The 114,282-nt window shown below is 49.5% G+C and carries 99 protein-coding genes and 5 pseudogenes (1 of these 104 only partly in view); 27 read left to right on the top strand and 77 right to left on the bottom strand.

Features of this window, described 5'->3' with window-relative positions; translation table 11 throughout:
• Positions 1-1,038: autotransporter outer membrane beta-barrel domain-containing protein (locus OGY01_RS08020; protein WP_286492807.1), on the top strand; the 1,038-nt coding region annotated here is incomplete at its 5' end.
• A gap of 177 nt (positions 1,039-1,215) precedes the next feature.
• Here OGY01_RS08020 and OGY01_RS08015 read toward each other — a convergent pair.
• Both OGY01_RS08015 and OGY01_RS08010 read right to left on the bottom strand, forming a co-directional pair.
• Complete coding sequence (locus OGY01_RS08015) at positions 1,216-1,530, bottom strand: PTS sugar transporter subunit IIB (protein ID WP_286492806.1); 315 nt, start codon at positions 1,528-1,530, stop codon at positions 1,216-1,218.
• A 127-nt stretch (positions 1,531-1,657) separates the two neighbouring features.
• Positions 1,658-1,936 (bottom strand): hypothetical protein, encoded by a 279-nt coding sequence (locus OGY01_RS08010; RefSeq protein WP_045442700.1) that lies wholly within the window; start codon positions 1,934-1,936, stop codon positions 1,658-1,660.
• A 236-nt stretch (positions 1,937-2,172) separates the two neighbouring features.
• On the opposite strand from OGY01_RS08010, the gene OGY01_RS08005 reads away from it, so the two are divergent.
• Together OGY01_RS08005 and OGY01_RS08000 are read left to right on the top strand one after the other, a co-directional pair.
• Positions 2,173-2,805, top strand: a complete 633-nt coding sequence (locus tag OGY01_RS08005; RefSeq protein WP_048221484.1) for a CatB-related O-acetyltransferase — start codon at positions 2,173-2,175, stop codon at positions 2,803-2,805.
• Between the two features lie 152 nt (positions 2,806-2,957).
• Positions 2,958-3,884 (top strand): diguanylate cyclase, encoded by a 927-nt coding sequence (locus OGY01_RS08000; RefSeq protein WP_048221483.1) that lies wholly within the window; start codon positions 2,958-2,960, stop codon positions 3,882-3,884.
• Between the two features lie 271 nt (positions 3,885-4,155).
• On the opposite strand, the gene mgtS is transcribed toward OGY01_RS08000, so the two are convergent.
• Positions 4,156-4,251 (bottom strand): protein MgtS, encoded by a 96-nt coding sequence (gene mgtS, locus OGY01_RS07995; RefSeq protein WP_000901362.1) that lies wholly within the window; start codon positions 4,249-4,251, stop codon positions 4,156-4,158.
• Between the two features lie 552 nt (positions 4,252-4,803).
• Between mgtS and urtA the strand changes: the two genes are divergently transcribed.
• From urtA to urtE, 5 genes are read left to right on the top strand one after another with little or no spacing between them, the layout of a single operon-like run.
• Positions 4,804-6,075, top strand: a complete 1,272-nt coding sequence (urtA, locus tag OGY01_RS07990; protein ID WP_286492804.1) for an urea ABC transporter substrate-binding protein — start codon at positions 4,804-4,806, stop codon at positions 6,073-6,075.
• A 45-nt stretch (positions 6,076-6,120) separates the two neighbouring features.
• Complete coding sequence (gene urtB / locus OGY01_RS07985; RefSeq protein ID WP_286492840.1) at positions 6,121-7,695, top strand: urea ABC transporter permease subunit UrtB; 1,575 nt, start codon at positions 6,121-6,123, stop codon at positions 7,693-7,695.
• The gene (gene urtC / locus OGY01_RS07980; protein WP_225760900.1) at positions 7,695-8,768 is read left to right on the top strand and encodes an urea ABC transporter permease subunit UrtC; all 1,074 of its coding nucleotides are present in this window, start codon (positions 7,695-7,697) and stop codon (positions 8,766-8,768) included. Before urtB ends, urtC begins: the two co-directional genes overlap by 1 nt.
• Positions 8,768-9,565, top strand: a complete 798-nt coding sequence (urtD, locus tag OGY01_RS07975) for an urea ABC transporter ATP-binding protein UrtD (protein WP_225760901.1) — start codon at positions 8,768-8,770, stop codon at positions 9,563-9,565. Before urtC ends, urtD begins: the two co-directional genes overlap by 1 nt.
• A gap of 9 nt (positions 9,566-9,574) precedes the next feature.
• Positions 9,575-10,273 carry an urea ABC transporter ATP-binding subunit UrtE gene (urtE, locus tag OGY01_RS07970; protein WP_045442720.1) on the top strand — a complete coding sequence of 233 codons (699 nt, stop codon included), beginning with the start codon at positions 9,575-9,577 and terminating at the stop codon, positions 10,271-10,273.
• A gap of 42 nt (positions 10,274-10,315) precedes the next feature.
• Here urtE and ydeE read toward each other — a convergent pair whose 3' ends face one another.
• Positions 10,316-11,503 (bottom strand): efflux MFS transporter YdeE, encoded by a 1,188-nt coding sequence (ydeE, locus tag OGY01_RS07965; RefSeq protein ID WP_045442723.1) that lies wholly within the window; start codon positions 11,501-11,503, stop codon positions 10,316-10,318.
• Between the two features lie 198 nt (positions 11,504-11,701).
• Here ydeE and eamA point away from each other — a divergent pair, with 198 nt between their 5' ends.
• The gene (gene eamA / locus OGY01_RS07960; protein WP_286492803.1) at positions 11,702-12,601 is read left to right on the top strand and encodes an O-acetylserine/cysteine exporter; all 900 of its coding nucleotides are present in this window, start codon (positions 11,702-11,704) and stop codon (positions 12,599-12,601) included.
• Between the two features lie 31 nt (positions 12,602-12,632).
• On the opposite strand, the gene marB is transcribed toward eamA, so the two are convergent.
• From marB to marR, 3 genes are read right to left on the bottom strand one after another with little or no spacing between them, the layout of a single operon-like run.
• The gene (gene marB / locus OGY01_RS07955; RefSeq protein ID WP_045442728.1) at positions 12,633-12,851 is read right to left on the bottom strand and encodes a multiple antibiotic resistance protein MarB; all 219 of its coding nucleotides are present in this window, start codon (positions 12,849-12,851) and stop codon (positions 12,633-12,635) included.
• Between the two features lie 31 nt (positions 12,852-12,882).
• On the bottom strand, positions 12,883-13,266 hold the full coding sequence (gene marA, locus OGY01_RS07950) for an MDR efflux pump AcrAB transcriptional activator MarA (protein ID WP_138140554.1): 384 nt from the start codon (positions 13,264-13,266) through the stop codon (positions 12,883-12,885).
• An 18-nt stretch (positions 13,267-13,284) separates the two neighbouring features.
• A complete protein-coding gene (marR, locus tag OGY01_RS07945) occupies positions 13,285-13,719 on the bottom strand; it encodes a multiple antibiotic resistance transcriptional regulator MarR (protein WP_286492802.1) in 435 nt (144 codons plus the stop codon).
• A gap of 257 nt (positions 13,720-13,976) precedes the next feature.
• Between marR and OGY01_RS07940 the strand changes: the two genes are divergently transcribed.
• Positions 13,977-14,642, top strand: coding sequence for a MarC family NAAT transporter (locus OGY01_RS07940; RefSeq protein WP_045442735.1), 666 nt, complete (start codon positions 13,977-13,979; stop codon positions 14,640-14,642).
• A gap of 37 nt (positions 14,643-14,679) precedes the next feature.
• Here OGY01_RS07940 and OGY01_RS07935 read toward each other — a convergent pair whose 3' ends face one another.
• Both OGY01_RS07935 and ptrR read right to left on the bottom strand, forming a co-directional pair.
• Positions 14,680-15,873, bottom strand: a complete 1,194-nt coding sequence (locus OGY01_RS07935) for a sugar transporter (RefSeq protein ID WP_045442742.1) — start codon at positions 15,871-15,873, stop codon at positions 14,680-14,682.
• A gap of 291 nt (positions 15,874-16,164) precedes the next feature.
• The gene (gene ptrR / locus OGY01_RS07930) at positions 16,165-17,040 is read right to left on the bottom strand and encodes a putrescine utilization regulator PtrR (RefSeq protein ID WP_200013210.1); all 876 of its coding nucleotides are present in this window, start codon (positions 17,038-17,040) and stop codon (positions 16,165-16,167) included.
• Between the two features lie 105 nt (positions 17,041-17,145).
• On the opposite strand from ptrR, the gene sad reads away from it, so the two are divergent.
• From sad to OGY01_RS07895, 7 genes are all read left to right on the top strand, one after another.
• Positions 17,146-18,534, top strand: a complete 1,389-nt coding sequence (gene sad / locus OGY01_RS07925; RefSeq protein WP_286492800.1) for a succinate-semialdehyde dehydrogenase — start codon at positions 17,146-17,148, stop codon at positions 18,532-18,534.
• A gap of 102 nt (positions 18,535-18,636) precedes the next feature.
• A complete protein-coding gene (locus OGY01_RS07920) occupies positions 18,637-20,214 on the top strand; it encodes a methyl-accepting chemotaxis protein (RefSeq protein WP_286492799.1) in 1,578 nt (525 codons plus the stop codon).
• A 62-nt stretch (positions 20,215-20,276) separates the two neighbouring features.
• Positions 20,277-21,203, top strand: a complete 927-nt coding sequence (gene glsB / locus OGY01_RS07915; RefSeq protein ID WP_045442746.1) for a glutaminase B — start codon at positions 20,277-20,279, stop codon at positions 21,201-21,203.
• On the top strand, positions 21,203-21,562 hold the full coding sequence (locus OGY01_RS07910) for a DUF4186 domain-containing protein (protein WP_048221475.1): 360 nt from the start codon (positions 21,203-21,205) through the stop codon (positions 21,560-21,562). Before glsB ends, OGY01_RS07910 begins: the two co-directional genes overlap by 1 nt.
• An 80-nt stretch (positions 21,563-21,642) precedes the next feature.
• Complete coding sequence (locus tag OGY01_RS07905; protein WP_045442748.1) at positions 21,643-22,170, top strand: GNAT family N-acetyltransferase; 528 nt, start codon at positions 21,643-21,645, stop codon at positions 22,168-22,170.
• A gap of 106 nt (positions 22,171-22,276) precedes the next feature.
• Complete coding sequence (locus OGY01_RS07900) at positions 22,277-23,728, top strand: tagaturonate reductase (protein WP_286492797.1); 1,452 nt, start codon at positions 22,277-22,279, stop codon at positions 23,726-23,728.
• Positions 23,729-23,942: 214 nt separating this feature from the next.
• Positions 23,943-24,857 (top strand): bestrophin family protein, encoded by a 915-nt coding sequence (locus tag OGY01_RS07895; protein WP_045442753.1) that lies wholly within the window; start codon positions 23,943-23,945, stop codon positions 24,855-24,857.
• Positions 24,858-24,865: 8 nt separating this feature from the next.
• Here the strand turns inward: OGY01_RS07895 and OGY01_RS07890 are convergent, their stop codons facing one another.
• The 6 genes from OGY01_RS07890 to OGY01_RS07870 all read right to left on the bottom strand — a co-directional run bounded on the left by OGY01_RS07890 (position 24,866) and on the right by OGY01_RS07870 (position 35,920).
• Complete coding sequence (locus OGY01_RS07890; protein WP_045442757.1) at positions 24,866-25,243, bottom strand: GFA family protein; 378 nt, start codon at positions 25,241-25,243, stop codon at positions 24,866-24,868.
• Positions 25,244-25,405: 162 nt separating this feature from the next.
• Entirely contained in the window at positions 25,406-26,164 is a 759-nt protein-coding gene (gene tam, locus OGY01_RS07885; RefSeq protein ID WP_048221472.1) for a trans-aconitate 2-methyltransferase, read from the bottom strand.
• Between the two features lie 145 nt (positions 26,165-26,309).
• The gene (locus OGY01_RS07880) at positions 26,310-26,582 is read right to left on the bottom strand and encodes a hypothetical protein (RefSeq protein WP_286492796.1); all 273 of its coding nucleotides are present in this window, start codon (positions 26,580-26,582) and stop codon (positions 26,310-26,312) included.
• Between the two features lie 36 nt (positions 26,583-26,618).
• Positions 26,619-26,795, bottom strand: a complete 177-nt coding sequence (locus OGY01_RS23670) for a YnfU family zinc-binding protein (protein ID WP_223306989.1) — start codon at positions 26,793-26,795, stop codon at positions 26,619-26,621.
• 218 nt (positions 26,796-27,013) lie between these two features.
• Positions 27,014-35,602 carry a glycoside hydrolase family 94 protein gene (locus tag OGY01_RS07875; protein WP_286492795.1) on the bottom strand — a complete coding sequence of 2,863 codons (8,589 nt, stop codon included), beginning with the start codon at positions 35,600-35,602 and terminating at the stop codon, positions 27,014-27,016.
• Between the two features lie 153 nt (positions 35,603-35,755).
• The gene (locus OGY01_RS07870; protein ID WP_223306990.1) at positions 35,756-35,920 is read right to left on the bottom strand and encodes a YnfU family zinc-binding protein; all 165 of its coding nucleotides are present in this window, start codon (positions 35,918-35,920) and stop codon (positions 35,756-35,758) included.
• An 851-nt stretch (positions 35,921-36,771) separates the two neighbouring features.
• Between OGY01_RS07870 and OGY01_RS07865 the strand changes: the two genes are divergently transcribed.
• The 4 genes from OGY01_RS07865 (at position 36,772) to OGY01_RS07850 (ending at position 59,782) form a co-directional block, all read left to right on the top strand.
• Positions 36,772-38,055, top strand: coding sequence for a TolC family outer membrane protein (locus OGY01_RS07865; RefSeq protein WP_284097461.1), 1,284 nt, complete (start codon positions 36,772-36,774; stop codon positions 38,053-38,055).
• A gap of 124 nt (positions 38,056-38,179) precedes the next feature.
• The gene (locus OGY01_RS07860) at positions 38,180-56,239 is read left to right on the top strand and encodes an Ig-like domain-containing protein (RefSeq protein ID WP_286492793.1); all 18,060 of its coding nucleotides are present in this window, start codon (positions 38,180-38,182) and stop codon (positions 56,237-56,239) included.
• A gap of 178 nt (positions 56,240-56,417) precedes the next feature.
• The gene (locus tag OGY01_RS07855; RefSeq protein WP_286492792.1) at positions 56,418-58,610 is read left to right on the top strand and encodes a type I secretion system permease/ATPase; all 2,193 of its coding nucleotides are present in this window, start codon (positions 56,418-56,420) and stop codon (positions 58,608-58,610) included.
• Entirely contained in the window at positions 58,607-59,782 is a 1,176-nt protein-coding gene (locus OGY01_RS07850) for a beta-barrel domain-containing protein (RefSeq protein WP_200013202.1), read from the top strand. Before OGY01_RS07855 ends, OGY01_RS07850 begins: the two co-directional genes overlap by 4 nt.
• A 73-nt stretch (positions 59,783-59,855) precedes the next feature.
• Here OGY01_RS07850 and OGY01_RS07845 read toward each other — a convergent pair whose 3' ends face one another.
• The gene (locus OGY01_RS07845; protein WP_286492791.1) at positions 59,856-60,707 is read right to left on the bottom strand and encodes a MarR family transcriptional regulator; all 852 of its coding nucleotides are present in this window, start codon (positions 60,705-60,707) and stop codon (positions 59,856-59,858) included.
• Between the two features lie 1,023 nt (positions 60,708-61,730).
• A pseudogene (locus OGY01_RS07840) lies at positions 61,731-62,073 on the bottom strand (ISNCY family transposase); the annotation flags it as partial.
• An 895-nt stretch (positions 62,074-62,968) separates the two neighbouring features.
• Here OGY01_RS07840 and OGY01_RS07835 point away from each other — a divergent pair.
• A complete protein-coding gene (locus OGY01_RS07835; protein WP_286492789.1) occupies positions 62,969-63,613 on the top strand; it encodes a DUF6058 family natural product biosynthesis protein in 645 nt (214 codons plus the stop codon).
• Positions 63,614-63,885: 272 nt separating this feature from the next.
• Here the strand turns inward: OGY01_RS07835 and OGY01_RS07830 are convergent, their stop codons facing one another.
• From OGY01_RS07830 to OGY01_RS07715, 24 genes are all read right to left on the bottom strand, one after another.
• Complete coding sequence (locus OGY01_RS07830; protein ID WP_286492787.1) at positions 63,886-65,229, bottom strand: ISNCY family transposase; 1,344 nt, start codon at positions 65,227-65,229, stop codon at positions 63,886-63,888.
• 333 nt (positions 65,230-65,562) lie between these two features.
• Positions 65,563-66,096 (bottom strand): DUF2514 family protein, encoded by a 534-nt coding sequence (locus OGY01_RS07825; protein ID WP_187252446.1) that lies wholly within the window; start codon positions 66,094-66,096, stop codon positions 65,563-65,565.
• Entirely contained in the window at positions 66,093-66,593 is a 501-nt protein-coding gene (locus tag OGY01_RS07820; protein WP_279574381.1) for a lysozyme, read from the bottom strand. Before OGY01_RS07820 ends, OGY01_RS07825 begins: the two co-directional genes overlap by 4 nt.
• A 19-nt stretch (positions 66,594-66,612) precedes the next feature.
• On the bottom strand, positions 66,613-66,741 hold the full coding sequence (locus tag OGY01_RS07815) for an HP1 family phage holin (protein WP_234625634.1): 129 nt from the start codon (positions 66,739-66,741) through the stop codon (positions 66,613-66,615).
• Between the two features lie 147 nt (positions 66,742-66,888).
• Positions 66,889-67,227, bottom strand: a complete 339-nt coding sequence (locus OGY01_RS07810; protein WP_213169033.1) for a phage baseplate plug family protein — start codon at positions 67,225-67,227, stop codon at positions 66,889-66,891.
• Complete coding sequence (locus tag OGY01_RS07805; RefSeq protein WP_286492784.1) at positions 67,228-67,842, bottom strand: phage baseplate protein; 615 nt, start codon at positions 67,840-67,842, stop codon at positions 67,228-67,230. It lies immediately after the preceding gene.
• A gap of 82 nt (positions 67,843-67,924) precedes the next feature.
• A complete protein-coding gene (locus OGY01_RS07800; RefSeq protein ID WP_238795226.1) occupies positions 67,925-68,182 on the bottom strand; it encodes a hypothetical protein in 258 nt (85 codons plus the stop codon).
• Positions 68,183-68,197: 15 nt separating this feature from the next.
• Positions 68,198-70,255: a tape measure protein gene (locus tag OGY01_RS07795; protein ID WP_286492783.1), complete on the bottom strand. Its 2,058-nt coding sequence runs from the start codon at positions 70,253-70,255 to the stop codon at positions 68,198-68,200.
• Positions 70,256-70,382: 127 nt separating this feature from the next.
• Positions 70,383-70,868 (bottom strand): phage tail assembly chaperone, encoded by a 486-nt coding sequence (locus tag OGY01_RS07790; RefSeq protein WP_057063255.1) that lies wholly within the window; start codon positions 70,866-70,868, stop codon positions 70,383-70,385.
• Entirely contained in the window at positions 70,861-71,289 is a 429-nt protein-coding gene (locus tag OGY01_RS07785) for a hypothetical protein (RefSeq protein ID WP_008324353.1), read from the bottom strand. The genes OGY01_RS07790 and OGY01_RS07785 overlap by 8 nt, the downstream gene beginning before the upstream one ends.
• A gap of 2 nt (positions 71,290-71,291) precedes the next feature.
• Positions 71,292-72,650, bottom strand: coding sequence for a DUF3383 family protein (locus OGY01_RS07780; protein ID WP_286492781.1), 1,359 nt, complete (start codon positions 72,648-72,650; stop codon positions 71,292-71,294).
• Positions 72,651-73,433: a phage neck terminator protein gene (locus OGY01_RS07775; RefSeq protein ID WP_238795229.1), complete on the bottom strand. Its 783-nt coding sequence runs from the start codon at positions 73,431-73,433 to the stop codon at positions 72,651-72,653.
• On the bottom strand, positions 73,433-73,786 hold the full coding sequence (locus tag OGY01_RS07770) for a hypothetical protein (RefSeq protein WP_057063258.1): 354 nt from the start codon (positions 73,784-73,786) through the stop codon (positions 73,433-73,435). The genes OGY01_RS07775 and OGY01_RS07770 overlap by 1 nt, the downstream gene beginning before the upstream one ends.
• Positions 73,783-74,256 carry a hypothetical protein gene (locus OGY01_RS07765; RefSeq protein ID WP_181552899.1) on the bottom strand — a complete coding sequence of 158 codons (474 nt, stop codon included), beginning with the start codon at positions 74,254-74,256 and terminating at the stop codon, positions 73,783-73,785. The genes OGY01_RS07770 and OGY01_RS07765 overlap by 4 nt, the downstream gene beginning before the upstream one ends.
• A gap of 121 nt (positions 74,257-74,377) precedes the next feature.
• On the bottom strand, positions 74,378-74,737 hold the full coding sequence (locus OGY01_RS07760) for a DUF4054 domain-containing protein (RefSeq protein WP_071687678.1): 360 nt from the start codon (positions 74,735-74,737) through the stop codon (positions 74,378-74,380).
• Positions 74,738-74,746: 9 nt separating this feature from the next.
• Positions 74,747-75,001 carry a hypothetical protein gene (locus tag OGY01_RS07755; RefSeq protein WP_062958122.1) on the bottom strand — a complete coding sequence of 85 codons (255 nt, stop codon included), beginning with the start codon at positions 74,999-75,001 and terminating at the stop codon, positions 74,747-74,749.
• Positions 75,002-75,004: 3 nt separating this feature from the next.
• Positions 75,005-75,943 (bottom strand): major capsid family protein, encoded by a 939-nt coding sequence (locus OGY01_RS07750; protein WP_286492779.1) that lies wholly within the window; start codon positions 75,941-75,943, stop codon positions 75,005-75,007.
• Between the two features lie 17 nt (positions 75,944-75,960).
• Positions 75,961-76,752, bottom strand: a complete 792-nt coding sequence (locus tag OGY01_RS07745) for an Ig-like domain-containing protein (RefSeq protein WP_181552897.1) — start codon at positions 76,750-76,752, stop codon at positions 75,961-75,963.
• On the bottom strand, positions 76,752-77,765 hold the full coding sequence (locus OGY01_RS07740; protein WP_238795231.1) for a DUF2213 domain-containing protein: 1,014 nt from the start codon (positions 77,763-77,765) through the stop codon (positions 76,752-76,754). The genes OGY01_RS07745 and OGY01_RS07740 overlap by 1 nt, the downstream gene beginning before the upstream one ends.
• Positions 77,743-79,098 carry a phage minor head protein gene (locus OGY01_RS07735; RefSeq protein WP_238795232.1) on the bottom strand — a complete coding sequence of 452 codons (1,356 nt, stop codon included), beginning with the start codon at positions 79,096-79,098 and terminating at the stop codon, positions 77,743-77,745. Before OGY01_RS07735 ends, OGY01_RS07740 begins: the two co-directional genes overlap by 23 nt.
• Entirely contained in the window at positions 79,085-80,437 is a 1,353-nt protein-coding gene (locus OGY01_RS07730) for an anti-CBASS protein Acb1 family protein (protein ID WP_238795233.1), read from the bottom strand. Before OGY01_RS07730 ends, OGY01_RS07735 begins: the two co-directional genes overlap by 14 nt.
• A complete protein-coding gene (locus OGY01_RS07725) occupies positions 80,434-81,822 on the bottom strand; it encodes a PBSX family phage terminase large subunit (RefSeq protein WP_238795234.1) in 1,389 nt (462 codons plus the stop codon). Before OGY01_RS07725 ends, OGY01_RS07730 begins: the two co-directional genes overlap by 4 nt.
• Positions 81,812-82,354: a hypothetical protein gene (locus tag OGY01_RS07720; RefSeq protein WP_142879428.1), complete on the bottom strand. Its 543-nt coding sequence runs from the start codon at positions 82,352-82,354 to the stop codon at positions 81,812-81,814. The genes OGY01_RS07725 and OGY01_RS07720 overlap by 11 nt, the downstream gene beginning before the upstream one ends.
• A gap of 661 nt (positions 82,355-83,015) precedes the next feature.
• Positions 83,016-83,363 (bottom strand): hypothetical protein, encoded by a 348-nt coding sequence (locus OGY01_RS07715; RefSeq protein WP_238795235.1) that lies wholly within the window; start codon positions 83,361-83,363, stop codon positions 83,016-83,018.
• A 301-nt stretch (positions 83,364-83,664) separates the two neighbouring features.
• Between OGY01_RS07715 and OGY01_RS07710 the strand changes: the two genes are divergently transcribed.
• From OGY01_RS07710 to OGY01_RS07695, 4 genes and pseudogenes are all read left to right on the top strand, one after another.
• Complete coding sequence (locus tag OGY01_RS07710; protein WP_181552891.1) at positions 83,665-85,197, top strand: ERF family protein; 1,533 nt, start codon at positions 83,665-83,667, stop codon at positions 85,195-85,197.
• 17 nt (positions 85,198-85,214) lie between these two features.
• Positions 85,215-85,730 carry a Ref family recombination enhancement nuclease gene (locus OGY01_RS07705; RefSeq protein WP_238795248.1) on the top strand — a complete coding sequence of 172 codons (516 nt, stop codon included), beginning with the start codon at positions 85,215-85,217 and terminating at the stop codon, positions 85,728-85,730.
• Positions 85,731-86,756: 1,026 nt separating this feature from the next.
• Positions 86,757-86,879 (top strand): annotated as a pseudogene (locus OGY01_RS23785) (hypothetical protein); the annotation flags it as partial.
• A gap of 311 nt (positions 86,880-87,190) precedes the next feature.
• Positions 87,191-87,658 (top strand): tail fiber assembly protein, encoded by a 468-nt coding sequence (locus OGY01_RS07695; RefSeq protein ID WP_286492778.1) that lies wholly within the window; start codon positions 87,191-87,193, stop codon positions 87,656-87,658.
• A gap of 15 nt (positions 87,659-87,673) precedes the next feature.
• On the opposite strand, the gene OGY01_RS07690 is transcribed toward OGY01_RS07695, so the two are convergent.
• From OGY01_RS07690 to cybB, 33 genes and pseudogenes are all read right to left on the bottom strand, one after another.
• Positions 87,674-87,943, bottom strand: a complete 270-nt coding sequence (locus OGY01_RS07690) for a hypothetical protein (protein WP_057064842.1) — start codon at positions 87,941-87,943, stop codon at positions 87,674-87,676.
• Positions 87,944-88,027: 84 nt separating this feature from the next.
• A complete protein-coding gene (locus OGY01_RS07685) occupies positions 88,028-88,660 on the bottom strand; it encodes a hypothetical protein (RefSeq protein ID WP_181552888.1) in 633 nt (210 codons plus the stop codon).
• The gene (locus OGY01_RS07680) at positions 88,660-88,896 is read right to left on the bottom strand and encodes a hypothetical protein (protein ID WP_181553260.1); all 237 of its coding nucleotides are present in this window, start codon (positions 88,894-88,896) and stop codon (positions 88,660-88,662) included. Before OGY01_RS07680 ends, OGY01_RS07685 begins: the two co-directional genes overlap by 1 nt.
• Entirely contained in the window at positions 88,896-89,126 is a 231-nt protein-coding gene (locus OGY01_RS07675) for a hypothetical protein (protein WP_008324324.1), read from the bottom strand. Before OGY01_RS07675 ends, OGY01_RS07680 begins: the two co-directional genes overlap by 1 nt.
• Positions 89,119-89,874, bottom strand: coding sequence for a hypothetical protein (locus OGY01_RS07670; RefSeq protein ID WP_181552887.1), 756 nt, complete (start codon positions 89,872-89,874; stop codon positions 89,119-89,121). The genes OGY01_RS07675 and OGY01_RS07670 overlap by 8 nt, the downstream gene beginning before the upstream one ends.
• Entirely contained in the window at positions 89,874-91,283 is a 1,410-nt protein-coding gene (locus OGY01_RS07665) for a baseplate J/gp47 family protein (RefSeq protein WP_286492777.1), read from the bottom strand. The genes OGY01_RS07670 and OGY01_RS07665 overlap by 1 nt, the downstream gene beginning before the upstream one ends.
• Entirely contained in the window at positions 91,267-91,617 is a 351-nt protein-coding gene (locus OGY01_RS07660) for a contractile injection system sheath initiator (protein WP_286492776.1), read from the bottom strand. The genes OGY01_RS07665 and OGY01_RS07660 overlap by 17 nt, the downstream gene beginning before the upstream one ends.
• 214 nt (positions 91,618-91,831) lie before the next feature.
• On the bottom strand, positions 91,832-92,209 hold the full coding sequence (locus tag OGY01_RS07655; protein WP_181502513.1) for a hypothetical protein: 378 nt from the start codon (positions 92,207-92,209) through the stop codon (positions 91,832-91,834).
• 9 nt (positions 92,210-92,218) lie between these two features.
• The gene (locus OGY01_RS07650) at positions 92,219-92,929 is read right to left on the bottom strand and encodes a phage baseplate protein (protein WP_181552884.1); all 711 of its coding nucleotides are present in this window, start codon (positions 92,927-92,929) and stop codon (positions 92,219-92,221) included.
• On the bottom strand, positions 92,926-93,879 hold the full coding sequence (locus tag OGY01_RS07645) for a hypothetical protein (RefSeq protein WP_286492774.1): 954 nt from the start codon (positions 93,877-93,879) through the stop codon (positions 92,926-92,928). The genes OGY01_RS07650 and OGY01_RS07645 overlap by 4 nt, the downstream gene beginning before the upstream one ends.
• Before the next feature lie 1,078 nt (positions 93,880-94,957).
• Entirely contained in the window at positions 94,958-95,215 is a 258-nt protein-coding gene (locus OGY01_RS07640; protein ID WP_286492773.1) for a hypothetical protein, read from the bottom strand.
• Positions 95,216-95,218: 3 nt separating this feature from the next.
• Positions 95,219-96,097, bottom strand: a complete 879-nt coding sequence (locus OGY01_RS07635; RefSeq protein WP_286492772.1) for a site-specific integrase — start codon at positions 96,095-96,097, stop codon at positions 95,219-95,221.
• Between the two features lie 4 nt (positions 96,098-96,101).
• On the bottom strand, positions 96,102-96,350 hold the full coding sequence (locus tag OGY01_RS07630; RefSeq protein ID WP_286492771.1) for a hypothetical protein: 249 nt from the start codon (positions 96,348-96,350) through the stop codon (positions 96,102-96,104).
• A gap of 125 nt (positions 96,351-96,475) precedes the next feature.
• Positions 96,476-96,628 (bottom strand): annotated as a pseudogene (locus tag OGY01_RS23780) (DUF551 domain-containing protein); the annotation flags it as partial.
• Positions 96,629-96,655: 27 nt separating this feature from the next.
• Positions 96,656-96,937 (bottom strand): annotated as a pseudogene (locus OGY01_RS07625) (DUF3850 domain-containing protein); the annotation flags it as partial.
• Positions 96,938-97,055: 118 nt separating this feature from the next.
• Positions 97,056-97,259 (bottom strand): hypothetical protein, encoded by a 204-nt coding sequence (locus tag OGY01_RS07620; RefSeq protein WP_048216328.1) that lies wholly within the window; start codon positions 97,257-97,259, stop codon positions 97,056-97,058.
• 1 nt (position 97,260) lies between these two features.
• Positions 97,261-97,569, bottom strand: a complete 309-nt coding sequence (locus tag OGY01_RS07615; RefSeq protein ID WP_149335238.1) for a hypothetical protein — start codon at positions 97,567-97,569, stop codon at positions 97,261-97,263.
• A 132-nt stretch (positions 97,570-97,701) separates the two neighbouring features.
• Positions 97,702-97,933 (bottom strand): annotated as a pseudogene (locus tag OGY01_RS23775) (ead/Ea22-like family protein); the annotation flags it as partial.
• 2 nt (positions 97,934-97,935) lie between these two features.
• A complete protein-coding gene (locus OGY01_RS07605; RefSeq protein ID WP_286492770.1) occupies positions 97,936-98,301 on the bottom strand; it encodes a hypothetical protein in 366 nt (121 codons plus the stop codon).
• Positions 98,288-98,551 (bottom strand): hypothetical protein, encoded by a 264-nt coding sequence (locus tag OGY01_RS07600; protein ID WP_286492768.1) that lies wholly within the window; start codon positions 98,549-98,551, stop codon positions 98,288-98,290. Before OGY01_RS07600 ends, OGY01_RS07605 begins: the two co-directional genes overlap by 14 nt.
• A gap of 2 nt (positions 98,552-98,553) precedes the next feature.
• Positions 98,554-98,823 carry a helix-turn-helix domain-containing protein gene (locus OGY01_RS07595; RefSeq protein WP_286492766.1) on the bottom strand — a complete coding sequence of 90 codons (270 nt, stop codon included), beginning with the start codon at positions 98,821-98,823 and terminating at the stop codon, positions 98,554-98,556.
• A 9-nt stretch (positions 98,824-98,832) separates the two neighbouring features.
• Positions 98,833-99,555, bottom strand: a complete 723-nt coding sequence (locus OGY01_RS07590; protein WP_286492764.1) for a hypothetical protein — start codon at positions 99,553-99,555, stop codon at positions 98,833-98,835.
• Positions 99,556-99,562: 7 nt separating this feature from the next.
• On the bottom strand, positions 99,563-100,084 hold the full coding sequence (locus OGY01_RS07585; protein WP_171845705.1) for a hypothetical protein: 522 nt from the start codon (positions 100,082-100,084) through the stop codon (positions 99,563-99,565).
• A 10-nt stretch (positions 100,085-100,094) separates the two neighbouring features.
• Entirely contained in the window at positions 100,095-100,385 is a 291-nt protein-coding gene (locus OGY01_RS07580; protein WP_191221136.1) for a hypothetical protein, read from the bottom strand.
• Positions 100,386-100,547: 162 nt separating this feature from the next.
• The gene (locus OGY01_RS07575) at positions 100,548-101,261 is read right to left on the bottom strand and encodes a YnfC family lipoprotein (RefSeq protein ID WP_286492762.1); all 714 of its coding nucleotides are present in this window, start codon (positions 101,259-101,261) and stop codon (positions 100,548-100,550) included.
• Positions 101,262-101,407: 146 nt separating this feature from the next.
• Positions 101,408-101,878 (bottom strand): YqeJ family protein, encoded by a 471-nt coding sequence (locus tag OGY01_RS07570; RefSeq protein ID WP_225760912.1) that lies wholly within the window; start codon positions 101,876-101,878, stop codon positions 101,408-101,410.
• A complete protein-coding gene (locus tag OGY01_RS07565) occupies positions 101,865-102,629 on the bottom strand; it encodes a winged helix-turn-helix domain-containing protein (protein ID WP_233633575.1) in 765 nt (254 codons plus the stop codon). The genes OGY01_RS07570 and OGY01_RS07565 overlap by 14 nt, the downstream gene beginning before the upstream one ends.
• A gap of 53 nt (positions 102,630-102,682) precedes the next feature.
• On the bottom strand, positions 102,683-103,375 hold the full coding sequence (locus OGY01_RS07560) for a fimbrial biogenesis chaperone (protein WP_045442804.1): 693 nt from the start codon (positions 103,373-103,375) through the stop codon (positions 102,683-102,685).
• Entirely contained in the window at positions 103,347-104,690 is a 1,344-nt protein-coding gene (locus OGY01_RS07555) for a fimbrial protein (RefSeq protein WP_286492761.1), read from the bottom strand. The genes OGY01_RS07560 and OGY01_RS07555 overlap by 29 nt, the downstream gene beginning before the upstream one ends.
• Entirely contained in the window at positions 104,687-107,167 is a 2,481-nt protein-coding gene (locus OGY01_RS07550) for a fimbria/pilus outer membrane usher protein (protein WP_286492758.1), read from the bottom strand. The genes OGY01_RS07555 and OGY01_RS07550 overlap by 4 nt, the downstream gene beginning before the upstream one ends.
• The gene (locus tag OGY01_RS07545; RefSeq protein WP_233617222.1) at positions 107,154-107,831 is read right to left on the bottom strand and encodes a fimbrial biogenesis chaperone; all 678 of its coding nucleotides are present in this window, start codon (positions 107,829-107,831) and stop codon (positions 107,154-107,156) included. The genes OGY01_RS07550 and OGY01_RS07545 overlap by 14 nt, the downstream gene beginning before the upstream one ends.
• A 50-nt stretch (positions 107,832-107,881) precedes the next feature.
• Positions 107,882-108,439 (bottom strand): fimbrial protein, encoded by a 558-nt coding sequence (locus tag OGY01_RS07540; RefSeq protein WP_286492757.1) that lies wholly within the window; start codon positions 108,437-108,439, stop codon positions 107,882-107,884.
• A 532-nt stretch (positions 108,440-108,971) separates the two neighbouring features.
• The gene (cybB, locus tag OGY01_RS07535) at positions 108,972-109,502 is read right to left on the bottom strand and encodes a cytochrome b561 (protein ID WP_200013197.1); all 531 of its coding nucleotides are present in this window, start codon (positions 109,500-109,502) and stop codon (positions 108,972-108,974) included.
• 189 nt (positions 109,503-109,691) lie between these two features.
• On the opposite strand from cybB, the gene gap reads away from it, so the two are divergent.
• Complete coding sequence (gap, locus tag OGY01_RS07530; protein ID WP_045442819.1) at positions 109,692-110,693, top strand: type I glyceraldehyde-3-phosphate dehydrogenase; 1,002 nt, start codon at positions 109,692-109,694, stop codon at positions 110,691-110,693.
• A gap of 47 nt (positions 110,694-110,740) precedes the next feature.
• On the opposite strand, the gene aldA is transcribed toward gap, so the two are convergent.
• From aldA to hrpA, 3 genes are all read right to left on the bottom strand, one after another.
• Positions 110,741-112,180: an aldehyde dehydrogenase gene (gene aldA, locus OGY01_RS07525; protein WP_286492756.1), complete on the bottom strand. Its 1,440-nt coding sequence runs from the start codon at positions 112,178-112,180 to the stop codon at positions 110,741-110,743.
• 199 nt (positions 112,181-112,379) lie between these two features.
• Positions 112,380-113,177, bottom strand: coding sequence for a YdcF family protein (locus tag OGY01_RS07520; protein WP_286492755.1), 798 nt, complete (start codon positions 113,175-113,177; stop codon positions 112,380-112,382).
• Positions 113,178-113,240: 63 nt separating this feature from the next.
• Positions 113,241-114,282, bottom strand: partial view of an ATP-dependent RNA helicase HrpA gene (gene hrpA / locus OGY01_RS07515; RefSeq protein ID WP_045442825.1) — the final stretch only. It continues 2,861 nt past the right edge of the window; 1,042 of the gene's 3,903 nt are visible here — the last part of the coding sequence; the start codon falls outside the window, past its right edge; it ends in the stop codon at positions 113,241-113,243.

The following is a 114,282-nucleotide window of genomic DNA, read 5'->3' as shown; positions in this document are numbered from 1 at the left end:
GACCCTCCCGTTGATCCTGTAACACCGCCGGTTGACCCCTCTGATGAAACACATGTTAACCGCCCTGAAGCAGGTAGCTATCTTGCAAACATTGCGGCTGCGAACACGTTATTCAACACCCGTCTGCACGACCGTCTGGGGGAAACGCAGTACGTTGATGCTCTGACCGGTGAGAAGAAAGTTACCAGTCTGTGGCTACGCCAGGTCGGTAGCCATAATAACTGGCGTGATGGCAGTGGTCAGTTGAAAACACAGAGCAACAGTTATGTCGCACAGTTGGGTGGCGATGTTGCGCAGTGGTCAACCGATGGCCTGAACAGAGGCCACCTGGGTCTGATGGCGGGTTACGGTAATAACCACAGTTCTACCCGCTCTTCCGTCACGGGTTATGATTCAAAAGGTTCCATAAACGGTTACAGCGTTGGCGCTTACGGCACCTGGTTCGCCAGCGATGCGGATAAAGCAGGGTTGTATGTGGACAGCTGGCTCCAGTACAGCTGGTTCAACAACCAGGTTAACGGGCAGCAACTGGCCAGCGAATCCTACAAGTCTAAAGGCTTTACGGCCTCGCTGGAGACGGGTTACACCCAGAAACTGGGCGAGTTTGCTGGCAGCAAAGGGACGCTTAATGAATGGTTTATCCAGCCACAAGCCCAGGCCACCTGGATGGGCGTGAAAGCAGACAACCATCGTGAAACCAATGGAACCCGCGTTAGCAGCGGTGGCGACGGTAACGTACAAACCCGCCTGGGCCTTCGTACGTACCTGAAGAGCCATCATGCGATGGATGACAACAAAGACCGTACTTTCGAGCCGTTCATTGAAGCCAACTGGTTGCATAATACGCGCAGTTATAACGTGAACATGGATAATGTCCACATCAGCCAGGCTGGCGCCCGCAACATTGGTGAAGTCAAAGTGGGTGTTGAAGGACAGATTAACCCTCGGGTCAATCTGTGGGGCAATGTCGGCGCCCAGATGGGGGATAAAGGATACAGTGACACCAATGCCATGGTGGGTATTAAGTATAACTTTTAATGCTGCGCTAACCGGGGGATTATCCCCGGTTTTTATTTACAGGAATCTCCCTCGAACCTCGTCCAGTATGTTCTGGGCGAGGTGAGTGTTTCCGGCGTAGTGGCGTACATAAAAGTAATGTGCCGCGCTTAAGTTGATAAATTACCTATACATGATGTGTATGGTCGACCGCACAATTTAATCGATCATCTCTGGCATATGAGCGAGTACAAAGCTTAATACTTTCTCTCCGTCCAGCGAGGCATACGGAAGACTTTCTATAACAGCAATGGGGCGTAAGTCGCCGACAACGGTTTTGAGCTCAGAGAGTTTGTACTGGATGTGGGGAGCAACCAGAAAACAGTCGAATGCAGGTGCCACACTGGCAAAATTATCCAGCCCAACTGCGCTGATTATCATCTGGTGGTTTTGTGCGTTCGCTATTTTCTGCATTTTTTTTGCCAGAGAATTAGCTGTATTTCCGAATAAGCAACATATTAGTAACTTTTTCATGATTATGTCCTTCAGGGAACCGATCACACACTAATCCCGGTAATCACCGGAAAATGCGTTCTCGATCATGTTTGCATGACAATAATCACAGGCGAAGGATAAAGCTGCGTTTTTTCAGCAGCCTTGTCTATTTGAAATATTTATCTAACGGATCGTGATGAGATTGCTTTCGGTAGAAGAAAAACCATACCACAAAGCCGATTATTGCACCCAGCCCTGAAAGTTTGAGCAAAAGTAGTTTTCGTAACTCAAAGTAATCAGTGACAGTAAGTTCGCCTCTCCACAGATCAATGGCTACACCCGCTACAACAAAATCAGCAAACAACGCCATGACTACAACTGCGATAGCGTACGCACAAACCAGGTAACATAGTGAACAAATCCTTACTTTTGTGTCGACACGCATACATGTCTCCGTTGTTAGTTTATGCAAAAAACGATATCACGAATCCATAGCGATTGTTGATGTTACGGATAAACCTGGAGTAGAACCCCCAACTTTATTCTGTGCCAGATAACCACCAGCTTCAGGTTCGTCAGCCGCCAGATGACTCATCTGATTTCTCTCATGACAATCAGATATAATGAGGCCATTCATAATTGCGTTGTTTTTTAAAAACGCTGTATAAAAGGATGACGGAAATGTCAGGAAAGCATTGGTCAAGAATGGAATATCTTCATCAGACAGTGACTAACCCAAATATTTGTATCAAAGGGACTCATAGCTATTACAGTGACTGTTGGGATAAAGGATTTGAACATTCAGTTGTGCGATATCTGCTCGGTGATGAGGTTAGTAGAGGCTGGGAACCTCTTGGCCATCTGGATAAGCTGATTATCGGTAATTTTGTCTGTATTGGCGCGGAGAGCGTTATTCTTATGGGGGGGAACAGTACACATCGGCTTGACTGGATAAGTCTTTATCCCTTTATGGAATCTATTAAGGATGCCTACCAGTTTCGTGGTGATACCGTACTACAGGATGGTTGCTGGCTAGGTATGCGAGCAATGATAATGCCTGGCGTCACCATTGGAGAAGGCGCCGTAGTGGCCGCTGGTTCGGTTGTTACCAAAGATGTACCTCCATACGCAATCGTTGGGGGCAATCCTGCAAAAATCATAAAATATCGATTTCCTGAAAATGATATTAAGCGATTACGGGACCTTGATTTATATCAAATTCCAGAAGAAAGGTTGCTAGAGTTACAACCACTATTATCATCTGGAGATATTTCAGAACTGGAATTGAGAGTCTCCAGCCTCAGAAAAGCATAGCCGTGAGGGTGATACAGTCTGTGTAATAACAGCCCGTATCACTGCTAACTTTAACGTTGGTATATTAACTACTATTAATAAGTTTACATAAGTTTTCTTTTTTATCGTTAAACTGTTTCTGTTGAAGTGCTCACACAGGGAAGGGAGTCGAGATGATAAAAAGAACACCGGAAATAGATACAATTTTGCTGGAACTCAATCATTCAATTGATGCTCACTACAAATGGTTGGTGAAAATGTTCCGCTGCGTCGTATCGTCTGACGTCACGCAGTTGGACATTACTGGGTCTCACGCGCATTGTGCCTGCAAATTTGGTCAATGGTTAAATAATTCTGCGCCGCAAAATAATGGAGATTGTAGTTATATTGCCGGGATTACATCCGCGCATGAAAAAATGCACTCGTTAGGTAAAGAGTTACTATTGGCGATAGTCGCAGAGCGTAGTCATTCATGGCATTTTGATAGCTTTCAGGACGCGCTATTGTCGTTTACGTCTGCGGTAATGGACTATAAAATATATTTACTCAATATTCGTAGCAATATCGATGTGTTAACCGGGTTGCCCGGCAGAAGGATGCTTGATGAGACTTTTGACCGCCAGTTGCTCGATGCTGAGCCACTTAATTTGTACATCGTATTGCTGGATATCGACCGTTTTAAATATGTTAATGATACTTATGGTCATCTGGTTGGCGACATGGTGTTGCGTAGTCTGGCTGCAAATCTACAAGTATGGACACGTCATGATGAAACCGCGTATCGCTATGGTGGTGAAGAGTTCATTATCCTTATCAGGACGAAGACTGATGAGCAAGCGTGCCAGGCGGGATTACGTATTTGCCATTTAATTGGCGGTAAAAAAATCTCATATCCTGACGGCGAACTGAGCATCACTGTGACTGCAGGTATCTCCCGTGTGCACCAGGGGGAAACGCTGGATATCGCTCTCGGGCGGGCGGACAGTGCGATGTATGAAGGGAAGCAGACTGGCAGGAATCGCTGTATGTTTATGGATCAACATCAGCAAATCAGGTTGGTTGAGACTAACGATCGATTGATGCCACGGGTCAGAGAGTGAGTTTTGTCTGGGGAGTTTCGTTTCGTTTAACTTTCATTGGGGTTGTCGATGATAGCATAGCCGACTATCCGTTATCTCAGCAGGGAATCGCCTGATAGCGTATAAAGCAAAACACAAATCTATCCATGCAAGCATTTACCGCTGGTCTGTCCGGCGGTTTTTTTTGCCTGTTACGCTGGAAAATTCTTACTGGACTGTGGCGGGTAAAAAAATGGCCCCTTGTGCAGTTACGCTACAAGGGGCCGGTTCGGTGCAGGACTATCGTCGTTCATCAATCATCCCATTTGTGACTAAAATAGGCGGCCAGAAAACCGGAAAATAAAATAATTCCCAGAACTGCCATGAAAATATTCATATTACCTAACATATTAAATTACTCCTTTGCTTTTTGAGTTTCCTCTCTTACCTTAATTTCACCTCGTTTATAACCATACCCTCCATACTTCAAGTTACCTGGGGCTTCGCTCAGTTGTTGCTTGCCAGCAACTCAAATTATTTTAGATATAGAGTAGCAATTCAAACTTAAACAAAGGCTGAACTATGTGATTATTTCGACAGAAAGGTAAGTTTTTAACGCTATTTCGTCGAGGAAAATAAATAATAGTGACGAAAATAATGATGGAATAATGCAGGAACTCAAAAAGCGACTGTCATTATCCCCGTTTGTGATGCTGCAATCGATACAAAGTGTTGCACGTTTCTAATGCAACGCTGTTTCATGGTGGTTCAACTTACCTGGCATTTGAGCCCAGGTGTTGCAGTTGAATTCCTGTATTTGTTTCTAATTCACTGATTTTAAATGGGCTTAAAATATCTGGCATCGTTTTTTCCTTATTACTTCTGAACACCCTTAATTTGCACCGTTTTGTCAGCCCGGCTGCACCGGAGCTTTCGCAAATCATCTTTCAGGAGTGAAATTATGCAGCGTCGTACATTACTAAAAGCTTTTGCTCTTTCGGCCTCTGCTGTGGCAATGGGGCTAAGTTTTAGCGTCCAGGCCGCAGACACTATTAAAGTTGGCATCATGCATTCATTGTCAGGGACGATGGCAATTTCTGAAACACCGCTTAAAGATGTGGCTCTAATGATCATCGATGAAATCAATGCCAGTGGTGGTGTGTTGGGCAAGAAGCTGGAACCGGTAGTGGTTGACCCGGCCTCAAACTGGCCGTTGTTTGCCGAAAAGGCCCGTCAGTTGTTGAGTCAGGATAAGGTGGCGGCGGTCTTTGGCTGCTGGACATCGGTGTCGCGTAAATCGGTTCTGCCGGTGTTCGAAGAGCTAAACGGTTTGCTGTTCTATCCAGTGCAGTACGAAGGTGAGGAGATGTCACCTAACGTCTTTTATACAGGAGCAGCACCTAACCAGCAGGCAATTCCGGCGGTTGAGTACCTGATGAGCGAAGACGGCGGCAGCGCCAGACGTTTCTTCCTGCTTGGTACGGATTATGTCTATCCCCGTACAACTAATAAAATTTTGCGCGCCTTTTTACATTCGAAGGGCGTCGCCGATAAAGACATTGAAGAAGTGTATACCCCGTTTGGACACAGCGATTATCAGACAATTGTTGCCAGTATTAAAAAATTCTCCGCTGGCGGCAAAACAGCGGTGGTATCGACCATTAATGGTGACTCCAACGTTCCGTTTTATAAAGAACTGGCTAACCAGGGGCTGAAAGCAACGGATGTTCCGGTGGTGGCATTCTCAGTTGGCGAAGAGGAATTACGTGGCATTGATACCAAACCACTGGTGGGAAATCTGGCGGCCTGGAACTACTTCGAGTCCGTTGATAATGCAACTAATCAGAAGTTTGTTGCTGATTATCGGGCCTATGCCAAAGCGCATAAGCTGCCGAATGCGAATTCTGTAGTGACAAACGATCCGATGGAGGCGACCTACGTCGGCCTGCATATGTGGGCGCAGGCGGTGGAAAAAGCCGGCACCACCGATGTGGATAAAGTACGTACTGCGATGGCAGGGCAATCTTTCGCTGCACCTTCAGGTTTTACCCTGACGATGGATTCAACCAACCATCACCTGCATAAACCGGTCATGATTGGTGAAATTGAAAGTAACGGCCAGTTCAACGTGGTATGGCAGACCGATGCCCCAGTCCGCGCTCAGCCGTGGAGTCCGTATATCAGCGGCAATGACAAAAAGTCAGAACAGCCCGTCAAAACTGCCAGCAACTGATCTTTTGCCCTCCTGCGGGAGGGCGCAATTTTGGAGAACGCTATCATGAAAGCCATGCGCTTAATTCGTGGCGTGTTGCTGCTGACGTGGCTTTTGCCGTGGATAGCACAGGCAACAGATGCCGATATCTTTACCGCAGCCAGCCGTACTCAACAGGCCGCCTTACTGGAACAATGGTCGCTCAACCCTGAGGCGCAACGTTTACCTGTGCTGTATGCATTGGGGAGCGAAAGTCTGCTGACCGACAGCGCAAAGAATGCGTTTACAATGAATGGCACCCTGGTGCAACCGCTTGGTGCAGTGACCAGCCCATCCGGGGAGTTAACAAAAATCCGCCTGACTAACCGACTACGTAATCTGGTCGCCGGGACGCTGGCGATACATCAACTTCTAAGTGACAGTGTCACTGAAAGAGTTGCCGCTGCAAGGACATTGCAACGGGAAGCACTTCCTGCCATGTTGCCGTTTCTGCAACAAAGGCTGGCGCAGGAGACTGATGCAGGCGTGAAGTCACAGCTCTCCATTGCACTGGCAAATCTGCAACTCAACAGCACGTTGCCGCAGGTCAGACGCCAGGCGATCAAACTGTTGGCTGAGTCAAATGATCCTGAAACTCAGGCGCGGTTACAACCCTTTACCCAGATTGAATATGAACCTGATGCCAGCGTACGCGCGGCAGCAAGCGAGAGCCTGAATTCCATCGGCCATCGCATGATGATTAGCGATCTTCTTGGGCAGGCGTTTATGGGGTTATCACTGGGGTCAATTTTGCTGCTGGCAGCTCTGGGATTGGCAATTACTTACGGTTTACTCGGCGTCATCAATATGGCACATGGTGAAATGCTGATGCTTGGGGCCTACTGTACCTGGATGGTGCAACAACTGATGATCCACTTTACTCCACAGTGGTTGTCCTTTTACCCGATTGTCGCACTGCCGGTTGCTTTTCTTCTTACCGCAGGGATAGGGATGATTCTCGAACGCGGCGTTATTCGTCATCTATACGGACGCCCTCTTGAAACGCTGTTGGCGACCAGGGGGATCAGTCTGATGCTTATCCAGTTGGTGCGCATGACCTTTGGGGCACAGAACCTGGAGGTTGCTAACCCGGTATGGCTATCGGGTGGCATCCAGGTCTATGCCAACCTGATTTTGCCGTGGAACCGGCTCGTGGTACTTGGTTTTGCCATTCTGGTTCTGTTCTTTACCTGGCTGTTGCTGAATAAAACACGTCTGGGAATGCACGTGCGTGCGGTAACGCAAAATCGCAGTATGGCGGCCTGTTGCGGTGTGCCGACCGGGCGTGTGGATATGCTGGCTTTTGGCCTGGGATCCGGAATTGCCGGACTGGGTGGTGTGGCGTTGTCGCAGCTAGGCAACGTCGGACCTGAACTGGGACAGGGTTACATTATCGATTCGTTTCTGGTGGTAGTGCTCGGCGGCGTTGGGCAACTTGCAGGCAGTGTGGCTGCCGCGTTTGGCCTTGGGATCTTCAATAAAATACTTGAACCGCAGGTTGGCGCTGTACTCGGCAAAATTATGATCCTGGTGCTAATCATTCTGTTTATTCAGAAACGCCCCCAGGGATTGTTCGCGCTGAAAGGGAGGGTTATTGACTGATGACGATGCCAATGACATTAACGCTGGCGCGTAAAGCGCCGCGTACAATGCGGATACTGGGGCTGAGTTTGTTGCTCGCGCTGATTATATTGCCGTTTCTTGCGCTCCTGCCTGCAGAGCATCCGCTGGCAATATCCGTCTGGACGCTGACCCTGGTTGGAAAAATCCTCTGTTATGCCATTGTTGCGGTTGCGCTGGATCTGGTATGGGGATACGCCGGAATGCTTTCTCTCGGACATGGGATTTTCTTCGCGCTGGGGGGTTATGCAATGGGGATGTATCTGATGCGTCAGGCGTCTGGCGAAGAATTGCCCGCATTTATGTCTTTCCTGTCATGGAGCGAACTGCCCTGGTTCTGGTGGGGAACGCAACATTTTATCTGGGCAATGCTGTTGGTCGTTCTGGTTCCCGGTCTGCTGGCGCTGGTCTTTGGCTATTTTGCTTTCCGGTCAAAAATCAAAGGCGTCTATTTTTCCATCATGACCCAGGCGCTGACTTTTGCCGGGATGCTGTTGTTTTTTCGCAATGAAACCGGGTTTGGCGGCAACAATGGTTTTACCGGATTCACGACGATTCTGGGGTTTCCCATTACCGCAACCTCAACTCGTGTCGCCTTATTTTTAGCGACCGTAATGCTGTTGGTTCTGGCGCTGTGGCTGGGACTGGCGCTTGCCCGCAGTAAGTTTGGCCGTATTTTGACTGCTGTACGTGACGCTGAAAACCGTCTGACGTTTTGCGGTTATGACCCGAAAGGATTCAAGCTGTTGGTGTGGACACTTTCTGCGGTGCTATGTGGGCTGGCAGGGGCACTGTATGTCCCACAGGTAGGCATTATTAATCCCAGTGAAATGTCGCCAACCAACTCAATCGAAGCGGCCATTTGGGTTGCGTTGGGTGGGCGTGGCACGCTAATTGGTCCGGTATTTGGCGCACTGCTGGTCAACGGTGCTAAAAGTTGGTTTACCGTCATTATGCCGGAGTACTGGCAGCTGTTTCTCGGCCTGATATTTATTGGCGTAACGCTGTTTTTACCTCGTGGGGTGATCGGCTTGTTTCGTAAGGGAGATAAATAATGCTGCCAGATGAAGGACTTTTTACCCGTCAGATGCCCGGCGACCGCTTTCGTAATCAAACTGACCCGGTACTGCAACTGGAAAAAATCAACGTTAACTTTGATGGTTTCCAGGCGCTAACAGATTTAACACTCAACATTGGTGTAGGGGAGTTACGTTGCATTATTGGCCCTAACGGTGCAGGAAAAACGACATTGATGGATGTCATTACCGGCAAAACAAGGCCGCAGAGTGGACGTGCGATTTATGACCAATCGACAGATTTAACCGCGCTTGATTCGGTCGCTATTGCCCGTCAGGGGATTGGGCGTAAATTTCAGAAGCCTACGGTATTTGAAGCTCTGACAGTGGAAGAGAATCTTGAGCTGGCAATGAAAAATGATAAATCCGTGTGGGGTTCCTTACGGGCTTGTCTTTCGGGGGAACAGCGGGATCGTATTCATGACATGTTAGGGCTACTGCGGCTGGCTAACGATCGTAGTCGTCGCGCCGGACTGCTTTCTCATGGACAAAAACAGTTTCTGGAGATCGGCATGCTGCTGGTGCAGGAGCCGCATTTGTTGTTGCTGGATGAGCCAGCAGCAGGGATGACCGATGCAGAAACGGAATACACCGCAGAGCTGTTTCGGACACTTGCCGGTAAACACTCTCTAATGGTCGTTGAGCATGATATGGGTTTCGTTGAAACCATTGCTGACCATGTCACTGTTTTGCATCAGGGGCGTGTTCTGGCCGAGGGCAGTCTGCGTGAAGTGCAGGCCAATGAGCAGGTTATTGAAGTCTATCTCGGGCGATAGGAGGTTCTGATGCTACAGGTGAACGAACTGAATCAATATTATGGCGGTAGTCATATTCTACGCGGCGTGAGCTTTGAAGCGCATATCGGCGAGGTAACATGTCTGCTGGGGCGTAATGGTGTTGGAAAAACGACGCTGCTGAAGTGCCTGATGGGGCTCATTCCGACCCGCACCGGAAGTGTAATCTGGCAGGAGAAGAATATCACGCAGCGAAAGCCGCACCAGCGCGTTCAGGCTGGCGTGGCATATGTACCGCAAGGGAGGGAAATATTTCCTCGTCTGACGGTGGAAGAGAACCTGCTGCTCGGATTGTCCCGGTTTCCTGCGCATCAGGCAAAGTCTGTTCCGGATGAAATCTATGCGCTCTTTCCGGTCCTGAAAGAGATGAAACACCGCCGGGGCGGCGATCTGTCTGGCGGGCAACAGCAACAGTTAGCGATTGGTCGGGCACTGGCGAGTCGTCCACAGCTATTGATACTCGATGAGCCGACCGAGGGGATCCAGCCTTCAGTCATTAAAGAAATTGGCCAGGTTATCTCTCAACTGGCACATCGTGGTGATATGGCGATTTTGCTGGTGGAACAATTTTATGACTTTGCCGAACAACTTGCCGACCGATATTTGTTGATGTCGCGCGGAAGTATTATTCAAAGTGGATTGGGAGAAAATATGCAAGCAGAGGGGGTGCGTGGGCTGGTGGCTATCTGAGTAGTGAGGCTACAGAGCCGCCAGGGCTCTGTAGCTGCATGATCAGCAGACCGCTGGCTGACCCCAGGGCTTGGCGCGCATCCCTTTTAGCATCAGTGCCCAGGCAAGGACGATGGCGATAATAAGCACCACAAACAGTGACCAGGATGGCAACGTCGTCAAAATAACGCCACTGACTAACGGGTTTACCGCTGCGCCAAGCCAACCCAGTGACTGGGCGGAGAAATAACTCGCTTTCATACCCGCCGGTGCAATGTTGTCGATGAGCATGTATTCACCGGGAGCGTAAATAATCTCGCCAATTGTGAAGAATGCTGCGGATATCCCCCAAAGTAGCAAGCTGTTGCCTGAGAAAATAAATCCGACCAGTCCCAGAACGAAGAAGAGTGTCCCTCCGGCCATCAGTGGTCGAATATTGGCGGCAGTGAGTCGGCGCCCGACGGCATATTGCAATGTCACTACCATCGCTGCGTTGACGGGTAGGACGACAGCGACCACTTTTTCGGCAAAATTACCGTCTGCGACAACCATAACGTACTGAGAAATACAGGACGCAAATGCGCCGCCGACAAATGAGGCCAGAAAAGCAGACAGCGTAAACCAACATAATGCTCTATCACGCAGCAAAACCGACGGAGACCATACTGATGCATTCACACCTTCTGATGTCGTTTCTGAACGCTTCACCCAGGTCTGGATAAACACCAGCGGAAAGGCTGAGCAAAGCGCCGCCAGCCAGAAGGGCAAATTAATACTTTGCATCACCAGCAACGTACCGAGCGGTGGACCCACCGTCCAGCCAATGTTAAGTACGGTGTAGTTGAGCGAAAAAATTTTGGTCTTATTGGTGGCAGAGAGATTATCGGCAAACCAGGCTTTCAGCACCGTGGCGAAGACTGAGTAAGCGCAGTTGATCAGTGCAAAAAGCAGAACTACCACCACCACGTTATGTACCAGAGGAATCGCAATAAAGCCGGATGCAAAGCCGGTAATTGCCAGCAGCATATAACGTTTTTTATCGAACTTATCTGCCAGAATACCGAACCCCAGACTGAAAATGACACCTATTGTCAGTGCGACCGTCATGGCGTAGCCAATCAGATCGACGCTCAGTCCGTATTGACGGTTGAGGTAGATAGTCATAAACGGCAGTGTGGCGCCGCGTCCAATGGTTAGTAATAAAGATGAGGCGAGTAAAGCGAGGGTGGACCTTCTCAAGGTGGTATTCATTTTCCTGCCCGACAGTGCATGTTGTTATGTTTTTTTTAGATATCGGAAAGAAATAGCATGTCAAAAGTGTGATGTACACTCAATAAGTTGTCTGAAAATGCGCTGTATGGCCTACCTGAATTAATGATCTGTTACGGTACAAAGATTTCCGTTACTTTAACTTGTTTACAAAAATTTAATAATTCCAGGGGCGGTAGAATGTCGCGTAAAGACGGGTTGTTGGCGTTACTGGTCGTCGTCGTGTGGGGACTGAATTTTGTCGTCATCAAGGTTGGTCTGCACAATATGCCGCCGTTGATGTTGGCTGGGCTGCGTTTCTTGCTGGTGGCGTTTCCGGCTATTTTCTTTGTGGCGCGCCCCAAAATCCCACTTTCATTGCTGTTCGGTTATGGCCTGACCATCAGCTTTGGGCAGTTTGCGTTTCTCTTTAGCGCTATTAAATTTGGCATGCCCGCGGGACTGGCGTCGTTGGTATTACAGGCTCAGGCTTTTTTTACTATTGTGCTCGGGGCATTCGCCTTTGGTGAGCGTTTACAGGGTAAACAACTGGTTGGGATCGCGCTGGCAGTATTTGGTGTTCTGGTTTTGATAGAAGCCAGCCTGAATGGACAGCATGTGGCAATGCTTGGTTTTATGCTGACGCTGGCGGCGGCGCTGAGCTGGGCCTGCGGTAATATTTTCAATAAGAAGATCATGCAGCATACTTCGCGTCCGGCCGTGATGTCGCTGGTAGTGTGGAGTGCGTTGATTCCCGTTATCCCGTTCTTTCTGGCATCGTTGTTCCTTGATGGGGCTGAACAAATCGTCCACAGCCTCGTCACGATTGATATGACGACAATTCTCTCGCTGGTCTATCTGGCCTTTGTGGCGACTATTGTGGGTTATGGGATTTGGGGATCGCTACTGGGACGTTATGAGACCTGGCGTGTCGCACCGCTGTCGTTGCTGGTTCCGGTGGTTGGTCTGGCGAGCGCGGCTGTGCTGCTTGATGAAACGCTAAGCGGGTTGCAGCTTATTGGCGCGTTGTTGATTATGGCGGGGCTGTATATCAACGTGTTCGGCTTTCGTTTGCGCAAGATTGTGCAGATGAGGGGCTAAAAAAAGCCCCGCGGTGGCGGGGCAAAACGAATTACAGGCTGCGCATATTGTAGTAAGGCACGCCCAATTCGTCGGACTTATCGCTTCCGGCCCCCATATGGTTGAAATCGAATGGGGACTGTTCCTGCGCAGGGGGCATAATCATCGCGTCACGATTATTTTGTAGCGTAGGCTGCGCAGTTTGTTCCGCCATGCTCTGGCCCGAAACGACAAGCAGCAGGGCCAGCATTGCAGATGACAGAAGTTTCATGATTTCCTCGGTTACGTCGTTTTACAGGCGATTAGCAATTACATTGATTAAGTGGATGCAAATACCGGGATTCGCCGTGCATATTGGTCATACGGTATTTATGCGGTGGGACATCAAAATAGTTTTTAAATGTCCGGGTCAGCGTTTGTTGGGACTCAAAGCCGTAACGCTCCGCCAGGTAAAGGATCGGTTCGTTACTTTCTTTTAATTTTTGCGCTATTTCAGTCATTTTACGGCTGCGGATGTATTGGCCTAATGAATGGCCAGTCTCTTTTTTAAACATCCGTTGCAGGTGCCATTTGGAGTAACCCGAACGCTCAGACACTTTTTCCAGCGAGAGCGGCGATTCAAGGTTATTTTCGATCCAGTCCAAAATGCTATGAATAGTGATTGTGTCAGTATTGCGTCTGGACATCGTCATACCTCTTTCTGTTTACGGCAGGATTTTCTTAAGCAAATGCTCAAGCGTTGTTACTTCGTCCGCCGTTAAGTTTCTTGTTAGTTCCTGGTGCAGGTCTTGCCCTACTAATTGATGACACTGCTCGCAAATTGCCGCGCCATGCTCGGTGAGTTTCACCAGCACGCCTCGCTTGTCATGTGGATTTGGAAGCCTTTCGATCCAGCCCTTACAGGCCAGCCTGTCGAGCATCCGCGTTAAGGCGCCGAGGTCGACAGACAGCACTTTTTTCAATTCGACAGGGGTAATGCACACCGCGCATCGGATGGAGCAGAGCACCTTAAACTGCGATGCAGTGATATCCAGCGGTGACAGATAGTCGTTTAACAAACGATCTTTTTTCTGATTAACCATGTAGATCAAACGACCCAGTGGGATGATTTCGTTGAACAGATCACTGGTGTTTTTCACAATGGTTGCCCTGGCAAGTAGTTAGTCACGGCTGATATTATTGCTTAGGCAAATATAAGTCAAATGAATGGATCAGCGAATGCCACGTTTTGCTAAAGTCGTGGGTGTCGATTGCGGTGTGCTTATTTTTAACATTCTGATAATTATGGCTTATGCGTAAAGACGCAAAATGAATCCTTACATCGCTTAAATGGCTTATCCCTGGTGTTTCACCTTATACTTGCCGTTGACGAATAACGCACAGGAAAGATGATCTTATGATGGACTTGTTTAAAGCAATAGGACTGGGGCTGGTGGTCCTGTTACCGTTGGCAAACCCGTTAACCACCGTGGCGTTGTTCCTTGGCCTTGCCGGCAACATGAACAGCGCGGAGCGTAATCGTCAGTCTTTAATGGCGTCTGTCTACGTGTTTGCCATCATGATGGTGGCGTACTATGCCGGGCAGGTGGTAATGAATACCTTCGGGATTTCGATTCCCGGATTACGTATTGCGGGTGGGTTAATCGTTGCGTTTATCGGCTTCAGAATGCTGTTTCCGCAACAGAAGGCGCATGACTCCCCGGAAGCGAGAAGTAAGTCAGAAGAACTGGAGGATGAACCAACTGCCAACATTGCATTTGTCCCGCTGGCGATGCCAAGCACTGCCGGGCCGGGTACAATTGCAATGATCATCAGTTCGGCCTCTGCCGTGCGTCACGGTTCTGAATTTCCTGACTGGGTGATCATGATTGCACCGCCGATTATATTCGCGGTTGTCGGGATTATTCTCTGGGGGTGTCTGCGCAGTTCTGGCGGCATCATGCGCCTTGTTGGGAAAGGTGGTATTGAGGCCATTTCCCGTCTGATGGGCTTTTTGCTGGTGTGTATGGGCGTGCAGTTTATTATTAACGGTGTGTTGGAAATTATTCAAACCTACCATTAAACAACAGGCCCGATATTCCTGTCGGGCCTGGTTTTCACTACTGCTGAGGCTGTTCTTCCAGCGTAACTGGCCATTTGCGAAATATAATCACCGCCCATATCAGTGCAATAACGGCAGGCAGGGCACCTACGTAGCCAATCGTAGACATTGACCAGTGCAGGCTCACCTGATTTCCCACCAGCGCACCTGCGCCAATACCAATATTAAAAATACCGGAGAACAGCGCCATGGCAACATCGGTGGCATCCGGTGCCAGCGCCAGCACTTTCACCTGCATCCCCAGACCTATCACCATAATGGCAATACCCCAGAAAATACTCAGTATGGCAAGGTGCATTTCGCTGTCGGCTGCAGGAAGCAACAGTACCAGGCACACCGTCAACAATGCGATGGCACTACCTATCAGCGCGGAGGAGTATTGATTCCCCAGTTTGCCAAAGATAATGCTGCCGATAATGCCAGCCCCGCCCAGAATCAGCAGTAGCACGGTAGCGAAGTTTGCACTCAGTCCGGCGACGGTCTGAACGAAAGGCTCTATATAGCTGTAAGCGGTGTAGTGCGCGGTGACTACAATAACCGTCAACAGATAGAGGCTCATCAGTGCCGGACGACGGAACAACAGTGGAAGACTTTTTAAAGAACCGGAATGTTCGCTGGGCAGTTTTGGTAGCAGTTTAACCAGACAGACCAGGGTAACAAGTGCGCCCATACCGATAGCGAAGAAGGTGGTGCGCCAGCCAAAATACTGACCGACGATACGCCCGATCGGCAGACCTAACACCATGGCCAGTGCGGTCCCGGTGGCAATCAGGCTCAAAGCCTGCGCACGTTTACCGGCAGGTGCCAGCCGGATGGCCAGCGATGCGGTAATTGACCAGAAAATGGCGTGCGCAAAAGCAATACCAATACGGCTAATAACCAGCACAGTAAAATTCCACGCCAGAAAAGAGAGCACATGACTGGCGATGAACAGAATGAAAAGGCAAATAAGAAGTTTGCGCCGTTCGACCTGGCTGGTGAGCAGCATAAAGGGCAGCGACATCAGTGCGACAACCCAGGCATAGATTGTCAACATGATCCCGACCTGAGCGGTCTGCATACCAAAACTTTGCGCGATGTCTGACAGCAAACCAACGGGGACGAACTCAGTGGTATTAAAAATAAAAGCGGCAATTGCAAGCGTAACTACCCGTAGCCACGCGACCTTGCGGGAAACAGTGTTTGTTGTCATATAAATTAGTCGGGTTAGTTGCGAAAAGGTGAGGCCATGATCTTAAAACGTTTACTGGCTAAAATACAAACATTTCGTGATTCAGATCTCGTTTTTTACCCGTATGTTACAGGCTGGTCACGTTGTAATACGAACAGAAAAAGAGATGAGGTCTAATCATAAAGCCATGATAAGTGACGTTGTCACTTATTCGGTATCGCACATATGACCAGTCTGACGGCAGTTATGGCGGATTCACACGATAAGAGGAGTGAGAATCGCTCCTTGTCATCGCCATTTGACTGACGTCGGTTAATCTGAGTTTTGTGAGAGTTGAGGGGTCAGTACTTCAATGAACGCCTCCAGTTGCCGCGTCATGCCCCCACGACGCCAGACCAGCCAGGTATTCAGCCAACGCCAGTTTTCACTAAGCGGCCAGGCGTTAACCTGATGATGCCCCGGCATGCTTTCCAGCATTGAACGCGGTATTAGCGCAATTCCGGCTCCGGCGATGACGCAGGCGAGCATGCCATGATACGACTCCATTTCATGGATTGTGCCAGGCATTGCGCGATCGGCATGAAACCAGCTTTCAAAATGGCGGCGGTATGAGCAATTAGCGCGAAAGGCGTAAATACTGCAACCATTGACGTCGCTGGCCCGATGGATCGGGGCGTGTCCGTGGGGGGTGACAATCATCATCTCCTCACGGTATACCGGCATTCCTTCTAGCCCTGGGTGAGTAATCGGACCGTCAACAAATGCGGCATTCAGCGTACCTTCCAGTACACCGTCCAGCATGGTGCCTGAGGGGCCTGTTGCCAGCGCAAACTGGATTTTGGGGTAGCGTTGATTATATTCCGCCAGTGTTGCAGGGATGCGGACCGCCGCTGTACTTTCAAGCGATCCGAGAGAGAACAGTCCTTGCGGTTCATCCCCGGCGACAACCATTCTCGCTTCTTGCACTAATGCCAGGATCCGCTGGCTGTAGCGTAGAAAGTTATGCCCGGAGGGGGAAAGCCTGAGACGCTGGTTTTCACGAATAAACAGATCGACGCCCAGATCGGCTTCAAGCTGGCGAATACGCGTAGTGAGATTGGATGGCACACGGTGTACCTTTGCGGCCGCCTGCGTAATGCTGCCGGTCTCTGCAACAGCATTGAACATTTCCAGTTGCGTCAGATCCATTGTTTTTCTCTATTCGTGAATGGTGTGGTTAATATTATTCATTTTTCATAAAGAGTAAATACGCTCATGATATAACCATATCCTGCGATAAAGAGAGTAAGACCTATGACCATCACAGCAGCAACACATGCTATTTCCGTCGATCCCTCCAATGGCGAAATATTAACGGCGATGCCGTGGACCAGTGCTGATGAGATTGCACATGCACTAGACCTTGCAGCACGTGGATTCAATGAATGGAAACTTACGACCGTTGCGTATCGGGCGCAGATGCTACGTAATGTCGGACAGGCACTTCGCCTGCGTGCAGAAGAAATGGCTCAGTGCATTTCGCGTGAAATGGGCAAGCCACTCAGACAGGCTCGTGCTGAAGTTGCGAAGTCCGCCGCCTTATGCGACTGGTATGCAGAACATGGTCCGGCGATGCTTAACCCGGAACCAACGCTGGTTGAGAATCAGCAGGCGGTGATTGAGTATCGCCCTTTGGGCACAATTCTGGCGGTAATGCCGTGGAACTTCCCACTCTGGCAGGTCATGCGTGGTGCAGTGCCAGTTTTGCTGGCCGGGAATGGCTATTTGTTAAAGCATGCGCCTAACGTGACCGGATGTGCGGAGATAATCGCGCAGGTGTTTGCTGATGCCGCAATACCTGCTGGCGTCTATAACTGGGTTAATGCTGATAATGCCGGGGTCAGCCAAATGATCAATGACCCACGTATTGCGGCGGTAACGGTGACCGGCAGTGTGCGTGCTGGCGCGGCGATAGGCGCTCAGGCCGGAGCGGCGCTCAAGAAATGCGTGCTGGAGCTTGGCGGTTCCGATCCGTTTATTGTCCTCAATGATGCCGATCTGGATCTGGCCGTTAAGGCCGCTGTAGCAGGGCGTTATCAGAATACCGGACAGGTTTGTGCTGCGGCAAAGCGCTTTATCGTTGAAGAAGGGATTGCAGCAGAATTTACTGAACGTTTTGTGGCGGCTGCCAGTGCGTTAAAGATGGGTTCTCCGTTGAATGAAGAGAATGAACTCGGACCGATGGCTCGTTTTGATCTGCGTGATGAACTGCATCAGCAGGTAGAAGCCTCGCTGGCGCAAGGGGCACGATTGCTACTGGGTGGGGAAAAAATTGCCGGCAAGGGTAACTATTATGCTGTGACGGTACTGGGCGATGTGACCCCTGAAATGACGGCTTTCCGTCAGGAGCTGTTTGGTCCGGTCGCGGCGATCACCGTGGCGAAAAATGCTGAGCATGCGTTAGCGCTCGCCAATGACAGTGATTTTGGTTTGTCGGCAACACTTTTCACCGCTGATGAGGCGCTGGCTCAGGAAATGGCCTCACGTCTGGAGTGTGGCGGTGTGTTTATCAATGGCTTTAGTGCGAGTGATGCACGCGTCGCTTTTGGTGGCGTGAAGAAAAGTGGCTTTGGTCGCGAGCTTTCGCATTTTGGTCTGCATGAGTTTTGTAATGTGCAGACCGTCTGGAAAAACCGTATCTGATCTTACTGGTGCCTCTAAGGGGGCACCTGTCTTATTTCTGCCATGTTTCTGTCATTTACTCTGCGTACACTCGCGTTTAACGCTTTGATACAGAAGAGTATTATGAACTTAATGCAAATTTTTCGTCGCCTTGTTTCCCGTCAGTTTGGTCTGTTAACCGGTATTTTCTGCATTATTACGCTGTTCTCTGTTTTGCAGGTGGCGACTTCGTTAATGCTTTCCGATTCTGTCACTGATGCTCAACATAATGAGCAACGTAATCAATTAGCGCTTTTGCAGCAGGCGAAGGTCGATGAGGCGAGGGTTGCGCTATTGTCCGCCAGCGATTTGCTTAACCGCGCCGGGGTCTATTTTATGCAGGACGCCGCTACCGGTTCGGAGGGGAGTTGGCGCCCGCTAATGGAGGAGGCGTATCGCGCACTGACGCAGTCAAAAAATGCCTGGGATTCCTGGATCAGCCTGAACCCTCATCAGGATCCTGAACTGATGACGAGTTATCAGCGCTTTTATAGCGGAATTCAGGAACAGGCGGATGGACTGATGCAAACCAATTCTATTGATGCGTTTTTTGCCGTTCCTGCTCAGGCGTTTCAGACGGATTTTAACGAAAACTATGCACGCTTTCAGAAAGATGGCGGACGGCGAGTTGAAGCCGGGCGGCAGCAACTTCTGACCAGTCTCGAAGGGTTGCAGCATCTTTTTTTATTTATCCCTGTCGTGCTGGTAGTCATTGCGATTCAGGTCTGGTGGGGAATGTCCCGCTGGGTTATCACTCCTTTACGGCAGCTAATAGATCATATTGATATTCTGGCGGCGGGCGATCTTTCCCGGCCGACGCCAGTTGTGAGCCAGTTTAATCGTGAGGTTTCACAGCTAAGCTCACGAATTGATGCAATGCAGCAGGGATTGCGTGTGTTGGTGCAGCAAGTTAATGATGCCACAACATCAATGGTGGGGAATATCAGCCAACTTGCGCAAAATAATAAGCAGTTGTATCAGCAGTCGGCAAAACAAAGTGAGGAACTGAATTCCGTCACTTCGCATATTTCGTTTCTGGAAACTCATGTGGAAGATAACAGTGGTTTTGCCCAACTGGCTAATCAGCGTGCTGTGCAGGCTCGGGATATCGCTGCTGGTGGCGATCGCATGATGGCAACGGTAAACCAGTCAATGCAGGCTATTGTGGCCCGGTCATCAGAAATGCGTGGAATTATAACGCTTATCGACACTATCGCTTTTCAGACGAAAATTCTGGCGTTAAATGCGGCCATTGAAGCGGCGCACGCCGGGGAGCAAGGGCGTGGGTTTGCGGTAGTTGCAAAAGAGGTTGGATTGTTGGCGCAAAAAAGTAGCCAGTCTACGCAGAATATTCAGGCGTTGATTCATCATTCCTTACTGGGGATTGAAGAGGGGTTCAATGCGGTTAACGTGCTGGATGAGAATTTACATCAGGTTATCTCATTAGTGGAAAACCTGGGGGATTTACTGAATGATATTTCAGGTGCGACCCTCAATCAGGGGAGCAGTATTCATCAGTTGACCAGCCAGTTGCAGTCGCTTAACCGTGCTGCCATGCAAACCAGTGAACTGGTGAATGCTGCATCTGAATCGTCCCTGCAACTGCATAATGATTCCCATCAGTTAATGCAGGCCGTTGCCAGATTCCGTCTTCCGGTCTGACGCTGTGTATTCAGCTCTGTTATACTCGCAGGCCTTTCAGACCTGCGAGCAAGGAGCATGTTGTGGCCAGGGCCATGGACAATTCAATTTTAGAGACCATTGTGCAGCAGGTTCGCCCGCTGATTGGTCAGGGTAAAGTCGCTGATTACATCCCCGCATTAGCTTCCGTCGATGGTTCAAAACTGGGCATTGCCATTTGTACCGTTGATGGTCAGCACTATCAGGCGGGCGATGCGCAGGAGCGTTTTTCTATTCAGTCAATCTCGAAGGTGCTCAGCCTTGTCGTGGCGATGCGTCATTATCAGGAAGAAGAGATCTGGCAGCGTGTAGGCAAGGATCCCTCAGGACATCCGTTTAATTCTCTGGTTCAGCTTGAAATGGAACAGGGGATACCACGCAATCCCTTCATCAACGCCGGAGCACTGGTGGTCTGCGATATGCTGCAAGGCCGTCTAAGCGCACCGCGCCAGCGCATGCTTGAAGTCGTTCGGGCGCTTAGTGGCGTTTCGGATATTGCCTATGATGCGACGGTCGCCCGCTCGGAGTTTGAGCATTCGGCCCGCAATGCAGCGATTGCCTGGCTCATGAAATCCTTTGGTAATTTTCACCATGATGTCACTACTGTTCTGCAAAATTACTTCCACTACTGCGCGCTTAAGATGAGTTGCGTGGAGCTGGCGCGTACCTTCGTGTTTTTGGCCAATCAGGGTCATGCCTTTCATCTTAATGAGCCGGTGGTCACGCCACTGCAGGCCCGGCAGATTAATGCACTGATGGCGACCAGTGGTATGTATCAGAACGCAGGTGAATTTGCGTGGCGGGTAGGACTTCCGGCGAAATCCGGCGTCGGCGGTGGAATTGTAGCGATTGTGCCACATGAGATGGCGATTGCAGTCTGGAGTCCGGAACTGGATCCCGCGGGAAATTCACTGGCAGGGATCGCAGTACTGGAACAGTTAACCCAACAACTGGGGCGTTCAGTTTACTGATGATTTCGCTTGATCCTCTTTTTTCCCGACTGGCGAAGTCGACATTTCGTTCACGGTTTCGCCTTGGTGAGAAAGAAAGGCAGTACTGCAGAGATAAAGGTGCGCCGGTTATTGAACAACATGCTGCAGACTTTATTGCTAAACGACTGGCACCGGCATATCCCGTTAATGATGGCAAGCAAACACCGATGCGTGGACACCCGGTGTTTATCGCCCAACATGCCACGGCAACTTGCTGTCGCGGGTGTCTGGCAAAATGGCATGATATTCCCCAGGGACAACCGCTGAGCGCAGAGCAGCAACGTTACGTTGTCACGGTAATTTATCACTGGTTAGTGATCCAGATGAACCAGCCATAGATAACATAATCCTATGATACGACTCCTTGTGTTGTGCAGATGTTAAACGCAGTATGAAGGAGTCTATCTAAGGAGCATAAATGGTTACCTGTAAACCCTGTTTTGTGCTGAGCGCGGATCAGATTCTGAAGAGAATCAATGAGCTTGGCGATATCCTTGAGCTGTGCGTGAATGACGGCGCATCCGTGAGTTTTGTTTACCCCTTTAATCGTGATAAATCGCTGCCTTTCTGGGCGAGCGTTGCGCAAAGCGTTACCCGTGGAGAAAGAATCGTTCTTGTTAGCGAAAATTCGCAGGGAACGCTGGTTGGTACAGTTCAACTCATTATCGATCAACCTGAAAACCAACCTCACCGTGCCGATGTCGCCAAATTACTGGTACATCCGTCAGCGCGACGTAGCGGTGTTGCCAGGGAATTGATGAATGCGCTTGAGGACTGCGCACGTCAACAACATAAATCGCTGCTGGTACTCGATACAGCTACGGGCAGTGGCGCTGAGTTGTTCTACCACAATTGCGGTTGGCAAAAAGTAGGGGTCATACCTGACTATGCACAAATGCCTGATGGGGCGCTGACCGGGACCACACTTTTCTATAAAACTCTCTAATTTGTCGCCGGGGATTGATCAAAACAGGGTTTCAATGTATTAAAGTTTGCTAACCTATTGGACCAATTCAATCAGGTTGTATGACTAATCAAAAAGGGAACCCATTGTGCAAACACTAAATCGTCGCGATTTTCCCGGTGCTCACTATCCTGAACGTATTATTCAGTTTGGTGAAGGAAACTTCCTGCGCGCCTTTGTTGACTGGCAAGTTGATCTGCTGAATGAGCATACCGATCTGAATTCCGGTGTGGTCATTGTTCGTCCTATCGAAAGTACATTTCCGCCTTCACTGAGCACACAGGATGGTCTCTATACCACAATCATTCGCGGTCTGAATGAAAAAGGAGAGGCCGTTAGCGAGGCGCGTTTAATTCGCTCAGTTAACCGTGAGATCAGCGTCTATAGCGAATACGATGAGTTCCTGAAGCTGGCGCATAATCCTGATATGCGCTTTGTTTTCTCCAACACAACTGAAGCCGGTATTAGTTACCATGCGGGTGACAAATTCGACGATGCACCGGCGGTGAGCTACCCGGCAAAACTGACCCGTCTGCTTTTCGAGCGCTACACCCATTTCGATGGGGCGCTGGATAAAGGCTGGATCATCATTCCTTGTGAGCTGATTGATTACAATGGCGATGCGCTGCGTGAATTGGTGCTGCGTTACGCTCAGGAATGGGAATTGCCAGAAACGTTTGTGCAATGGCTGGATCAGGCAAACGCATTTTGTTCCACGCTGGTGGACCGTATTGTGACCGGTTATCCGCGTGATGAAGTCGCGAAGCTTGAAGCGGAGCTGGGTTATCACGATGCCTTCCTTGATACTGCTGAACACTTTTACCTGTTTGTTATTCAGGGGCCGAAGACATTAGCGTCTGAACTGCGTCTGGATAAATATCCGCTAAATGTGCTGATTGTGGATGACATCAAGCCGTATAAAGAGCGTAAGGTCGCAATTCTGAACGGTGCGCACACCGCTCTGGTTCCGGTGGCCTTCCAGGCTGGGCTGGATACAGTGGGTGAAGCGATGAATGATGCCGAGGTTTGCGCTTTCGTCGAAAAAGCTATCTATGAAGAGATTATTCCGGTACTGGATTTGCCACGTGATGAATTGGCTTCGTTCGCCAGTGCAGTAACGGGGCGTTTCTGTAATCCGTACATCAAGCATCAGTTGCTGTCTATTGCGCTGAACGGTATGACCAAATTCCGCACCCGTATTCTACCGCAGTTGCTGGCAGGGCAGCAGGCCAGCGGCAAACTGCCGGCGCGCCTGACGTTCGCTCTGGCGGCGTTGATTGCTTTTTATCGTGGGGAGCGTAACGGTGAGTCTTACCCGGTTCAGGATGATGCACATTGGATTGAGCGTTTTCAGCAGCTGTGGGCTCAGCATCATGACCGACAGATCAGCACCCCAGAGCTGGTAAAATCCGTTCTGGCTGTAAAAGATCACTGGGAACAGGACCTGACGCAGGTTCCCGGGCTGGTGGAACAGGTTTCTGCCGATCTGGATACGATTCTGGTGAAAGGCATGCGTGAAGCCGTAAAACCGCTTTGCTAATTTGCTGATCCAATAACCCGGCCCTGGCCGGGTTTTTCGTACTGCCTGATTAGTTACAACATACGGATGTTTCTCTTAAATCATACAGTCTGTGACGCTTGTGCTGACTGTTTCTTGCAGTGGTAGAAGTGCGGAATTAACTGTCGGGATGTGCTTGCAACATTGATCACGATCACGTTTAATGGCGCGGCTTTCACATTTTTCGAAGATAACCATGATCGTTCGACCTCAACAACACTGGCTACGCCTGATTTTTGTCTGGCACGGTTCAGTTTTATCCAAGATTTTTTCACGTCTGCTCCTGAATTTCCTGCTCTCCATCGCCGTTATTATCATGCTGCCGTGGTATACGATGCTGGGTATCAAATTTACGCTGGCGCCATTTAGCATCCTGGGCGTCGCAATTGCTATCTTTTTAGGTTTTCGCAACAACGCCTGCTATTCACGTTACGTTGAAGCCCGGCATTTGTGGGGACAGTTGATGATTGCTTCCCGATCGCTGTTGCGCGAAGTGAAAACTACCTTACCGGACGACGGCGAATTGCGGCAATTCGTTAACTTGCAAATTGCGTTTGCGCACTGTTTGCGTATGACTTTGCGCCGGCAGCCACAGTCGGAACCGCTGGTGAAATACCTCAGTGCGACAGATTTGCAGACCGTGTTTGCTTCGCAGTCCCCGGCAAACCGCATCCTGTTGCTGATGGGGGAATGGTTAGCTGTTCGCAGGCGCAGCGGTCAGCTCTCTGATATATTATTCCATAGTTTAAACAATAGGTTAAATGATATGTCAGCGGTACTGGCGGGGTGCGAACGAATTGCGAATACCCCCGTGCCGTTTGCCTACACGTTGATCCTGCATCGTACTGTTTATCTGTTTTGTATCATGCTGCCATTCGCATTGGTGGTGGATCTGCACTATATGACGCCGTTTATCTCAGTGCTTATTTCCTATACCTTTATCTCTCTCGACACGTTGGCTGAAGAACTCGAAGATCCGTTTGGCACAGAGAATAATGATTTGCCGCTCGATGCTATTTGTAATGCGATAGAAATAGATTTGCTGCAGATGAACGATGAAGCGATTGTTCCAGCTAAGCGCATGCCGGATAAGCATTATCAGCTGACGTAAAAGAGATTTCAGTTAACCTCTTTTTGCCACCATGTCGGTTGCATGTCTGTAAAAGAGTGGAACTCCGGAGCAAGATCCGCATCATTCGGATCGTCAAAACCTCCGACTAATAATGCAATGACGGGGGCGTCATCGATGGCGCCCACTGAACTTCCACACTGCTGACAAAAAGCTCTGCTGGACGTATCCGAAGAACGCCACGTCGTTGGCTTACCGGATTTGCCTGTCCATTCCACATTCCCGGCATTAAACTCAATCCATACTACTGTGGGCGCACCCGTATGCTTGCGGCAAATGTCACAGGAGCAGGTATGTGAATTATTGGGGTTGGTGGCAGTAAAACGAATTGAACCGCACAGACAACCGCCAGTGTAGATTTTTGACATGACAACTCTCGCCAGTTAAACGTTTTCAGACACTAGCAGATGAAAGGCTTTACCACTAGATTCTGATCTTAAAAAGGCGAAGGCGCGCATAATCAATAATGAGATCTGGCCTTCTCTGTATTAGCCTCTGTAATAAAGAGGCCAATATCGAATTCAATGAGGTTAAAAATCGCGTCGGGCAACAATAAACAGGCGTGGAAATGCCAGCAGGATATTACCGTTTTCCTGAAGTGGGTACTGTTCCTGTAGAAGTTCATGGTAGCGCGCCAGATAATTACGCTGTTCACTTTCACTCAGCTCCTGCAACCATGGGCGTAGCCCCGTCGAGCTGACCCAATCAATAATCGACTGATGTGACTCCATAATGTGGTAATAGGTTGTGCGCCAGATATCCACGTCGCATCCCGCTTCAGTCAAAATGTCATAATATGCATGCACACCGGGGAGCGGCGTGCGTCCCCGATCGGGATAACCCTGCTCATAGGCCACTTCACGCATCAGGACATGTGTCGGTTCCTGCCAGTTATCTGGCATTTGCACGGCAAGTACTCCGTTGTAGTTCAACAGGGATACCAGTTGTGGGAACAATTCATAGTGGTCAGGAACCCACTGCAGGGAAGCATTCGCGTAAAGCAGATCAAATGACTGTTCCGGCCGAAACTTGCTGATATTGGCTTCAACAAAGTGGCAGTCTGGCAGCGCTTTACGCGCTTCATTAAGCATGTTAGGTGATGAATCCACCCCGATGATTCTGGCCGATGGCCAGCGCTGATGCAGCAACGTCGTGCTGTTTCCCGGACCACAGCCCAGATCGACGACTGTACGTGCATTTTCTAACGCCACTCTGCTCAGTAATTCTGCCGCAGGTCTTGTACGTTCGCTGGCGTATTGCAGATAGAGCGAGGGGTTCCAGTCGGCCATGTTTGATTCTCCTGTATGGGATGGAGTCGGTCTGAATCCAGAGCAGGCTGCTGCTCTTTAAGATTACGACATAATGGCCGATCATTACGTGTATTAACCGCAAATTTCTCGTAGAGCATCAATTATTCTTGTGCTAATGGATATATTAATAATATTCAAGCAATTGCCGTCCAGATTCGTCTTCTTCAAGATATTCAAAGGAGAGAAGACGAATTTTGGTATGGTTATAAAACCATTCGTTCTCGTTTCGTTGAATAATGTCCCCAGTTTTGAAACATATGCCGGATGCTGCCCGCACGATTGCATATTTCCCATTATTAAACATAACTCTGTGGATACAAAAGGGTTGGCTGGCTTCTCCTAACAGTCGGCTGGCAATGATATCACCTTCAATAAAAACAGCTTTTCTGGTTTTCATAAGCTTTACCTTTAACTTTCAAGATTGGAATGCCTGTTAACCACCAATGCACCAGCATTCTGACGGGCGAAATAGCAGCCCGCAGGCAGGGCACTCCAGAACAGCATCCTTGCGCATTTTCCCGGCTTTTTGATCTGCTATGTGGGCACATACCGGACAGGTTACGTGTACGGGTCTTTCTTTGAATTGTCTGAGTCCATCTGTGTAAGACATAAATTAATACTCTGTAGAATGTATTATTAATTATACGCCTTTGTTTAATAATATTTGATTTATGTTGTGTATATTTAATCCAGTGCTTGAGTTTCTTCTGACAATGCAATGCAAGCAAAAAAAGAAGAGAGGATAAATCGCGATGCAGACCGCGTTTGATGTTCTCAGAGATAGTCAGCGCATTAACGGCGGACGTTAATGCGCATATTTAACGAGCTTCAGTTTTGAAGGATCTCAACAGTATGAGATTGTCCATCATCCCACAGCGAGATTCTGTCATCAGGTAGAAGAACGCCATCCAGTATGACCTGGTATTCGCCATCACCGCGCGAAACGGTGATGTAATACTCACTGTTGCCATGCTGGTAGGTCATGCTTAAAGATGGCCAACCATCCGGCAATTGAGAATGAATGGTCAAAACCGTACCGGAACGTTTTATCCCCAGCAGTTCCTCTGTTAGCAGGCGGTATGCCCAACCTGCAGAACCGGTATACCAACTCCATCCCGCACGACCGGTATGGGGCGCGATGCTGTAAACATCCGCACTCATGACATACGGTTCGGCTTTATAGATTTCGACTCCGTTTGCACTCAACGTGTGGTTTATTGGATTTATCATTGACCACAACTGCCACGCACGCGATGTATTGCCCATTCGGGCAAATGCCATCACTGCCCAGATGGCACCATGTGTATACTGTCCACCGTTTTCTCGCACGCCTGGCAGATAACCCTGAATGTAACCCGGATTAGGCCCGTGACCATCGAAAGGGGGGGTTAACAGTTTAATCAACCCGGCATCGTTATCGACCAGGTGCTTATCCAGTGCCAGCATGGCCCGCGCACTATGGTCCGGGCTGGCTGCCCCGGACAATACGGACCAGCTTTGCGCAATCGCATCAATCCGGCAATCCTGAGAGGCTTTCGATCCCAGCGGAGTCCCATCGTCAAAATATCCTCGCCGGTACCATTCGCCATCCCAGGCTGAGGACTCGAGATTTTTTTGCAGGAGCAAGGCCTGCGAACGGCACATCGACGCGACAGTGGTATCCTGACGTTGTTCCGCCACTTCTGCGAAGCGCTGCAAAATATCGTACAGGAAGAATCCAAGCCAGACGCTTTCACCTTTACCTTCAATGCCGACCCGGTTCATCCCGTCATTCCAGTCCCCGGCCCCGATGAGCGGCAGGCCATGCGGCCCAAACTGTAGCCCATGCTGAATGGCTTTTACGCAGTGTAACCACAGCGATTCTTTTGTGTCACTGATGACAGGGGTATCGTAGACAGACTCTTCCCGGGGAGGGATCGGGCGGCCCTCCAGATACGGGATTGCCAGTTCCAGCACATTCATATCTCCCGTCGCTTCTACATAGTGGCAAACAGCGAGCGGGAGCCAGAGATAGTCATCCGAACAATGTGTACGCACGCCATTGCCGTGAGGTGGATGCCACCAGTGTTGCACATCTCCCTCAGCAAACTGTCTTGAGGCACAAAGCACAATTTGTTCGCGCAGACGTTCTGGTTCAGCATGGCTCAGAGCCAGTGTATCCTGCAACTGGTCGCGAAAACCAAATGCGCCGCCGGACTGATAATAACCACTACGCGCCATCAGACGACAGGCGATTGTCTGGTATAGCAGCCAGCCATTTACCAGCAAGTTAACGGTGGTATCAGGTGTGTGAACCTCGATTTTGTCCAGCACGCTGTGCCAGTAACTGTGTACCTTGTTCAACTCCTGGCGGGCGACTTCTTCATCCAAATAACGGGCGATTGTCACCTGGGCCTGAGCCTGGGTTTCCTCTGCGCCAAGAACAAAAATAAAGGTTCGCTGGTCACCATCAATTAATGTGGTCGCAGACTGTACCGCGCCACATGGATCCAGCCCGGCACCTGTTTTTCCTGAGAGCCTGCGTAATTTTATGGCTGCCGGGTAATGCAGGGAACCATTGCGGCCAATAAACTCACGGCGATCGCCTGTCAGTGAACAATGAGGCCCGCTGACGGCGAAAAAGGCGGTACGTTCATTACCGTTGGCACCGTAAAAATTATTGGCCATCACGCCGCAGCCATCCGGGATATTCGCAGAATGCGTCACGATATGCAGGGCCGATCGGGTTCGCGATTCCCCCAAAGCCCATTCCACATAGCCGGTAACGGACAGTTTACGCGTGCGCCCCGAATTGTTGCTGAGCGTCAGGATCGCCAGTTTGACGGGCTCCAGTTCAGCGACAAGTATCGTCAACTCACTGTCTATACCACTTTCACGATGAGAAAATACGCTGTAGCCGAAGCCGTGACGGGTCAAATAATCACCCTGACCGCGTAGCGGTAACGTGGTCGGTGACCAGCAGGCACCGCTTTCTTCATCGCGCAGATAAAATGCTTCACCGCTGCGGTCGCTGACCGGATCGTTTTCCCACGGTGTTAACCGGTATTCATGCGCATTCTCATACCAGCTGTAGGCTTGTCCGGCTTCCGAGATTACGCTACCAAAACGGGCGTTTGCCAGTACGTTGGACCAGGGGGCTGGAGGGGGCGCATTTTCCCTGAGTACAATCTGATACTCACGACCGTCCTGAGAAAACCCGCCGTAACCGTTGAAGTGGCGTAACTGACTGGTATCCGGTGTCCAGTCACTGTGTTGATTGTTCCGAACCGTAGTGTGGGGAATCAGTGGCCTGGCCAGAATTTTGGTTGTATGGATCCGCTGGTTGAGCTGTTCATTAATTCCACCCGCGCGGTCATCAAGGTACAAACAGGCCACACTCATTAGAAGCTGTTTATCCTCGGCGCTCAGATGCTCACCATTACGCACAAAAATCCCGCCGGATTTATCTACCAGATTTGCTTCTGACCCGGCATAAATTAAATCCATGATCTTATTTTGCAGGGTCTGTTGGTAGCCTCCTGGGCTGTTATTCATAATAACCAGATCCACTTCCAGACCTTTCAGCCGCCAGTAGCGATGCGCCTGAATAAGCGTGGTCACCGCGTCGATACTCTCTTCGCTGACGATACTGAGCAGGACAATCGGCAGGTCGCCGGAAATCGCCCAACCCCACAGGCCAGACTGACCCCGACGGTTACGGCTGATTACCTGGCTGTCGGCGCGTAATTCCTGGCAGGGGTAAAGCACCGCACTGGCGAGGCGATTAAATAGCGAAGCATCATCTTCACTGGCGTTCATCTGGCGTAATACCACCAGGCTGTGAGACCAGGCGACTTCGAAGACGCGATCAGCGATGGGGCGATCGCGATATTTTTCCAGCAGGGCCAGGCTTTGCTGACGACTTGCGCTGATGCCATAGACGATATCAATTGTCACTGGTTGTCCAGGTTGTAACGTAATTGTATGGCGTATTGCCAGAATGGGATCCAGCACTGACCCTGAGGTATTACTGAGTGGTCCATTTAAGCCAGTGGCAAACGCATTGGCCGGATTTCTGCCGCGCCCAAGAAATTTCGCTCTGTCGGTTTCAAACGAAGCGCCTTTATGGTTATCGCCACGCACGACCATCATGTGAAACAGGCAGGGACTCTGTTCGTCCGGCGAGCGCGGACGCCTGTGACAAAGGATGGCGTCACGGTCATTATCAAGCTCGGTCTGGATAAATAAATTACTGAATGCAGGATGCGCCAGATCGCTTGCTTCAGGTGCCAGTACCACTTCGGCATAAGTGGTTAGTTCGAAGGTTCTTGGCTGGCGACCACGATGTACCAGTGTCAGTCGGCGAAGCTCAATATCATCCTCCGGAGAGACCACAACCTGTGTTCTGACGCTCACTGTGCCGAAATTGCGTCTGAATTCTGCGCCGGCATCGGTAAAAATAACTTCATCACGGCTATCACCATTACTGACAGTTGGTTGCCAGGTATTGCTCCATACTTCTTCGGTCTGCGGATCGCGGATATAGCAAAATGCCCCCCAGTTATCCCGGGTGCTATCGCTGCGCCAGCGGGTGAGGGCAATATCGTTCCAGCGACTGTACCCACCGCCGCCAGCGGTTAACATCAGATGGTAATGGCTGTTAGACAACAGCTGGACCTCGGGTACCGGACTGTCCACGTCGGTGAAAACACGCGGTTCATAGCGAACCGGTTTAACTCTTCCTTCATGAGATTCAAAATGACGGCGCGGGCTATAGAGATCGACTGCATCCGGTACGCGCTCCTGTAACAGCAGGCTTGCTGACTGGAAAGCGGTACTCGACATGAACCGGTCTGCCATTGGAGCATTAAGCAACACGTGGGCCAGTGCCTGGAATGCCATTCCCTGATGGTGCGCCATCCAGGACTGCACGATGGCATACAGTTGTCCGGTGGCGAGGCGTGATGGCGTATAGTCCAGCGCTTCATAGAAACCGTATTCGCCGCGCGCACCGTTTTTGTCCAGTTCGAGCAGATTCTCACAGGCTTTCTGTGGCGCAATCATCAGAGCCAGTAATGTGGCATAGGGGGCAACGACCATATCGTCAGCCAGCCCGCGTCTCAGACCCAGGCCAGGTACGCCAAACGCCTGATACTGATAATTATGCTGAACATCAAAAGCATGATAACCCGACTCTGACACGCCCCATGGCACACCGCGCTCTTTACCCCAGTCTATCTGGCGCTTAACCGCAGACTGGCTCATCTCATCAAGCAGACAGCCGGGCCAGGCAGGCATAACCAGATTCGGCATAAGATATTCAAACATCGAGCCGCTCCATGACATTAATGCGGTTTCATTGTCGATGGTAGTAAACAGTCGTCCCAGGGCATACCAGCTTTTGAGCGGCAGTTGGTTAGTCGCAATGGCGAGAAAACTGGTCAGACGGATTTCAGAGGGCAGGAGGTCATAGTGACTTTTATCCAGCGTATTGGTATCGCCGTTGTAGCCGACGCTGAGCAGATTGGTTGTTTCACTATAAAGGAAGGTGAAATCCATTTGCGCATGGTCGTTCAGTCGTTGCTCCAGTTCAGTGATAATGTCCAGTCTCATGCGTGCCAGGGTGATAGCCGAAGCAGGAGGCGTGCCTTCCCCGGTATGCTTCGCACGGGCAATCCAGCTCAGTGTCGGCAGCGTAGTGGTGTCATACGATGGCGGTAACCAGCCGAGCAAATGTGACCACTCATGACATACCTGAACCAGTTGATGCTCCAGATGCTCTGCCCAGCGCACCACAAGATGACTCTCTTGCTGGCACTGAGCTGTCAGATGATTACACTGGGCGCGCATTTTTTTAAGTTCACTGAACAACTGTACCGGAGGCAATGACATCGCGCTGAGGCAATGTTTGCGCAGCAGTCGCATACCGGTTGGCGTATTCTGTCCCCAATGCATCTCCAGAATAGCCATTGTGTCGTTCAACCCGGCCAGTATCTGCTCGCAGTTTAAAACCGGCTGATGACGCATAGCGGTCAGACCTTCGCGCAGAGTCAGTAAATGGCCTGCCATATTGCCGCTGTCAACGCTGGAGATATAACGTGGGCTAAGAGGCGCCAGCGTTCGGGTGTCATACCAGTTGTACAAATGACCGCGGAAGTGCTCCATTTTATCCAGCGTATCGAGAGTGAGCGTCACACGTTGTAAGACTTCGCCACCAGGCAGATAACCAAAATCCCAGGCCGTCAGGTTGGCCAGCAGAGAAAGGCCAATGTTAGTGGGAGAAGTGCGATGCGCGATTGTCGGTTGCGGTATTTCCTGGTAATTATCAGGTGGAAGCCAGTTCTCCTGCTCTGTAGCAAACGTTTCAAAAAAGGCCCATATTTCGCGGCTCGTCTGGCGTAACAACTGTTTTTGTTCCTGATTCGGTGAGAATGTTTTACGTACAGGCTGTCGGCTTAACCAGCTTAACAGCAGGGGAGTCAGACACCACGCTACGCTGACGGGTAGCGCAACGGTCAGAAGCAGTGGAGCAAAATGTGCCGTCAGAGCTGCAAAGGTCACACCGCTTGCCACATTCATCCACATCGCCCGATAAAAACGAAAAACTGAGATATGGGATTGCTGATTATCCGGGCTGTGGCTGGTCCACTGGTTGAGATTTTGGTGACTGATACCGAGGCGCCAGAGCGTCACGCCAATCGCGTACAGCGAATATCCGGCTTCATGCGGTAATAACAAAAAGTTCAACCCGATGCTGGAAAGGCGCTTTAGAGCTCCGGCCGCGACCAGCAAGAGATGTTGTCTTAACGGACGGCGAAGAGGTTTATGCAGCAGATCGTAAGTGATGCTCAACATTGTAGGCAGCAGCCATACCAGTGCCAGCACGCCAAGCCAGTAAAACGGATTGGGTACCAAAAGCACGGAGGAAAACAGCAGTGCCAGCATAGAGGGGGCTACCAGGCTGCGACGCAAATTATCGAATAGTTTCCAGTATGATAGTGCGGATAACGGGTTTTTTCCCCGGCTTCCATCCGCCTTTCTGACGCGAAGTTTTAGCCAGTTCAGCAGTTGCCAGTCGCCACGGATCCAGCGGGTGCGGCGTGCAACGTCCGACAGATAGTTGTTCGGATACTGCTCATAGAGCAAAACCTCACTCAGTAGTCCGGAACGGGCATAGCATCCTTCCAGTAAATCATGGCTGAGGACCAGATTTTCCGGGCAGGTATTGGTTGTGGCCTGGACAAAGGTATCGACATCATAAATGCCCTTGCCGACGAACGATCCTTCTCCAAAGAGATCCTGATAGATATCTGAAGACATCATTGAATAGGGGTTATTACCCGGAACGCTGCTGCGCATGGCGGCATAGCGTCCCTGGCCATTTCGTGGCATCTCTTCCGCCAGTCCGGGTTGTAAAATTCCGTATCCCTTAACGACTCTTTGACGCTGCGGATCATACTCTGGTCGATTCAGCGGGTGCGCCATCGTCGCGATCAGCTTATGTGCAGTATCGCGTGGCAGAACGGTATCGCTGTCCAGGGTGATGACATATTTAATGTGCCGTGGTAACAAATGGGCGGGCATGTCTGCCACGCTGGAAAATTGTGTTGTGGGATGGCGTAACCAGGTGTTCAGTGATGCCAGTTTGCCGCGCTTACGTTCATAACCCATCCACACACCTTGAGTGGGATTCCATTCAGGTTTTCGGTGCAGCAAATAAAAGCGCGGACGGCTGGCAGGATAGCGCTGGTTTAGCTCCTGCGTCTCTGCGATTGCCAGGTTTAACAGGTCGCTGTTACCTTCAGTATTTTCAAGTGTGGAGTCTGCAAAATCGGTAAGAAGGGCAAAGCAGAGGTTTTTATCCTGATTGCCGAGCCAGCACACTTCAAGACTGGTGAGCAGTTTGCTGATACTTTCATGGCGGGTCAGCATACAGGGAATAACCACCATTGTGGCGCAATCATCGGGGCTCCCGGCTGAAAAATCCATCCGTGGCAGCGGGCGAGGGATTCGAAAACGTGTCGTCGCCTCGCTCAGCAGATCGCTCACTAACTGGCTGACAGCCACAATTAACGGCAATGCCATAGCGATTAGCAACCATCCCATTCCCTGCAGCGCCGTATCGTGCAATATAGCGGCTGTTGTTGCCGTGGTCAGCAGGCTCAGGCTACCCAGCCAGGACAGCAGGGGGATTTTATTGAAACTGTGCCGCAGGCGTATGAGTCCAGGTGTGTCAGCCGACAGTTGAATTTCCAGTTTCTGGCGTCCTTCACCTGCCAGATAATAGCCAATATGATGACCGGGCGTTTCGGGCTCCGCTTCCTGAGAAAGCAAGAGCACTCGGTTGGCCACTTCCAACTCACTGAAGTGACTGTCTCGCGCCAGAATTTCAATAACATGGCGGTAATGATCCCGTGTATCAAAGTGCATTCTGGAATAAATGGCAGCAGGGTCAAGACGTAAGGTCTGTTCAACCACGCTTATCGTCTCGACAAAATCTGCCCAGTTAGTTTCACTTAGTAATCGTAAACCGGCGATGCTGTTACTGACAGAAAGCTGACTGGCAGCAAGCTGTTGATTGAAGCTATGAATTAGCTCATCGGTAGTGACACCCTGTTCAGCCAGGCGCTGCTCAACCCAGGTCAAAGGTAACGCCAGTGCATTACCATGTCCCTGCAGACGACGGACCAGTTCTGCGACAAATGCACTACTCAACGGTGGGCGTGAGCGCGCCATATCGGCAATCACCAGGATTAAATCTGCAGGGGCGTTCTCCGCACACTCGAAAATCCGTGTTATCCAGCTATCTGCCAGGCTACGTTCTTTCTGCGCCTTAACGACTTCCATACTGACGCGACGCAGGTTTTCGATCAGGGCCAGTCGCAACATACCCGGTAAAGCCCAGACTTCCCCTAATGTTAGCGGTGTCACCTGTTGGTAGGCTGAGATATAGCTGGTCATGCTGGCGGTATCCCAGCGTCCGTCGCCATGCGCAATCGCCTCTGACGCTACATCGTATATGCGCGGGCAATTATGGGGAGATGTCAGAGAAGGAAGGCCTTTGCCGAAGCTTTTCGGCAAGTGCTGGCGAACGATACGGATTTGTTCCTCAATCAGATAGTAGTTGTCCAGTAACCACTCTCCGGCGGGCATAATGCTGTTTTTTTTCCCTGCATTCAGCTCATAGCAGTTTTGCGTGATCACGGCTTCATTATCACCAAGACGTTTGAGCAAATAGTAAGGCAGCTTGTCCGGTGATAATTTATGTGTGCGCGCAAGCTTTTGACCGTATCGTTCCATCTGAGGCGTCGAAAACAGCTCTGAACGCAGGTTATTATTATTGTCAGCGGTAGGATCATTAGCCGGAAACGAAACATGTCCGGAGGTATTCGTCAGGATTCGGGAGCGGCTAAACCACGCCCTGGGGTTCATTTTCATAGCGTTGCTCTGATGCGACATAGCGCGCAAGAGCAGTTGCGAAATCAGTTCAGAAACGTTCTCTCAGGATGGGCGTAAGGCATCAGGGATTTAACAACTGCTGGTGTATGTCTAAGTATAGAACATCGGGTTTGTGTTACCCGGTATCTGGAACTAGCGTTTGGGGACAAACAGAGCTTTACATCCAGGACAAAGCATTGCCTGTTTTAGACGGATTTTGGAGACAGGCTGAGATGATTTTAAGCCGCAAACAGGGCAGGTGATAGTGGTCGTCGATGCACCACTGAAGAACTTCATTGCGTAATCGATAAAGGACATGATGATTAACCTCTCAATGAATGTGTGTCACTCTACCACATCCGATTAAAATTTAATCTGTTTATTTCCCCATATGCACGTCATCATGCGTCATCATGGTTCGACAATACCTCCAGTTTTTCATCCATAAAAACGTCCATACGTTGTGAGCGTAGCGTTGCGGTTAGAAACACAGTAGATGCGGGTTCATATCAATTCCAGATCAATGCAATCCAGTTACAAAAGCTATTCGTGGCGCATCAGCAAAAAAACACCTTGTTAATGGCCTACACCCTCATAAAGGATTATTGACCTTTTTGGGGGTGAAAATTCTTAATTTTGTTTCATTGTGCTGTTGGTTTTTTTGTCTGCTGGTGTGATTTGATGGAGATTGCTATTCTGAATAAAAATCATTCAAAAATATTTGTCAATAAATACCACAGGTCTTGGTTAAAACTGACTTTTTTTGAAAATCTTTGAGTAAGTTCACAATGAAATTAACGCAAAAATATGCAACTGTCATGAGAGAGGAATCTCATATATAACAAAGGCTTTTTCTAGGGGTGTAAAAAACAACCTTTCGATTTTTTATAAAGATTGCACAATATTCTCTATTTTGTTAACGCTGTATTAACATTGTGGGTGTAGTTAGGGATCACAGTTTTTGTTATGCTCCAAATTAATTGATTTTATTGGCGAAGCTCCTATTTCACAGTTTCTTGATTAATCAATCCGTTATGGAAAAAGAAAATTCATTCCTTAATTGATTCGTAGTAAAAACGAATTCTGGAGGAGAGCCGATAAATAAGGAGGCTTATGTGTGGGCTTTTGTACCCTTAAGGCACAACATATTTTATTTTTTATTTGCAGGCATGATCGTATGTGGTACTGCGAGAGCCTATAACGGTACACCGAACACAGCCCGAGTTGCGTATGTGACACTGAAGGAAAGTATTCTTTTCGCTTTTGACCGTGACCCATCAATAAGTCAGCAGGCCGCTCAAATGGGAATTGGTCAGGCGCAAATTGACGAAGCACGAAGTGGTTGGATGCCGCAAATATCACTTAATGGCAATACAGGGCATAGCCAGACTACAGACTCAAGCGGCTCACTACAAAACTCAGCAACATGGGGGCTAAGTCTGACACAGCTTGTCTATGATTTTGGCAAAACGAACAGCGCAATCAGTCAGTCTGAAGCACAACGAGATAGTTACCGGTACCAGCTTATGGCCACATTATCTAGTGTCGCTGAGAAAACGTCTCTCAGTTACGTTGAGGTCAGACGCTATACCGAATTGACACAAGCAGCGAAAGAAAATATTACTGCGCTTAAAAATGTTCAGCACATGGCACGATTGCGCGCAGATGCTGGTCTGAGTTCTACGTCTGATGAGCTTCAGACGCAAGCGCGTGTCGCGGGAATGCAGGCAACGTTTGAACAATACAATGCAGCGCTGAGTAGCGCGCGGGCAAGACTTGCTGTGTTAAGCGGTATTGATGCAGAGCAGTTGCAACCAGTACCTGATGAATTAGTCGTTCAAGAGGATTCTCTTGATAATATTGATTATTCATTAATTCCATCTGTACTCGCCGCAAGGACAATGGAAAGGTCTGCTCAGTATGCCGTTGAAAAAGCAAAATCACAGCACTGGCCGACTCTAAGCCTTAAAGGTGGGCGTACGCGTTATGAATCGGATAACCGAAGCTATTGGGACGATCATATTCAGCTAAATATTGATGCCCCTATTTATCAGGGTGGCTCGGTTTCAGCGAGAGTTCTCCAGGCTGGAGGGGCACGAAAAATGGCAATGTCGCAAGTCGATCAAGCACGATTTGATGTACTACAAAAAGCGTCAGTTGCTATGGCGGACTGGTCCGGAGCACACGGCAGAATAAATGCCGGAAATATACAGTTGCAGAGCGCTCTGCGTGCTCGCGAGGTTTATAAAAATGAATATACTCTTAGCAAAAGAAGTATTAATGACTTACTAAGTGTTGAACAAGATGTCTGGCAAGCAACGCTATCAAAAATAACGGCTGAATATGATAGTTGGAGTGCCGCAATTAATTATGCTACAGCCCTGGATAATTTATTACCTGCTATAGGTGTTGAAAAAAATGCTGCGGCGAAATTACCTGATCTAAGTTATTAACGAAAATAAAACGCTGTAAAAATTGCTTAAAAAAACTGAAGACAATGGGAGTCATTCCCAGAGATTGCTACATCTGAATATTGGCAATGAGTAAAAGATGGTGGCGCCTGCAAGGAGAAAAAATATGAGTTCAGTAAAAATTGTTGATGTCATTATCCGAAAGACGGCTGAAAAAACAGTTCTGACAGGTGAAGGGAACCTCTCTGTTTCTGTCTCTGCACCCTGCGTTATCGAGGTCCATGGTTCTGCACAGGATGTGGCACGCTACGTGCGACAGGGTAAGGATCTCTTGCTTTACATGAAAGATGGTAGCGTGATCCGCTGCAACAATTATTTCATGGACGATCCTGAAGGTAAAAACCATTCAGAGTTGGTCTTTAACGATGAGGATCAACTTACCCATATATCGTTTGCTGAGACCGGAGAAGCGTCTGGGCTTGCGACCACTGAACTGACTTCTCATGCGACAACAATATCCAGTATCGAACCTTTTCTCGAGCAAGGTAGTGTCCTGAGCGATGCGCCGTGGGCCTGGATTGCGGGTGCAGCATTAGGCGGCGGCGCGATTGGCGCATTGCTGGCACATGGTGGTGATGGCAAAACCAAAATCATTGATAACACCAAAGAAGTTGAGAGCGCAACACCGACCTTTTTGGTAACGGACAAAGTGGGTGACAAGCAGGGTGTGCTGAGTGCAAAAGAGGTCACGGATGATAATACCCCAACCTTCAGCGGTACCGGACAACCTGGTGCGACCATTCAGATCAAAGATAGCAGCGGCAGCACCATTGCCAGCGCTATGGTCGGTAAAGACGGGGCCTGGACGGTAAAGCTTCCGACGCAGACGGACGGAGAACACACCTGGTCCGTCGTGCAGATCGACGGCAGTAAAACCACGGCTGCAGGCAGCATTACCGTGATCGTCTCAACGGCAGACGCGACCGTTACGCTCGCCACCACCGCAGACGATAATGTGATTAACGCCAGCGAGCAGTCCGCTGGCTTTACCCTCTCCGGTGCGAGCAAAAATCTCGTGCAGGGAACGGCGCTCACTGTCACGCTGAACGATAAAACCTATACTGCAGAAGTGGGCGAAAACGGCGCATGGAGCGTGAAGGTGCCCGCTGCAGACGCACAGGCGCTGGGTGACGGTACCTGGACGGTCAACGTCAGCGGCAAAGATGCGGCGGGTAATACCGTAAGCGGTAGCCAGACGATTGGCGTGGATACCGTGGCACCGACATTATCGATCGATGCGATTTCCCAGGACAACATCGTCAATGCTGCAGAGCACAACCTGACCCTGACCCTGACCGGTAAAACGAACACGGAAGCGGGCCAGATTTTAACCGTGACGCTGAACGGCAAAAACCACACGGCCACGGTAGGCAGTGACGGCACCTGGTCCGTTACGCTTCCTGCCAGCGAAGTACAAGAGCTGGCTGACGGCAACCATTCGTTGACCGTGAACGTCAGTGACAAGGCGGGTAACGGCTCTTCAACCACCGTCGATTTCACCGTTGATACCGCAGCACCCGTAGTCACGATCGATACCGTAGCGGGTGACGATACTCTCAATACCAGCGAGCAGGGCCAGGCGCAAATTATCTCCGGCAAGGCGAGCGGCGCGGCAGCGGGCGACGTGGTCACGGTTACCCTTGGTGGCCAGAGCTTTACCGGTGTGGTACAGGCCGATGGCAGCTGGAGCGTTGGTGTGCCTGCCTCCGTCATCGGCGCAATGGGTGAGGGGCGCCACAGCATTTCTGTCTCTGTTACCGATGCCTCGGGCAATACCGGCAACGCGACGCACGGCGTGACGCTGAGCGGCAATCCGCCAGAATTCACCATTGATGTCATCAGCCAGAACAATGTTCTGAATGCACAGGAGGCAATGCAGCCGCTGAGCCTGAGCGGAACCAGCAATCTGCCAAACGGCGGCGCCATCACCGTAACGCTGAACAACGTCAACTATCAGGCCACCGTTGAAAACGGCATCTGGAGTGTCCTGGTGCCGGTTTCCGACGTGCTGAATCTGGCAAATACCCTCTACACCGTCAGTGTGAGCGGCACGGACAGCGTGGGTAATAGCGGTTCTGCAGACGCTAATCTGCTGGTCGATACGGTGCTACCACAGGTGATTATCAATACCTTTGCGGGTGACAACCTTGTCAACAACGCCGAAGTGGCTGTGGATCAAACCCTAAGTGGGCGCGTCACCGACGCGGCGGCGGGCGATACTGTTTCCATCTCCGTTGGCGGCAAGAGCTATACCGCCACGGTGGGTAATAATCTGACCTGGAGCGTGACGATCCCGTCAGCGGATCTCAAGGCGTTTGGCGACGGCGATTTGACCTTCAGCGCTTCGGTCACTAATGCGCACGGCAACACCGGCAGCGGCGAACGTGATATCAACGTCAACGCCGAGCTGCCTGGTCTGCGCGTGAACATGATTTCTGGCGATGATGTGATCAACGCCATCGAACAGCAGCAGGATCTGACCGTCATCGGTTCCAGTAGCCATCTGGCCGCAGGCACGCAGATTACCGTCACCATCAACAACGTTGACTACACCGCCGTGGTGAACGCCAGCGGTAGCTGGCAAATTGGTGTTCCTGCGTCCGACCTTCAGGCATGGACGGCAGGGGATATTACGGTCAACGTCAGCGCGCAGGACACGTGGGGCAATACCGTTTCTGCTGAGCACCCCATCGAACTGGATCTGAACGCCGTAGCGGTCACCATTGATACCATTAGCAGCGATGACATGCTGAACACGGCCGAAAAAAGGGCTGAGGTCACGCTGTCAGGTCAGACGCAGGGCGTGGAAGCCGGTCAGACCGTGGTGGTTAAATTTGCCGACCAAATCTTTACCGCGCAGGTGCAGCAGGATGGTTCCTGGAGCCTGACCGTTCCAGCGAGTGCAATGGAACCCCTGATCGACGGACGTGCGCAGGTGAGCGTCAGTGTCACCAATGTGAACGGCAATAGCGCAGAAGCCTCGCGCATCGTCACCGTCGATACGTTGCCACCTACTATCACGTTGGACAACCTGACGTCCGATAACATCATCAATGCGGCGGAAGCGCAGCAGGATCTGGTGGTCAGCGGCACCAGTAATGCCCAGGCGGGGCAGACTGTCACCGTGACACTGAACGGTAAATCTTACCAGACCACAGTCCAGACGGGCGGAACCTGGACCCTCACCGTACCGGCTGCCGACGTAGGCGCGCTGGTAGATGGCACTGTGACGGTAAGGGCTACTGTGAACGACGTGGCGGGCAACAGCAGTAGCGCAGATCGCGTGGGGCTGGTGGATGCCACCGTACCGCAGGTGACGATCAACGATTTTGTCACCGATACCAATACCGTGAACCAAATCGCCCATTCTCAGGCGCAGATCCTCAGCGGCTCCGTCACCGGCGCGGCAGTGGGTGATTTGGTCACCATCACCATCAATAACGTCGACTACACGACTGTGGTAGACGCTGTGGGCAACTGGAGTCTCGGCCTGCCAGCGTCTGTTGTTCAGGGGCTGGCCGACGGTACCATGACGATTAACGTCTCCGTAACTGACCAGTCCGGCAACACTGGCAGCAATTCGCTGGACGTTGTCGTTAACACCGTGACGCCGCAAATCGGCATCAATATCCTGGCGGCGGATGATGTGATCAATGCCACAGAGAAGGGCGAAGATCTGCTGCTCTCGGGTACCAGCAACCAGCCGGAAGGCACCCCCCTCACTGTTAATCTCAACGGTATCAACTATACCGCCATCACAGACGCTAGCGGTAACTGGAGCGTTAGCGTACCTGCGTCTGCGGTGAGCGCGCTGGGCGAAGTGAACTACACCGTGACTGCCAGCGTCACCGACAGCGTCGGCAACAGTGCCTCTACCACCCACAACGTGCTGGTGGACAGCTCGCTGCCGGTAGTGACCATCAACACCCTCGCGGGCGATAACATCGTTAACGCCTCGGAAGTGACGGCAGGGCAAACCCTGACTGGTAAGGTGAGCAATGCGGCGGCGGGCGATACCGTTACGATTATCCTCGGCGGCCAGACGTACAACGTTACCGTGCAGGACGATCTCACTTGGAGCATGCTGTTAACCGAGAGCCAGTTAAGCGCGCTCGGTAACGGCGAGCTGACCGTATCGGCAAGCGTAACCAACGTACACGGCAATACCGGTTCTTCTTCCCTGGACTTCACCATTGACGCCCAACTGCCGGGTCTGCGTATTGATATCGTCGCCGGTGATGACGTGATCAACGTGATTGAACACGCGCAGAATCTGATTGTGTCCGGTACTAGCACCGATTTGGCGGCGGGCAGCACCGTCACCGTGACCATCAACAGTAAAGTTTATTCGGCAACGGTACTGGCAGATGGCACCTGGCAGGCGGCGGTTCCGGCGGCGGACGTGTCCCTGTGGGCGGACGGTTCGCTCACCATCAGCGCCAGTGCGCAAGATACCTCCGGCAACCCGGTGAACATCGGCACCGTTGTGGATGTGGATCTTGCCCCGGTGGCCATCAGCATCAACAGCATGACCGATGACAACGTGCTGAATGCCGCAGAAAAAGGTCAGGATCTGGTGTTAAGCGGCACCTCATCGAACGTCGAAGCGGGCCAGAAAGTGACGGTCATTTTCGGCGGCAAGAGCTACACCACAACTGTCGACGTCGATGGTAACTGGAGCTATACCGTTCCAGCGGCTAATTTAAATAGCCTGAAAGATGGCGACGCCAGCGTGCAGGTCAGCGTGACCAACGTGAATGGCAATTCGGCCTCTTCCGCGCAGGAATACAGCGTCGATACCACCGCGCCGACGGTGACCATCAACACCATTAGCAGCGACAATATGCTAAATGCGACTGAAGCGGCGCTGGACCTGACCTTGAGCGGTACCTCAAGCGCCGAAGCCGGTCAGACGGTCACTGTGACCTTCAATGGCAATCAGTACACCGCGCAGGTTCAGGCAGACGGTACCTGGACGCTGAACGTTCCGGCAGCCGACATAGCAGGTATCACCGACGGCAATGCGGCGGTAACGGCGACCGTTTCCGATAAAGCGGGCAACCCGGCGAGCACGGGTTCATCCGTGCTGGTCGATGTCACTGTGCCAAATATCAGCTTCAACATCGTGGCGAGCGACGACATCATTAATATCGCCGAGCACGGCCAGGCGCTGATCGTCTCCGGAAACGTGAGCGGTGCGCAGGCGGGTGACGTCATCACCGTAACCCTGAACGGCAAAGATTACTCTGCAATGCTCGGTGATTCCGGTAACTGGAGCATTGGTGTGCCAGCCTCTGACGTTGGCGCGCTGGTGAACAGTGACTACACCCTGAGCGCTTCCATCACGGATAAAGCCGGTAACAGCACCACTGCAACGCATGATATTGACGTCTCTCTGACCACGCCAGTTATCACTATCAATACCCTGGCGGGCGATGATGTCATCAACGCCACCGAGAAGGGCGAAGATCTGCTGCTCTCCGGCACCAGTAATCAGCCGGATGGCACCACTATCACTGTGACCCTGAATGGCATCAACTATATCGCCACCACCGATGCCAGCGGTAACTGGAGCGTTGTCGTTCCTGCAGCGAACGTCTCTGCGCTGGGTGAAGCAAACTACTCCGTCACGGCCAGCGTGACCGATACCGCAGGTAACAGCACGAATACCAGCCATGGCGTACTGGTGGACAGCGCGATCCCGGTGGTAACCATCAACGCTATCGCTACCGACGACGTGATCAACGCGGCAGAAGTGGTCACGGGGCAGGCTCTGAGTGGTAAAGTCAGCGGTGCGGCGAGCGGTGATGTTGTCACGATTAACATTGGTGGTTATACGTACACGGCGACGGTTCAGGATGACCTGAGCTGGTTGGTAAATGTTCCATTGAGCGTCTTAACGGCTATCGGTAACGGCTTGCTGACAGTGTCAGCAAGCGTGACTAACGGCCACGGCAATACCGGCTCTGGCGAGCGTGACATCGCCATTGATGCCAATTTACCTGGCCTGCGCGTTGATACCGTGGCGGGCGACAATGTGATCAACAGCATCGAACATGCGCAGAACCTAATCGTCACCGGCTCCAGTGAGGGCCTTGCAGCAGGCTCCGCGCTGACGGTAACCGTGAACGGCAAAACCTACGCCGCTACGGTGCTGGCTGACGGCACCTGGAGTGCAGCAATTCCGGCGGCAGATGTTAGCGCACTGGCGGCGGGTACCGTGTCGGTCACAGTTGAAGGCGAGAGCGCGGCGGGTAACCCTGTATCCATCACTCACAACGTAACGGTCGATCTGGCGACGGTCGCCATCAGCATCAATGCCATTGCCACGGACGACGTGATTAACGCAGTGGAAAAAGGTGCGGAGCTGGTGCTGTCTGGCTCAACGACCAACGTGGAGCAGAACCAGACCGTCTATATCACCTTTGGCGGCAAATCTTACACTGCAAGTGTAGATGCCAGCGGTAACTGGACGGCAACCGTACCGACGGCAGATTTGGGCAGCCTGAAAGACGGTGATGCCAGCGTGCAGGTAAGCGTGACCAACGTGAACGGCAACAACGCTTCCGCCGGTCGTGAGTACAGTGTTGATGCGACCGCGCCGACGGTGTCTATCGAGATCGTTAGCGATAACAACATCATCAATGCGACAGAAGCGCAGGTCGATCTGGTCGTGAGCGGCGTGACCAACGCCGAATCCGGGCAGGCCGTGACCGTGATCCTGAACGGCCAGAATTACACCACCACCGTACAGGCAAACGGTAGCTGGAGCGTGACCGTACCTTCTGCGGATCTCGGCACGATTGTTGACGGCGACTACACTATCACCGCGGCGGTTTCCGATAAAGCGGGTAACCAGGCCTCGGCGGATCGCGATGTGCTGGTCGATACCACAGTGCCGAAACTGACCATCAATACCGTTTCTGACGACGACGTGATCAACAGCGCTGAACATGCGCAGGCGCTGATTGTCACCGGTTCCGTGACAGGCGCGGCAGCAGGCGATGTGGTGACCGTCACCATCAACAATAAAAATTACACCGCGACCCTGGATACTTCGGGCAACTGGATCGTGGGGGTGCCTGCGGCAGACGTGAATGCGTTGACTGCCGGAGATTACATCATCAGAGCGGCGCTGACCGATAAAGCCGGTAACAGCAACAGCGCCACGCACGACGTGGAAGTGAACCTAACCGCCCCGGTGCTGACCATTGACGTAATTTCCGGTGACGATGTCATCAACAGCACCGAAAAAACGCAGGATCTGACCCTCTCGGGCACGGCTTCCGGTCTAGCGGCAGGTGCGGTCGTCACCGTGATGCTCAACGGTATAGCCTACATCGCCACCGTCGATACCAACGGAAAGTGGATTACCACCGTTCCGGCGGACCAGGTGGGAGCGCTGGGTGAAGCCTTATACACCGTCACCGCGTCGGCAACGGATAGCGTAGGCAACAGCACCCGCGCGTCACACACTGTGAACGTGGAGTCCGTATTACCTGGCGTGACCATCGACACCGTTGCGGGCGACGATGTGATCAACGCCGCCGAACTGGCGAACGGCCAGACCATCAGCGGTAAAGTGGTGAATGCCGAAGCGGGCAACACTGTGACCGTGACGATTGGCGGCAACACCTATACCACGGCGGTACAGGACGATCTGAGCTGGTCCATTAACGTCCCGGAATCCGCATTGACGGCGCTGGGTAACGGTGAACTGATTGTAACCGCCAGCGTGACCAACGGCGTCGGCAACAGCAGTACAGGTGAGCGCGATATCACCATCGACGCGAACCTGCCGGGGCTGCGTGTAGACACCGTAGCAGGCGATGACGTGATCAACAGTATCGAGCATGCACAGAATCTGATTATCACCGGCTCCAGCAATGGCCTGAGCGCAGGTACAGCGCTAACCGTGACCGTCAACGGCAAAACCTACCCGGCAACCGTGCTGGCGGATGGCACCTGGAGCGCGGCGATCCCGTTAGCGGACGTGAGTGCCTTAGCTGCGGGAACTATCACCGTGACCGTTGAAGGCCAGAGCATCGCCGGTAACCCGGTTTCTATCGACCACAACGTGATGGTGGATCTGGCGACCGTTGCCATCAGCATTGATGCTATCGCGACTGACGACGTCATTAACGCCGCCGAGAAGGGCGCGGATCTGGTCCTTTCGGGGACCACCTCCAACGTGGAAGAGAACCAGACCGTCAACATCATCTTCGGCGGTAAGAGCTACACCGCGACCGTGGATGCAGATGGAAAATGGGCGGCGACTGTGTCATCTACTGACCTGGCTGGCATGAAAGATGGCGACGCCAGCGTGCAGGTGAGCGTCACCAACGTCAACGGCAACAGCGCGACTGCGGGACGCGAGTACAGCGTGGATGCCACCGCGCCGTCCGTGACCATCAGCACTGTTGCGGCTGACGATATTCTGAATGCAACGGAAGCCCAGTCGGATCTCACCATTTCCGGCACCAGTACGGCTGAAGCAGGCCAAACGGTAACCGTGCGTATGAACGGTAAAGACTACACCGCGACCGTCAACGCAAACGGCACCTGGACTCTGGATGTTCCGGCGGCTGACCTGACAGGATTAACCGACGGCAGCATGGACATTACCGCATCGGTAAGCGACAAAGTGGGTAATCCGGCGTCTGTCGACCACAACCTGACGATAGATGTGACCGTTCCTACGGTGACCATCAATACCGTTGCAGGCGATGACATCATTAACGTGGCTGAGCATTCTCAGGCACAGATTGTCAGCGGCTCAGCGACCGGCGCGGCTGCGGGAGATAAAGTTACCGTCACTATCGGCGGCCAGACCTGGACCACCGTACTGGATGCAACCGGTAACTGGAGCGTGGGCGTTCCGGCAAACGTGATTTCCGGCCTCAGTGATGGCAGCGTAACCATAAACGTCAGCGTGACGGATGCGGCGGGCAACACCGGCAACGGCACGCACAATGTGACCGTTGATAGCGGCCTGCCGTCGGTCAATTTCAACGCTATTAGCGACGACAACGTGCTGAATGCGTTGGAAAAAGGCCAGGATTTGAGCGTGAACGGTACAAGCGTTAACCTGGCCGAAGGCACCACCGTCACCGTCACGCTTAACGGCAAACAGTATACAGCAGCCACTGCGGTAGACGGCAGCTGGAGCTTGACGGTTCCGGCAGCCGATCTGGCGGACCTGGGCGAAGCGAACTACACCCTGAATGCAACGGCGATCAACGCCGTGGGCAACGGTGTGAGCAATACTGCAAACCTGCTGGTCGATACCGCGCTGCCATCCGTCACCATCAACACGGTTGCAGATGATAACGTCATTAACGCGGCGGAAGTCGCGGCAGGCCAAACCCTGAGCGGTACTGTGGCCCATGCGGAAGCGGGCAACACCGTTACTATAACCCTCGGCGGCAACACGTATACCGCAACGGTGCAGAACGATCTGAGCTGGTCAGTGAACGTGTCGTATGATGTGTTGACGGCGCTGGGCAACGGTAGATTGAGCATTTCGGCAACCGTGACCAACGGTCACGGTAACACCGGCTCCGGCGAGCGTGATGTTACCATCGACGCCAACCTCCCGGGTCTGCGTGTTGATACCGTTGCGGGCGATGATGTGGTCAACAGTATTGAACACAATCAGAACCTGATCGTGACAGGTTCCAGCGATGGAATAGCGTCAGGTACGATGCTGACGGTTAGAGTAAACGGCAAAGATTATGCGGCAACGGTGCTGGCAGATGGTACCTGGAGCGCGGCTGTTTCGCAGGCGGACGTGAGCGCATGGCCGGAAGGCACCGTGAAGATCAGCGTTACTGGCGACAGTACGGCGGGCAACCCGGTGACTATCAGCCATGACGTCACCGTCGATCTGGCAGTCGTTGCTGTTAGCATCGACGCCATTGCCACCGACGACGTGATCAATGCCGCTGAAAAAGGTGTCGATCTGGTGCTTTCCGGCGCGACAACCAACGTCGAAGCCAACCAGATCGTCACGCTTAGCATGGGTGGCAAAATCTATACTGTGAAGGTGGGTGCCGACGGCACCTGGACGGCGACCATCCCATCGACAGACCTGGTGGGACTGAAAGACGGCGACGCCAGCGTGCAAGTGAGCGTGACCAACGTGAACGGTAACAGCGCATCGGCGGGCCGAGAGTACAGCGTGGATGCGACCGCACCTTCCGTAACTATCAATACCCTTGCGGCTGACGATATTCTGAATGCAACGGAAGCGCAGTCTGACCTGACGGTTTCCGGTACCAGCACCGCAGAAGCCGGGCAGACGGTGATAGTGAGCCTGAACGGCAAAGATTACACCACGACCGTCGGCATCAATGGTAGCTGGACATTGAACGTCCCATCTGCGGATTTGGTAACACTCGGTGACGGCAGCGTCATCGTGACCGCTAGCGTGAGCGACAAAGCGGGTAACCCGGCATCCGTAGACCACAATCTGACGGTGGATGTGACCGTTCCGATTGTGAGCATTAACACCATTGCGGGTGATGATGTGATTAACGTGACTGAGCACGCTCAGGCGCAGATCGTCAGCGGCTCCGCCACTGGCGCGGCGGCAGGCGACAAAGTCACCGTCAATATTGGCGGACAGACTTACACCACCGTGCTGGACGCGGCGGGTAACTGGAGCGTGGGCGTTCCAGCGAGCGTGATTTCCGCGCTGCAGAACGGTACCGTGACGGTCAACGCCAGCGTAACCGATGCTGCGGGCAATACCGGCTCTGGCACCCATACCGTCACCGTTGATACCGGGCTGCCGTCAGTTGTCTTCGACACCCTCAGCGGCGATAACGTGCTGAACGCGGTGGAGAAAGGCCAGGATCTGAGCGTGAGCGGCACCAGTGCCAACCTGGCGGAAGGCACCCTGGTCACAGTGACCCTGAACGGTAAACAATACACGGCGACAACCGCTGCAAGCGGAAGCTGGAGCCTGACGGTTCCGGCGGCGGATCTGACCGCTCTGGGTGAAGCAAATTACACTCTGAGCGCGACGGCGACTAGCGCCGTGGGTAACAGTGTCAGCAACACCGCGAACCTGCAGGTGGACACTGGCCTGCCAACCGTCACCATCAATACCATCGCGGGTGACAACGTCATCAATGCCTCCGAAGTGGCTGCAGGCCAGACTATTAGCGGTAAAGTTGCCAACGCAGAGGCGGGCAGTATCGTAACGGTTTCTATCGGCGGGAATGATTATATCTCAACGGTTCAGAGCGATCTGAGCTGGTCAGTGAACGTGTCGTATGATGTGCTGACGGCGCTGGGCAACGGCAGTTTGAGCATATCGGCAACCGTGACCAACGGTCACGGTAACACCGGCTCCGGCGAGCGTGATGTTACCATCGACGCCAACCTCCCGGGTCTGCGTGTCGATACCGTTGCGGGCGATGATGTGGTCAACAGTATTGAACACAATCAGAACCTGATCGTGACAGGCTCCAGCGACGGTCTGATCCCAGGCACCGCGCTGACCGTAACGATCAATGACAAAACCTACGCAACATCCGTGCTGGCAGACGGTACATGGAGTGCGGCAATCCCGGCGGCAGACGTGGGTGCTCTGGCAGCAGGCACGGTGACCGTCACAGTAGAAGGCCAGAGCACCGCGGGCAACCCGGTGACTATCAGCCATGATGTCACCGTCGATCTGGCAGCCGTAGCTGTTAGCATCAACACCATCGCCACCGACGACGTGATCAATGCCGCTGAAAAAGGTATCGATCTGGTGCTTTCCGGCAGCACGTCCAATGTGGAAGAAAACCAGACCGTGACCATCACCTTTAGCGGCAAGTCTTACACCGTGAAAGTCGATGCCGACGGCAACTGGACTGCAACCGTGCCGTCCGCTGATCTCACCGGACTGAAAGACGGCGACGCCAGTGTGCAGGTGAGCGTCACCAACGTGAATGGCAACAGCGCCTCTGCGGGACGCGAGTACAGCGTGGATGCGACGGTGCCAACCGTGTCAATTGATACGGTGGCAGGCGACAACGTGATTAACAGCGCGGAAGCCTCTGCGGGGGTAGCGATCTCCGGCACCACCACGGCAGAAGTAGGGCAGACGGTGACCGTGACGCTTGGCGGTAAGAGTTACACCGCGCAGGTTCTGCAGGGCGGCGTCTGGAGCGTTAACGTGCCAGCGGCAGACCTGACAACCATGGCGGACAACGGCTACACCGTACAAGTGAGCGTGAGCGATGCGGCGGGTAACACCGGCAGTGCGGATAAAACGATTACGCTCGACACTACGCCGCCAACCGTCAGCTTTAACATCGTGGCTGGTGATGACGTGATTAACAGTCTGGAGCATACCCAGGCGCAAATTGTCAGCGGGACAGCAACCGGCGCGAACGTCGGCGATAAGCTGGTCATCACCATTGGCTCAAACCAGTACACCACCACCGTTGATGCCAGCGGTAACTGGAGTGTGGGCGTACCGGCCAGCGTGATTTCTGCCCTGACTGACGGCACCGTAACCATCAGCGCAACTATCACCGACAGCGCGGGTAACAGCAACACCCAGACGCACAATGTAGTGGTGAATACCGCCCCCGTGGCGCTGACCGTCAACACCCTCAGCGGTGATGACGTGATTAACGCGGCGGAAGCGGGCAATACGCTGACGATCAACGGTTCCAGCACGCAGTTTGCCAGCGGCACGCAGGTGACTGTGATCCTGAATGGGAAGAGCTACACGGCCATCATTCAGAACGACGGCTCCTGGAGTACAACGGTACCGGCTGTAGACGTGGGCGCACTGGGCGATGGCGCGAGCTATCAAGTCTCTGTTTCGGCGCGGGACAGCGCAGGCAACAGTGCTTCGGCGACACATAACATCAGCGTGGAAACCACTGCACCAGTTGTCAGCATTGCCACGATTTCCAGTGATGATGTTCTGAATGCGGCTGAGGTGCAGCAGCCGCTGACCGTGCACGGTTTTTCCAGCGCAGAAGCGGGCCAGACGGTAACCGTGACGCTGGGTGGCAAAACTTACACTACGGTGGTGAGGAGTGATGGCACATGGACGCTGGATGTTCCGGCGGCAGACCTGGTAGTCCTCAGTGAAGGCACCCTGACAGTCACTGCGTCAGTGAACGACAAAGTCGGTAACAACGGCCAGGCCACGCATACCCTGACGGCTGATACCGTGGCACCAACCGTCACCATCAGCACTGTGGCAGATGACGATATCGTCAACAACGCTGAGCAGTTGGCGGGCCAGACCATAAGTGGTAGCACCACGGCGGAACAGGGCCAGATGGTGACGGTCTCCTTCAACGGCCACAGCTATCAGGCGACCGTGGCGGCGGACGGTTCGTGGTCGGTCTTCGTGCCGGGCCATAATTTCCTCGGCCTGACCGATGGGGATTACACCCTCACCGCGACGGTGAGCGATAAGGCGGGCAACCCGGGCAGCGCCACGCACGAAGTGACGTTGAGCGGTGACGTACCGACGATTACTATTAACACCTTTGCTGAAGATGACATCGTCAGCGCGGCGGAGCACGGCACGCCTCTGGTCGTCAGCGGTGCCACCGACGCACCTGCGGGTCAGACGGTGACCATTACGCTCAACGGTAAAACCTACACCGCAACTGTGCAGAATGACGGTAGTTGGACCTACACCGTCGCCAGCGCGGACGTGACCGCGCTGGCAGACGGCGGTTCATATGTGATTAACGCTCAGGTGAGCAATACCATTGGTAACAGCGCCAGCGCCGACCACACCGTGACAGTTGATTTGACCGCACCATCAATGGTGATCGGTATTGATTCGCTGCAAAATGACACCGGCCTGAGCGCGAGTGATTTCATCACTAACGACAGTAAGGTCATCGTTAACGGCTCACTGACCGCACAACTTGGTAATAACGAGAAAGCACAGATCAGTCTTGATGAAGGTGGGACTTGGATTGATCTGACCGTCACTGGCTTGCAATGGCGCTACACCGACGGCCGCGCCCTGACAGACGGAACGTACCAATATCAGGTTCGTGTGATCGACAATGCGGGTAACGTCGGCGCAACGGACAGCCGGGACGTGGTGATTGACCTGACCGCACCGGCGGCCACGACCATTACTGTGGATTCCGTTACCCAGGATACCGGACTGTCTGGCAACGACTTTATTACCAGCGACAACCAGATCAGCCTGAAAGGAACGCTCGGGGCGGCGCTGGGCAATGGCGATCACGCGCAGATTAGCCTGGATGGCGGTCGCACATGGACTGACGTCAGCGTCAGCGGTCTGAGCTGGACGTATGTCGATGGCCGTACGCTGGCCGATGGTGATTGCAACTATCAACTGCGAGTTATTGATAACGCAGGTAATGTCAGCGCCAACACCAGCCAGGTGGTGACTATTGATACCGTCGCACCAGACGCCAGAAAAACCATCACCATTGATAGCATCAGCGATGATAGCGGGCTGAGCAGCAGCGACTTCATTACCAACGATACCTCGCTGACGCTGCACGGTTCGCTGGGAGCAACACTGGCCGCTGATGAATACGTTCAGATCAGTATTGACGGCGGCGATACCTGGCAGAACGTAATTGTGACTGGCAACAACAGTTGGCACTACGTTGATGGGCGCACGCTGCAAAACACCACCTACGATTATTATGTGAGGGTAGTGGATGTTGCCGGAAACATCGGTGCTTCCGCGCATCAACAGGTGACCGTTGATACGGTCGCTCCTGACGCGGCTATCACAGTAACAGTGGATAACATTACTGTTGATACTGGGTTCGATAATAATGATTTCCTGACCAGCTCAACGTCGTACACTCTGCACGGTACGCTGGGTGTGAAACCTGGCACAAATGAGTATGTCCAAGTGAGAGTTGATGGTGGGAGTACATGGGCCTACGCCACGGTGAATGGGACGAGCTGGAGCTATACCGATACCCGCACGCTCACCGATGGCGAGCATCGCTATCAGGTTCGCGTGGTAGATCAGGCCGGTAACGTAGGGGCGACGACCTCTCAGGTGGTCACTGTCGATACCCAGGCACCGCAGAATGGCATCACTATTGACAGCATTAGCGAAGATACCGGGCAGTCCAGCAGCGACTTCATCACCATTGACACCAAGCTGACCATTAACGGCTCGCTGGGCAGCGGGCTGGAAAGCGATGAGCGCGTGCAAATAAGCCTTGATGGCGGCAATGCTTGGATTGACACAGCCGTGACTAACCAGCGCTGGAGCTACACTGATACCCGTGATCTGGCTGACGGTGTTTACACCTACCAGGTGCGGATCGTCGACCAGGCAGGTAACGTCGGCTCTACCTCTTCGCAGGTGGTGACGGTCGATACCACGACGCCAGTCACGGTCGGTAGGGTCGTCAGCTACACCGACGGAGAAGGCGAACGCCAGGGCAGTTTTGGCGCATCGGTGGCAACAGATGACAGTTCCCCTGTGATTAACGGGACACTTAACCGTGCGCCGGACAATGGCGAGATTGTGCAGTTGTATCGTGATAGTGTGCTGCTGGGATTGGTAACGATGAGCGATGCCGCCAGTTGGTATTTCCAGGACAGTGGTTTGAATGATGGTAATCACACCTATATGTTGCGTGTGACCGATCTGGCGGGTAACCACACCGATTCAGATGATTTTGTGCTGAAAGTAGATACTCGCATCCCTACCACCACCGTGAGCATTACCGCCCAGACTACGACAGACACTACCCCCATTCTGAGTGGTTTGCTATCGGCGAAACTGACTAACAGTGAGTATCTCGTTATCAACGTGAACGGTAAAACCTACACCTCTGATTCAGGTGGTGGGGTAGTGGTCGATCCGGATAATAACACTTGGTATTTGCAGATCCCGGACGGCGATGCGCTGAGCGTGAAGAATTATGATGTCACAGCAGTAGTGAAAAGTAGCGCCGGCAACGGTAATACCGTTGATTTGACCACCGGCAGCCTGGTCGTGGGTAATGAAGCATCATTGACACCAGCCTGGTCATTTACCGCCGCGAATAATTCCTATTCTTCCAGCTATATGCTGGATTCGGATGGGCTGTGGACGATTATCGCAAATCAGCAATTCGCATCGGCGGACGCCAGCAGCCGTAACTCTTACACCGTTTCAGGTAATTTTTCTATGACGGGGAATTACACCACGGGTACTTATGCGGATATCAACCGCGACGGGTTGGCAGACGTGCTTGCTGAAGGGACAAGCTGGGACTACATGGCGCAGTTAATCAATAATGGTGACGGTACTTATACCACTACTGTGTTGACTAATACTTCTGTCATACATACTGCGGTGTGGTATGGCGCGGTGGTTGCCATTGATATTCAGGGTGATGGTTACACCGATTTCGTCATTGGTGATGCTGGGGGACCTGATTCCAGCACCTTCATGCTCAATAACAACGGTACGCTGACCGGTAGTTCTAAGTCCGGGACATACACCAACTTTGTATCAGGTTCGACGGTAGGTAGGTACAACAGCCTGATTGAGGCGTCCGGTGTGGATTTGAATAACGACGGAAAAGTGGATATTGCCCAGCATACGACCAACGGGAATAACTTCTATGCGCTGTCGACCATGTTTAACCAAGGCAATGGTTCTTTTACATGGGGGCAAAACTTTACCAATACCATGTACAGCGGCAATCTCGCTGGCGCGGCTTCCAGTGCGGTAAGTATGACCTGGGCCGACTTTAATGGCGATGGTTACATGGACCTGTATATCAGCATGTCCCGTACCTCCAGCGGAACCAGTCAGGGCGGCGTGTTAATGCTGAACGATGGTAGCGGTAACCTTCTTGCAGGCACTGCGGTTGGAACAGCGACCACGGATAAGTTTGTGGGTAACGTCAGCGTGGCGGTGGACTGGAACCTCGACGGTAACATGGACATCATCAAACTGGCGAATAGCGGGCAGTCTTATCTTTACACCAATGATGGACTGGCGGGTACAGCAAGTTTTACAGCTTCAAAATTCAGTACCGCTACGTCAACTCAGGTATCCGGAGCTGCTCTGCTTGATTACGACTGGGATGGTGCACAGGATCTGCTGATTTTCCGTCAAAACGGTACTGTTTTACTGGAGCGTAATACCAATACGGTTGCGCCTGGAACAGCATTGCATTTGAAGATTGTCGACAGCGAAGGAATTAACGCCTTCTTTGGCAACACTGTCCAGCTATACAACTCGGCAAATCAGTTGGTCGCCAGCGAAATCATCAATGCCCAGTCAGGGATCGGCATAAACGATTCCTCGTCACTCATCAGTTTTTACGGTTTGGACCCCAGTGAAACTTACCGTGCGGTGCTGGTTCGTGCCATTAACGGTGTTTCAAGTAATGCAACCTGGGATGGACTGACAGCAGGAGACGGTAAAGAGAGTTATTCCCTGACGGCTGATGCTGCCACAGGCGGACACCACGGAACCCTGACAGGTACCGGATACAACGATACCTTTATAGCTGAGGCGGGGAATTATACCTACAACGGTTCTGGTGGTTGGACGACAACCTCTGAACACGACACGTGGAGCAGTACAGGCGGCGTGGATGTCGTAGATTATCGCCATGCTGCTTCCGGTGTAACCGTCGATCTGGGGCGCTCTACGGCTCAGAGTACCGGGTTCGATACCGCGACGTTGGTTAATATTGAAGGGATTAATGGTTCCAACTACAACGACGTTATTACTGGCAATAGCGGTGATAACCAGTTCGAAGGGCGCGGCGGTAATGACACCTTCAATATCGGCAGCGGCGGTCACGATACGTTGCTTTATAAGCTGATCAACGCTTTGGATGCCACGGGTGGCAACGGCAGCGATGTGGTAAACGGCTTTACTGTCGGTACCTGGGAGGGGACGGCAGATACTGACCGTATTGACCTGCGCGATCTGCTTTCTGATAGCGGCTATACCGGCACGGGATCGGCGAGCTATGTGAATGGCGTGGCGACGTTGGACAGTGGGGTGAACAATCTCACTGACTATATCCAGGTGGTACAAATTGGGAGCAACACTCAGATTCAGATCGACAGAGATGGAACGGGTAGCCAGTTCGACTCGACCATCGTCGTGACGCTTAATGGTGTGCAAACCGATTTGGCCACGTTGCTGGCAAATCATCAATTGTTATTAGCGTAATCAAATGAGCTGCGAGGGTATAAACTCACGCAGCTATTCATTTCTTTACATAAAAATTGATAACAAACAGAAAAATAAAGATTTTTTTCTTTTTTATTAGGATTCTGTTCGTATTGATATATCAATTAAATGACATAATTTCGACGCGTGACAATGTTGTTGGATAGGAAGTAGCACTATGAAAACTCATCCGCTTTATGAGCCATGGCTACAAGCCATGCTTATTATTGCGAAACATTACCGGCTTGATTTTTCGTTAGAACATGTCCGGGTGGTGATTAATCACGAAAGCCAGTCACCGCGTCAACAAGTCCTGGAAGATATGGCTCGCCATTTGGGATTAGGATTGAGGAGAGTTTCGGTGAATGCCGAATTACTCGACCCCTGGCGTTTGCCGTTAATTGCTGAGTTTACTGGCGGTCAAATTGCAGTTATCAACCGGATGGATAAAGAGGGGAATGTTAGTCTTCAATTCAGCGGCGATAGTGGTCTTGAAACAGTATTAACGCGAGAGGAGCTTGCAACGCGCCTGCTAGGGGGGGTCGTGCTTCGCCCTCTTGAGTCAACGCCAGACGCACGTGTTGATGATTATATCAAACCTTATGAGAAAAACTGGTTCTGGCAACTGGCGCTGAAAGACTGGCGCCGTTATGGCGATATCATGCTGGTGGCGATGATCGCGAATGTACTGGCGCTTTCAGGCATGGTGTTTTCTATGCAGGTGTACGATCGCGTAGTTCCGTCACAGTCGGAAGCAACGCTATGGGTCCTCTTTGGAGGGGTCATGGTGGCTATTACCTTTGAGTTCATCATGCGTATGCTACGCGTCCATCTTTCAGATGTAATTGGTAAACGCGCAGACCTGCGGATCTCAGAACGCGTATTTGCTCATGCTCTGAGAATTAAAAATGGTGCGCGGTCAAAATCCACGGGCTCTTTCATCGCTCAAATCCGCGAGCTGGAATCGGTGCGAGAGTTGATTACCTCCACGACTATCGCGGCAATTTCCGATCTCCCCTTTTTCCTGTTGTTCGTTTTTATCCTCTGGATGATTGGCGGGCCGCTTGTGCTGGTGGTATTGCTGGCCGTTCCGTTGCTGCTAATCCCTGGACTGCTGGTACAACGTCCGTTAGGACGGCTCTCCAGCGAAGGGATGCGCGAGTCGGCTATTCGTAACGCCACGTTGGTAGAGGCGGTACAGGGTCTTGAAGATATCAAGCTGATGCGTGCTGAGCAGCGTTTTCAAAATCAGTGGAATAACACCAATGATGTCGCCGCTAATGTGGCAATGAAACAGCGTTGGCTAACGGGGTTACTGCTGACCTGGACCCAGGAGGTTCAATCCATCGTTTATGCTGTGGTGCTGCTGATAGGTTGTTATCTGGTGATTAGTGGAGATATGACCACCGGCGCGTTAGTGGGTACCTCTATCCTTGCATCACGCACAATTGCTCCACTATCACAAATTTCCGGCGTGCTCTCTCGCTGGCAGTCAGCGAAGGTTGCACGTAAAGGGCTTGATGATCTGATGCAACGGCCAGTTGACGATCCGCAATCCGGCAAGAAAGTTCATAAAGCCCATCTGCGCGGAAATTACGTCATGGAAGACGTGAGTTTCTATTATGATGAGGAAGAAAAACTTGATGTATTAAATATATCACGTCTCCATATTCAAGCCGGAGAACGTATTGCCCTGCTGGGACGTAACGGCTCAGGGAAAAGTACGCTTCTGCAACTTCTTGCGGGTATGCAGGAACCACAGCAAGGTTCCATCTTACTTGACGATATCTCACTCAATCATCTTGACCCTGCTGATTTACGCCGGGACATGCAGCTACTAAGCCAGCAGGCTCGCCTGTTCTTTGGCTCAGTGCGTGACAATATTATAATGGGCAATCCCTTAGCGACTGATGAGGAGATCCATCAGTCGCTGGTGATAACAGGAGCATTGGATTTCGTTCGTAAACAGAAAATGGGTCTGAATTACATTGTAAATGAGGGCGGGGCTGGTCTGTCTGGCGGTCAGCGACAGGCGCTATTACTCGCCCGCGCACTCTTAACATCACCTAATATTTTGCTGCTTGATGAACCGACGGCCTGGCTTGACGAGGTGAGTGAGAAACAGTTTATCGGCAGTCTGAAAGGCTGGTTGGGAAAAACGCGCACACTCATTGTCGCTACACACCGCTTACCTATCCTTGAACTGGTTGACCGCATTATTGTGCTGGATAACGGCCGAATTGTTATGGATGGACCACGAGATAGCATTCTTCGTGAACATGGTATGGCTCCACAAAAAGCGGGCCAACGTACGGTAACAATGAAAAAAATGACTTCTCAAAAAACGGTAATTAATGAGGAGGGCGTATGAGCGATTTCAGTCGTTTTAACAGTCGTCTTCAGGAGCCTCATCTTCCTCGCTCTAGTCTGGTGGTATGGAGCGTGGTGTCTATGCTTGTTGTTTTCATCGCGTGGGCAGGTTGGTTTCAACTTGATGAAGTTACAACCGGAAGCGGTAAAGTAGTGCCTTCTTCACATGAGCAGGTTATCCAGTCGCTGGAAGGCGGAATCATCCACAAATTGCTTGTTCAAGAAGGCGATATCGTTGAACGCGGGCAGCAGGTTGCACAACTGGATCGAACAAAAACAGAATCCAGTGTTCTGGAAAGTGAATCCCGGTTAAATGCGGCGCTGGCAACTGCTTCACGTTTGACTGCCGAAGTGAATGGTACAGAACTTACTTTTCCGGCTGAGCTGGATGATTATATCGACCTGGTCAGACAAGAGACGGCACTTTTTACTTCACGCCGCGAAAGCCTGGAAAAGGGGGTTGCTGGATTACGTCAGGGAATGACGTTGGTCCAAAGAGAGTTGGCTCTTACTCAACCTTTGGTAAAGCAGGGGGCTGCCAGTAATGTGGAAGTTCTTCGCCTGCAACGGCAAAAGAACGAATTAGAAAACAAAGTGACAGAAATGCAGAATCAATACTTTGTGCGCGCACGTGAAGAATTAGCCAAAGCGAATGCCGAAATTGAAGCGCAACGTTCCGTAATGAAAGGTCGTGAAGACTCTCTAACCCGGCTGACTTTCAACGCACCGGTGAGAAGCATTGTTAAAGATATTGATGTAACGACAGTCGGCGGTGTTATACCGCCAAATGGCAAATTGATGACTCTGGTTCCACTGGATGATCAGATGGTTATTGAAGCGAAAATCTCGCCCAGAGATGTTGCATTCATTCACCCTGGACAAGCGGCGTTAGTTAAAATTACAGCTTATGACTATTCCATTTATGGAGGTCTTCAGGGTGAAGTAATGATGATTTCACCGGATACAATCCAGGATGATGTAAAACGCGATGTCTATTTTTATCGTGTCTATATCAGAACTAACACTAATCACCTTGAAAACAAACAGGGTAAAGAGTTTCCAATATTTCCTGGCATGATTGCTACTGTTGATATAAAAACGGGCAGTAAATCGATACTCGATTATTTGTTAAAACCATTGAACAAAGCAAAAGAGGCGCTACGAGAAAGATAAAAAAAGCGATCGACGTAAATCGAACGCTTGTAACTTATTACAGGATAACACGAAGGGATGGCATAAAATTTAACTATTTTTCAGGATGTAAATTCAGATAATGCATGACATACGAAAAATATAGACCTGTATAGTTTTCGACGAGTTGAATAAATGATGGGTAAATTTCAATCAATCCATCTGCTCTTTCTTTGAGGTAACCAGTGTCTTGGGCAACTTTTATAATTTTGCTGACATGAATCCGTGACACAAAAAATTCTTTGGCCAGTGCATTCGATGAGTAATTAATGATGGCCCCTCGAGTGGTCATATTTTCTATGGCTTGCAAGTAAAGATAAAGCATAATCATTCGCCCTCCATCTTTTCCAATAAATACTCCGACTTCGGGTAGATTTTCTTTGAAGGTCACTCCGCGAAAAAGGTATTGAGCCGCTCGTCTGAAAAAGTCTTGTCGGGGCACTTCATCATCCAGTAAATCTACCGAGATATTATATTCGGGATAGAGCAAATTCAACGGCAAAAACGCGCCAGACATATATCTTTTAAGTTCATCAATTCCTTTTTGTGTTGGCATAATCAGGACTTTTCTTCTGTCTTCCGGGCTACGCCATGTTTTAATTCTGTTCGTCGTTTTCAATAGGGCAATTATTGCGATGACGCTATTAGGGCTGGCTATTTTATATCTGGAACAAAGTTCTTTAATATCTGACACGCATGATGCTTGGTTGCCAAAAATAAAGCAGCACACTGAGAGTGCAATGTTTAACCTTGATTCTTGAAGCATTACTTTGTAGAACAAAGGTTGCTTCTTATAAAGTTTATCATTGATTTGATAATGTTCTCTTATGGCAGCCCTAAATTTAGGATTGTCTTTTATAATGTTTTTTCGATGAAGCAATGCCTCTGAAGGAGTTTTGGCTTTCATATGGTAGACCTATGTTTAATTATTTAAATAATGTTGATGTGTTGATGTGTTCAGATAGCTCGCCATCAATTTATTATACATTGGAAATAATAATATTACTTTTAATATCTAATCATATTATGAACGTAAGGTGATATTTGATAAGTTCACCACAAAGTTCAGAAGTCAAAGAATATCGTAGCCTGGCTTAAATGACATGCAGGAGGACTCAGACACTCTATTTTGATAATGTTCTCTAGCCTTTTCTTTGTTAATTTTTTTAACACAATATCGAGCTGTATACGAAGCCGATTCGAAAGAAAATCCTGCGCCAATGGAATGGCCATGTGGCGATAATTCCCTAAGAATATTGGATATGAACTGATAATGAAGGCGGGCTAATTTCGAGCCATATTCACCATAGCCTAAATAGCTGATTTTATGATTAAAGCATTTACGCAGTAGCTTAAAAAACAAAGTTAAGTTTGGGCGGTAAAGAGTTGGAAGGTCGTATTGTTTTGAGACCAGGTATTGTCTCTGAATGTATTTTGGCATTAATTCTTTTTCGAATCACCTTTATATTAGCTTTGAAGTTAATTCTGATTTTAAATATTACCATCCATTTATCACATGGATTGATTTAAACATGCTTTCAAATTATTTACAGCAATCCGTTAAGTATTCTTTATATCTTTTATGTCTGTAGTAATCATGAGCAGATAAAAATTCCTTATTCGCGACTTTGTAATAATTACTTGAATATAACAAACGCATTACTGGTCTAACCACAGTTGAGTGCATTATTTGAGAGTCAACTCTCGATATTTCATTCCCTTCAAATTGATAGTCAATGTCACGCCATCTCTAAGTCTATGATTTAATTAAGATATTGTAATATCTGTTTTTCCATTTGCATTGGTGACAACCTTTCTGAAAATTGTATTTATCTCTGCAAAGCATAACTCGATTACGTCTAATTTAGAATATGTCGAATTTGAATTTTCAGTTTTGAAGGAATAATATTATACTCATATACATCTGAAAACTCTCCTCGTTGTCGCGTTTATTTGAATCAGTTTAATAAATTCTAGTGCGCGTCCGAGTCGCTTGTTGTCGACGATAGCGCCCTGGTCGATATCTGAAAGGCGATCATAAGTGGAGTAGGGAAGAGCAGTCGCGTTGAGCCGGAGCTCTTTTCTCCCATCTGGATAGTGCCAGACTTCGATATATTTCCCGATGGTCCTTCGGCTTAGCTCAGAGTCTTCAGTCAGATACAGTACTTTGTCATATTGCACTGTCAGGGATTTTGAAACACGACGGGGTTCCCGCCACGTGAAAAATGCTGCCAGATTATCATCATTTTCAAGCGGCTATGGACATCGAAGTTGGGCACGTTCTACACGGCCTTTGGTAGAGCTTGTTTTCGCGCAGATAGTCTGGATAAGTGTGTGTGGCGGTATCAGCTTGGAACTGGCCTACATTCAAAAACAGCTAATGCCGAAGTGGGCAAAAGTTAAAGCACAAAAGAAGAAGCGTTCCAGTTTGCAGTAACCAGAATCACATCCAAGCTAATGCACAGGCTTGTACAATCCAAAATATGAAACAGGTTCTGATGATGTCTGTCAGGTAGATGAAGAAGCTACAAGCCTGCACGGACTCTCGAACGCAGTGAGAGTTTGGCCATAACGTTCCTCGGTCTGAACCAGAGGACGCAAGACAATCCAACTGTTATGCTAACTGAACTGAATTACTATGCACCAGTCTGGCTACAATTCTCGCCACCTGACATTTGTTAAAGCAAGTTTAAAATGTCACCTGTTTTTCCAAAGTTGAAATGTCACTTTTCAGAGAACAGTTCTGCTGCATTGTATGTGCAGGGAAAGTGGGGGATATGGAGGGAAGAGCAACTGTAAGCAATCCAGGAGTCCTAACTTACCCACAAGAAAATGGACATCGTTAGCGGTAAGAGACAAGTAAGGTGATTAGCCATTGCATCACCGCCAAATCAATCCGTCCTATGTCACCACAGACCATTTACTATGGGTTACTGGTGAGGTAACTGCACAGCGATCCGCTTTGCATAATTGCTTACAGTTGCAGTACAGATGATAAAACAAAATCGTGGTACCTTCAAAACGATTGCCTGAGACATGATTCCGCCAAGTAATGTGGAAAAGTGGAATCGGAGCGACAGAAATATCACGTCAGCTGAAAGTTGCTCGCTCAGGTGTTTATAAAATAATTAATGAAGCAAATAACTTTTGAATAGTAAGGGGAACAAAATGGAGTTAATTGACGAGTATTTAAATTTGAATTTTATATCAGAGGGCGATTTTCTGGTGCAAAATAAATGTTCACATAGCGATCTTTTAAGATGGCAGGAAAATAAAATACTACCAACCGCGTCCTATACAACAAATAATAATGCTAAAATAACTTCTTTCTTCGGAACGTTCGATTTCAATAGTGTTGAAAAATGGTATCCAATAGGACTTTGTGAATGGGTATGTCAGATAAAGGATGTACATGAAAACCCATCATCATTAAAAGATATATTTTTTAAAAGATATAAGAACAAAATCAACGAGTTAAATCTTTGCGGTTTAAGTGATTGTATTTACAAGAATGAATCAGAATTCAGTGTTTTGTTGGAGTCCGAATGGCAACATTTCCTTAATGGAACTTATGGAGTATGTACGAAAGACAGTTCACCTGAGCATATTGCAGTTAAAGATATGACTATCCGTATAATTGACAGAGTAACGAATAAGCAACGAAAAGAATCTGTTTTAGGTGATGATCTAAAATTACTCACCATATCAGTTAACCTTTTAGATGCTGTCAGTTCTCCATTTGCACCACATGAGCGAAACCGTAGTTCTCGTAAAAGATGTGTCGAATTAGTTCGAGAAAAATACATAAATTGAATGATGTGACTTTTTTAAGCCACCACCAACATGAAAGTGGTGGCTTAAATAGTGGATTTCATTCGCAAGTCGAATGCGGGTGTAAAATAAATAATAAATTATCTCCTTAACTGTATTAGCTCAACCCCCGTCTACAGACTCAATGGATATATAGCTAAATCAGGTTCGACACCGATTTCTACAACGTTAGAGGAACATCTGAAGTCTGGCGACTACTCATCTATTGAAAATGCATTAAAATGCTACAAATGCCTTTATAAATTTAGATGAAATTATCTTTTCAAACTCGCACGAAATTCTTTTGGATTAGCTAAAACTGGATTAATTGCTCGTAACTGTTCCTGTTTACGAGCCTGAGCACGTCGCTTCGGCATCTTTGTGCTTCGTTCACGTTTACCATTGCGGTCGAGTTCATCCATTTTGTCCTGAGCAAGTCGAAGAACGGCACCAAGCCGTTTGTTATCGACGATTTGCCCCTGGTCAATACACTCCAGCTTGTCGAATATCTGGTAGGAGAGGGCGCGGTGACCGTATTTGAAGGCAAGTGTGCCATCAGGATAATCAAAGACCTTAATATTCTCCCCAGCTATCCTGGTATTTTCCTCTGATGGTTCAACCAGATATATCATCTTATCGTAGCGGAATGTCAGTGATTTCGAGAGCTTACGAGTTTCCTGCCATGAGAAAAAATCATCCAGGTCAACACTGGTTTCTGTCACAGGACGGTGCAGATTTTTGGGGTATTTGGGCGTTTTAGCGAAGCGCCGGTTAAAGTCAGTAATGAACGTTTCCAGCCAGACATTAGCTTCTTCGATACTGCTTATTGTATTGAGGCGCATTTCTTTGATAAGCCTGTCCTGTAGCGTTTTGTTGGCTCGTTCAACACGACCTTTAGCCTGGGGGCTATTTGCACAGAGAAGCTCAACACCAATATCATGCAGGACACGACCGAATTGAGTACCAGATTTGCTTCCAGCAGCGTGGTTCACTCGAAAAATACCATGTTTGTCACTGTAAAATGCCAGTGGTTTACCGTGTGTTTCAATATATTCACGGGTAGCAATCATGTAGTCAAAAGCTGATTCGGTTTCACCGAAGCGAAGATGCATGATGCGGCCAGTGGCATCATCGACAAATACCAGAAGACAGCATTTAGGCGCACGTCCTTCAAACCAGTCATGAGGCGAACCATCTATTTGCACAAGTTCACCAAGGCAGTCACGGCGATAACGAGGCTGATACACTCGTGGTTTTCGACGTGAGTATGGAACCCACAATCCGTCAGCTGCCATCCAGTTACGCAACGTTTCAACGGATACCGAAATATCGTGTCGTTCACTGAGTTTTTCTGCGGCAAGAGTTGGCCCAAAATCACTGTATTTTTCGCGTAGCAGCGCCAGAATCCGAAGCTTAAGTGATTCTGGAATCCTGTGATTACCTGGCTGGCCACGGCGAAGACTGACTAATCCTGAAACGCCTGACTCACGGTAACGATTCATTAGGCGCTGAACCTGTCGTTCGGTGAGGTTAAGTTGATGGGCTGCATCACGACGACGCATGCGTTTATCGATAACTGCCTGAATAACGTTGATCCGGTTTAGCTCTTTATCTGACATGGTCACAAGCATCCTGATGTCTCCACTGCAACAAGGTTCAATCCTTTATGCCAGAAAAAGTGACATCTCTAAATGGGTAGAAAGTGACATTAGAATATGGGAGCTACAACATTAGTGCGCATAATGTATATTATGTTAAATGGCGTGGCGTAACGCGTAAGTCGCTTGTAATCTACGTTAAAACAGAGAAAGCCTTCTCTTCCATGCCTTTCATCGTATATGTAGTTCACTTCTAATGCAACTACAAACAAGCGACCAACATCACAGCCCCGCCCTTTTCATTTCATCACCCCTTTTATCAATCACATACGGGCATTAATTGATCCGTTTCGATCACTCAACAGATCTCGTTACGGCTTCATAGGTGCGCTCGCAGACACTCCCGGCGCTTGCGGCTGCATCAGCATACTTAGCGATTTCTCCCGCGCGGCGGTCAGATTCTTCGTACAGGTCGGCAAGCAAACTTGCGGTTTCGGCGGCTGTCTGCCTTCTTGCGGCATCTGCGGAAATGCGGCTTGTTTCACTGGCTGCGAGTTCACGCCTGATATTGGCAATTGCTCCGCGCAACTTGTCAGCAGCATCGTTAGCAGCAACGGCATCAGCCTGAGCTTTTTGTTTTTCCTTTTCAGCATTATTGACGATTTCCTGTGTTTCTTTTTGACGGCGCAATTCTTCATTACGCTGTTCCTTTTCCAGTTTAAGTTGCGCGGTTCTGTCAGCTTCATCGCGCTTTGACCATTCAATCTGCCAGTCTTTGCGCTCCGCTTGTTTTCCAGCATCATAAGCCTGCTGGTGAATTACATAACCTGTCCCGCATAAAACTGACGCAACCAAAAAACCAGTTAAAAGCGTGTATCTGGTTTTCATTTGTCCAAACCCCAGCACGTTAATTCAGATTCCTGGTCTCGCCGGATAACCTGACCGTAACAATTATTCTCACGGATGCGGCAATCACGCCCAGCGTCATGCACCCAGCGTTTTATTTCTGCGCATGCCCCGAATCTGTCCCCGGCATTTAGTTTTCTGTAAAACGTTGATGAGAAACATTTACCAGGGCCAATATTCCACGGACAAAATGATGCAATGCCAACTTTCTGAGGTTCGCTTAGTGGCACATGAACATTTTTATCAACCCACGCCAGCGCTTTAGCCTGTTCAGCTTTATCTATCTTGTCACACTGTTCACGCGTTAATTTCATGCCTTTGATTACCGGCTTTCCATTAACGTAAGTCACACCGCCGCAAATAGTCCAGATTCCCCGGCTTTTGTCCTGATATGCTGTCAGGCTTGTACCTTCTTTTTCATGCTGAAATTGCGCCATCATCACAGGAGCGCTTGCCCCGGCTGCAATAAGTGCCAGCATTACCGCGCTTAGTTTGCTTTTATTCACAATTAATATCTCTGGCTGTTGAACGTAAAAACTTTTTATGCTCGTAATACCAGTTGACAAAAAAAGTCCCTATCGTGCAGAAAATACCCGTTAATACCGCCCATTCATTTAGAGATAACATTGCCATTGCGACTGTAATCACTCCTACGCGGTATTTAATCCAGTCCCAAAACTTAAATGCACCAAATACCAGAGCCATAAACAAAACAGCTACAACGGCTAGTTTTCCAGATGGCAATGCCGCCTTTATTTGTCTAAGAATCCTCACTTAATCACTCTCCGTTTCGTCATAAAAGAAAAGGCCAAAACTGCCAGCAAAAGCATGCACATCGCCAAAAGGCTCATTAGGACGTAAACGCGCAACACCGACCGCGCCAGCCCCGGCATAACCTGGTATTTTCCCGCTGAGCCTGTGCCAGACACCCGGACGCAAGCAGATTTGTGACAGTGTCACCGACCTGTCGGCGTCAGATATTTCCAGCCACCATAGTTTTGTTGTGGTTGCATAGAACAATCGCATGTTCAAAACTGTGCCATTCAGAGAGGATGTAAATTCCTGGTCTGCTATGGATGGGATTACGTTGATTTCGTAGTAAGCAGGCTGCATTTAAGAGCCCTCCAGCATGCGGCGCATCTTCTCAAGCGCGAAAACTTTTTGAGGTTCTTTTTTGGCATCAACAGGCGTGGCGCTTTTCTTACCTGCGGCAACTGTCCCCTTCCCTGCCGGATTGGAAGTTTTTGATTGTGCTGATTTATTGCGCGAACGCTGGAATGTTACCGTTTCGACTTTTTGCGCGGTGAGTTTGATGGTGTAGCAATTTTTCTTAGGGACGGCTTCGATGTTAAGCGATTGGATAACGCTTTGCGGCATCGCCATAAACGATGTGTAAACCGATACAAACTCTTTCAACTCATAAGCCGCTATGATTTGCTGGGCCTGATTCATCGCCCAAATCATGTTTTGCGTTGTATAAAGTAGTCCGTATGTATATGGAAAATCAGCACCAGTAATGATGCCTTCAAAAGATACAACTTTTGGATCGTCTACCGTGCCGTCAGAGATTTTATAGCCTGTTTCGACTTTCCCCTGAGCTATGGTGCGTTTCGCTTCAAACCCCTCTCTGGTCTTTAGCCTTAGTGACACTGTAACGCCAGATTCAAACACCATAACTGCGCGTTGGTCACGTGGTGCTGAAATTGCACCCTCCATACCGTCAGCCATGAAAACCCCATAAAAAAATCCCCTACGTGGAGGGGATTTTCACACCTTATTGGCGCGGGTAACATGGCGTTACCGCTGGCGATTACTCTGCTTTTTTTGTCTCTGTTGCTTCACAGATTCTGCGTAGGTACTCATTATTTTTGAAGCTAACCATAATTAATTCAAACGCAATGCGTACCAAAACCAGAGTTACCACCATCGTAACTAAACTTTCCAACGTCCATAACCATGTACCAGTTATGATAACAAGCAAACTTAGAATCCAATAAGATATAGCAATTAATCTTGGAGTGATTAATAAGTTAAATGTTGCAAAGTTCTTAAACTCATTGTCGTTCATCTTTTATCCCGCTGCTCATATTGCTCCTGATGATTCAGCCCAGTTTACACCACTAACTGCCTGTGTCGTACTGGTTTTGCTCAAGCTATCTACGGCTACACCTACATCTTTAGCTTCTGGAACGCTAATATTATTTTCGTTTTTCACTTCATTATTAATAACAACTCCTCCTTTGGATGGCGGTGTCATTATTGAAACATCATGTTTATCGTTGCCACTAAACATATCTAAAAACTTCTCTATCCCATTTAGAGGGTTAAAATCATTCCCTTTTCCTTTTAAAAACTCCCCAGCATTAGGAAATAAATTTTGTGGTTTCCACAACCCCTTCCACAATTCCCCTTTATCTTGCTTTGACCAAATTGAACCGTCATTATTTACATTATCAGTTGCGCTATCTGATGCGCCGCTTATCGCTCTAAGCATTTTCATTATTGCGGGGTAGCGCTTCTCGAAGGCATCAAAACTACCGAATAAGCTATCAAAGATGGTTCCACCCTCACCATTCAACCAGGCTTTCCATTCAACAAAAGCCTCATAAACCAGCCACACAGCCGCGCCAATAGCGAGGAAAGGCCAAAGCGCCGCCATAACCGGAACTGCCAGCGCGGTAAATGCCGCACCAACAGCGCCAAGAATCCCAATGAGAATAGCTGTTTTACTTTCATCAGCCAGGGTAGACCAAAATTCAGCAACTTCTTTTTCGGCTTTTCTCGCCAGTGGAATTAAGGTATTTGCCGCCCAATCGGTAAATTTTTGCCACTCACCGCCGATGGTTGCCTGAGCTAAGAAGGCTTGCCAGTCATTTTTCATGACTGTCATTGTCTGTCCCCACGTCCAGCCCTGTTTCTTCAATAAATCTATGTTGCTCGCCGCCAGCTTTTCAAAGGCTTTAATCATGGTTTCTGAGGTCAGTTTCCCTTTTTCTGACATTTCCCGGAGTCCTTTAACGTCTGTGCCAAACGCCTCAGCTACTTTTGGTGCCATCGTCCCTATCGCTTCCATGAATGAGCGGAATTCATCGCCGCCGAAACGGTCTGATGAAAATGCCTGCCCCATCTGATAAAGCGCTGCATTGACTGCCTCAGCACTGCCACCGCCTAATTGCAACGCTCCAACAAGCCCCTGTGTTGCGGTTATTGTTCTTTCTTGCGACAACCCTAATTTTTGTGTCGCTGTTGCCATATTGGTATAGGTGGAGATAAACGCCCCGCTGTCGCTTCTAACGTCGCTTGCCGCCGCGTTAAGGGCAAAAAATGCCTCTTTTGCATCCCCTGTAGTCTGTGCCAGTCGTGCAATTTGTGACTGTTGGCGCTGGATAGAATCAAGGCTATCAGCCAGAGCATTACCAGCGGCGACAATACCAGCCGTCAGCCCCGCGCCAGCCAGCATGCTATCAACACCAAATGGATTGCGTGTCGCTTTCTCTACACCCTCTGCAACAGGTTTCTTTTTCGCCTCCAGCGGTTCGCCGGAAAAACTTTTAGTTGAGGTATCGTATTTTAAGAATGGATTACTGGCATTTGGATCTGCCAGACCACCAGCGCGACCGGCTGTCCAGCCAGAGCTACCCGGCGTAGGTATATTTATGCCTCCACCACCAGACCGACCAGAAGAAAATCCAGAGTCTACTGGTGGAGGTAAAGTAGACCGACCAGCGCGAGGCGGCGGGAGATAACCGCCAAACTCATTATTATGCGGTAGACGATACAGATTATTGGCTGGGATACTGATTTTATCCGTCAGGCCGCTGGTTGTACCCTCTACGGCTGCACGTGCGACCTTCTGAGCCTCTTTTCTAACTGTATCGGCTAATGGCGTCCGGCTAACCAGATTTGCGCCTGTGGCGGCTATTGTCGCTACTGCTGCCGTTGTTGCTACAGATGGCGCACTGGCGGTACTGGCTGGCGCATATGGGCTGGCGGGTTTCAAGTTGTTAACGCGCTTAATGGCTGCGTCAAGCTGGTTTACTTTGGCAATTGCGCGCTCTATGGCTGCGTCAAAACTGTTTAATCCCTCCAGTTCGGGGATAACGTCAATTTTCGTTACGAGATCGGCTGACTGGTCTGTCATTTTTTCACCTTACTAAGCGCGTGTTGAACCGCGTTATCGAACTGGATAACGGCGGAGGCTCTCATAATGGAATCGAAGGAGGCGCGGCCTGACGCTACGGCGTCGTAGCTAATCAGGCCGCTTTCAATCACTCGCCAGATGACGAGCTCTGTGCGGATGGTTCGGTCAAGGTTTTCAGCAAGGCGTTGAACAGTTGCCGCATGGCTCCCTGCATTGTTGCCGCTGTGTCCAGTCCAATATTTTTTTTTAACCCTGCTGTTACCGGAAGAATGGACAATTTAAGGCACTCAAGCGCCACCAGATACACATCAGCAATGTTTGCTGCGGTGAAATTGGTGTTAACTGCGTCCCAAGAATCCAGAAATTCGCCGTTATCCACCAGTTGGGCGCGTGACTTTGAAAGCAGCGTAAACAGCAATTCGTCATGGTCTTCGCGGTTGAGCATACCGAAGATTTTCGACGACATAGAAAGGATGCTTTCTACCTGGCTGATACCATGTTTCGCCAGAATTTCAGCTACACGCAAGTTGAAGTGAACTGCATCAAAGGCGCTCATACGGATGATGCAGTATTTTTGCCCGTTAATTTCTACGTGTTTGATTGAATCATCCATTGGTTAAATTCACCCCAAGAATCGTTGAATCAAGCTCGCCCGTCAGGAGTTTCCATTCCAGAGTTTGCGCTCCGACGCCGTTGTTTGCACCATCAGACGGCTGACGGGCAAACATCGCATAGCCCAGCCGGTGCACGGAAAGATTGCGCGTATTGGTTACGGTTACAGGGATGACGGCCTTTGTTTTTTGCATCAGCGCCAGCGCGGTATTTACCGGGGAATTACGTTGCGTGGTGAATGTTACTGAGCCTTCCTCGCTAGGATTCTCAATAAATGACCAGTCACCGCCGATCCCGGATGAAACAGTAATCTGGTCGTCCGGTACTTCAACGATGATATTGCTGTCTTTCGCCAGGCCAATTACCGGGACAACGCCTACAGTAATCAGCCAGTCTTTTGAGGACATATTGCCTAAATACATAATTAAATCCCGTAGGTCAGTGCGGAACCAACAGCATCTACATGCTTGATGGCGTAGCGAAGATAGAATCTGAATTTAACGGTCAGGTCGCCTTTGATGCGCTGGGTCGCGCTGACTTCTGCCATTGTTGGACGGATAACCTCATATCCACGGACATAATCACCGTTTTCATCGGTAAAGTTTTCCAGAATACCTCCAGCAGTCTGACCTGCTTTAAGCGAGCTTTCCATTTTGTTACAAACGACTTCATACCCCGGCATGTCGTGACCAACTTTGTTACGGTTCACAAAGAGCGTTGCGAGGTCTTTTTGCATGCGGTCAGCCTGCCAGTAAGCAAAGCGCACAACCTCAATAGACTCACCGTCACCACATGTACCCGGATAAGTTACCGTGATGCCGGAACCGTAATCCTCAAACGTGTTACCGTTGAATGCCTTGATTTTCTGGTAATCGGTTTCGGTAAAGTCATCGGCTTGTACGGCATTAAGCGTCTTAAGCGCCCATGTTTCTGAGCCCGGTTGCATAACCAGACAGCGACCAGCCAGAGCAGCATCAAGGAAGTTCTTTTCCCGTTTGGTGGATACGGCGAACGAACCTGCGATATTTTTTTCGCAGATATATTTGGTGATGTTGTCCGTCGCCCATGTTGGCGATGAATAGTCATCAATAAATACAGCCATTTTATCAATCTGCGATTCAGTCCAGTCAGCAATCACTTTCTGAATTGAAAGGTCGCGGGATGGGGTCATGAGCATGAAGAACTTATTGTACTGGTTCTTTATGGCTGCAATTGCCTGGCTGACTGCTGCCGACAGTACAACAGATGATTTGTGAACGACTTCCGCACCTTCCAGATAAACAATGCGCCCATCGACAAGAAACTGACCTGCCGCGCCTGAATCAGCAACGATATCAGTCGTTACTCCTGTGCTTCCTGACCATGCTGTGCCGTTAAATTTCGCATAACGATATTCATCGCCCTTTACATAACCAATGGTCGCTTTTGTGCCCGATGGCGCACCAACAACCGGAACATCAGTCAATTTAATCATGGTCTTGCTGTAGGCTGCGGAAAAATCTCCTACAACGAGTGTGTCTGGTGATGGACTCTGCGAAAAATAAGCCTGAACCGCCAGCAGGTTATCACCACTCATGCCGTCAGAAATCGCATCATCAGCACTGGTGTAAACCCGGTACAGGTCTTTGAAATTTTCTACTTTTGCGCTTTCATAGGTCGAATACTTCAAACCAAAAAACGCCGCGCCCGGCGCAAGGATAATCCCCACACCGAAAACGCCATATTGGGCGGCTGTTGTTTGCCGTCCAATTTTCACACTAAAAAGCCTGCTTAAATTCGCCATTTATGCACCCTTGATATGGAACGTAACCTCGTTCGCTTTCACCGTTGCGCTATCAATCCAGCGCTCTTTTTTGTAGTGCTGGAAAACAAATTGCAGGGTTAATGTCACCTGTGCCATTTGCTGATAAACGAGGTTATCAATTAGAGGTGAGCTATTCTCGAAATCGCCTGAGCGGTCAATAGAACAGTTGTTATCAAACTGCCAGAATTCCCCCTCAGTTGAATCGACCTCATAAAGAAAGTTTTCGAGATATGCCTGAGCGTCGTCAGATGAGCGAATCGCAATAACTTGAGCGGCACAGTTATAGTGATACACCCTGTAGTCACCGTCCCACGTTTTGGCGAATGGCTGCGGCTCACGCGCTGACGAAAGTAAATGAATGGCGGTAAACGGGTCTTTAGGTTCTGGTAGCTTTTGCTGTGCGTATAGTGGTTTATCGCCTGTTAGCTCAAGAAATGCCTGGCGAAGCCGAACCATTGCAAGATAAGGTGCGCCACTTAATATCAATGGTGTAGCCTGAGCGTCAGTCTCTTTTAACGTCCCTTTGGGAAACTTAACGACATTTCCCACATCAAGACGGAAATTTGCCGGAATGGTAATGTTGTTGCCGTCACTATCATCCAGAATAACCGAAGTAATGAAAGATGGATCTCGCCCGTTATATGGAATGAATAAAATATCCTTGCTGTTTCCGTTGTCGTTAAAAGTCGCTTTCTCAGCATGGTAATCTGAATAATCGACCTCCCCCGAAACGGTCATTAATTTAACCGTATAGATACTCATTATTCCACCAGCGCTAATGCGTCTTTTTCTTTCATGCCAAATAACAAATATTCGTAGTGGCTAATGACGCCGTTCTGCCATTCCTGACGTTGTACCACCTCATAATATTTGCCAGCACAATGCACGATAGCGCCGTTATGTTCGCCTTCCTCGGTTACTGCTAAATCGGCTTCCCCTATAGCTTCCATATGGTCTTGAGGCTTACGAGACGCAAGATACGTCTTAAATGAGCTACCGCCGTCTACTGGTTGCATACTGAGGAATGCTGTTTTCTGTTCTGAATATGCCTGGCGAACCATGCCGCCCACAATTTCAATGGGGAGTGGTTGCCAGTATTGGATTAATCGTCTCATGAAAAAGCCCTGTAATTTACGGTCTGAATGAGTACCCCGCTGTGTATCAGCGGTTTAGTGCTCCCTTTCCGGGCGATGGTGATATCTGAGTTTGGTTTGTATAGTGCGGAGTCAGCTATAGTCTTGCGGGTAATCGACACGGCTTTAGCGCCGATTCTGGCTATAGCTTGCTGAGGTGTTATTCTTCCAAGCGCTACGTCACGTAAAATATCTCTGTACTCGTTTGACCTCATCCAGTCGGCTATGCGGTCTGATGCAAATCTCATAAACGGACGTTCGGGTATTAATTCCCAACCCATCGCGTTTTTAGTACCAAAGTTATTCCATGCTCCATAAAGCGCCACATCAACGCCGTTATTGGTTTTTCCCCGGTGAATACCAACAGTAAGTTTTACGCCCGCTAATCCCTTGATTCGCTGGCATAAAACCCGGTCAAAACCCTTTGTATCTAACGTTGCACCACCACGCATAGATCAAACTCCGAATTCATTTTTTAAAATCTGGAATATTCATCTGCGAAAGTGCGCTTTAACCAATTTTTCACTGTGGGCGCCAAGTCTGGCCAATCGCATTTATCAGGATAATATTCTGCTAATCGGCATGACCGATGAGAATACAACCACCAGACAATGAGCCTATAGCGTCTGAGAATTCCTCACCCCACGTTGTACCCTGCCAGCCCGCCTTTTGTGCTGACTCAGTAAAGGTCATCGCTACTTTCCCTTCACGGCGGCTTGCTACCCCGCGAACACTGGCGCTTATTCCCTCAACAGCTATCGGGGCGAGATTAGCGGCAACATACAGCGCTTTGAGGCGCTCTACGTCATAACCGTAATCTGCTGCGGCTCGAAGGTCGTAGAGCCGCTCACATTGAGAAGAAAGGGCGCTAATAGCGCCCTCATCAAGTGATAACCCCGGTAGCAGAATGGCAAGCCAATCGTTTACCGTCATGCTGTGCCCCTACTCGTCGTCGGATTCAACTACGCCATCGTGCTCTTTATTGAGCTTTTCGGCGTCTGCGGCTGAAACTTCTTTTAACCAACCTTCATCAAGAAACTGCTTAACACCTCCAATAGCCAGTGTCGCGCCGTCAACCGCTACCGCCTCAAGTGGCGCAATGGATATAGTGATAACAGTCCCTTCACTGTTTTTTGCACCGATATGAATCGGCGCTTGTGTGGTGTTGGTTAGAAACTTTTTCCCTTTCTCAGTCATGACTTAAACCACCTTAGAAGATTTAGCAGCAGCCAGCGGCGCACGGACGATTACGCCAGCGGAGCGCGACAGGCACGGAATAGACAGGTCAAGCCCACTACGTTGCACTGGCAACTGACGGAACAATACCGGGGTAGCCTGTGCAAAGTGGCGGCGGTTATTCGCCAGCGCAATACAAATACCGTCATCATCCAGATCGGAGTTTTTGCGGAAAGTCACTTCCGGGTAAGAAGTTCGCAGGAAGGACAGGACTGTGCCGAGTGTACCGCTAAGGCGTAGCCCCTGAATTCGCGCCCATGCCTTGGACGGCATATGGAACTCATTTACTTCGTAGATTTTGGTGGTGTTCACTGCAGCGATAATCGCTGAAACATCATCGCAAATTTTATCACCGTCAGCCGTCGCCCATGCACCGGCTACTGCTACCAGAGGAATATTCGGATGTTCGATAAAGCCGATAATCTGGTATTCCTTATTGCCACGCCACAACAGATTAGAAACTGTGCGCTCATGCGCTTCGCGGGTATTCAGCGCCAGCATGTTATCAAGCGGCGTACCTGACATTGCCGCTGCCATAACGTCGCTATAGGTATAGCCATAGCCGAGGCCAATATCGTACATCAGCGCGAAGTATTCCCGGCCTTTAGCGCTCATCATCGGCATATCAGTACCGAATGCCGCCATGATTTTTGCCATACCTTGTGCCGAGTACATGCGATACCCCGCCCACTTCGCCCCTTCGTTAATCCCTTGCTCCTGCTGGAACATGGTTAACGCTACGGGGGCGGGCATTTCTTCCATGTAAACATCCTTAGACATGGAAATCAGGTCGCGGGCAAAAATTAGCCCTTGCTCGTCGGTGTTAACTCCCTGCATTACGCCAGTTACCTGAGCTTCGGTAAAAAGCTGCGCCATTAACGTGGCTAAATAGTTCTCATTCATATTTCGGAGGTTCCCTGTTAGCTAACAGTAATTACAGCGGTATCAGTGAAACCACCGTCTTCAGTTCGTACTGTAATTGTCGCGGTCTGCCCGGTTGTAGCCCCTGCTTTAACAGTGACAAGGCCATTTGCGTCTACAGTTGCGATATTTGCATTACTGGTCTGATAAGTGACCGCTTTATTTGTTGCGCCCGATGGCGTAACGGTTGGGGTTAGCTGTTGAGTACCACCAGCCGCCTTTGATGCGGTTTTAGGTGAAACTGATACACCCGTTACAGGCGTTTCATGTGGAAAACCCACACTCAGCAATTCACCATCGACAACCATCACAATTGCTGTACCGCCGCGCTGAGTGTTTGATTCGAAGCGAAAGCGACTTTTATCGCCAGAATTGGCAACACCCCATTCCATATAGCCGGTAGTGACGTTTCGGCCTTTCGGGATTGCCAAATCACCCACTTTCGGGGATTCACCCGATTTTACCGCTACGCGGATCGGACCATTTTCAACGATACCAATCGGGCAATTGATAGTGACAACGCCGATACGGGTGTTACTGCCAAATCCCGGCATGGCTGGCATGTTGGAATGTGCAGTAACCGCAATGCCGATGGCATCAGTAACATCACCACCATCAGGTAATGCAACACAGGTCGAATCGTTACCTGACGTGAGTTTTACTGCATCACCGGGCGCGACTTCACCACCAGCGCGGCGGGAAGATACGCGAGCAGAGGAACGAAAAGACGGCAGGACAGCTAAATCACCGGGCAATCCCGCATCAAAATCACTTTTAATTGTGGTCTGCATTATTTTACGGCCTCTTTTTTGCCAAACATGCGGGACTGATAATCACTGTGCGCATCATTGCTTTTGCCTGCACCTGATTCATCGTTGTTGATGCGTGGATTACGCGGCTTTTGCTCAAACTTTTTGCCGCAAGCCACCAGCGCCATTGATAACGCAACATCAACCTGTTCATCGCTCCAGCTATCCATGTTTACTTCTGGATTTGCCTTACGGATGATGGCCTGCTTAACGAGACTGATATCGCCCAGGCTGTCGGTATTGATGTTCAGTCGTTTAGCCGTTTCTTTAAGCTGATGTTCCTGACGACCGTCAGTAACGCCGCGCTCGTAGGCTTCGTTGCTGGCTGAATCCATATTTACCAGGCGGTTGTTTGCTTTGAGCAAGTCGCCACGCGCCGTGCTAAGGTCGCTGGTGAGCGTTTTTTTATCCGCTTCCAGTTGTTCGATTTTGGCTAACGCTTCTTCTAATTCCATCGGTTCACCGTCCAGATTGAATGTTGCTGTCTTTACCCGTGGGTTGCGCACTATGCTCAGGTGGTTGTAGTTAATACCCTTCTGCACCGTGTCAAACTCTTGCCCGTCAGGGGCTCGTCCCGTTTGTTTGGGCTTTTCGTCACACTGGTAGCCAGCCGACGCCCCTCGTAATCTTTTGTCCTGCTGAATCAGGCGAATGGATCTCTCATCCTGAACCAGAGCGCGGGCTACCAATTCATCGCCCTGACGCATTACGGCAGTAACCACACCAGCACTGACAGCCCGGTAATTTTTTGACGTCACCAGACCATTACGAGGATGTGACACCGTAACAGGCTTGCCGATTAAGGTATTCATTGAGTCCTGGTTAAACAATTCATCGGCTGAGCGGTACTCTTTTGCCGTGAATGCATCACCGCGATTGCGGTCATAAACCAGTACGCCCGGACGGGCTATAGGGATATCAATCTGGAGATAACCTTCCGGGGTTATCTCCCATTGTTTTATTGCATCAACGTTAACCTGTGTTTCTTGCTGCAATTTCTTTCTCCGCTTTTTCAACATCTGACGCAGAGAACTGCCATTCGGGATAACAGCGGCAACCGTTCGGTTGCCCTGCATGTCCATCGCGGGGCGGTCTGGTCAGCGTGTAGGCCTCTCCTTCCCGCACAAAATGCAACTTTCGCTCGCGCTCGTCTAACATCCCCCGCCAGCGGTATATGTTCATGCCGCCCAGACGGGCGTTTGCTTCCTCCAGATTCCATGCCTGATTGCCAATCTCATTACGGGCAACGTTACGGGCTCGCCGGAAAGGTATCTCCATCTCATCAGCCAGTTTATTAGCGATGTAATCGACGCCGCGCCCCTCGCGTAATCCCTGCTGTACTGTGTTAATCCCGCGTTGAAGTGCTTCATCAGAAACATTCTCCATGCGTCCCATACTTTCGGCTAACCAGTCTGCGGTTTGCTGCAATAGCTTTTTATCGCCGTCATAAATATCGACCGCTATCAGGTCTGCCATGCTCTCATGCGGAATTGTTATACCCGGCGCAAGGTCAACATTTGCGGCGGCTTTAATGATGAGTCTGAAATCATCCAGAGCAGAATCGGCAAGTTGCGTGGTGGTGGTATTCATCGCTGGCAGTGACGGGATAACACTGGTTGTGCGTAGCGATTCAGATAATTTTGCTACCTGTTCGGAGATTGCCCCCGCCGTGTCTGGTGTGGCTGGCAAGCCTTTTTTCAGGTCAATCAGGCTTACGCCATCAACGCGGAAACGCTGATAATAGCTCTGCCAGTATTCATCGGTAAAACCAAAATTCCCGTTTACGATAGCGCTCTGTATTTCATCGGCGGTGCGGTTAATGATGCGAATATAGGTATCAGGCTTAGTGTTTGTTATTCTTGCGAAGTCTTTAGCCAGATTTATACCTGCCTGCCTTCTGACTTCACTGACGATATACGCCGGAACCGCGCCAAACTCCCCGTCTTTTAATAACGCTGGTATTGCTTTTAGGAAAATGGACGCATCAGGCAATAGCTCCTGAGTTACAGACCGTATAAGCCTTTCTTGTTGCTCTCGCGTCATGCGGGAATAGTTTTTACCCGCTCGCTGCTTGATGTAAACGCGCACTTTTTTAACCGTTGCAGCGGCGATAAAATCTCCCAGCACATCATCAACGGATACATCTTTACCATCAGCCGCATCAGTATTAAGAAGTGCGCCGGATTTACCGATTGCCCGGTAAGTCTTTAAACAGGCTTCGCGAACCCATTTACAAAAAAGCCGGGTGTTATCACCCAGCTTTTGCGCGTAAACCAGTTCTATAGCCAGTGGATAACCAGCGTCATAACGTGGTTCACTTTTCGGCATTATTGGCCTCACTATTGCTGGTTTCGGTATCGTTCTGGTTCAAATCCTTGTCATTCTGGTCATCAATAGTGCCTGTTGCTGGTGCTGCCTCAGTCAGGAGTGTTACGGCGGCGGTTTCCTTCGCTGTTGCCCTGGCTTCTTCGCTGGTGATGGCTCTCATGCCGTAATAAATCTGCGCCGTTTCCGCTACCTTCTTGTCCCTGTCTACCTCGCGGTCAATCTGCCCCTGAGATTTGTTAGGAATAAAGTCAGCTTTTACGCCCAAATAACGCAACGTCAGCTTTTTAAGTGCCGGGATAATGTCATTGGTGGTGATGTGAGAAACAAGGTTTTGCCATTGCGCATCAGCGCTGGTATCGCTGTTAGATAGTCCTGACCGCCGTTCAGCCAGCATTGATACCGGGAAACCTGTTTCAGCGCACACCAGCTTGATAGCCATATCAACAAGGTCAGCGGTTCCCGTCATACTGGACTGTAAGCGGGTAATTTCTTCATCTTTATCAATTGCCACCATGTCATTTAAATGCCTGGTAGCTGCGATGCCAGCCAGACGACGCGCCGCCATAGCTTCGCCCTTCGCCGACTTTAAATCTTCTGCAAGTTCATCTTTTTTATAAATATCCTGTACTGACAGCGACAAAATACTGATGATTAACTCATGAGACAGGCCAAGACGTTGTAACGATGCATAAGGTTTGCAGAGAACCGGCTCGCCAAATTCGACGCCAGCACTACCGTAAATCGGCTGGTATTCTGGATCGCCAAACAGGAGTGAATCATCTTGCTCAATAAAGACTTCGCCACCAATCGGGCTTTTAAGCTGAATACGCCAGCCTTCCGGCAGACCGAAAAGCGGATCGTTATAATCAGAAAACCAGTCATTTGACGGTGTAATCCAGTTTGCGCCGTGGCTTCTAACCCAATCATCCCCCATGACCAGTACCGACCAGCCCTGATGACGTTTAAGCACAGTGGCGCGTTCGACGCTTTGCCAGATACGCATATCATCAAACAGTTGCTTTATTTTTTTATCATCTTCCGGTCTATCGGTGATGATATCGAACCCGTTAAGCATCGCTGCAGCAACCGGTTCGCTGATGATGCGCCAGCCTATCCCGGATGTTTCGCCAGCCAGAGCCGCTACCAGCGGAATTTTGCCCTCTGCGGCTCTGGCCTTCATTCGGTTTGCCGTTGGTGAGCCCATCCCGGCAGCACCCTTAACACCATGCGACACGCTTTCCATCATGGTCACGTAGCTGTCAATGTTATAGCTGGCAGGCTGTAAGCCCTCTTTTGTTAAAATCCCCTCAGTGGGTATTAAGCTGGTTTTGTTCGTCATTCGATAATTCCTGATTTCATGCGTACCAGATGCGGGAATATGGCGTCGGCGTAGTCAGTGGACACGCCCAACCGTTTTTTAACTTTTTTCTTCGATTCAATAAGAATTTTGTCGTCTGGTGTGGTTTCCCACATGACGCCAGTAGAATCAGAAAGGATGCGGTCGAGATAGCGGCGTGGAATGTTGTTTGAGATGGCAAAAATCCCATCTTGCGGCTTAATACCACCATCAAGCCAACGCACAGTGTCATTAACTACATCGCGATAAGCCCACCACGCCTGAGCACGCAGATTGTGGAAAGTATCTTCGTTGGATCTCCCGCCGCGATAGCGGGATTTTTTGCGCAATACCTCGCCCTGAGCCACAAACTTACGAAACTCAATGTCAGAGTCTTCATACTTGTTTAGTTCGCCTTTAACACCAGAACCAACGCCTACAGAGTCATAAATCAGTACGGAACAACCTTCTTCTGTCGCCAGCTTTAACGCCTGCTGCGCTAACTGAACAGTGTCACGAGCCTGTAATCGTTCCATACGGTACAAAAAACGCCCGTCAAAGAATGACAATACCGAATCATCATCACCATCATCTGCAACATCGAGCACCGCTGTTTTAACGCCAGTCCGACAGGCTTTCGCCAAATCTGAATCGGGTTTTACAATGAGCCTTTCGAGGTTGCCGCGATTGACTACGGAACCGGGTAAATCACTGACAGGAACACCATTCCAGATATTGTCGTAGCGGTCTGGATAATGTTTGAGGCAATGCAGGCGCTCTTTATCCAGCGTCTCGCCAAAGTGCGGATTGTGATACCAGTTAACCTCTTCAACGAACCATTGTTCACCCGCATTTAAGACAAAACGAACGTAGGTTTCATCCCATGCGTATGCAGGGTTAAAGGTAATCCATAGCTCTGCACCCGGACGGCGCATGGTAGGTGTTAGCGCTTCCCATGCTTCCGGTGAAATTGCATGCGCTTCCTCCACCCAGCAAATGTCCACACCCTCGATAGACTTAATAGAGTCAAGGTTTGACTGAAAGCCTAAAAAGCGGAATTGTGCACCTGATTTGGCCTTGATGCTGTTGTTAGTAACGGTGAAATCTGATTCATAACCGAGGCGGCGTATGGTGTCGCAAAGCAATTGGTGCGCTGATGCGTCGATAGACTTTTGCACACGGCGCAGACAGAGAAAACGCAGGTCATATCTCACTGCCAATTGTATCAATGCCTCTGCCACCATCCATGACTTGCCAGAACCGCGCCCACCGCGCAGATTTTTTACTCGATGGGGTTTAGTTGTCAGGCGGTGCATTATGCGCATCCAGTTAGCCTCTTTTTTTGAAGCACATAGCCATTCATCACGCCGTTCAATATCATTCGTCATCTGTTGCCATTTCCTTATAAATATCAGCCAGCAAATCGCGGGCGGCTCTCTTGCCCTCGTCTGAAATTGGCTTGCTGAGGTCAACTCCCGCCAGCGTGAGGATTCGCGCTGCGAGGTTCGACTTGTCCAACCCCTCAACCTGCCAGCCATGCTTTGTGCGTTTGATATTTTTTATGGCTCTGGTGTCGATTGCCGCCAGACGGCTACGGAACACTTCCGGTTCAAGGCGCAACTTCTCCAGTGCCTGTAACTCCAGCATTACCGCTGTTGAGTCCGGCGCACGAAAACGGGCTGAAAGGTCAATCAATGCCTCCTGTCTTCCAACAATATCTTTAGCAATGATGTGCTTTCGATAAACGCTAACGGCCTGTTGTATCTCGTTGTCTTTAAGCAACTTTTCAGCCTGATAATCATCATTGAAACCTTTGTATTCTCTGTTGCGAGATTTTGCATAGCTGAATCCAGGCGCTTCCCGCTCACTGGCTACCAGCTTTGCAAACACATCATCTCGTTTACTTATTTTTATGGTCACAACGCCCCCTTTGTGAGGCTTGCAGCGTAGCGAGGAAAATGAAGGATCAAAAACAGCGTTACCGCTGGCGTGTAGTACAAATAAAAAAAAGCCACTCCGGGGGCGGAATGGCTCAACATCACAAAGATTAAGGCAATGGCTAAAAGTCAGTTAAACAGGCAGTTCGCTACCTGTCCGTGGCAGATGCCATTATGGTTTTTTGATGAGATAAGACAAAAGGTAGTGCGAGAGGTAACAGCAGATAAAGAAAAGCCGCCCCCGAAGGAGCGGCGTTTAAAGGTGCTCAGGCTGTGGATCGCAGTCAGAAAGGCGGGGTGTTACCCCCGCCCTGATTTAGCGACTCTCCTTAGCTTCGTAGGCAAACTTTGCCGCCACTTGCACACCTCCCTGTCCTATTGACGCTTCGCAAAGCGTCCGGTTTAGAGCGGTATATGCCAGTAGCGCCGCGATATAAATCGCGATGAACAAAAAAACTCCTTTGTAAAACAAAGTTGCCTCCTTAGCGTTGGGGAGGCTATAATCTGATTGCGAAGTCAAGATTAGGAGCCTCATTGGTTAATTGAAAAATTACCTTTGGGGCTTTTATCTATCTGCCGCACGGTAACATGAGACAGATAGCCTCAAGCACCGGGCTGGATTATAACAACAAATTACTTACCAATTAAACAGTTGCTTTGCGCCTCTCAATTTCATCCTTTGCTTTAGCTACTTCATCCTCAGAAAACAACCATTCAGGAAAGCAACACCGACAACTAAACATTTCGTTTATATGGAATGCAATTCCTTCAAGAGCAACGTGTGAAGGATTCACCCACCAGACATTGCTATCAGTTGAAATGCACCTAAGCCGGAAATATTTTACCCCTGCCAAACGAGCATTTTTTCGCTCGCTACGCCAACGATGATTCAATGTTTCCGATGTTGCTTTTATCTGCTGTTCCAGTTGCTTTGTTATTCTGGCTTCACCCTTTGAATTAACTTTGATGACGGCATAGCTTGGCGTTTTCAAGTAGATACCCGTTGTGGCTACAATTCTCGCTTGATTCTAATTTGTAGTTGAAATAAGATCTATACAGGTGCTCAAAACACCTTTGTAAACAGCGGTAAATCACCCCGTTAGCGTGATTTTTTTGTACCCGGAATTTATGCTCTGGTAGCTTCATGCTACATGAGTGCTGAATTATGGGGTGGAGTGCGACGAATAGCAGGCCTCTCCGTCTGTGAATAAGTCCGCCGACTGTTTACGGTTTTGAGCTCCACCCCGCCCATCTCAAAAGTGGGCTTCAGTCTCATAAACAGGAGCAACAACTATGAGTACATTACTCACTATCCCCGATGCCGCCGAACTGCTGGCACACACCCTCGCCGCCCTGAAAGCTGCTGGCTATGCCAGTGCCGCTATGATGCCCGTTCATCGTAACGACTCAAACGAAGTCGAAAAAGCGGAAATGCCAGCCCCTACCGCGCCAGAAGTCTATGTAGCCCCCGGCAAACAGTACGCAAACGCTCAAGAAGCGCTGGCGCACATGGTGCGCGAACTGAAAAACCCGCAACGCGACAACTACAACGAAACGCTGGATTTTACGTTTGCTTCGCTGGCGCAACTGCTGGACTTATTACGCGAGCCTATTTACCAGCATGGCCTGATGCTCAAACAGGAGTTTGAGAAAGGCGATGAACTGCCTTTAGATATGGTGACAACTTTTATCCATATCCCAACCGGTACAGAAGTTTCTTTCCGTCTCCCCGCCTACATCAAAGAAGATAAACGCCTGGACGAATGCCAGCGCGTGGGCGCGTCGTTTAGCTATTTTCGCCGCTATGGTCTGCGTCAGGCTCTGGATATTACTGACGGTGATGACGATATCGACCAGGCTGATTCTAAACGTGAACGCCGGAAGGCTCGCGCACTGAACAGTAGCCGCAAGTGGAAGCCGACCACCAGCGCCCGAACAAAACCAGAATCCATCCTCAATGTGCTCGTTGCATCTGGTGAGTTTTCCGGTAGTGCTGCAATCGCACAGGCTAAAGCCCGTAACCCGTTTCTGCGTACACCGTCTGAACTGGCAGAGGATTTTATTAGCGGCGCAGATCGCATTATGGACGATGAAGGCATAGCGCGTGATACCGTCGCCCGTTTTGGCCTGACAGATACATTCTGGCAGGATTTCTACAGCGGCTATCGTGTTGATGGTGATGAACTGGTAGACGATAAAACCGGGAAACATGTTACTGCTGATGTGGCTATGGCGATTGCTGAATCACTCACGTCATGGGCTGTTTCTGCCGCTGATGCTAACAGTGTTGTTGATACCCGCGATATGGTCAGCGCTGCTACATCACCTTCTTTTGTACCTGACAGACGACCAACCACCCCGGAAGAAGAAGCCTTTATTTCTGCTGTTGGGGCTGGTCATGATGATGAGATAGCGGAAATCGCAGAGCGTCTTTTAGGCGCTGATATCGCTATGGGGCTGGATATCAAAGCCGAACGCAATGACACGCGCTACGCTCGCCGCAACTGGCTCAATGCCTGCAAGGTGTTTTACTCCAATGCGTTGCTTGCCGGGAATGTAAATTTTGATGCGCTTCCCTCCCTGCTGGCACAACCTGAGCCGCAAATTGAAGCACCCGACGAAATGCAACAAAAAGCCGATATAGCGCGTGAAATTGCAGCGGGTAACAGTGATACAGATATCAAACTGCAACAACTCCATGAAATAGCGAAACGCTGCGACACGCACACAGCCAGCTATATAGACACTCTTATTTTGCATGTTGAATGCGACGGGCTAAACACAGAGTTGCCCGTATATATCCCCGAATCAGATTTACCGTACTGATTTACGGGGTGTTCAACATGAAAACTATAGAAGAAAAGTTACAACGTAACTTTGAGCGTCAACGCACGTACCAACAACGCGCCATTGAACGCCAGCGCGAAAAACAGGCTAATCCTGAATGGCGTCAGGCTCAGTATGAAAAACAGCGGGAACGACAATCCCGCCATATTGAACGGGCAAAAAATAAACCGTTTAATCGCGGATTAAAGGGACGAACACCCCGCGCCGCTGAACGGTCATTGATGGATAAAATCGGGGCGCTACCCTGCATTGCGTGTTATGTGCATGGCGTGATTAATGAAGTTGTCAGTTTGCACCATATCAACGGACGAACGATTACCGGCGCTCATGCTTTTGTGTTACCACTGTGCAATCACCATCATCAATATGCAGCACCACCAGTAGTACGCGCTATTTATTCCTGGCTGGTTCCCGTTCATGCAGATGGTAATTGTGGCGGCAAAAGTGCATTTGAGGCTCTCAATGGCTCTCAGGAGCATTTATATAGTCTTTGCCTTGAAATGATAGCCTGAATGCCTGACAGCGCCGCCAGTGCTAATCTGGCGGAGTTACCGCTCAACACCTTCATGTACCTGCATCTCGCGATGTAGAGATAATCGCATCTGACTTAAATTATTGAGGTGCTTATGTCTGAAAATAATTATGCCGCGTTGATGCAAAAAACGTCGCTTCCAGTTTCCACTAATCTACTTGCTCATACTGAGCCTGGAATTTTCCCCGTCGCAGCTGGGAATACCACTGCCCCCGAATCTAAACCCGGATCGCTCATCATTGTATCAGCAGGTTCGACACCTCAATTTTTAAGTGATGATGGTAATCAATACCTAATTTCTAACAACGCATGGTTTAAAGTTATAAAGAGCGCTGGAACTTACATTAATGATTCTGTTGACAAATCCTCTATTGGGGCTCGTGCTGCAACAGGCTTTCAGTTCATGCGAGCACACCAAGCCCCAGACGCACCAGACCAAATTAGTTACTGGCAAATTATCACGCTTACTGAGGTGGTGAGTCCGGCCTCTGTTGTGGATGTACTGGCAATCAGTGGCAATAACGTATTGTTTGGTCACGGCACAGGCGCAGGCATTACCTCATGGCGTCACGTTGCGATGCTGGAAGGTGCTGCCTTTACGGGGGATATCTCTGCTCCCAATATGCGTGGTACTACTACTGTCTCTGTTGGGGATGGTACTGGCGGCATGGCTACAGGTGACGTTGATGGGGCAGGTTTTAACGGTAACAACCTGAATATTAAGTCATGGAATGGTATTGGTTTTCAGAACGCTGAGGACCTTGCTATTCGGGCTTATATCAGCACAAAACTAGGGATTATCGCGGCCAGTGAATCTGTGTATGCAGGTAGCGCTAATCTGTATAAAAACGGTGATGTCTATGGTGACAAATGGAGCACGGGAAATGGTCCTAACTGGCTGAGTTTGTTCCTGGAACATCTTGGTTCACAAATCAGAAATGATCTGACGACCTGGACATTAAATAATTTCCCGACGAAATCTGATGTTTCAGCCGCTCTTTCATTAAAACCAGGGCGTCAGTACATCACTCAGATCGGTGTTTATCAGAATGACAAGTCAAAGCCATTTATGCTTCATGATGATAATTCAGGGATATTTCTTGCGACAACGGACATGCTGTCTGTGTATGCAACACAAAGCTGGGTATTGCAAAACTTCGTACAGAGTATAGACCTTACCGCACCTGCTGAGGTTGCATTTCGGGACGGACAAGGATATCCGCGAGCAACAGATGGTGCGGCCATGTACAACTTTAATATGGTTGGTGGTACCACTAACGTTGGTAATTTTATCATTCGCTACATGCGGAGACTCGTGAATAACGTCTGGTATGTACTTAATTAATTCAACAGGAAATAAACATGCAGAGCTTTGGAAAATTCACTCCTTACACTCCTGAGACAACGGAAAGACCAAGGTCTATAGACGGTGAAAGCGTCATGTTTTTACATGATGAAAAAGGTAATGACTGGTATGACGTCAGAGAACTATTTGACGAATCCACCACATTTAAAATTGGCTATGACGATGATGGGCGCGTAAGAACATTCACAACTAATATTCATGCTTTTTTCCCGGTCAATTTGAGCGTTGTAGAACTTCCGGCTTCAAAAGCTAATCTTGGCGTCACGCTGGGTGATGACTGGTTTTATAAAGACGGGAAATTGCAGCAAATCCGTGACTATCTGGCTAACTCCGAGGCCGAGCGTAACAGCCGCATGAATGAAGCAACAGCGCGCATTAACTGGCTGTCGGCTGCACAGGAAGATGGCGACATCACCGATAAGGAAGAAGCTGAACTAACGGCGCTACGCGCATATCGCACCGCACTACGCCGCCTTGATTTTAGTAATGTAACTGACAAAGAATCATACATCGCGATTAACTGGCCTGAAAAACCGGAATAAACCATAAAGGCCGCACTATGCGGCCTGTTCTTTTTTTGCCCCTTTGTGATGCACTTCCCATAGCGTTATCCCTATCGAGTCGCAGAAATCGCCCAGGTGGTTTAACCCTGACCATTCCCGGATACCTCCCCTTGCCGCTTCCACAAATATTGCCGCATCCACAGAACGATGCAGACCGAATAACCGCCATTTCCCCTTGTCCGTTTTGGTCGCCACTATGCGTGTGAACGTGCCATTTTCGTAAAAGTCGCGGAATGCTGGTTTTTTGCGTGTTGTTACTTTCATAAAAAACAAATCCCCGAAATGTTATTAACAAATCGGGGATATGTTGGCACAAATCGCCGGAATGACTTTTTTATTTCTCAGCGGTCACGATGCCTGAGCAATATCTCGCGCTGATGGTAATGGGTTGCTGTAGACCATGCCGCTGATTAGCGGCGCTGTGTTCATCTGGCTTTCATTCTTCCGCTTAAGCGTAATTGACAATGTGCGGCTTGTTTCCTGACTTGTAAGGGGCTGCGTGGACAGCAAAATCATCGTTAACGGGATGACCACCAGCCCGGATTGTTCCAGAAACCGACGCTTACCGCCCAGCTTGTACTTTGCAGCGATGCCCGTCACGCCAAGATTGAGATAGTTAGCCGGGGCGGTATCCGTTGCCGTTTTTGCGGGGCAGAAGATAACCGCTTTATCGAAGCCTGAAACCGTAAGCTGTAGTGCTGATAAATCTGGTGGTGATGATAACGGGGCGTTTTCGCCGTGGTATATCTCCAAATCGCACACAACGCGCTGTAATGGATTCTGAAACTTTAACGACCATGAACCAGCAAGAAGCCCGCCAAACACATCTATGGTGTGCTGTGGGTACGGTATACAGTTTATTGGCGCACTGCTGCCGCGTATCTCTGCTGGCATAAGCCAGTCAGGTACAACGCTGGAATCGTCAATTGCCGCCCGTTCAAGGTCGGAGATTGCCACCAGTTCTTCCGGTGTTAATGCCATTATTTCCCCTTAGCTGTAAGAAGCTGGTCTATGTGCGCGGCTTTGGCGTACAGGTCATTAAAGATGTAATTTAATTCCGCAAAATCAACGGCATCGCCCTGAATCGGTTCCCCTGACAGGCTGATGTAACACGGTCTGAAACCATCAGCCTGCTTTACAGGTGATGGTTGTTTGACGCTGGCATATTTCGAACCGCGAAAAGGATAGATGCGGCTTATAGTCGCAAAGCTATTCATCACGCATTTACCCTGGCTAATAAATCACGATATTTTTTGTACAGGTCATTGAGAATGAAATTCATTGTTTGTGCGGATACACCATCCCCAAACACCAGATTACCGTTTTCATCAAAATACGTTGGAGCAAAGCCGGTAGCCTGCAATTCTTGTGATGGCTCCTGCTTATTGGGGATATCGGTTCCCCCTTGCCCTTTATAGGTTTTATCTGTTTCCGCCCAGCTATCCATTTTTCACCTTCATTTGTTTGACTGTTACCAGTGTACTGAATGGCGTAATTAGCTCGCCGCCGTTTACCGTCGCAGTACCCTCAATCCGGGTTAACAGCGATTTAATAGCTCTGACTCTGACGCCCTGCGATTCAGTTGCCCGGATCGTTTTTTGTGTTTTCTCGTATCGGATGCCAGCCCATAAGCAAGGAAAAGCATTGCCGGGAAACATTGGCGCATGATGAGTAAGATTCACATTTGGTGGTGTTGCAGCGCTGTAGATATCCCCGCCGAACGTGGCAGATACAAGAGAATCAGAGAGCTCAATATCAGGAGCCATACCACCACACTGCACAAACACAGTACGCAGAGGCACACGATTAAAGGCCGCACCTATTGCGCCAGTGCTTAGCCCAACCCGATTTAGTGGTAGCCAGACAAGTTTGTATACCTGCTGCATGTATGCGCCCACTGATGGCCTTGATTGTGTGGAAACGCTCTGTTCGCCTCTGGCTTGTTGCAGCGCATTACGATAATCATCATCGTCGCGCCCTTCTCGCTGAATGCTGTATTGCTCCCCCCATGCGTCTAAAAGCGTTCCCGTTGAATCTGCCAGAGAAAAACCTTTTTTCATGTATTCAATGGCTGCAACCATGCTGCTGTTGCCGGATTTTAGCCCTGCTATTAGGTCTATATTTCGCTGATGGCGTACTTTTGACGTCAGGCGCTCTTTTGCTAACTGCTCAGGGCTTTTGATTACAGGTTCCATCAAACCACCGTTACCGATGTTGAGTCAGTGACCGCAATAATGCCGCTGCCTACAGAAACATGATTATCTGTTGGCGGGGATATAATGCCGATTTTTACTGTTACGTCCGTCAGCGTTGAAAATGCTGTTAACAAACGGGCATATATTTGACCAGCAAATACATCTTTCCCCGGTGTAAGCTGTGAAAAATAGGCCGTTACGGTGTTTTTAGCCACGCTGATATAATCCGCTGGCCTGCCCGTTGTTTCTTTATCCCATATATCGCCTGACACACTGACATAAACAAGTTGAAAGCTCTGGCGGCTGAAATAAACCGTTTCCGTTATCTCTCCATCGGTCGCCGTTGCCGATACATCACCATGAAAACCACATTCAGCGGCGGCGGCATCATAAATAGCCTGAGCTATTTCAGTATCATCACCGCCAGCTACAAAAACCTGAATTGATTTACCGGGTATTCCCTCAGCATTCGTGTTAATTCCCCGATTAACCTCAACAGAAGCATAAGAGACACCGTTGACGGCTAATACTGCATTTTTAACGCCGGGGCGCGATGCGCTAATGTTAATTCGACCTGCTGCCGCTGCCGCCTGTATACGCTCGCGATAGGACTCATCATCTTCAATGAGAAAACCTTTAACACCGTTTGCCAGTACCAGAATGTCATTGTTTGCAACGTAGCCAAACAATACTGCTGGAAACTCGGTATTGCTTTGGTAGTAAGCGGTTGCAGGCATACCAGCCCGGACAATTTCAAACACATCATCAGCAAAGGAAAACGGAATAATTGTTCTGCCATCAGCGGCATAAAGCAGAGTCCCGTATGATGATTGATATGTTGTAAGGGCTGTTTCAGCCGCTGTGATTTGCGTGTACAGGCGGCTGAGTATCGAGTCTGACGTGTCACCAGTCTGAAATTGTGTTGAGTGCGGCTTACCAGAAATGTTAATGGTAAATGTGTTTCCGCTGGTGATGGCATCCTGACGGACTTTTAACACATATCCAGTGGCTGACTTTCCGTCTTCTTTTACTTCGTGGTTTATCGCCCACTCACCAGCGCTACCAGAGATAGTAAACTCATCACCAGCGCTAATGACCTGACCCGGCTGTAAGAGGTAAAGAACATAAGCCAGCGAGCGAGTAAGGCCATAACGAGGAAGGTTGAAGCGCTCGCCAAGACCATCTAACTGTGCTCCCTCTGCCATTGAAATGAAAAAGCCGGAAAATACCCAGCCAATCGCCTCAATGATGTTTAAGTCATCTTCCGAAACTATCGCTATTGTTTGCCCGACCAGTGAGTCGCCATCGGGGTTAACATCACCCAATGCGCCCTTTAGCTTTTCGTATTTATCGCCTCTTAGCTCCGGCAATCTGGCACCATGCCAGCCACCATCATTCACTAATTCCACTTGTTACCTCTGTACTTTCTGAGCCAATGTAGACCGCAAAGCGGATTGTGTAATTACCCTTCGCATCACTAATGGCTGTGGTTTTGGCGTCGCTAACTTCCGGGGTGCGTTTAGCCTCAGCATTAATCATATTGGAGACAATCGGAGCTGGAAGGCGTGACGCCATAATGCCAGGCACCCACGGCAAACCCTGAGTTTCATCGAGCCACCATTCACCGCGATTTGTCCCGACTCTTATCTCTGCCTGCTGTGCCACACCATCAATGCCACCATCCAGCACAAAATCACCGTTACGAAGAATCACCCCGTTTTCGTCCTGCATAATGTCCAGCATCAGTAATTCATCCCCTCAACGAATGCCAGTTTCGAAACCCACACAAGGCATCGGCTTGTACCTACTGATTCAACCCGTTGTACCTGACCAACGGGAATGATTCTTTTCCCCCTGCACGTAGGCATAACCAGCGTTAATGATTCGCCTGGCTGCGGCCTGTTAGTGGAAAGAAAGCAACCTTTCATACCGTGTCGATATTGTGTTGTTGTGATGTTCATTCTGTGTGCATCCACTTTTCAACGTGTACCACCGTTACTGCCGCATCCAGTGATTCAATATCCAAAAGGTCATCAAGGTCGAAACCTTCCCCGGCATCGTTCAGCATCTGCGCCATTGCTGCCTGATGTGGCAATTCAAACGGCAAATCGCTGTAAAAAGGCATGAACTGGTCTTTGCATTCGCGGCAGGTCGCCATGACCATATAAAGGGGCGCATTAATCAGGGGGATACACTCGACGCGATCCACAACCAGCCCGGTACGTTCAGTAATGTTGATAATCTCGCCCTTGCTGATGGTTGTGCTGTAGTCACCAGCCATCAGAAAGCCTTTGTTAGAAAGCGCAATTTGTGCCGCATCATCATTCAATTTCATGTCGTTTCCTTATGAAGGCTTGTTAGTCTCTTTGCCCTGGCCATTTGAAATGTGGGTATGGTCTTTACCTGACTTACCGCCGCTGATATGGTCAGCCGCTTCGCTTTTCCCGGTTACTTTGACGTTGCCGCCGAATTCAGCGTTACCACCGCCTTTAGCACCCTGACTGATAGCGCCGGAAATAGTTAAATTTCCGTTTATGGTGGTCATGGGGGCAGTCATATCGATGCCTCCCGGTGCGTTAACGGTCATTTTGTTGCCCGTAAATGCGAAGGTTGCGCCCTGTCCGGTATCACCTTTAATGCTCCCGTCATCCCATTCGATGAAGGCGCTACCACTGAAAACGCGTATGCCGGGGCTATCTGGCATCTGATGAATTGATTTGTCGGAAAAGCCGCACAGGGCAACGGCATTTGAGAAGGTTTTATGGTCTGGTTCGTCACCGTCGCCGTGGGATAGCGCTATCAATAAGCATTCATCACCCGGCAAAACTCGCCCGCTGATGCCAGACTTGCCGCCATCCCAGACAAGAGTAATAAGGCGCACATTTTCAACCACTGGATAATCGACAGGCTCTGGATTGTCGCCAAACGAACGTTTTGGCGTTGGCCTGACGGTTGCGCGGCCTTCACCTACCGATACAATCACAGCCTCCAGAGCAAAAATGGCTGAGTTAAGCGCCTGCTCTACAATTGCGTTAACCTGACTTCCCGTCCTCATGCAATGATGCCCTCCCATGAGGATGACCATGCCTGACGGTCACGCGTACTGAATCTGTGGGAAATCTTTTTAACAATGATGTTCCAGCCTTCCCCCATAGAAGGCGACGAGAGCTCTATCTGCTCGCCAATCTCAACACCGCCACGTAAAAGCGACTCCCAAGTAATGGCCTCAATAACTCCCATCTGACGGCGAGCGCCTTTTGAGTAGTCAACCTGAGAGCCTTTAGGAGGCCACTGGTATGTAGTTATGCTTTTGTCGTGTTTCTTCTGGATTTTGTCTTTTTCTGATGGGTTCTTTTTCTTGGTGCGCTTTGGTGAATGGATCTTTAAAAATGGAGCACCAAGTAATCCCGTTTCAGGTGAAAAAACGGCAGCACCAGTGAGAACAGAATCCCCGGCAGTGACAACTAACGACTGATATTGAAGTGACCATGTGGCATTAACCGGCTTGCATAAGCTGGTTAACACATCGCGGGATAATGCAACGCCGCTGACATTCTTAGGCAATACTAATGTTGCTGCAGTTTTCGAGACCTGACACCCCAGCCCCATATCTGACGCAACCAGCGACACAGCCTCTTTGAGGTTTTGCCCCTTTTTAAAAGTGCGAGATGTGACGCTGGCGCGAAATGGAATAAGCGCCTCATAAACTTTCATTTTCAGACCGTAAACCTCGTTAGGCTTAATGGTTACGGCGCTGATTAGCTCCCCCTGAAACAGGGTGAACATGCCTTCATCTATATAGCCAGCGGCAATGCTGACGGTTGAACCTGCCTGAGCGATTGCATTTTGCGTCTGAGGCGTAAGCCCCCACACGGTCAAGTCAGCTTCGTTTGGCTCTTTTTCATCGTCACGCATAGACGAAAAATCCACATCTACATCCGTAATGTGGATCGTCTCGCCATCTGTGCAATTAACAGTTATCTCGAACTGACGCCCGTAAGCCATAAAAATCACCTCCTTATATAGAAGTGATTTAAAGGCAACGCCTAGGCTAATTACAGAAACGCCGCCAGCGGTAATGCGTCAATATTTGGTGCAAGGTTGAATCTGTGGATAAACAAGACAAAAACCGCCACCTGCACGATTTATGTTAGTGGTCAATATCACTTTGAAGTGGCGAAAATGCTGATTTTTATTGTGGATAACATTTATCGTGCCAGCTTTCATGTTGCTGCTTTGTTTTAAATGTTGTGGCTGATTTATGAACATTTAATTTGTAACAGCCTCGCTATCCTTTAACGGTCAATTATTTACCCGTTCTAGTTGTGAGTCAGAAAGTGATAGATAACGTCCGGTGCTGGTGGAAACAAGCCTGAGCGCGGTTTAATATATTTTCGCCCCCTGCCTCATGCCAGCTTTCCGCTTTTGTGACTAACTCATTATCTCCATGTCAATATGTTAAAACATCTGGTCGGATGAGACTGTAGAAACATTCCCGGGATTTTTTATGGAGATTTCCCATTGGGCGGTTCTATCATTTTGATTTATATGGAATTTAAATAACCCTCTCTTTTCCGGTTTTATTTCAGACAGAAACATTTATTAATGATTATGTGGTTTTTGTCTATTCTCCGCTCAATCTCATCATATTTTTCAGAATGTCCAACCTTATATATCCGTTTGCTTCACATATGTACGCTTATGATTTATATGATGTATTTTGTGGCTTAATCTTTTTGTTTCGTGTTGCTGGCAAATTACAATGTATTGACGACAAAAAACGCACATAAACTGCATCAAAAACAACCAAATTTCGCAATTGATTGTTTTTATTGAGCTAAATAAATTTTCGTCGTTTTTGTCTATAAATTGACTTTAATCACATTACTTTGTTATGTGTTATGGTTCGTAAAAACTTATCCACACAACACATATTTAACTTTGTTGTTAACATTTTTAACCTTAATTGTGTTTGTATTTTGTTAAATGCGATTTAACGCTTTATTCACATAAACTTTAGCAGGTGTGTTTTTTGTAGGCATAAAAAACCCGGCGAATGCCGGGTATGTTCTGCTGACGCTATTTAGACCATGCTACTGAAAGCCGTTTCTACTTCTGCTGCGCTCAACGTTGCTATATCCCGATAAAGTGCTATTGCTTCCTGAGTCGTTTTGCGACCTCCCATCAATATCTTTTCACCTTCACGACTGATCATTTCCACTCGATAAATATCAGGTTTCGCTTTTAGGTTTGTACGCAATTGGAGTGATTTAAACAGGCAATGTCTCGGATATTTCTTTTGATACATTACATCATTATCTTTTATTGCTGGCATTGACATTTCCTACCCCCTGACCTGTAAATATTCTTCTATCGAGTTAGTTAATATTTTTCTCATTGCTGCGAATGGTGGCGACTGTAAATAAATAGATGGTACATCTTTGACAGCGTGGTTAAGTATTAATTCTGTTGCAAGAAAATCCTCGCCACGAACAGCAGCAGAAGTACGGAACAACTTACGCAAATCATGACAACGCCACTTTATACCAGCGCGGGATATAGTCGTTACCAGTGTGTTATATTTCACTTCTGATTCCCCGATTACAGATAGCCACTCATCTATCAGTGGAATGTATTTAACTGGAATAGGTAAAAGCAGGTCAGCATGCGTCTTTGTGCAACGGTCTGGAATAAACAGCCTGCCACCCGATATAAGAGAGTTGCTGGATAATGAGAGTGTTTCAGATGCCCTTAGCCCGAAACATAACATCATTCGTGCGGCTGTTCTGTATGGTTCGCGTAGTGATTCTATATCGTGTACAACAGCGGTGTATTCATCAATGCTTACTCGTGCAGGTTTACTTAGCGCTCGATGGCGCTTAATTCTCTTGCCAATTGCCCTTGCTGCGGTTCGCATAGCCTCCAGCATTCTCCCCAGCGAACCGGGCGCGGCTGGCTTGAATTTGATATCAGCATGAATCACCCAGGCAACGACAGCAGCAACACAATCAATGCGCTGACGGATAGTGGATGCCGCCAGACCATTATCAATGCATCTGTCGGCATATCTAACCCATGTATCCGGTACGCTCGCTGCGCGAACACCAAGCGAAAGGACTGGCTCCAGCATTCGAACAGCATGACGCTCGTTAATGATAGTTTTTTCGCGCAAACTGACCGCCTGAGCGCGGCGGTCAACCATAATCAGCAAATCACTCAGCATTTTATTAATGTTTACCTCGCAATTTAGAACGAAAGTACCCACATGCCGCATATGCTAACCTAATTATTTTTTCAATAAAAATGATTAGCGCAATGAATAATACAAATGCAGGCCAAAAAAATGCAAATATAAAGGCTTCATGCGGATTTCTGTCTAGACCACATTCCACATCACGCTTTAGCGAATAAAAAAACATCCCTGTAAACCCCAACAAATAAATAGCCAGAATACCTAAATGGGCTAGAATCATCATTTAGTACCACCTTTAAGCATGGCAGCGCGGCAAGCGTTCCACATATCCGCATCGATACAGCATGCGTATTCATCAGGATTTGACGTTGGTAGAATGGCTTTTATCACCTCGTAATCGTGTTCGATTGCAGGCGGCACTACCGTCATTGTCGGGTCGGTGTAGAGCGGCTGGATATTCCAGCCTTTCGATAACCAACTATCAGCAACATTCCGACTTCTTGTGATTGCTGGAATACCAATACCATTATCAACATGAAGCCATGCCACAGCCTCAGAATCATCCCATTCCAGTTTTATACTTAGAAGTACATAGCCCGGCATCCACTCACTAACATCAGCTATATGTGTGATAGTCGCGTTTATGTATTCTCCAGTTGAGTAACAGCTACTGCGATGTATTTCCATCAGATGCAAGATATCGCCTACCTGATAATCCCGGTCATTTTTCCGCAATTCTGCACGCTTCACGCCAGTGCATACGGCATAGAAAAAATCTGAATAAATTTTCAGCTCATGCGTAATACGTCCTCTGGTAAATGCTTTTTCCTCAGAGGTGCGTACGGGTGGATCAAAAGTATTTTTAACCATTATTACCTCGTGTCATGGCAGTGCGCAGGCGTTATCCTTATGAATGAAACCATCGAATTCATCCAAAATATGTCCTTCTGCTTTTCTGTGTGTTTCGCGTATATATTTAGCCATGCTGTTATCGTCCCCAATCAGAAACTTCTTCCTGCACACGGAATTCAGCCTCTACCGCGTCAGCAACATCGTTATCCATTTCAAGACTTGCCGCCGCCAGTTCACGCGCAAATGCTTTTCGGCGCTTCTTGTTTCCCATATTCCACTCACGGCCTTTGAGTTCGTTATTCCACGCTCTGACCATGTAACCCATCATTGATTTAGCCATCTCAATCCCATTGCAAAACTGATGCGAAATATGCACCGCGACACGGCGTGTCACGAGGATGATGCCAGCCTGAATAGCCATCCTGCCCACCTATTGGGCTAACTTTGTACCAACACTGGTAATAGCGGGCGCTACTTGCAAAATCAGCCGCACCATCCGAGTCGATTACATCTTGGGACACAGAAGCCTGAATTATTTCCGCTTCCGTATAATCGCCGCGCATAACGATGAATCGCGCATCGTCCGAGCAAAGATAATCACATGAACCGTCATGTTTACCTTTGGTGGTAGGTTTGATTAATTTATCCATCTCACTCCCCCTTCACGCCAATGCCAGCGGTGCTCTCAAGTAATTCGTCAGCGGCCTGAATTTCAGGATGTTCGTCATAATCAGGAAGATAGCGACGGGCTACAGCTGCAAGGCTGTTTAGCACCTTACGGTGTTCTGCTATGCGCTTCTCTGCGGCTTCCAGCGCCCTAACCAATTCGTCTACCGTTCCGGCAGCCTGTAGAGCGTAATCAGTGATAACCAGCTCGTGATCAATTTCAGTGCCGTTCTCATTCGTTGAGGTGATAGCAAAATAATCAGAATCGATTTCGTTATCGGCTAAGTGGCGTAGCGTATCGGCAACAAGTTGACCGTTTTCGATTAGCAGCGCCTGTTTGTTGAGTGCTGTCATTTATCGCCCCTTACTGCCAATGCTGTACGGATTGCATTCGCAATAACAGCGTAAAACGCTGCATCCTCATAATTTTGTTGCCCCGCCCACTCAAAAATAACGGCAGTAAATTTCATATTGCTGATGACCGTTGATGTTGAATCGCTACGGGCATACAGTGCCACCCATACACCCGGCTTAATAACCTTGCTCTTAACAACACCTAGCGCCGGAATTACTCCGCGAATGGCTGACGCATGACGTTTAGCCGTATCCTTGCTCACCCCTTCACGCTCACTGCGGTCAGCCACCAGCTTTAGCGCTTCTTCGATAAGGTCACGCGATAATCTGCGTTCGCTTCTTTTGGTCTTAATTTTGTCCATTCAAATCACCTTTATTAATCATCCAGGCTGTTGCATTCGGACTTAAATGAACCTCAGCTACCAATCCACGCGAAGCCATATTTTTTAGCTTCTGGCGAATGTCATACTGGAGAATTACCTTGTCAGGATGTGCGCGGCACACAGCCTCACGAATGAAGCTGGTATGCATCTTCTGGTTTTTCAGCGTAGGGCTTGTCCAGCGTTGAAAAGCATCAAAAATATCCTTATCCGTAATGATGTAACGACGCATTGCTACCTCTTTGCCTTTTCTTCAATAATTGGAAAATCAATACCAATGCGCAGAGCGGCAGCGGTGTTAAATATCAACCCTATACGTGGTGTAGCTTCCAGCCCTTCAATCCGGCGTATCGTTGAGCGCATGGCGCTAACCAAACCTGCAAATTCTGTTTTATCCATACCTAATTCACGGCGTAAAGCACCGCTAACAAGTAGGTCTGTTAATTGACCTATGGTCATACGGCGCTTTTCTGCCATGACCTTTTTTACTGTTTCATTGGACATAAAACCCCCTTAAGAAATGCTTACCACATACTGGTTTTCGCTCAATTTAAAGGCGTGGATAGCCGTTCTGGATGCAACCCAGCCATCCTCACCACGTAGAAGTAATGGAATTGTTTTTTCACTGTTAATTAAATTTTCTATTACATTTTTAGTGTTTTCGTCATTACCAGTGTCAAACATAAACGCACGTTGTTTAACTTTGATAACATTGATCTTTTCAGATCCAGTTAAATATTTGACCAGAGTTATCTCTTTTTCCTTAACAGGATTAATCATGAGGTTTTCAATTGAGTGCTTCATGTTTACCCTGTGAGGGTTTTTATATTCAACTTCCCCGGCAATACTTCCGTTTTCCATCAGCCACACAATATCTTTCAATGGGTAATGACTGCCCTGAATTAATACGTGTTCTTCCCCTTCCCGTACTCTGATAAATACCGGATTACCTTGTTCACCCATCCCTTTACGGGATTTGCGGAACAACTGCCCATCACGGTATTCAAAAAGTTCATGACACTTTTGAAAAAGCCATGCCTGATTAATATCCTCACTCCCTGATGTTGCGCCGTTGATTAAATCAGCGAGGCAGGAAACATCAGCATCGGCAACAGACTTAAGCGCAGCACGCATCACATCAGGCAGTTGTAGGCCACCATTTTTAACGCGCTCTTGAGCGCGACTATAGGTTTCTTCGTCTGCCCTAAACTGGATAATTTGTGTTCTTTTGCTCATGTTTTTCTCAAATTAAGTTAGGTGGAATGTAAATCCCGGTTGAAAGCGCTTTATGAAAAGCGTTAGCCATACGACAAGAGTTAATTTCGTCCTTTGACATTGCTGGACGCGGTTTTATAGCCTTCTTCTTTTCTTGCCGTGCTGATTTCAGGGCGCGAGTAATTGCCCCACTCACAAAGAAGTTTTTTTGTGCATGTTTCAGGTGATAAAGATATTTTCCAGTGGATTCACATTTGATCTTCTCTATTTCCACATAGGGAGAGCGAAACATGTTCCAAATTCTACGGGCGATGTTCTTTGCAGTTTGTTTTTTAAATTTGGCGTTAACTTCTTCTCGGATTTGACTCATTGACATGTAGCGACCAGTCATAATTTTTACGAGGTCTTTTGCCGTTACATTGCGTTTTAACTGGTTGTAAGCCAGCAGAAGGGACTCGCGAAAGTAATCACGCGCAGAGCCGCCAAACATCTCAGCCCCCTTTCTTGCCAGTTCCCACGCATGCCGGAAAATCAGAGCGAAATCACGCATGATGCGCCCCCTATGCGTTTCGGCTTAGATTTTTAGGGTGTGTGGCAATAAAAATGCCGTGAATTTTTCCGTGCGGCGCTACGTGAAAAAACAGGCCGCGACGTGATATTTCGGAGAGGATTTTTGCTGTGCGCTCAGGTAAAGACTGAACATTTTGACGTGGTGATATATCAGATACTTCATCGCCGAAAAGATGAACGGTGTTACGTCCCTCACCCATTCGGCAACAAATCAAGAGTAAAGCATTAACAACATGCTGTGTGTTGCTGGTTTTGGTTAACTTCACACTCAATATAGCCATAACATTCACCCATAATATCTATGGACTACGTGTTATCGCTCTACCGAATGTATATTATGTTAAATGCAATATCACAGACCGCACGTACTAGTGCCTGCGCCAGTTCCTTGTCTTGTCTCTCCCGGAACAACTTATTTTTGGGCAAGTCAGATAAACTCTGGATCAGTAATATTCAGTCTGATGGTTCGTAAACATCACCGTGGCCCCGTCTCTATAGTCATCATCATATGCGGTGATGATTGAACAAAGCCGGGCATTTCCATCGGGCTGGTAGCTACAACTCTGTTTTAACCAGACGGTTGTTCCCCTAACCTTCAACGATGATTCAAAATCGAGAAACTGCGGATTTCCTGCTGGATAAGAGATAATTTTGTCGGTGTGCTTTTGATAATCGCGAATGCGTACCGGAAACTGACCATAACGGTATTCGAACCTTTTGCTCACATCGCCGGTTTCCCGGTTAGTCATTGTCTCCAGTAATCCACGTGAATTGTAACTCAGCAAGAATTTGCCACGGTCATTCTCTAGCGCAGTGATCTGACAATCCTGGTTGACCTTGCCAGTGATTTGCTGACCATTGCGTGAGGTCAGGTTGCCATTATTGTTTTCGATATGAAACTCATTTCCACTTATCTTATCGACCATATTTACACGAGTGAAACAACCATTACGGTCATACCAGACATCGGTCATGGCCTGTAACTCCCCTGCACTGTTTCTGATCCATTGCAGGCTGTGCTTGACCTTCCCGCTGCTCGGATCGTGACTAAATAACAGTGCGGCATTAAGCACTGCGGGATTGAATAACACCGGCGATGCCGCATATGCATTTATCGTCAGACAAAAGAACGTAGGGAATAGAAATTTTAATTTCATTGTTATCTGCTATGGCGGCTTAAGAAAGTGTGTTCACTCGTGCGTTTGTGATGGTTTAAAACCATGATGAATGTAGAAGTTTTCAACTTCATTAACAAGGGGTATGTATAGCAAATGTTATACATACCCAGCCCGAGATCATTACCTCACTTGCGACAAAAAACAGATGGTGAGCGGCTGGTATAAAAATGCCATGTGCTGTTATTGAGTCTTAATATGCTGAAATAAAAGGGTTCTTTTGGCTTGAGATAAAAATTAGGTAGCGTTCTTTCCAGCAATGGATGAATCGTTGTGCTGCCTGTGCTTGATGCTACATTTTCAGATTCAAGGAAATAATCGTCCTCTCTGCGGATGAAGTTGAACCAGACATTCTGATTCACTGCCAATATCTCCCCGTTATTATCGGTGATTTTTCCGCGTAAAATAGCAACGCCACGGGCGCCATTAAAAACGTATCTCACAGAAATATCACCACGAATATCGGGATACTCCATCATTAATTCCCCGGAACAATCGAAATTTGAGCGCTGCCAGTTCTGGAGCATTAACGTAGCGACGATCGTCATTACCATCGCTAAGATGATGCAAAGACTCCATTTTAAATTATGCTCCCACATTTCGGGACTCCGTGAAATAATAATATGTAATACAGTCATTATCCCGCCAATGGCTATATTGTTGTCGACAGGTTAATGCAGAGACCCGCGGAAAATGAGGATACATAGTTAGATAAATCCAGGGATGACTCTGACAGTCCAGCGCACTGGTGTGTATAAATTGATGATGCTGGTCAAACTTTAGTACATCCGGATTCGCGTACCAGTGACATCCCTTCCCTATACTCAGCGGTATATAACGGCTAAGCCGGGAATCAAATTGTGTTTGCCAGGTTGCGAATGAGGCTAAAAAGCAAATGAGCACACCTGCCAGAACCCACCAGAGTGTATGTTTGCGTGGCGATTTTGGTGTTGCTTCTGGCGTCGAGACTGGCGAGATTATTGGGCCGCAGAGAAGATCGTCCATCTCCTGCTCAAGCACCTGCAACTGTGGCTCAAGACGGATCCCTACTCTCGGTACGGTGACGATCAGTTCTTCATTCAGACCAAGCTCTTTAAAAGCGCGACGTAGCAATGAGATGTTCTGATAAAATGTATTATTAGTGACCTGAGCACCATTAATAAACCAGACATGTTCAAAGAAATAATCGCGTTCAATAACCTGGCCCTGCCGTTGTATTAATAATGATAAACAACGAGTTGCCGGGGTATTTAGCGTTAAACGTTTCGTCTCATCTGATTTGGCGTGTAATAAGTTACGCTCTGGCCAGAATACGACGGTACCGTTGAGCAAAAAAACTTTTGCCATCATGATCCCTGAATGTTATTTATTTGTCAATTTATTTGAAATTAGTTTATCCTGTGTTAATTCACGACACCTGAAAATCCCCAACGATTTCCTTCATCGTTAATCACCGTAAAGTTTATCTTATTATTCTTCATTTCCGCAGTGGCTAAATTAAAAATCGTGCGCCGGGAATGCGGTGAAACCACTATTCCACTTGTGGAATAGTCTCCTAATAATACATTAGCCAGAGTAATGTTCCATGAACTATCATTTACAGCGTAAATCTCCCCAGCTTCATAATGAAAGCTCAGAAGATTGATGGTTTTTTCAGTCAACACGCCTGTATTTTTCGGTCTCCATAGGACTTTAAGCTGATTTCTAAGCGCTAATCGCACTTTTTCACCAGCCTGAGCGACCTTCATCTCAGGCGGAATTTGATAAACATTAAGCCAGAATAATGATTCGCGATCGCCTGCGAGCCCGCTACCTGTCGTCATGATCCGCAGTTCTCGCTGTTCCCCTGGCTGAATTTTCAATACCGGCGGAAGCACAACAAAAGGCGCGTTCGTTTGGGATGGACCATTTTCGGGCGATCCGTCATCCACCCAACTTTGCACTACCACCGGATAATCACCATCGTTTACCAGCATCACCGTGCGCTGCGTTTCACCCTGGTTAAAAATCACGCGTGTCGTGCCGATATTAACCGCGGCCTGCGCGCTAAGGACAAACAGCCAGATGCTACTGAATACGCAATAAAACTTGTACATGTGACTGATAGCTCCCCGCCGTTAACGTATCCGCACCAAAACTCGCAAGACGTGCTTCGAAGGTTTCGCTGTAGTAATTCACACCATCCTGACTTCCATTTTGCTGTGTATTACTGCCAATAACCGGCATCCACCCACCTTCGGTGCCACTGCCTGCAGTTGTCACTGCCATAAAATTCACCGGATTACCTGCCCGGTAAACGCGTACACCAACACCTCTGGCACGTCCGGCGGCACCGTATTGCGTATCAAGCAACCAGGTTACCGTTTTGCCTGTGATCAAATTAAAGTTCCAGGCGCTATTGACGCTGCTTTCCGGCGCGAGCAGTCCCATCGCCACATTACTCTTTCCCTTTGCTATGCCCGAAACCACCGTTGATTCACAGGCAAAATCAATCTGGAATGGCGCAGAGGAATATTCCCCTCGTTTGAGCTGGGCCACGGAAATAACCGGCAGATGTACCACCGGAGTAAAGTCCGTCACCTGGCACATTGCCGCACGTTTAATTGTTATGCCGTTATTGTAAAGGCTTATAACCGATGGCCAGTCATAGGCCCAGCCCGCCCAGTTGCTGTTACGGTGAGGCTGCCCTATTTTAATACCCCAGGACGCTGTTCCTGGCCCCCGAAACACCACGTAAGCGTTGGGATTCACATAGCTGTCATAAGTCGCGGATTGCTGCTGATTATAGAAGTAACGAATATCCAGAGTTTTAATTAGCTCCGCGCTTATCGTCGAGAAGTTTTTCGCTTTAATCAGGAAATTACCATTGGTGTCGAGATCCAAATTTTCCAGTGGGCGTTGTTGCCAGCTGTCGGTAAAGATGCTGCCGGTTGCGTCATGGGTCAGGCGCAGAGCCACATTTTTCATCAATGTTAAATAAGCACCCGGTACATCCGTCGCTTCATGCCACCCGCCGTAATGATCATCGCCGTTAGTTGACCAGGCTTCATACAGCTGTCCGCCGGTATCCGGGGTACAGCGGAAAAAGACCTGTTCCGGATCGTACCCTCCCCCCTTGTGCGCATAGGTCGTAAACGGGATACCACCGCTTGATGTCAGGATCGTACCTGCAGGCTGAAAACCTGAATTGCTGGTGATATCAACAGACTTACTCAGGCCCGGTAGCAGGCCGTTCCAGGCATCGTTTCCGCCGCCAGATCGCCAGTCATTGGCGATACCATCCGTTGCGGCACTCAGGCGGTACGATCCAAGAGCACTGTTACTTCCTGATTTGTACGGGTAAATGATAGGTTCGCATGCGGCCTGCACTCCAGAGGAAAGCAGAGCTAACAGCAGGATAAATAGTTTCATAACTGTCCTTTTTCCTTGCAGGCCTGAGTTAATGCAATCAGCGGTTCGGTGCGCTGTTGCTCGTTAAGTATCCATGGCAGCGAGCAATCACTGCCTTCGATTGTCAGTAGTCCCTGTTCACCTTCCACACGGGCATACACCTGATTTCCCTGAGCCACCATACCCACGATGCGTCCCCGATCATCGGTCACGGATGCTCCCACCGGGAGTGTCTCTTTGCCGTTCACAGTAATGAGTAGTGGGTAACCAGAAAGCGTCGCAAAACGCAGTTTTACTGCCGCTCCGGCCATTGGAGCGATACGACGCTGGCTCTCCTGTAGCTCAACATGGTTATCCATTTCGCTACTGTCGATAGTCACATTGTTATAGCGGTAAGGTGTTAACGACGGCACCAGTGCGTAACCGCCACGATTGACTATCGCTCCCTGTCCTCCACCGACTCTGGCACCTGCCGCTCCAGGCGCTTCCACCAAAGCAAAGGTGTCGCCCACCCACGGCCCTGCGACGACGCCATGGCGATGCACGACTACCGCACCACGTACGCCAGCAGTCCACTGCTGATAGTTCTGTGCCTGTGAAACACTGCCATTCAGCGTGCCGAATGCGGTATTTTTTTGTAGCGATCCGCTCCAGTCGGTCACAGCGCTGGACTCATCTTTAGCCTGCTGCCAGCCCGTGGACAGCGCGTAATTGACCGTCTCCGCGCTATCGAGTGCACCGGACAGTGACACCTGCGCATTGCGCCCGGCCTGCTGACCCTGACTTGCGGACAATGCCACCGTGTGCTCGCGCTCTCCAAAGCTGAGTGGCATCGAGAATGTGAACGTTGCGACATTCTCTTTTTGCGCCTGTGTGCTGTCTCCGTTACGCCACCAGGTGTTTTGCCGACTGAAGGAGACGCCAAGCGCCACGCGCCCGAGGGTGGTGTTATACCCGGCCTGCAACTGAGTGCTGTTCCCTCGGTCGTCGTAGTAGTCCATCATCGATCCGGAACACCACAGATTTCCGTAACCACCCAGCGTCTGGTTTATGGTGGCGGTAAACTGGTTACGCTGGCGTAGTGTGTCCGAACGCCATGCTGTATCGCCTTCGGTAACGCTTCGTTCGCCCAGTACATCCCCGTAATCACGATAGCCTTCCGTGGAATAGCGATAACCTGCCAGCGCTACGTGCGTACCCGTCGGACTAAATGTTTTGCTCCAGTTGGTTTGCAGACGCCAGCCGCTCAGGGACTGAGATGCCATGTGCGCCCGCGATCCAGTAATATCGACGCCAAAAGCGCCCATAGTGGTCGCCACCACACCGCCCATCACCAACGCCTGATAATCATCACCGATACGCAAGGCAGCGTTCGCAGTCAGTAAATTGCTCATTCCACGTTCCAACGTAAAATCGGCAAACGGAGCGTCGGCTGTGCCGTAATCTCGGGTTTTGCCTGCTACCAGACCGTAGCGCCAGACTCCGGGCCGCAGCGACAAAGGCACGCTGGCGTACGGTACGGTGTAGCCACTTTTTTTGCCGTCTGCGCCGGTGATTTCAACTTCTAAATCTCCATCCCAGGCAGTATTTGGCAAGTCGTCGAGCACAAAAGGTCCCTGCGGCACGCTGGTTTCATAAAGAGTGCGACCATTTTGTTTGACTGCTACACGTGAAGGCGTTGATGCCGTACCGCGGATTTCTGGCGCGTAGCCGCGCCGCGACTGAGGCCACATCCGTTGATCGGTTTCCAGTTTGATTCCGGTAAACGCCATGCTGCCAAGTAAATTGCCTGACGTGTAGCTTTCACCTGCGGTAAGTACGCTTTCCAGTTTTGCGATCGGGTGCTGTAGCCAGGTTTGCAGCGCATCCCAGCGTTGAGTTTCTCGATAGTCATCGCGCCGCCAGTTAGCGGAGGACTGCTGGCGAAACTGCCAGCTGCCAATATTGAAGCCACTGCTCAGTCCCAGCCAGCCGTAATCACTTTGCTGCCCGCCGCTTTTGTTGTGATAGACGTGCAGGTTATAGTTGCTGAACAACGCACTTTCGCCACTCTGCCACTGCGAAGGAGGTACATAATCCAGCGGTGTTCGTTTAAGAGCTGCCTGTGGAACGCTGAGATTCAAACGCAGCAGGCCCTGGTCGAAATTCCACAGCCCACCGCTAATACGCGTTTCCGGCTCAAGACAAGCATCTGGCAATGCTTCCATCGACGCCGTAACCCCCTGCTCATCCCAGAATTTAACGGGTAAACAAGGCGCAATACGTCCTTCGGTGTTCGGGCGAAACAGCACATCATCCCGGCCTATGTACTTTCCGTTCAGCCAGATATCCACACTGTAACGCCCGGCGGCAACGGCATCCTGATCGTTGAACTGTGCCAGTCCTTTCTCGTAACCACTTCCGAGCAGTAGTGCCTCGTCGAAAGTGTAAACGTTCGCCAGAACGGGCGTGACGCCGGAAAGTAGCAGCCAACACCAATGTGGATTAATAGCGGACATTATCCGGATTCTCCACCGTCACACGTCCGCTTAACGTTGCGCCCTGATCGTTAATCCAGCGCATCTGCGCCTCACCCAAAAGCGACACTTTCGCAGGCCATGATACGGTCGTCCACGGGGCTACCGTTTCGCTCTGAATACGCTGCTTTTTACCCGCCCCGTTGACGTCAAGCGAGGAAAGCGCAAGGTAATAACCACTGTTATTACGCAAAAACAGTTTGCCGTCCTGTAGCCAGACACGGCTAGTCATTGCCATCTCCAGCGGTGAGCCCACCAGCCCTTTTGGTCTCATCAGCACTTTTACGCGGCTGCGTACCAGTACCATCAGTTGATTGTCTGCTTGAGCGCCCTTTTCCGTTGGCGGGATCTGAATGAAGTTAAACCACCACAACGTCTCTCTGTCCTGTACCACCGGTTTTCCAACATATCGCAGTCGCACGGTTTGCCCAGCCTGAGCCGCCAGTCGGAAGACTGGCGGCGTGGTGATAAAAGGAGCATTGGCGGTTTGTGGGACTGATTGAGGGTTACCATCATCCAGCCAGACCTGTACCACGCTGGGGAAATCATCGCGGTTGGTCAGCTGTACGCTGGCTTCCCGGCTGTCAACCGGATAGATAATCCGACTGCCTGTCATGACGACGCTTGCCTGTGTGCTGGCGCACATCAGTATTCCGGCCAAAACTATAGCCAATCCTTTCATCACCCAGAGCTCTCTTACAGGTAAGAGACTGCGTACTGTACGGTACCGATGACCGTACCAGCGTTCGCATTGCCATTTGGGCTGTAATACTGCACGGCATAGTCGTGTTCACCGGTAGTATTACCTGCTGCAACGGTGATCCCGTCAACGGGTGTTGAATTTCGCAGATCAATGACCGCTGTACCCAAACTGTCGGTCATCAATTGCAGTTCAACACCTTGCGCTGTACCGGTATTGGCGAGGTTACCGTGCTGGGTCATATTATTGGCAACGAATACCGTCTTGATATTCAGTGCGTCGGTATCAGCGGTACACCCGGTCACTCCCAGAGTGAATGCTGTCAGACCCGCTACAGAGTCTAGGCTTGTCAGCTCGCTTTTAGCTACAGTAGGCAGTAACACCACCGGGCGTGCGTTCACACCGTTAACGGTGACTTCGCAAGTTTGCTCGGTCACTTCACCTTTAAAAGTGATGGTATTAGCTGAATCAGCATGAGCCGCCGTCTGAGCAAGTAACAATGCAAGGCTACCGGCAACAAATATATGGCTGGCATGGGAGGTATTGATTTTCATATTGTCTATCCTTAAATAAAAATACACTGACATCCTGACCATGCATGCAATATCCCCTACAATTGAAAGCAGGATATTTATTTGCGGCAGTAAAGAGGTCAGTAAGGTCTTATGGCACCATAGGAGTAGCCCTACGATAATTGGTAGTTTAAGAATTATCTTGGCAAATAAAACCTTTATTTTCTCAAATAACATAAAGAACGATCTTAAATAAGATAGATAATCTTAAAATTCACTGTAACGTATTGATTTAGTTTATTTAATTATGAATGCCTATCTCAAATATAATTTTTCTTAAGGTTGTGATAAGTATATTAAATGCGTAATCGTCATAGATTTATAATGAAATGGATTATCGCGGATAGTGTGTGACTCTAAAAAAATGCCTGGCCCCACTTCACTACGAGCATATGAAGCAAATTGGAGTGGTGTATGATTTTATTGATATATTTAGAATGAGAACAATAAAAGTATTTATATTGGCTGGTAGAAAGCAAACGTCCCGCATTATGCGGGACGAAGGAAATATGCGTTATGAGCGCTTACGCGGCATCATCCGCAATAGCGTGTTATCCTTCCAGAAATAGTGATGCATCAGGGCTGCTGCTGCATGCAGGCCTATAACAAAATAACCCAACTTTGCCAGCGTCACGTGCCAGGACTTCAGCATATCGACCATATCGAAGTTGGCTTCTGCCGCATGCGGCATGACAATGCCGAACGCTATCCACGGATTCCCCCGGTTGTACATCATCACCAGACCAATAACTGGCAATACGATAAACAGCAAATAGATAATCAAATGTCCAAGATGCGCCATTCCGGTCATCATCGGTTTAGGCTTTGGCACAATTGGCGGTGCCGGGTACTTAAGCCTGACCAACAAACGCGCCACCATCAGCACTAAAATCGTGATACCACAGGAAACATGCACCATGTTGAACCAGGGACGATAGCTGCGAGGCGCAAATCCACGCAGTTCCATCGCACAGTAGGTCGCGATCACCAACAAAAAGACCAGCCAGTGGATACCAATCTGTAGGCCAGAATACTTATTCCCCATAACACTTCCTGAGTAAAAACAATGATGCGTCAACATAACCAGCTTTTGTTAAAAATTCATTAACTTTTGTTCGCTCATTTTCAGTCAGTTACGCTTAACCGCAAAAACAGGCATTGCCCCTGGCGGCTGACTGGTCTATGCCTGGTAGGGAAAATATGTGGTACCGCTTCACCCTGACAGGAGAAAACCATGAGTAAAATTGGCATTAACGGTTTTGGTCGTATCGGTCGTCTGGTATTGCGTCGGCTACTGGAAGTCAAAAGCAGCGTTGACGTCGTTGCCATTAACGATCTGACCTCACCGAAAATTCTCGCCTACCTGCTAAAACACGACTCAAACTACGGTCCGTTCCCCTGGAGCGTCGACTTTACTGAAGATGCGCTTATTGTAGATGGCAAAAAAATCGCCGTTTACGCAGAAAAAGAGGCCAAAAATATTCCGTGGAAAACCACAGGTGCGGAAATTGTCATCGAGTGTACTGGTTTTTATACTTCAACGGAAAAAGCCAACGCCCACCTGGATGCAGGTGCCAGGAAAGTATTGATCTCCGCCCCTGCTGGTGACATGAAGACTATTGTCTTTAACGTCAATGACGACACTCTGGATGCTAACGATCAGATTATCTCGGTCGCATCCTGTACCACTAACTGTCTGGCGCCTATGGCGAAAGCATTGCACGATAACTTCGGTATTCAGCTTGGTACTATGACCACCATCCACGCGTATACGGGAACACAGTCGCTGGTTGACGGTCCGCGAGGCAAAGATTTACGCGCTTCACGGGCGGCGGCAGAGAACATCATTCCGCATACCACCGGTGCGGCGAAAGCGATTGGTCTGGTTATTCCAGCATTGAGCGGAAAATTGAAAGGACACGCCCAGCGCGTTCCGGTGAAGACCGGTTCTGTTACGGAGCTGGTTTCGGTGTTGGGCAAAAAAGTGACCACCGAAGATGTCAATAATGCGCTGAAGAAGGCGACGCTGAATAATGAGTCGTTCGGCTACACCGATGAAGAGATTGTCTCATCAGATGTCATTGGATCACATTTCGGTTCGGTATTTGATGCCACACAAACGGAGATTACTGAAGTTGGCGATCTGCAACTGGTCAAAACCGTCGCCTGGTACGACAACGAATACGGTTTTGTGACCCAACTGGTTCGCACGCTGGAAAAACTCATCAAGCTTTAATACGTTAGCAGATGCCGGGTGGCACCCCTGCTCACCCGGCATCGATATCAGGACTGCAGATAAACAACCTGAGTTTGCAGATATTCGTTCAGGCCGTGTTTGCCGTCTGCCCCGCCAATTCCGGATTTGCGCCAGCCGGCATGGAAGCCCTGCATCGCCTCGAAGTTTTCACGATTAATATACGTCTCACCAAATTTCAGGCCTTTAATTGCCTTCATTGCCGTATTCAGATTTTGCGTATAAATCGATGAGGTCAGTCCGTAGTCGCTGTCGTTGGCCATCGTAAGCGCCTCTTCCAGCGAATTAAATGACACCACAGGCAATACCGGACCAAATGTCTCTTCGTGCATAATTGCCATCTCCTGGCGCACATCCAGCAGTAAGGTCGGCGGATAATAATATCCCTTTCCTGCCTCTGCTTTGCCACCAAGCACCACGCGTGCACCTTCTTGAACCGCGCGTGCCACTTTTTGTTCCACACGCGCCAGCGCCGCGGCGTTAATCAGCGGTCCCATGGCAATATCATTGCGCTCAGCAGGATTACCGTACTGAACCGCTTTCATCGCCTCACCCAGACGATTGACAAACTGGTCATAAACACCTTTTTGCACGTACACACGTTCAGCGCAGTTGCACACCTGTCCGGTGTTAATTACCCGTGAGTCAACAATGGCTTTCACCGCCAGTTCGAGATCGGCATCATCCATCACGATAGCCGGCGCCTTCCCGCCCAGCTCCAGACAAACTTTGGTAATGTTTTTCGCCGCCGCCGCCATGATTTTCTCACCAGCAACCACACTGCCGGTCATGCTCACCATTGCCACTTTCGGGTTTCCGGCAAGCTCCTGACCTACCGTTTCGCCACGTCCAAGTACCAGGTTAAATACCCCGCGTGGCAGGCCGATGTCATCCACGATTTTAGCGAATGCGATCGCATTATTTGGCGTAAACTCACTCGGTTTAATCACAATGGTATTACCCGTCAGCAATGCGGGTGCCAGCTTGCGAGCAATAAGGAAAAATGGGAAGTTCCACGGTAGGATGCCAGTCGTCACGCCGAGCGCACGCTTAAACAGCAGGATGTTTTCACCCGGGCGGTCACTTTGCAGGATCTCGCCTTCATAACGGCGCGCCCACTCCGCCATGTAATCGATATAGTCTGCGGTGAAAGAGACCTCAACATCAGCCAGTTGTTGGATTTTTCCGCCTTCAGCCACAATCAAAGCACTGATTTCGCTGGCACGCTCCCGAATACCGGCAGAAATTTTGCGTAACCAGTTTGCGCGTTCAATGGCAGGTAGCGCTTCCCATTCCGGCTGAGCGCGATGTGCGGCATCAATCGCTTTACGTGCATCTTCGGCACGACCATCGGGAATTCGGGAGATAACCTCTTCGGTTGCTGGATTGATAACATCAATCCAGGCGTCGTCGTGCCAGGTCACAAACTGCCCATCGATATACATAGGATGTTGTACGGGTACTGACATGCGTTTCTCCTGTGATTGATTTGTTTTTAACAAGTAAAACTATTGTTAATTAATATCAATCATGCATGGCACATTGCCGCTGTAATATTGGTTCTGTGAACCGCTTCATAAAAGTGTCAGGGAAAGTGGTCACGAAGAGAAAATACGGGCGGGATTTATGCCCGTTTGCGTAAAAGTTCCCACAAACGGGCAGCGGATATCACAGAGATCGACTCTCCAGTAAGTCAATCATAGCGGCGTCGTTTTGTAGATGTTGCCACGCGTCCTCAATATTCTGCGGAATTTCAACATGCTCAATAAAATCACGACCACGGGGACCATAGCCGGTTTCATCATCGCGCAGACGAGGAAGTTCACCGATAATCAGTGAAAGATAGCGTTCGACCGACCAGAGACCATCAGTGGCCTGAGCAAATTCCACACCACTCTCCTGCTGAGTCAATTCAGGCACAAAACCTGGAAAACTTAACCAGCTTGGTGCATGTGGATCATCTCGCGTTACACGATGAAACGTTGCCATTGTGCGGCGTTGCATGGTTGGGTCCTGTACTACGATGACAGAACGAACGGTTTCTGTGGCCTGACGCAGTAACGCACAGCTAAATCTGGCGTTCTCACCACTGTTTGTGGACTGGTCTTCTACCCAGATTTTTTCCCCCGGAATTTGCCAGAACTGGTGGGCGATATCGGCAAGAATTGCCGCTTCCGCGCGTCCGGTAGTGCGAATGATGTTGTAGCGTGGGTGTTGAATAATAGCGTTATACAAAAAAGTCGTGGAATGTCCGATACCACCGCTGATCAGCAAGGGAACCTGCTGTTCTTTCGCTATACGACAAGCCGCGTCGATGGTTGGGATCACCGCGTTTCCCGCCAGAATTACGCAATCCGACTGAACAGCGATTGTTTCACCGAAATCATTCTGCGCCAGCCACTGTCCCACGGTGTTTATTGCCTTGAGGGTGGTAGCGGAAAGTGTCGGAAACTGTCTCATATTCATGGCTCCTGATCTTTGTTCCTGTAGGCCGGAGAAGACGCGTCAGCGTCGTCATCCGGCACTGCTTTAGCCTGTAATCTGATCCATGGCCTGCAGGATTCGTTTATCTGAAATTGGGTACGGCGTGCCAAGCTGCTGAGCAAAGTAGCTGACGCGCAACTCTTCAATCATCCAGCGGATCTCTTTGACATCATCATCTTCACGGCGCGCAGGTGGCAGTTTATTGAACCACTGCTGCCAGGCCTGCTGCACGCTGTCCACTTTCAGCATCTGCGCACGATCGCGGTGCGGATCGATGGCCAGTTTTTCCAGTCGTTTCTCTATTGCTTGTAAATAGCGCAGCGTATCGCCAAGACGTTTGAAGCCATTACCGGTGACAAATCCGCGATATACCAGTCCGCCCATTTGCGCTTTGATATCCGAAAGCCCCAACGCCATGGTCATATCCACGCGTCCTTTAAGACGTTTGTTGATATTGAAGACTGCCGTCAGGATCTGTTCGACCTGTTTGGCAATCTCCACCACGGTATCGTTCAGTTCAGCCCGCACTTTCTCATGCAGTGCTGTAAAGCCCTCTTCCGTCCACACCGGTCCGCCATTGGCATCTATCAGTTTATCCACACCGCAGGAGATACAGTCATCTATCAAATCCAGTACTTTGCCGTACGGGTTAAAATACAGGCCCAGTTTGGCTTTGTTTGGTAGCTTCTCGTGCAGGTATTTGATTGGCGATGGAATATTCAGCAGCAACAGACGGCGTAAACCGCACCACATCGCCTGCTGTTGTTCCAGTGGATTATCAAACAGCTTAATAGCAACACTGTCCCGCTCGTCCACCAACGCCGGCCACGCTTTCACTTTGTAATTGCCGCGTTTTTGCTCGTAGCTTTCCGGGAGTTGACCGAAGCTCCAGATATGCAGCCCGCTCTGTTCGATACCATCATCTGCCACTGCGGACAGCGTTTCCTGAACTTTACCTTTCAGCGTATCTTTCAACGCCTGAAGCGAGCGCCCTTCCTGCAGTTTCTTGTTTTTATCATCCACCACGCGGAAGGTGATTTTCAGATGATCGGGGACCTGATCCCAGTGCCAGTCGTCACGGTCGACG

Source organism: Citrobacter sp. Cm038, from assembly GCF_030333105.1.
Taxonomy (GTDB): Bacteria; Pseudomonadota; Gammaproteobacteria; order Enterobacterales; family Enterobacteriaceae; genus Citrobacter; species Citrobacter murliniae.
Note: the sequence above shows the minus strand (reverse complement) of the source record. Positions and strands in the feature narration are given on the sequence as shown.

Coding starts and splice junctions, on each gene's coding strand:
- OGY01_RS08015 (WP_286492806.1), bottom strand. CDS start 1,530: ATGAAAAAGTTACTAATATGTTGCTTATTCGGAAATACAGCTAATTCT.
- OGY01_RS08010 (WP_045442700.1), bottom strand. CDS start 1,936: ATGCGTGTCGACACAAAAGTAAGGATTTGTTCACTATGTTACCTGGTT.
- OGY01_RS08005 (WP_048221484.1), top strand. CDS start 2,173: ATGTCAGGAAAGCATTGGTCAAGAATGGAATATCTTCATCAGACAGTG.
- OGY01_RS08000 (WP_048221483.1), top strand. CDS start 2,958: ATGATAAAAAGAACACCGGAAATAGATACAATTTTGCTGGAACTCAAT.
- mgtS (WP_000901362.1), bottom strand. CDS start 4,251: ATGTTAGGTAATATGAATATTTTCATGGCAGTTCTGGGAATTATTTTA.
- urtA (WP_286492804.1), top strand. CDS start 4,804: ATGCAGCGTCGTACATTACTAAAAGCTTTTGCTCTTTCGGCCTCTGCT.
- urtB (WP_286492840.1), top strand. CDS start 6,121: ATGAAAGCCATGCGCTTAATTCGTGGCGTGTTGCTGCTGACGTGGCTT.
- urtC (WP_225760900.1), top strand. CDS start 7,695: ATGACGATGCCAATGACATTAACGCTGGCGCGTAAAGCGCCGCGTACA.
- urtD (WP_225760901.1), top strand. CDS start 8,768: ATGCTGCCAGATGAAGGACTTTTTACCCGTCAGATGCCCGGCGACCGC.
- urtE (WP_045442720.1), top strand. CDS start 9,575: ATGCTACAGGTGAACGAACTGAATCAATATTATGGCGGTAGTCATATT.
- ydeE (WP_045442723.1), bottom strand. CDS start 11,503: ATGAATACCACCTTGAGAAGGTCCACCCTCGCTTTACTCGCCTCATCT.
- eamA (WP_286492803.1), top strand. CDS start 11,702: ATGTCGCGTAAAGACGGGTTGTTGGCGTTACTGGTCGTCGTCGTGTGG.
- marB (WP_045442728.1), bottom strand. CDS start 12,851: ATGAAACTTCTGTCATCTGCAATGCTGGCCCTGCTGCTTGTCGTTTCG.
- marA (WP_138140554.1), bottom strand. CDS start 13,266: ATGTCCAGACGCAATACTGACACAATCACTATTCATAGCATTTTGGAC.
- OGY01_RS07940 (WP_045442735.1), top strand. CDS start 13,977: ATGATGGACTTGTTTAAAGCAATAGGACTGGGGCTGGTGGTCCTGTTA.
- OGY01_RS07935 (WP_045442742.1), bottom strand. CDS start 15,873: ATGACAACAAACACTGTTTCCCGCAAGGTCGCGTGGCTACGGGTAGTT.
- ptrR (WP_200013210.1), bottom strand. CDS start 17,040: ATGGATCTGACGCAACTGGAAATGTTCAATGCTGTTGCAGAGACCGGC.
- sad (WP_286492800.1), top strand. CDS start 17,146: ATGACCATCACAGCAGCAACACATGCTATTTCCGTCGATCCCTCCAAT.
- OGY01_RS07920 (WP_286492799.1), top strand. CDS start 18,637: ATGAACTTAATGCAAATTTTTCGTCGCCTTGTTTCCCGTCAGTTTGGT.
- OGY01_RS07910 (WP_048221475.1), top strand. CDS start 21,203: ATGATTTCGCTTGATCCTCTTTTTTCCCGACTGGCGAAGTCGACATTT.
- OGY01_RS07905 (WP_045442748.1), top strand. CDS start 21,643: ATGGTTACCTGTAAACCCTGTTTTGTGCTGAGCGCGGATCAGATTCTG.
- OGY01_RS07895 (WP_045442753.1), top strand. CDS start 23,943: ATGATCGTTCGACCTCAACAACACTGGCTACGCCTGATTTTTGTCTGG.
- OGY01_RS07890 (WP_045442757.1), bottom strand. CDS start 25,243: ATGTCAAAAATCTACACTGGCGGTTGTCTGTGCGGTTCAATTCGTTTT.
- tam (WP_048221472.1), bottom strand. CDS start 26,164: ATGGCCGACTGGAACCCCTCGCTCTATCTGCAATACGCCAGCGAACGT.
- OGY01_RS07880 (WP_286492796.1), bottom strand. CDS start 26,582: ATGAAAACCAGAAAAGCTGTTTTTATTGAAGGTGATATCATTGCCAGC.
- OGY01_RS23670 (WP_223306989.1), bottom strand. CDS start 26,795: ATGTCTTACACAGATGGACTCAGACAATTCAAAGAAAGACCCGTACAC.
- OGY01_RS07875 (WP_286492795.1), bottom strand. CDS start 35,602: ATGAAAATGAACCCCAGGGCGTGGTTTAGCCGCTCCCGAATCCTGACG.
- OGY01_RS07870 (WP_223306990.1), bottom strand. CDS start 35,920: ATGTCCTTTATCGATTACGCAATGAAGTTCTTCAGTGGTGCATCGACG.
- OGY01_RS07865 (WP_284097461.1), top strand. CDS start 36,772: ATGATCGTATGTGGTACTGCGAGAGCCTATAACGGTACACCGAACACA.
- OGY01_RS07860 (WP_286492793.1), top strand. CDS start 38,180: ATGAGTTCAGTAAAAATTGTTGATGTCATTATCCGAAAGACGGCTGAA.
- OGY01_RS07855 (WP_286492792.1), top strand. CDS start 56,418: ATGAAAACTCATCCGCTTTATGAGCCATGGCTACAAGCCATGCTTATT.
- OGY01_RS07850 (WP_200013202.1), top strand. CDS start 58,607: ATGAGCGATTTCAGTCGTTTTAACAGTCGTCTTCAGGAGCCTCATCTT.
- OGY01_RS07845 (WP_286492791.1), bottom strand. CDS start 60,707: ATGAAAGCCAAAACTCCTTCAGAGGCATTGCTTCATCGAAAAAACATT.
- OGY01_RS07835 (WP_286492789.1), top strand. CDS start 62,969: ATGGAGTTAATTGACGAGTATTTAAATTTGAATTTTATATCAGAGGGC.
- OGY01_RS07830 (WP_286492787.1), bottom strand. CDS start 65,229: ATGTCAGATAAAGAGCTAAACCGGATCAACGTTATTCAGGCAGTTATC.
- OGY01_RS07825 (WP_187252446.1), bottom strand. CDS start 66,096: ATGAAAACCAGATACACGCTTTTAACTGGTTTTTTGGTTGCGTCAGTT.
- OGY01_RS07820 (WP_279574381.1), bottom strand. CDS start 66,593: ATGCTGGCACTTATTGCAGCCGGGGCAAGCGCTCCTGTGATGATGGCG.
- OGY01_RS07815 (WP_234625634.1), bottom strand. CDS start 66,741: ATGTTATCTCTAAATGAATGGGCGGTATTAACGGGTATTTTCTGCACG.
- OGY01_RS07810 (WP_213169033.1), bottom strand. CDS start 67,227: ATGCAGCCTGCTTACTACGAAATCAACGTAATCCCATCCATAGCAGAC.
- OGY01_RS07805 (WP_286492784.1), bottom strand. CDS start 67,842: ATGGCTGACGGTATGGAGGGTGCAATTTCAGCACCACGTGACCAACGC.
- OGY01_RS07800 (WP_238795226.1), bottom strand. CDS start 68,182: ATGAACGACAATGAGTTTAAGAACTTTGCAACATTTAACTTATTAATC.
- OGY01_RS07795 (WP_286492783.1), bottom strand. CDS start 70,255: ATGACAGACCAGTCAGCCGATCTCGTAACGAAAATTGACGTTATCCCC.
- OGY01_RS07790 (WP_057063255.1), bottom strand. CDS start 70,868: ATGGATGATTCAATCAAACACGTAGAAATTAACGGGCAAAAATACTGC.
- OGY01_RS07785 (WP_008324353.1), bottom strand. CDS start 71,289: ATGTATTTAGGCAATATGTCCTCAAAAGACTGGCTGATTACTGTAGGC.
- OGY01_RS07780 (WP_286492781.1), bottom strand. CDS start 72,650: ATGGCGAATTTAAGCAGGCTTTTTAGTGTGAAAATTGGACGGCAAACA.
- OGY01_RS07775 (WP_238795229.1), bottom strand. CDS start 73,433: ATGAGTATCTATACGGTTAAATTAATGACCGTTTCGGGGGAGGTCGAT.
- OGY01_RS07770 (WP_057063258.1), bottom strand. CDS start 73,786: ATGAGACGATTAATCCAATACTGGCAACCACTCCCCATTGAAATTGTG.
- OGY01_RS07765 (WP_181552899.1), bottom strand. CDS start 74,256: ATGCGTGGTGGTGCAACGTTAGATACAAAGGGTTTTGACCGGGTTTTA.
- OGY01_RS07760 (WP_071687678.1), bottom strand. CDS start 74,737: ATGACGGTAAACGATTGGCTTGCCATTCTGCTACCGGGGTTATCACTT.
- OGY01_RS07755 (WP_062958122.1), bottom strand. CDS start 75,001: ATGACTGAGAAAGGGAAAAAGTTTCTAACCAACACCACACAAGCGCCG.
- OGY01_RS07750 (WP_286492779.1), bottom strand. CDS start 75,943: ATGAATGAGAACTATTTAGCCACGTTAATGGCGCAGCTTTTTACCGAA.
- OGY01_RS07745 (WP_181552897.1), bottom strand. CDS start 76,752: ATGCAGACCACAATTAAAAGTGATTTTGATGCGGGATTGCCCGGTGAT.
- OGY01_RS07735 (WP_238795232.1), bottom strand. CDS start 79,098: ATGCCGAAAAGTGAACCACGTTATGACGCTGGTTATCCACTGGCTATA.
- OGY01_RS07730 (WP_238795233.1), bottom strand. CDS start 80,437: ATGACGAACAAAACCAGCTTAATACCCACTGAGGGGATTTTAACAAAA.
- OGY01_RS07725 (WP_238795234.1), bottom strand. CDS start 81,822: ATGACGAATGATATTGAACGGCGTGATGAATGGCTATGTGCTTCAAAA.
- OGY01_RS07710 (WP_181552891.1), top strand. CDS start 83,665: ATGAGTACATTACTCACTATCCCCGATGCCGCCGAACTGCTGGCACAC.
- OGY01_RS07705 (WP_238795248.1), top strand. CDS start 85,215: ATGAAAACTATAGAAGAAAAGTTACAACGTAACTTTGAGCGTCAACGC.
- OGY01_RS07695 (WP_286492778.1), top strand. CDS start 87,191: ATGTTTTTACATGATGAAAAAGGTAATGACTGGTATGACGTCAGAGAA.
- OGY01_RS07690 (WP_057064842.1), bottom strand. CDS start 87,943: ATGAAAGTAACAACACGCAAAAAACCAGCATTCCGCGACTTTTACGAA.
- OGY01_RS07685 (WP_181552888.1), bottom strand. CDS start 88,660: ATGGCATTAACACCGGAAGAACTGGTGGCAATCTCCGACCTTGAACGG.
- OGY01_RS07680 (WP_181553260.1), bottom strand. CDS start 88,896: ATGAATAGCTTTGCGACTATAAGCCGCATCTATCCTTTTCGCGGTTCG.
- OGY01_RS07675 (WP_008324324.1), bottom strand. CDS start 89,126: ATGGATAGCTGGGCGGAAACAGATAAAACCTATAAAGGGCAAGGGGGA.
- OGY01_RS07670 (WP_181552887.1), bottom strand. CDS start 89,874: ATGGAACCTGTAATCAAAAGCCCTGAGCAGTTAGCAAAAGAGCGCCTG.
- OGY01_RS07660 (WP_286492776.1), bottom strand. CDS start 91,617: ATGCTGGACATTATGCAGGACGAAAACGGGGTGATTCTTCGTAACGGT.
- OGY01_RS07655 (WP_181502513.1), bottom strand. CDS start 92,209: ATGAAATTGAATGATGATGCGGCACAAATTGCGCTTTCTAACAAAGGC.
- OGY01_RS07650 (WP_181552884.1), bottom strand. CDS start 92,929: ATGAGGACGGGAAGTCAGGTTAACGCAATTGTAGAGCAGGCGCTTAAC.
- OGY01_RS07645 (WP_286492774.1), bottom strand. CDS start 93,879: ATGGCTTACGGGCGTCAGTTCGAGATAACTGTTAATTGCACAGATGGC.
- OGY01_RS07640 (WP_286492773.1), bottom strand. CDS start 95,215: ATGTCAATGCCAGCAATAAAAGATAATGATGTAATGTATCAAAAGAAA.
- OGY01_RS07635 (WP_286492772.1), bottom strand. CDS start 96,097: ATGCTGAGTGATTTGCTGATTATGGTTGACCGCCGCGCTCAGGCGGTC.
- OGY01_RS07630 (WP_286492771.1), bottom strand. CDS start 96,350: ATGATGATTCTAGCCCATTTAGGTATTCTGGCTATTTATTTGTTGGGG.
- OGY01_RS07620 (WP_048216328.1), bottom strand. CDS start 97,259: ATGGCTAAATCAATGATGGGTTACATGGTCAGAGCGTGGAATAACGAA.
- OGY01_RS07615 (WP_149335238.1), bottom strand. CDS start 97,569: ATGGATAAATTAATCAAACCTACCACCAAAGGTAAACATGACGGTTCA.
- OGY01_RS07605 (WP_286492770.1), bottom strand. CDS start 98,301: ATGGACAAAATTAAGACCAAAAGAAGCGAACGCAGATTATCGCGTGAC.
- OGY01_RS07600 (WP_286492768.1), bottom strand. CDS start 98,551: ATGCGTCGTTACATCATTACGGATAAGGATATTTTTGATGCTTTTCAA.
- OGY01_RS07595 (WP_286492766.1), bottom strand. CDS start 98,823: ATGTCCAATGAAACAGTAAAAAAGGTCATGGCAGAAAAGCGCCGTATG.
- OGY01_RS07590 (WP_286492764.1), bottom strand. CDS start 99,555: ATGAGCAAAAGAACACAAATTATCCAGTTTAGGGCAGACGAAGAAACC.
- OGY01_RS07585 (WP_171845705.1), bottom strand. CDS start 100,084: ATGCGTGATTTCGCTCTGATTTTCCGGCATGCGTGGGAACTGGCAAGA.
- OGY01_RS07580 (WP_191221136.1), bottom strand. CDS start 100,385: ATGGCTATATTGAGTGTGAAGTTAACCAAAACCAGCAACACACAGCAT.
- OGY01_RS07575 (WP_286492762.1), bottom strand. CDS start 101,261: ATGAAATTAAAATTTCTATTCCCTACGTTCTTTTGTCTGACGATAAAT.
- OGY01_RS07570 (WP_225760912.1), bottom strand. CDS start 101,878: ATGTGGGAGCATAATTTAAAATGGAGTCTTTGCATCATCTTAGCGATG.
- OGY01_RS07565 (WP_233633575.1), bottom strand. CDS start 102,629: ATGATGGCAAAAGTTTTTTTGCTCAACGGTACCGTCGTATTCTGGCCA.
- OGY01_RS07560 (WP_045442804.1), bottom strand. CDS start 103,375: ATGTACAAGTTTTATTGCGTATTCAGTAGCATCTGGCTGTTTGTCCTT.
- OGY01_RS07555 (WP_286492761.1), bottom strand. CDS start 104,690: ATGAAACTATTTATCCTGCTGTTAGCTCTGCTTTCCTCTGGAGTGCAG.
- OGY01_RS07550 (WP_286492758.1), bottom strand. CDS start 107,167: ATGTCCGCTATTAATCCACATTGGTGTTGGCTGCTACTTTCCGGCGTC.
- OGY01_RS07545 (WP_233617222.1), bottom strand. CDS start 107,831: ATGTGCGCCAGCACACAGGCAAGCGTCGTCATGACAGGCAGTCGGATT.
- OGY01_RS07540 (WP_286492757.1), bottom strand. CDS start 108,439: ATGAAAATCAATACCTCCCATGCCAGCCATATATTTGTTGCCGGTAGC.
- cybB (WP_200013197.1), bottom strand. CDS start 109,502: ATGGGGAATAAGTATTCTGGCCTACAGATTGGTATCCACTGGCTGGTC.
- gap (WP_045442819.1), top strand. CDS start 109,692: ATGAGTAAAATTGGCATTAACGGTTTTGGTCGTATCGGTCGTCTGGTA.
- aldA (WP_286492756.1), bottom strand. CDS start 112,180: ATGTCAGTACCCGTACAACATCCTATGTATATCGATGGGCAGTTTGTG.
- OGY01_RS07520 (WP_286492755.1), bottom strand. CDS start 113,177: ATGAATATGAGACAGTTTCCGACACTTTCCGCTACCACCCTCAAGGCA.